Source organism: Actinomycetota bacterium, from assembly GCA_016700055.1.
GTDB lineage: Bacteria > Actinomycetota > Acidimicrobiia > Acidimicrobiales > Ilumatobacteraceae > Kalu-18.
This window is the reverse complement of sequence record CP064997.1, coordinates 400,262-515,604: the sequence shown is the minus strand read 5'-3', so window position 1 is coordinate 515,604 and position 115,343 is coordinate 400,262. Positions and strand designations below refer to the sequence as shown.

105 protein-coding genes and 2 tRNA genes (2 of these 107 running past the window's edge) are annotated in these 115,343 nt (G+C 70.7%); 76 read left to right on the top strand and 31 right to left on the bottom strand.

The window, feature by feature from the left end:
• Window positions 1-1,320: the 3' portion of a UDP-N-acetylmuramoyl-tripeptide--D-alanyl-D-alanine ligase gene (locus IPM43_02520; protein QQS25280.1), read on the top strand. Its footprint begins 3 nt before the window's first position; only the last 1,320 of its 1,323 coding nucleotides appear in the window; its start codon lies off the left edge, out of view; it ends in the stop codon at window positions 1,318-1,320.
• Here the strand turns inward: IPM43_02520 and IPM43_02515 are convergent.
• Together IPM43_02515 and IPM43_02510 are read right to left on the bottom strand one after the other, a co-directional pair.
• Window positions 1,213-2,547: an MFS transporter gene (locus IPM43_02515; GenBank protein ID QQS25279.1), complete on the bottom strand. Its 1,335-nt coding sequence runs from the start codon at window positions 2,545-2,547 to the stop codon at window positions 1,213-1,215. The two genes, IPM43_02520 and IPM43_02515, sit on opposite strands and share 108 nt — an antisense overlap.
• A 76-nt stretch (window positions 2,548-2,623) precedes the next feature.
• Window positions 2,624-3,850, bottom strand: a complete 1,227-nt coding sequence (locus tag IPM43_02510) for a cytochrome P450 (GenBank protein QQS25278.1) — start codon at window positions 3,848-3,850, stop codon at window positions 2,624-2,626.
• A 113-nt stretch (window positions 3,851-3,963) separates the two neighbouring features.
• Here IPM43_02510 and nifJ point away from each other — a divergent pair, with 113 nt between their 5' ends.
• The 3 genes from nifJ to IPM43_02495 all read left to right on the top strand — a co-directional run bounded on the left by nifJ (window position 3,964) and on the right by IPM43_02495 (window position 9,360).
• Window positions 3,964-7,605 carry a pyruvate:ferredoxin (flavodoxin) oxidoreductase gene (gene nifJ / locus IPM43_02505; GenBank protein QQS25277.1) on the top strand — a complete coding sequence of 1,214 codons (3,642 nt, stop codon included), beginning with the start codon at window positions 3,964-3,966 and terminating at the stop codon, window positions 7,603-7,605.
• Entirely contained in the window at window positions 7,602-8,594 is a 993-nt protein-coding gene (locus IPM43_02500) for a dihydroorotate dehydrogenase-like protein (GenBank protein ID QQS25276.1), read from the top strand. Before nifJ ends, IPM43_02500 begins: the two co-directional genes overlap by 4 nt.
• 133 nt (window positions 8,595-8,727) lie before the next feature.
• Entirely contained in the window at window positions 8,728-9,360 is a 633-nt protein-coding gene (locus tag IPM43_02495) for a hypothetical protein (protein QQS25275.1), read from the top strand.
• A gap of 18 nt (window positions 9,361-9,378) precedes the next feature.
• Here the strand turns inward: IPM43_02495 and ald are convergent, their stop codons facing one another.
• The gene (gene ald / locus IPM43_02490; protein ID QQS25274.1) at window positions 9,379-10,509 is read right to left on the bottom strand and encodes an alanine dehydrogenase; all 1,131 of its coding nucleotides are present in this window, start codon (window positions 10,507-10,509) and stop codon (window positions 9,379-9,381) included.
• Between the two features lie 41 nt (window positions 10,510-10,550).
• Between ald and IPM43_02485 the strand changes: the two genes are divergently transcribed.
• Entirely contained in the window at window positions 10,551-11,978 is a 1,428-nt protein-coding gene (locus IPM43_02485) for a gamma-aminobutyraldehyde dehydrogenase (protein ID QQS25273.1), read from the top strand.
• 6 nt (window positions 11,979-11,984) lie between these two features.
• On the opposite strand, the gene IPM43_02480 is transcribed toward IPM43_02485, so the two are convergent.
• A complete protein-coding gene (locus IPM43_02480) occupies window positions 11,985-13,376 on the bottom strand; it encodes an aspartate aminotransferase family protein (GenBank protein QQS25272.1) in 1,392 nt (463 codons plus the stop codon).
• Window position 13,377: 1 nt separating this feature from the next.
• Complete coding sequence (locus IPM43_02475; GenBank protein ID QQS25271.1) at window positions 13,378-13,836, bottom strand: Lrp/AsnC family transcriptional regulator; 459 nt, start codon at window positions 13,834-13,836, stop codon at window positions 13,378-13,380.
• 116 nt (window positions 13,837-13,952) lie between these two features.
• On the opposite strand from IPM43_02475, the gene potA reads away from it, so the two are divergent.
• The 10 genes from potA to IPM43_02425 all read left to right on the top strand — a co-directional run bounded on the left by potA (window position 13,953) and on the right by IPM43_02425 (window position 21,466).
• Window positions 13,953-16,433: a polyamine ABC transporter ATP-binding protein gene (gene potA / locus IPM43_02470; GenBank protein ID QQS25270.1), complete on the top strand. Its 2,481-nt coding sequence runs from the start codon at window positions 13,953-13,955 to the stop codon at window positions 16,431-16,433.
• Between the two features lie 3 nt (window positions 16,434-16,436).
• A complete protein-coding gene (locus IPM43_02465; GenBank protein ID QQS25269.1) occupies window positions 16,437-17,345 on the top strand; it encodes an ABC transporter permease in 909 nt (302 codons plus the stop codon).
• Complete coding sequence (locus IPM43_02460) at window positions 17,342-18,151, top strand: ABC transporter permease (GenBank protein ID QQS25268.1); 810 nt, start codon at window positions 17,342-17,344, stop codon at window positions 18,149-18,151. Before IPM43_02465 ends, IPM43_02460 begins: the two co-directional genes overlap by 4 nt.
• A 19-nt stretch (window positions 18,152-18,170) precedes the next feature.
• Window positions 18,171-19,094: a hydroxyacid dehydrogenase gene (locus IPM43_02455; GenBank protein ID QQS25267.1), complete on the top strand. Its 924-nt coding sequence runs from the start codon at window positions 18,171-18,173 to the stop codon at window positions 19,092-19,094.
• A gap of 28 nt (window positions 19,095-19,122) precedes the next feature.
• The gene (locus IPM43_02450) at window positions 19,123-19,728 is read left to right on the top strand and encodes a J domain-containing protein (GenBank protein ID QQS26302.1); all 606 of its coding nucleotides are present in this window, start codon (window positions 19,123-19,125) and stop codon (window positions 19,726-19,728) included.
• 46 nt (window positions 19,729-19,774) lie between these two features.
• Complete coding sequence (locus IPM43_02445) at window positions 19,775-20,053, top strand: DUF4190 domain-containing protein (protein ID QQS25266.1); 279 nt, start codon at window positions 19,775-19,777, stop codon at window positions 20,051-20,053.
• A 19-nt stretch (window positions 20,054-20,072) separates the two neighbouring features.
• Window positions 20,073-20,149 (top strand) — tRNA-Val (locus IPM43_02440).
• A gap of 89 nt (window positions 20,150-20,238) precedes the next feature.
• Window positions 20,239-20,463: a hypothetical protein gene (locus IPM43_02435; GenBank protein ID QQS25265.1), complete on the top strand. Its 225-nt coding sequence runs from the start codon at window positions 20,239-20,241 to the stop codon at window positions 20,461-20,463.
• Window positions 20,464-20,564: 101 nt separating this feature from the next.
• On the top strand, window positions 20,565-20,999 hold the full coding sequence (locus tag IPM43_02430) for a hypothetical protein (GenBank protein ID QQS25264.1): 435 nt from the start codon (window positions 20,565-20,567) through the stop codon (window positions 20,997-20,999).
• Between the two features lie 5 nt (window positions 21,000-21,004).
• Window positions 21,005-21,466: an SRPBCC family protein gene (locus IPM43_02425; GenBank protein QQS25263.1), complete on the top strand. Its 462-nt coding sequence runs from the start codon at window positions 21,005-21,007 to the stop codon at window positions 21,464-21,466.
• Here IPM43_02425 and IPM43_02420 read toward each other — a convergent pair.
• On the bottom strand, window positions 21,450-22,247 hold the full coding sequence (locus IPM43_02420; protein QQS26301.1) for an ATP-binding cassette domain-containing protein: 798 nt from the start codon (window positions 22,245-22,247) through the stop codon (window positions 21,450-21,452). The two genes, IPM43_02425 and IPM43_02420, sit on opposite strands and share 17 nt — an antisense overlap.
• 98 nt (window positions 22,248-22,345) lie before the next feature.
• Here IPM43_02420 and IPM43_02415 point away from each other — a divergent pair, with 98 nt between their 5' ends.
• Genes IPM43_02415 through IPM43_02395 form a run of 5 tightly spaced genes read left to right on the top strand, consistent with a single transcriptional unit; the run spans window position 22,346 to window position 26,396 of the window.
• On the top strand, window positions 22,346-23,584 hold the full coding sequence (locus tag IPM43_02415; GenBank protein ID QQS25262.1) for a peptidoglycan DD-metalloendopeptidase family protein: 1,239 nt from the start codon (window positions 22,346-22,348) through the stop codon (window positions 23,582-23,584).
• 40 nt (window positions 23,585-23,624) lie between these two features.
• On the top strand, window positions 23,625-24,575 hold the full coding sequence (locus IPM43_02410; GenBank protein QQS25261.1) for a phosphotransferase family protein: 951 nt from the start codon (window positions 23,625-23,627) through the stop codon (window positions 24,573-24,575).
• A 3-nt stretch (window positions 24,576-24,578) separates the two neighbouring features.
• A complete protein-coding gene (locus tag IPM43_02405) occupies window positions 24,579-24,935 on the top strand; it encodes a hypothetical protein (GenBank protein ID QQS25260.1) in 357 nt (118 codons plus the stop codon).
• Window positions 24,936-24,945: 10 nt separating this feature from the next.
• Entirely contained in the window at window positions 24,946-25,413 is a 468-nt protein-coding gene (locus IPM43_02400; GenBank protein ID QQS25259.1) for an NfeD family protein, read from the top strand.
• Window positions 25,413-26,396: an SPFH/Band 7/PHB domain protein gene (locus IPM43_02395; GenBank protein QQS26300.1), complete on the top strand. Its 984-nt coding sequence runs from the start codon at window positions 25,413-25,415 to the stop codon at window positions 26,394-26,396. Before IPM43_02400 ends, IPM43_02395 begins: the two co-directional genes overlap by 1 nt.
• Here IPM43_02395 and rlmN read toward each other — a convergent pair.
• The 3 genes from rlmN to mshD are packed head-to-tail and all read right to left on the bottom strand — an operon-like array spanning window position 26,336 to window position 30,157.
• Complete coding sequence (gene rlmN, locus IPM43_02390) at window positions 26,336-27,391, bottom strand: 23S rRNA (adenine(2503)-C(2))-methyltransferase RlmN (GenBank protein QQS25258.1); 1,056 nt, start codon at window positions 27,389-27,391, stop codon at window positions 26,336-26,338. The genes IPM43_02395 and rlmN overlap by 61 nt on opposite strands.
• Window positions 27,392-27,413: 22 nt before the next feature.
• A complete protein-coding gene (locus tag IPM43_02385; protein QQS25257.1) occupies window positions 27,414-29,264 on the bottom strand; it encodes a M3 family oligoendopeptidase in 1,851 nt (616 codons plus the stop codon).
• The gene (mshD, locus tag IPM43_02380; GenBank protein QQS26299.1) at window positions 29,261-30,157 is read right to left on the bottom strand and encodes a mycothiol synthase; all 897 of its coding nucleotides are present in this window, start codon (window positions 30,155-30,157) and stop codon (window positions 29,261-29,263) included. Before mshD ends, IPM43_02385 begins: the two co-directional genes overlap by 4 nt.
• Before the next feature lie 105 nt (window positions 30,158-30,262).
• On the opposite strand from mshD, the gene nth reads away from it, so the two are divergent.
• The 13 genes from nth (at window position 30,263) to IPM43_02315 (ending at window position 40,601) form a co-directional block, all read left to right on the top strand.
• Window positions 30,263-30,937 (top strand): endonuclease III, encoded by a 675-nt coding sequence (nth, locus tag IPM43_02375; GenBank protein ID QQS25256.1) that lies wholly within the window; start codon window positions 30,263-30,265, stop codon window positions 30,935-30,937.
• Between the two features lie 56 nt (window positions 30,938-30,993).
• Window positions 30,994-32,466 carry a histidinol-phosphate transaminase gene (gene hisC, locus IPM43_02370; GenBank protein ID QQS25255.1) on the top strand — a complete coding sequence of 491 codons (1,473 nt, stop codon included), beginning with the start codon at window positions 30,994-30,996 and terminating at the stop codon, window positions 32,464-32,466.
• Entirely contained in the window at window positions 32,463-33,071 is a 609-nt protein-coding gene (gene hisB, locus IPM43_02365; protein QQS25254.1) for an imidazoleglycerol-phosphate dehydratase HisB, read from the top strand. The genes hisC and hisB overlap by 4 nt, the downstream gene beginning before the upstream one ends.
• An 11-nt stretch (window positions 33,072-33,082) precedes the next feature.
• Complete coding sequence (hisH, locus tag IPM43_02360; GenBank protein QQS26298.1) at window positions 33,083-33,703, top strand: imidazole glycerol phosphate synthase subunit HisH; 621 nt, start codon at window positions 33,083-33,085, stop codon at window positions 33,701-33,703.
• Window positions 33,704-33,705: 2 nt separating this feature from the next.
• Entirely contained in the window at window positions 33,706-34,416 is a 711-nt protein-coding gene (locus IPM43_02355; protein ID QQS26297.1) for a 1-(5-phosphoribosyl)-5-((5-phosphoribosylamino)methylideneamino)imidazole-4-carboxamide isomerase, read from the top strand.
• Window positions 34,413-35,189 carry an imidazole glycerol phosphate synthase subunit HisF gene (gene hisF / locus IPM43_02350; GenBank protein QQS25253.1) on the top strand — a complete coding sequence of 259 codons (777 nt, stop codon included), beginning with the start codon at window positions 34,413-34,415 and terminating at the stop codon, window positions 35,187-35,189. The genes IPM43_02355 and hisF overlap by 4 nt, the downstream gene beginning before the upstream one ends.
• Window positions 35,190-35,192: 3 nt before the next feature.
• On the top strand, window positions 35,193-36,074 hold the full coding sequence (mmuM, locus tag IPM43_02345) for a homocysteine S-methyltransferase (GenBank protein ID QQS25252.1): 882 nt from the start codon (window positions 35,193-35,195) through the stop codon (window positions 36,072-36,074).
• Window positions 36,075-36,154: 80 nt separating this feature from the next.
• A complete protein-coding gene (locus IPM43_02340) occupies window positions 36,155-37,117 on the top strand; it encodes an aldo/keto reductase (protein ID QQS26296.1) in 963 nt (320 codons plus the stop codon).
• 19 nt (window positions 37,118-37,136) lie between these two features.
• Window positions 37,137-37,499: a VOC family protein gene (locus IPM43_02335; protein ID QQS25251.1), complete on the top strand. Its 363-nt coding sequence runs from the start codon at window positions 37,137-37,139 to the stop codon at window positions 37,497-37,499.
• A gap of 82 nt (window positions 37,500-37,581) precedes the next feature.
• Window positions 37,582-37,875: a co-chaperone GroES gene (locus tag IPM43_02330; GenBank protein QQS26295.1), complete on the top strand. Its 294-nt coding sequence runs from the start codon at window positions 37,582-37,584 to the stop codon at window positions 37,873-37,875.
• 32 nt (window positions 37,876-37,907) lie between these two features.
• Entirely contained in the window at window positions 37,908-38,282 is a 375-nt protein-coding gene (gene hisI, locus IPM43_02325; protein QQS26294.1) for a phosphoribosyl-AMP cyclohydrolase, read from the top strand.
• Window positions 38,279-39,808: an anthranilate synthase component I gene (gene trpE / locus IPM43_02320; GenBank protein QQS25250.1), complete on the top strand. Its 1,530-nt coding sequence runs from the start codon at window positions 38,279-38,281 to the stop codon at window positions 39,806-39,808. Before hisI ends, trpE begins: the two co-directional genes overlap by 4 nt.
• A 1-nt stretch (window position 39,809) precedes the next feature.
• Window positions 39,810-40,601: a folate-binding protein YgfZ gene (locus IPM43_02315; GenBank protein ID QQS25249.1), complete on the top strand. Its 792-nt coding sequence runs from the start codon at window positions 39,810-39,812 to the stop codon at window positions 40,599-40,601.
• A 35-nt stretch (window positions 40,602-40,636) separates the two neighbouring features.
• Here IPM43_02315 and IPM43_02310 read toward each other — a convergent pair whose 3' ends face one another.
• Window positions 40,637-41,812, bottom strand: a complete 1,176-nt coding sequence (locus tag IPM43_02310) for a hypothetical protein (protein QQS25248.1) — start codon at window positions 41,810-41,812, stop codon at window positions 40,637-40,639.
• Here IPM43_02310 and IPM43_02305 point away from each other — a divergent pair.
• The 10 genes from IPM43_02305 to IPM43_02260 all read left to right on the top strand — a co-directional run bounded on the left by IPM43_02305 (window position 41,720) and on the right by IPM43_02260 (window position 55,037).
• Window positions 41,720-44,590: a pyruvate, phosphate dikinase gene (locus tag IPM43_02305; protein QQS25247.1), complete on the top strand. Its 2,871-nt coding sequence runs from the start codon at window positions 41,720-41,722 to the stop codon at window positions 44,588-44,590. The two genes, IPM43_02310 and IPM43_02305, sit on opposite strands and share 93 nt — an antisense overlap.
• Entirely contained in the window at window positions 44,587-45,618 is a 1,032-nt protein-coding gene (locus IPM43_02300; GenBank protein ID QQS25246.1) for a TerC family protein, read from the top strand. Before IPM43_02305 ends, IPM43_02300 begins: the two co-directional genes overlap by 4 nt.
• 32 nt (window positions 45,619-45,650) lie before the next feature.
• Window positions 45,651-47,396: a DNA primase gene (locus IPM43_02295; protein QQS25245.1), complete on the top strand. Its 1,746-nt coding sequence runs from the start codon at window positions 45,651-45,653 to the stop codon at window positions 47,394-47,396.
• A complete protein-coding gene (rpoD, locus tag IPM43_02290; protein ID QQS25244.1) occupies window positions 47,393-48,670 on the top strand; it encodes an RNA polymerase sigma factor RpoD in 1,278 nt (425 codons plus the stop codon). Before IPM43_02295 ends, rpoD begins: the two co-directional genes overlap by 4 nt.
• Window positions 48,671-48,757: 87 nt before the next feature.
• Window positions 48,758-50,134: a tRNA (N6-isopentenyl adenosine(37)-C2)-methylthiotransferase MiaB gene (miaB, locus tag IPM43_02285; protein ID QQS26293.1), complete on the top strand. Its 1,377-nt coding sequence runs from the start codon at window positions 48,758-48,760 to the stop codon at window positions 50,132-50,134.
• Window positions 50,135-50,142: 8 nt separating this feature from the next.
• Window positions 50,143-51,066, top strand: a complete 924-nt coding sequence (gene miaA, locus IPM43_02280; protein ID QQS25243.1) for a tRNA (adenosine(37)-N6)-dimethylallyltransferase MiaA — start codon at window positions 50,143-50,145, stop codon at window positions 51,064-51,066.
• A gap of 8 nt (window positions 51,067-51,074) precedes the next feature.
• The gene (gene dapF / locus IPM43_02275) at window positions 51,075-51,893 is read left to right on the top strand and encodes a diaminopimelate epimerase (GenBank protein QQS25242.1); all 819 of its coding nucleotides are present in this window, start codon (window positions 51,075-51,077) and stop codon (window positions 51,891-51,893) included.
• Window positions 51,894-51,908: 15 nt separating this feature from the next.
• Entirely contained in the window at window positions 51,909-53,213 is a 1,305-nt protein-coding gene (gene hflX, locus IPM43_02270; GenBank protein ID QQS25241.1) for a GTPase HflX, read from the top strand.
• 25 nt (window positions 53,214-53,238) lie between these two features.
• Window positions 53,239-54,360, top strand: a complete 1,122-nt coding sequence (locus tag IPM43_02265; protein ID QQS25240.1) for a succinyldiaminopimelate transaminase — start codon at window positions 53,239-53,241, stop codon at window positions 54,358-54,360.
• On the top strand, window positions 54,357-55,037 hold the full coding sequence (locus IPM43_02260) for a hypothetical protein (GenBank protein QQS25239.1): 681 nt from the start codon (window positions 54,357-54,359) through the stop codon (window positions 55,035-55,037). The genes IPM43_02265 and IPM43_02260 overlap by 4 nt, the downstream gene beginning before the upstream one ends.
• A gap of 28 nt (window positions 55,038-55,065) precedes the next feature.
• On the opposite strand, the gene lexA is transcribed toward IPM43_02260, so the two are convergent.
• Window positions 55,066-55,698 carry a transcriptional repressor LexA gene (lexA, locus tag IPM43_02255; protein ID QQS25238.1) on the bottom strand — a complete coding sequence of 211 codons (633 nt, stop codon included), beginning with the start codon at window positions 55,696-55,698 and terminating at the stop codon, window positions 55,066-55,068.
• Between the two features lie 207 nt (window positions 55,699-55,905).
• Here lexA and IPM43_02250 point away from each other — a divergent pair, with 207 nt between their 5' ends.
• From IPM43_02250 to IPM43_02215, 8 genes are all read left to right on the top strand, one after another.
• Window positions 55,906-56,292, top strand: a complete 387-nt coding sequence (locus IPM43_02250) for a LysM peptidoglycan-binding domain-containing protein (GenBank protein QQS25237.1) — start codon at window positions 55,906-55,908, stop codon at window positions 56,290-56,292.
• Window positions 56,293-56,319: 27 nt separating this feature from the next.
• The gene (nrdR, locus tag IPM43_02245; protein ID QQS25236.1) at window positions 56,320-56,787 is read left to right on the top strand and encodes a transcriptional repressor NrdR; all 468 of its coding nucleotides are present in this window, start codon (window positions 56,320-56,322) and stop codon (window positions 56,785-56,787) included.
• A 380-nt stretch (window positions 56,788-57,167) separates the two neighbouring features.
• Window positions 57,168-60,002 (top strand): vitamin B12-dependent ribonucleotide reductase, encoded by a 2,835-nt coding sequence (locus IPM43_02240; protein QQS25235.1) that lies wholly within the window; start codon window positions 57,168-57,170, stop codon window positions 60,000-60,002.
• Window positions 60,003-60,158: 156 nt separating this feature from the next.
• On the top strand, window positions 60,159-61,196 hold the full coding sequence (locus IPM43_02235) for a peptidoglycan-binding protein (GenBank protein ID QQS25234.1): 1,038 nt from the start codon (window positions 60,159-60,161) through the stop codon (window positions 61,194-61,196).
• Between the two features lie 50 nt (window positions 61,197-61,246).
• A complete protein-coding gene (locus IPM43_02230) occupies window positions 61,247-62,776 on the top strand; it encodes an ATP-dependent DNA ligase (protein QQS25233.1) in 1,530 nt (509 codons plus the stop codon).
• A gap of 122 nt (window positions 62,777-62,898) precedes the next feature.
• Complete coding sequence (locus IPM43_02225) at window positions 62,899-64,185, top strand: CapA family protein (GenBank protein ID QQS25232.1); 1,287 nt, start codon at window positions 62,899-62,901, stop codon at window positions 64,183-64,185.
• A 14-nt stretch (window positions 64,186-64,199) separates the two neighbouring features.
• On the top strand, window positions 64,200-64,991 hold the full coding sequence (locus IPM43_02220; protein ID QQS25231.1) for an endonuclease/exonuclease/phosphatase family protein: 792 nt from the start codon (window positions 64,200-64,202) through the stop codon (window positions 64,989-64,991).
• Window positions 64,992-65,020: 29 nt separating this feature from the next.
• Window positions 65,021-65,638 (top strand): thymidine kinase, encoded by a 618-nt coding sequence (locus IPM43_02215; protein QQS25230.1) that lies wholly within the window; start codon window positions 65,021-65,023, stop codon window positions 65,636-65,638.
• On the opposite strand, the gene IPM43_02210 is transcribed toward IPM43_02215, so the two are convergent.
• On the bottom strand, window positions 65,635-66,900 hold the full coding sequence (locus IPM43_02210; GenBank protein QQS25229.1) for a cytochrome P450: 1,266 nt from the start codon (window positions 66,898-66,900) through the stop codon (window positions 65,635-65,637). The two genes, IPM43_02215 and IPM43_02210, sit on opposite strands and share 4 nt — an antisense overlap.
• Before the next feature lie 93 nt (window positions 66,901-66,993).
• Here IPM43_02210 and IPM43_02205 point away from each other — a divergent pair, with 93 nt between their 5' ends.
• A complete protein-coding gene (locus tag IPM43_02205; protein QQS25228.1) occupies window positions 66,994-68,196 on the top strand; it encodes an acetyl-CoA C-acetyltransferase in 1,203 nt (400 codons plus the stop codon).
• A gap of 12 nt (window positions 68,197-68,208) precedes the next feature.
• Here the strand turns inward: IPM43_02205 and IPM43_02200 are convergent, their stop codons facing one another.
• The 4 genes from IPM43_02200 to IPM43_02185 all read right to left on the bottom strand — a co-directional run bounded on the left by IPM43_02200 (window position 68,209) and on the right by IPM43_02185 (window position 71,784).
• Entirely contained in the window at window positions 68,209-68,670 is a 462-nt protein-coding gene (locus IPM43_02200) for a hypothetical protein (protein ID QQS25227.1), read from the bottom strand.
• Window positions 68,667-69,515, bottom strand: a complete 849-nt coding sequence (locus IPM43_02195) for a beta-lactamase family protein (protein QQS25226.1) — start codon at window positions 69,513-69,515, stop codon at window positions 68,667-68,669. Before IPM43_02195 ends, IPM43_02200 begins: the two co-directional genes overlap by 4 nt.
• 11 nt (window positions 69,516-69,526) lie before the next feature.
• Window positions 69,527-70,882 (bottom strand): 3-deoxy-7-phosphoheptulonate synthase class II, encoded by a 1,356-nt coding sequence (locus tag IPM43_02190; GenBank protein QQS25225.1) that lies wholly within the window; start codon window positions 70,880-70,882, stop codon window positions 69,527-69,529.
• A gap of 71 nt (window positions 70,883-70,953) precedes the next feature.
• Complete coding sequence (locus IPM43_02185; protein ID QQS25224.1) at window positions 70,954-71,784, bottom strand: sigma-70 family RNA polymerase sigma factor; 831 nt, start codon at window positions 71,782-71,784, stop codon at window positions 70,954-70,956.
• 343 nt (window positions 71,785-72,127) lie between these two features.
• On the opposite strand from IPM43_02185, the gene nadD reads away from it, so the two are divergent.
• From nadD to IPM43_02155, 6 genes are all read left to right on the top strand, one after another.
• The gene (nadD, locus tag IPM43_02180; protein ID QQS25223.1) at window positions 72,128-72,730 is read left to right on the top strand and encodes a nicotinate (nicotinamide) nucleotide adenylyltransferase; all 603 of its coding nucleotides are present in this window, start codon (window positions 72,128-72,130) and stop codon (window positions 72,728-72,730) included.
• Window positions 72,727-73,965 carry a hypothetical protein gene (locus tag IPM43_02175; protein QQS25222.1) on the top strand — a complete coding sequence of 413 codons (1,239 nt, stop codon included), beginning with the start codon at window positions 72,727-72,729 and terminating at the stop codon, window positions 73,963-73,965. The genes nadD and IPM43_02175 overlap by 4 nt, the downstream gene beginning before the upstream one ends.
• The gene (rsfS, locus tag IPM43_02170; protein QQS25221.1) at window positions 73,962-74,369 is read left to right on the top strand and encodes a ribosome silencing factor; all 408 of its coding nucleotides are present in this window, start codon (window positions 73,962-73,964) and stop codon (window positions 74,367-74,369) included. The genes IPM43_02175 and rsfS overlap by 4 nt, the downstream gene beginning before the upstream one ends.
• Window positions 74,370-74,435: 66 nt before the next feature.
• Window positions 74,436-74,508: transfer RNA gene (locus tag IPM43_02165), tRNA-Ala, on the top strand.
• 93 nt (window positions 74,509-74,601) lie between these two features.
• Window positions 74,602-76,305, top strand: coding sequence for a thiamine pyrophosphate-binding protein (locus IPM43_02160; GenBank protein ID QQS25220.1), 1,704 nt, complete (start codon window positions 74,602-74,604; stop codon window positions 76,303-76,305).
• Between the two features lie 4 nt (window positions 76,306-76,309).
• A complete protein-coding gene (locus tag IPM43_02155; protein QQS25219.1) occupies window positions 76,310-77,299 on the top strand; it encodes an NAD-dependent epimerase/dehydratase family protein in 990 nt (329 codons plus the stop codon).
• A 7-nt stretch (window positions 77,300-77,306) separates the two neighbouring features.
• Here the strand turns inward: IPM43_02155 and IPM43_02150 are convergent, their stop codons facing one another.
• Entirely contained in the window at window positions 77,307-77,567 is a 261-nt protein-coding gene (locus tag IPM43_02150) for a MoaD/ThiS family protein (GenBank protein ID QQS25218.1), read from the bottom strand.
• Window positions 77,564-78,688, bottom strand: a complete 1,125-nt coding sequence (locus IPM43_02145; GenBank protein QQS26292.1) for a glycosyl hydrolase — start codon at window positions 78,686-78,688, stop codon at window positions 77,564-77,566. The genes IPM43_02150 and IPM43_02145 overlap by 4 nt, the downstream gene beginning before the upstream one ends.
• A 102-nt stretch (window positions 78,689-78,790) precedes the next feature.
• On the opposite strand from IPM43_02145, the gene IPM43_02140 reads away from it, so the two are divergent.
• Window positions 78,791-79,216 (top strand): hypothetical protein, encoded by a 426-nt coding sequence (locus IPM43_02140; protein ID QQS25217.1) that lies wholly within the window; start codon window positions 78,791-78,793, stop codon window positions 79,214-79,216.
• Here IPM43_02140 and IPM43_02135 read toward each other — a convergent pair.
• Window positions 79,196-80,554 (bottom strand): class II fumarate hydratase, encoded by a 1,359-nt coding sequence (locus IPM43_02135; protein ID QQS25216.1) that lies wholly within the window; start codon window positions 80,552-80,554, stop codon window positions 79,196-79,198. The genes IPM43_02140 and IPM43_02135 overlap by 21 nt on opposite strands.
• A 114-nt stretch (window positions 80,555-80,668) precedes the next feature.
• Between IPM43_02135 and IPM43_02130 the strand changes: the two genes are divergently transcribed.
• From IPM43_02130 to IPM43_02115, 4 genes are read left to right on the top strand one after another with little or no spacing between them, the layout of a single operon-like run.
• Window positions 80,669-81,073 carry a hypothetical protein gene (locus tag IPM43_02130; GenBank protein QQS25215.1) on the top strand — a complete coding sequence of 135 codons (405 nt, stop codon included), beginning with the start codon at window positions 80,669-80,671 and terminating at the stop codon, window positions 81,071-81,073.
• Window positions 81,074-81,101: 28 nt separating this feature from the next.
• Window positions 81,102-82,070 (top strand): ABC transporter ATP-binding protein, encoded by a 969-nt coding sequence (locus IPM43_02125; GenBank protein ID QQS25214.1) that lies wholly within the window; start codon window positions 81,102-81,104, stop codon window positions 82,068-82,070.
• Window positions 82,067-83,569, top strand: a complete 1,503-nt coding sequence (locus tag IPM43_02120; GenBank protein ID QQS25213.1) for an ABC transporter permease — start codon at window positions 82,067-82,069, stop codon at window positions 83,567-83,569. Before IPM43_02125 ends, IPM43_02120 begins: the two co-directional genes overlap by 4 nt.
• 34 nt (window positions 83,570-83,603) lie before the next feature.
• Window positions 83,604-85,400 carry a hypothetical protein gene (locus IPM43_02115; GenBank protein QQS25212.1) on the top strand — a complete coding sequence of 599 codons (1,797 nt, stop codon included), beginning with the start codon at window positions 83,604-83,606 and terminating at the stop codon, window positions 85,398-85,400.
• Between the two features lie 7 nt (window positions 85,401-85,407).
• On the opposite strand, the gene IPM43_02110 is transcribed toward IPM43_02115, so the two are convergent.
• The 5 genes from IPM43_02110 to IPM43_02090 all read right to left on the bottom strand — a co-directional run bounded on the left by IPM43_02110 (window position 85,408) and on the right by IPM43_02090 (window position 92,570).
• Complete coding sequence (locus IPM43_02110; protein ID QQS25211.1) at window positions 85,408-86,970, bottom strand: hypothetical protein; 1,563 nt, start codon at window positions 86,968-86,970, stop codon at window positions 85,408-85,410.
• 129 nt (window positions 86,971-87,099) lie between these two features.
• Window positions 87,100-88,533, bottom strand: coding sequence for a hypothetical protein (locus IPM43_02105; protein QQS25210.1), 1,434 nt, complete (start codon window positions 88,531-88,533; stop codon window positions 87,100-87,102).
• 50 nt (window positions 88,534-88,583) lie between these two features.
• On the bottom strand, window positions 88,584-91,160 hold the full coding sequence (locus IPM43_02100; GenBank protein QQS25209.1) for an acyltransferase: 2,577 nt from the start codon (window positions 91,158-91,160) through the stop codon (window positions 88,584-88,586).
• A 15-nt stretch (window positions 91,161-91,175) separates the two neighbouring features.
• Window positions 91,176-92,120, bottom strand: a complete 945-nt coding sequence (locus IPM43_02095) for an HTTM domain-containing protein (GenBank protein ID QQS25208.1) — start codon at window positions 92,118-92,120, stop codon at window positions 91,176-91,178.
• The gene (locus IPM43_02090) at window positions 92,121-92,570 is read right to left on the bottom strand and encodes a hypothetical protein (protein ID QQS25207.1); all 450 of its coding nucleotides are present in this window, start codon (window positions 92,568-92,570) and stop codon (window positions 92,121-92,123) included.
• Window positions 92,571-92,593: 23 nt separating this feature from the next.
• On the opposite strand from IPM43_02090, the gene IPM43_02085 reads away from it, so the two are divergent.
• Window positions 92,594-94,336: a hypothetical protein gene (locus IPM43_02085; protein ID QQS25206.1), complete on the top strand. Its 1,743-nt coding sequence runs from the start codon at window positions 92,594-92,596 to the stop codon at window positions 94,334-94,336.
• Between the two features lie 45 nt (window positions 94,337-94,381).
• Here the strand turns inward: IPM43_02085 and IPM43_02080 are convergent, their stop codons facing one another.
• Entirely contained in the window at window positions 94,382-97,300 is a 2,919-nt protein-coding gene (locus IPM43_02080) for a leucine--tRNA ligase (protein ID QQS25205.1), read from the bottom strand.
• Window positions 97,301-97,330: 30 nt separating this feature from the next.
• Here IPM43_02080 and IPM43_02075 point away from each other — a divergent pair, with 30 nt between their 5' ends.
• Entirely contained in the window at window positions 97,331-99,022 is a 1,692-nt protein-coding gene (locus tag IPM43_02075; protein ID QQS25204.1) for an AMP-binding protein, read from the top strand.
• A 28-nt stretch (window positions 99,023-99,050) separates the two neighbouring features.
• Here IPM43_02075 and IPM43_02070 read toward each other — a convergent pair whose 3' ends face one another.
• Genes IPM43_02070 through IPM43_02055 form a run of 4 tightly spaced genes read right to left on the bottom strand, consistent with a single transcriptional unit; the run spans window position 99,051 to window position 102,829 of the window.
• Window positions 99,051-99,731, bottom strand: a complete 681-nt coding sequence (locus tag IPM43_02070; GenBank protein ID QQS25203.1) for a hypothetical protein — start codon at window positions 99,729-99,731, stop codon at window positions 99,051-99,053.
• A gap of 57 nt (window positions 99,732-99,788) precedes the next feature.
• Window positions 99,789-100,808 (bottom strand): LLM class F420-dependent oxidoreductase, encoded by a 1,020-nt coding sequence (locus IPM43_02065; protein ID QQS25202.1) that lies wholly within the window; start codon window positions 100,806-100,808, stop codon window positions 99,789-99,791.
• A gap of 24 nt (window positions 100,809-100,832) precedes the next feature.
• Complete coding sequence (locus tag IPM43_02060; protein ID QQS25201.1) at window positions 100,833-101,759, bottom strand: PAC2 family protein; 927 nt, start codon at window positions 101,757-101,759, stop codon at window positions 100,833-100,835.
• Complete coding sequence (locus IPM43_02055; GenBank protein ID QQS25200.1) at window positions 101,756-102,829, bottom strand: phosphotransferase family protein; 1,074 nt, start codon at window positions 102,827-102,829, stop codon at window positions 101,756-101,758. The genes IPM43_02060 and IPM43_02055 overlap by 4 nt, the downstream gene beginning before the upstream one ends.
• Before the next feature lie 67 nt (window positions 102,830-102,896).
• Here IPM43_02055 and IPM43_02050 point away from each other — a divergent pair, with 67 nt between their 5' ends.
• Entirely contained in the window at window positions 102,897-103,601 is a 705-nt protein-coding gene (locus IPM43_02050) for a tetratricopeptide repeat protein (GenBank protein QQS25199.1), read from the top strand.
• Window positions 103,602-103,684: 83 nt separating this feature from the next.
• A complete protein-coding gene (locus tag IPM43_02045; protein QQS25198.1) occupies window positions 103,685-104,440 on the top strand; it encodes a helix-hairpin-helix domain-containing protein in 756 nt (251 codons plus the stop codon).
• A gap of 16 nt (window positions 104,441-104,456) precedes the next feature.
• Here IPM43_02045 and IPM43_02040 read toward each other — a convergent pair whose 3' ends face one another.
• Window positions 104,457-104,903 (bottom strand): hypothetical protein, encoded by a 447-nt coding sequence (locus IPM43_02040; GenBank protein QQS25197.1) that lies wholly within the window; start codon window positions 104,901-104,903, stop codon window positions 104,457-104,459.
• A 92-nt stretch (window positions 104,904-104,995) separates the two neighbouring features.
• On the opposite strand from IPM43_02040, the gene IPM43_02035 reads away from it, so the two are divergent.
• Window positions 104,996-106,348, top strand: a complete 1,353-nt coding sequence (locus IPM43_02035) for a ComEC/Rec2 family competence protein (GenBank protein ID QQS25196.1) — start codon at window positions 104,996-104,998, stop codon at window positions 106,346-106,348.
• Entirely contained in the window at window positions 106,349-107,329 is a 981-nt protein-coding gene (holA, locus tag IPM43_02030; GenBank protein QQS25195.1) for a DNA polymerase III subunit delta, read from the top strand. It abuts the gene before it with no gap.
• Between the two features lie 8 nt (window positions 107,330-107,337).
• Here the strand turns inward: holA and rpsT are convergent, their stop codons facing one another.
• Window positions 107,338-107,592 carry a 30S ribosomal protein S20 gene (gene rpsT / locus IPM43_02025; GenBank protein ID QQS25194.1) on the bottom strand — a complete coding sequence of 85 codons (255 nt, stop codon included), beginning with the start codon at window positions 107,590-107,592 and terminating at the stop codon, window positions 107,338-107,340.
• A gap of 150 nt (window positions 107,593-107,742) precedes the next feature.
• Between rpsT and lepA the strand changes: the two genes are divergently transcribed.
• The 7 genes from lepA to IPM43_01990 form a co-directional block, all read left to right on the top strand.
• Window positions 107,743-109,527, top strand: coding sequence for an elongation factor 4 (gene lepA / locus IPM43_02020; GenBank protein ID QQS25193.1), 1,785 nt, complete (start codon window positions 107,743-107,745; stop codon window positions 109,525-109,527).
• Entirely contained in the window at window positions 109,527-110,810 is a 1,284-nt protein-coding gene (locus tag IPM43_02015; GenBank protein QQS25192.1) for an MFS transporter, read from the top strand. Before lepA ends, IPM43_02015 begins: the two co-directional genes overlap by 1 nt.
• Entirely contained in the window at window positions 110,758-112,089 is a 1,332-nt protein-coding gene (gene hisD / locus IPM43_02010) for a histidinol dehydrogenase (GenBank protein QQS25191.1), read from the top strand. Before IPM43_02015 ends, hisD begins: the two co-directional genes overlap by 53 nt.
• Before the next feature lie 19 nt (window positions 112,090-112,108).
• Entirely contained in the window at window positions 112,109-113,107 is a 999-nt protein-coding gene (gene hrcA, locus IPM43_02005) for a heat-inducible transcription repressor HrcA (protein ID QQS25190.1), read from the top strand.
• A 5-nt stretch (window positions 113,108-113,112) separates the two neighbouring features.
• Entirely contained in the window at window positions 113,113-114,237 is a 1,125-nt protein-coding gene (dnaJ, locus tag IPM43_02000; protein ID QQS25189.1) for a molecular chaperone DnaJ, read from the top strand.
• Complete coding sequence (locus tag IPM43_01995) at window positions 114,234-114,953, top strand: 16S rRNA (uracil(1498)-N(3))-methyltransferase (GenBank protein QQS25188.1); 720 nt, start codon at window positions 114,234-114,236, stop codon at window positions 114,951-114,953. The genes dnaJ and IPM43_01995 overlap by 4 nt, the downstream gene beginning before the upstream one ends.
• 126 nt (window positions 114,954-115,079) lie before the next feature.
• On the top strand, window positions 115,080-115,343 hold the 5' portion of the coding sequence (locus IPM43_01990; protein QQS25187.1) for a transcriptional regulator. The gene runs 255 nt beyond the window's last position; 264 of the gene's 519 nt are visible here — the first part of the coding sequence; it begins with the start codon at window positions 115,080-115,082; the stop codon falls past the right edge of the window.

The window sequence follows — 115,343 nt, the reverse complement described above, 5'->3', positions numbered from 1 at the left end:
CGCTTCGCAGCGGGTGAGGCCGCCGCGGCGATCGGGGCCGAGCTCGTCGGGCCCGACACGGTCGTCGACGGCGCCACCTTCGACTCGCGCGAGGTGCACCCCGGCCAGCTCTTCGTGCCGCTCGTCGCCGCGCGCGACGGCCACGAGTTCGTCGCCGCGGCACTCGCCCGGGGAGCGGCCGCATACCTCACCGAGCGTGAACCTCAGGGCGCCACCGCCATCCGCGTGCCCGACACGGCGGCGGCGCTGCTCGCGCTCGCCTCGTGGGGCCGCGGCCGCCTGCCCGACAGCGTCGTCGCCGTCACCGGTTCGGTGGGCAAGACGAGCACGAAGGACTTCGTCGCCGCCGTCGCCCGGGCGCGCTTGCGCACCGCCGCCGCCGAACGCAGCTTCAACAACGAGCAGGGTCTGCCGGTCACCATCCTGAACGCCCCCGACGACGTCGAGGTCGTCGTGCTCGAGATGGGGATGCGCGGCCCGGGCGAGATCGCGCGGCTCTGCCGCGTCGGGCGGCCGACGATCGGGGTGGTCACCGGGGTGGGGGAGGCCCACACCGAGCGCCTCGGTGGGCTCGCCGGGGTCGCGCGGGCGAAGGGGGAGCTCGTCGAGGCACTCCCCGCGGCGGGCACGGCGGTGTTGAACGCAGACGATCCGTGGGTGCTGCCGATGGCGGAGCGCAGCGAGGCGCCGGTGCTCACGTACGGGAGCGGAGTTGCTGCCGACGTACGCATCGAGAACCTGCACCTCGACGCGCTCGCTCGTTCGAGCTTTCGCTGTCGCACGCCGTGGGGTGTCGCCGAGGTGCACCTGCGCGTGCCCGGCGCGCACATGGCGGCCAACGCGGCCGCGGCGTTGGCCGCAGCAGGGGTGCTCGGGGTGCCGATCGACGTAGCCGCCGACGCGCTCGCGTCGGCCGCGATCAGTGGGATGCGGATGGAGATGCGCGCCACGTCGTCCGGGGCGACGGTCGTCGACGACTCGTACAACGCGAACCCCACCTCGGTGCTGGCCGCGCTCGACACGCTGGCGGCGATGCATGCCAACCGGCGCGTCGCCGTCCTCGGCCTGATGGCCGAGCTCGACCAGCCGGCCGAGCAGCACCGCGCCGTCGCCGCCCGCGCCGCGGAGCTCGGCGTGCAAGTGGTCGCCGTGGGGACCGACCTCTACGGCATCACCGGCATCGACGCCGACGGAGTGCCCGGCGCCCTCGGCTCACTCGGGAGAGGTGACGCCGTCCTCGTGAAGGGCAGCCGCGTCGCCGGGTTGGAGCGTGTGGTACGGCTCCTCGTCGAGGAAGGCGCTGCGGGGCATCCGTCGTAGGTCGCACCACCACGCGAGGAAGGCGGCGAACGCCGCACCGAAGAGCATCACCGGGCGGGCGCCGATGCGGTCGAAGATCGGCCCGAACGCCAGCCCGCCGAGTGTGACCGACCCGCCGAAGGCCATGAACCACAACGGCATCACCGCCGCGCGCTCGGTGTCGCGCATGTTCTGCTGGAAGACCGTGATCATCGAGGTCGCGGTCAGGAAGTAGAAGAACCCGAGCACCACCCCCACCGGGTAGGCCGGTGCCGGGCTGCGCAGCAGCGCGAACACGGCGAGGCTGACGGCGAAGCCGGCGAAGCCCCGCGCGATCAGCCGGCGCCGATCCATGTTGACGAGCACCGTGCCGACGGCGAGCGCGCCGAGCATCGCCCCGAGCCCCCATACCGCGTAGAGCCACTTGAACGTCGGGCCCTTCGGGTTGACGCCGAGGTTGAGCCGCACCATCGAGGCGAACAGGGCCACGTATACGAGGCTGAAGAACGAAAAGCCGAACATCGCGAGCAGCAGCCGGCCGAGAACGGGGCGCTCCCGCGCGATGCGCACCCCGGTCAACGCCCGCCGCCAGCCGGCCTCGGCGTGATGCGCGACGGGAGACGGGATCGCCACCCGGAGGAGGGCGAGGATCAAGAACACGTAGGTGGCCGCGTTCACGAGGAAGAGCTGGGCGGTGGTCACGCCCCACGCGGCGAGGACGGCGGCGATGGCCGGGCCGATGACGCGGCTGCCGTTCAGCATCACCGAGTTCAGGCTGATCGCGCCCGGCAGGTCGCGCCGGTCGACGAGCATCGGGATCGAAGCCTGGAACGCAGGAGCATTCAGCGCGTTCGCGACCCCGATCGCGAGCTGCGCGAGGAACAAGCCCCAGAGCGGTCCGTCGACGGACACGATCGCGGCGAGCACGACCGAGAAGACGAGCTGAGCCGACTGCATGCTGATCAGCCACGGGCGCCGGGGGACCTTGTCGGCGATGATCCCCCCGGGGATCGACAACACGAGCAGCGGGCCGAGTTGGGCGAAGAGCAGGATCCCGACCATGGCAGCTGACTCGGTGCGGGCGTCGACGTACGCGGGCAGCGCCAGGTTCTGCATCCACGTCCCGACGTTCGACAAGAACAACCCGATCCAGATCAGGCGGAAGTCGGGGTAGGCGAGCGCGGCGCGGGCGGTGCCCGGCTTGGGAGGGGTGCGTGCGCGCCTGGAGGGTTCGCCGAGTTCGGTCATCGGGGGTGGTGGCGGGCCACTTGACCCGTGGGTCAATCGTAGCGACCTGCTTGCGGGCAGCTCCCCGGTTCGGGCGTCAGTGGCCGGGGGTGAACGTGACCGCCAGCCGCTGCGGCCCGAAGATGCCGACGGTGGCCGGCTTCCAGGTGACCGGCCCGTCGAGGCGCAGCCCGGGCAACCGAGTCGCCAGCAACGGCAGCGCCTCTTGCAGCTCGGCCCTCGCCAACGCGGCGCCGAGGCAGTAGTGGATGCCCGAGCCGAACGTGAGCTGGGGTTGGCCGGAGGGCTCGCGGGTGATGTCGAACGTGTCCGGCGCCGGGGATCCGAAGACGGCCTCGTCGCGGTTCGCCATCGCGAGCGACGGCATCACGAGCGTGCCGGCGGGGAACGTGATGTCGCGGTACTCGATCTCTTCGCTCGCGAAGCGACCTGTGCCGCGGACCGCGCCGAAGTAGCGCATCGACTCCTCCACCGCCCGCGCCGCCAGTGCTGGATCGGCGGCGAGGAGCTGCCACTGCTCGGGGTGCTCGGCGAAGACGGCCAATGCACACCCGAGCTGGTTGCGCGTGGTGTCGGTGCCGGCGACGATCACCGCCTCGACCATCATCACCAGCTCGTCGGTGGACAGCCGGTCGCCGGCTTCCTCGGCCGCGATCAGAGCGGTGATGAGGTCGTCGGCAGGACGCTGGCGCCGCTCGGCGATGAGCTCGCGCGTGTACTCGTCGAGCTCGTCCTGCGCGGCGACGATCAGGGGGATCTCCTCGGCCAGGTTCGAGTTGAAGATGCGCAGCACGTCGGTGGCCCAGCGGCTGAACAGCTGCCAGTCCCGCTTCGGCGCGCCGAGCAGCTCGCAGATGATCGGGATCGGATACGGCTCGCAGATGTCGGCGACGACCTCTGCCCGCCCGGAGGCGGCGACCGCGTCGACGAGCCCGTTGACCACTTCCCGCATGAACGGGCGCAGCTTGTCGGCCGCCCGCGGGGTGAACGCGGGAGCCACCAGGCGGCGCAGGCGCGTGTGCTCGTCACCCTCGGTCGACAAGATGCTCTGGCGGCGCCGCGACATGAACTCTGCGTCGTCGATGCCGAGCATCTCGGGGATGCGGGCCGATGCGCTGTGCCAGCGCTTGTCGCGCAGGACGGCGACCACGTCTTCGTAGCGCAGCAGCGTGAAGCCGAACGGGTTGCGCGCGATCCAGTGCTTCCCGGCCACCTCGTGCAGCGCTGCCGCCTGAACGGCGACGTCCTCCTCCAGATCGATGGTGAGCTCCGGGAGGTCGAGCTCGTACACGGTGGTCCCCATGGGCCAAACGTACCCCCGACGCAGGCTCATCTCGGCGGCGGGGACCTTGGTCCCGCCGGGCGGGGGCAGGCGAGGGTTGCCCCGACCCTCCCCGGCGGGGGACGATCGACAACATGGCCGCACCTACGGCGACTACCGCGGCGACGGGGCGCGCCGTGCTCGACGGCAACGAAGCCGTCGCGCGCGTCGCCCACCGGCTTTCCGAGGTGATCGCGATCTACCCGATCACCCCTGCCTCACCGATGGGTGAGTTCGCCGACGACTGGAGCGCGAAGGGCCGGGCGAACCTGTGGGGCGTGGTGCCCGAGGTGGTCGAGATGCAGAGCGAGGCCGGCGCTGCCGGCGCTCTGCACGGCGCCGTCACCCGCGGCGCGCTCGCGACGACGTTCACCGCCTCGCAGGGCCTGCTGCTGATGCTGCCGAACATGTTCAAGATCGCCGGTGAGCTGACCCCGGCGGTGATCCACGTCGCCGCGCGCACGGTCGCCACGCATGCGCTGAGCATCTTCGGTGACCACAGCGACGTGATGGCCGCCCGCTCGACGGGCTTCGCGATGTTGTGCGCGTCGACGGTGCAGGAGGCCCACGACTTCGCGGCCGTCTCGCACTCGGCCACGCTCACCAGCCGGGTGCCGTTCCTGCACTTCTTCGACGGCTTCCGCACGAGTCACGAGATCTCGACGATCAGCGTGCTGAACGACGCGGACCTGAGCGCGCTGATCGACGACGACGCATTGTCCGCCCACCGCCTGCGCGGCCTCGACCCGGAGCGACCCGTGCTGCGGGGGAGTGCGCAGAACCCGGACGTCTTCTTCCAGGCGCGGGAGGCGAGCTCGCCGTTCCACGCCGCCGTGCCGGCCACCGTGCAGGACGCCTTCGACCGCCTCGCTCGGCGCTGCGGGCGCCAGTACCACCTGGTCGACTACTACGGCGCGGCCGACGCGGATCGCGTGATCGTGGTGATGGGCTCCGCCTACGGCACCGTCTGCGAGACCGTCGACGCGCTGAACGCGGCGGGTCAGCGCGTCGGCGTGGCCGTGGTGAGGCTCTACCGCCCCTTCCCGACCGAGGCGCTGCTGCACGCGTTGCCGCCGAGCGTGCGTACCGTCGTCGTGCTCGACCGCACGAAGGAACCGGGGGCGCCGTTCGAGCCGCTGCACCTCGACGTGATGGCCGCGCTGTGGCACAGCGCGCCGCAGCGGTGGGACGAGGGTGGCCCGCCACGCTTGGTCGGCGGGCGCTACGGCCTGTCGAGCAAGGAGCTGACCCCGGCGATGGTCAAGGCCGTGTTCGACGAGGCCGCGACGGCGTCACCGCGCAACGGGTTCACGGTGGGCATCTTCGACGACGTCTCGAACACGAGCATCGAGTGGGATCCCACCTGGCGTACCGACCGGGCGCGGGTGCGGGCCGTCTTCTACGGCCTCGGCAGCGACGGCACGGTGGGGGCGAACAAGAACACGGCGAAGATCGTCGGCGACGACACCTACTTAGAGGTGCAGGCGTACTTCGTGTACGACTCGAAGAAGTCCGGGTCGATGACCGTCAGCCACCTGCGCTTCGATCCCGAACCGATCCGGGGGACCTACCTCGTCGACCAGGCCACGTTCGTCGGGGTGCACCAGTGGATGTTCCTCGACCGGATGCCGGTGCTCGGCACCGCTGCGCCCGGCGCGACGGTGCTGTTGAACAGCCCCTACCCGGCCGACGAGGTGTGGGACCGGTTGCCGGCCGAGGTGCAGGCCGAGGTGATCGGCAAGGGCCTTCAGCTCCACTGCATCGACGCGGCGGCGGTCGCGCGGAAGGCCGGCATCCCCGGGCGGATCAACACCGTCATGCAGACGTGCTTCTTCGCGCTGTCGGGGATCTTGCCGATGGACGAGGCGCTCGCCAAGCTCGCCGACGCGATCCGCTACTCGTACGGCAAGCGCGGCGAAGTCGTGGTCGAGCGCAACCTGGCCGCGATCGACACCACCCTCGAGGGCCTGCACCCTGTCCCGGTAGGAGCCACGGTCACCTCCACCCGGCAGCTCGCGCCCGTCGTGCCCGACGGTGTAGACGGCTTCGTCGCCCGCGTCACCGCCCGCATGATCGCCGGGGAGGGCGACCTGTTGCCGGTCAGCGCGTTCCCGCCCGACGGCACGTTCCCGACGGCGACCTCGAAGATCGAAAAGCGCACCATCGCCGCCGAGATCCCGATCTGGGAGCCGGACCTCTGCATCGACTGCGGCAAGTGCGCGATCGTCTGCCCCCACGCGTCGATCCGGATGAAGGCGTACGACCCCGCGCAGCTCGAACGCGGCGAGGTGTCCGCCGGGTCGCTGAAGAGCAAGGGCTTCCGCAGCCGTGAGGTGCCGGGGCTGCTGCTCACCGTGCAGGTCGCCCCCGACGACTGCACCGGATGCGGCGTGTGCGTCGTCCAGTGCCCCGCCCACGACAAGAGCCAGGTCAAGCGGCGGGCGATCAACATGGCGCCGATCGGCGACCACCTGGATGTCGAACGGCTCGCCTGGGACGCGTTCTTGGCCGTCGACGAGGCCGACACCGCGCAGTGGGAGCCGGACACGGTGAAGACGAGCCAGCTGCGCACGCCGCTGTTCGAGTTCTCCGGAGCCTGCGCGGGTTGCGGCGAGACGCCCTACCTGAAGCTGCTCAGCCAGCTCTTCGGCGACCGGATGATCGTCGCCAACGCCACGGGCTGCAGCAGCATCTACGGGGGCAATCTGCCGACCACGCCGTGGGCGGTCGACGAGCACGGCCGCGGCCCGGCGTGGAGCAACAGCCTGTTCGAGGACAACGCCGAGTTCGGCCTCGGGATCCGCCTCGCGTGGGAGGGCCAGCGCCGGTACGCACTCGAACTGCTCGACCGGCTCGCGCCCGACGTCGGCGGCGACCTCGCCGATCTCGTCCAGGGCGGACTCGACGCGGGTGACGACGTGGGGATCCGCGCCCAGCGTGAGCTCGTCGCCGAGTTGCGCCGGCGCCTCGCCCGCCTAGACACGCCCGACGCCCGTCGTCTGGGCGACCTGTGCGGCACCCTCGTGCGCAGCAGCTTGTGGATCATCGGGGGCGACGGCTGGGCCTACGACATCGGCGCCGGTGGCCTCGACCACGTCCTCGGCAGCGGCCGCAACGTCAACATCCTCGTGCTCGACACCGAGGTGTACTCCAACACCGGTGGCCAGGCGTCGAAGGCGACACCGCGTGGTGCCGTCGCCAAGTTCGCCGCCGGTGGCAAGTCGATCGCGAAGAAGGACCTCGGGCTGGAGGCGATGTCGTTCGGCAACGTCTACGTCGCCCACATCGCGCTCGGCGCGAGCGAGCAGCAGACGGTGCGGGCGCTGCTCGAAGCAGAGGCTCACCCGGGAGTGTCCCTCGTGATCGCTTACAGCACCTGCATCGCGCACGGGTTCGAGATGAGCCGTTCGATGGAGCAGCAGAAGCTGGCCGTGCGCAGTGGCCACTGGCCGCTGTACCGCTACCGCCCCGGCGCCGGGGAGCTGACCCACCCGTTCGAGCTCGACACCCAGGCGCCGAGCGTTCCGTACGGCGACTTCTTGCGCAGCGAGGGCCGTTTCGCCGTCCTCGCGCGCAGCGATCCGAAGCGCGCCGCCGAGCTGTTCCGGCTGGCCGAGGAGGACGCTCGCGATCGTTGGGCGTACTACGAGCAGATGGCCGGAATGGAGCGATCGGCGCCCGGTCAGGCCACCGACGGCCTCGGCAGCAGCGGCGAAGAAGAGGGGGATGTGCAATGAGCGTCGACCTTCGAGCCCGTTACCTCGGCATGGAGCTGTGCAGCCCGGTCGTCGCCTCTGCGGGCCCGGTCACCGGCAACCCGGCCCACTGGGAGGCACTCGTCGAAGCGGGGGTCGGCGCCGTCGTGCTGCCGTCGTTGTTCGAGGAGCAGATCGAGCGTGAGGCGTTCGCCGTCGACGACCTGTTCGGGGCCGGATCGGAGTCGTACGGCGAAGCGCTGTCGTACCTGCCGGACCTCGACCTCGGCGACACCGGCCCTGCCCACCACCTGAGCCTGGTCGAGCAGGCCGTCGAGCGGTTGTCGGTGCCGGTGATCGCGAGCGTCAACGGCACGAGCACCGGCGGGTGGGTGCGGTACGCCCGCCACCTGGCCGACGCGGGTGCGGCGGCGATCGAGCTGAACGTGTACGACGTCATCACCGATCCGGAGGAGTCCGCGCTCGACGTCGAACGCCGCCTGATCGAGCTCGTCGAATCGGTGCGGGCCGAGATCGGGGTGCCCTTGGCGGTGAAGCTGTCGCCGTGGTTCACCGCGCTCGCCCACCTCGCCCGCGCCCTCGAAGGTGCCGGAGCGGACGGCCTGGTGCTGTTCAACCGCTTCTACCAGCCTGACATCGACTTGGAGACGCTGTCGGTGACGCCGCATCTGCAGCTGTCGGCCTCCACCGAGAGCCGCCTGCCGATGCACTGGATGGGCATCCTCGACGGGGTGGTCGAATGCTCACTCGCGGCGAGCGGCGGCGTCGACACCGCCGACGACGCGGTGAAGCTGCTGCTCGCCGGCGCCGACGTGGTGATGACCACGAGCGCCTTGCTGCGCCACGGGCCGGCCCACGTGCAGACGCTCCTCTCCGGGCTGCGCGGGTGGATGGTGGAGCGTGAGTACTCGAGCGTGGTGCAGCTCGTCGGCAGCGTCAGCCAGCGCAACATCGCCGACCCCGAGCTGTACGAGCGCGCGAACTACTACCAGGTGCTCCACAGCTGGTGACGCTCTCGGTGCAAAGGTCAGCAGCAGTCGTGTCCTAGGTCCCCTGATCGTGCTCGGCTTCTCTGACATGATTGACATGACATCGAACCGGCCCACGATGGGTGAGGCCGCAGCCCGTCATGGGAGGAAAGTCATGAAGCGCCGTACCTTGGACCTGCTCTTCAGCGCCGGGGGTGTGCTCTTCGCCGTGCTGTTCTTGATCCTCGGCCTCGTGCTGCAGAATCAGGCGAACTTCGCCGACGACTACGTGCACGACCAGCTCAGCGCCCAGCGCATCTCGTTCCCGGAGGAGTACGCGAGCGGTGAGACCGAGGTCGAGGGCAGTGGCTGCCTCACCGACTTCGCCGGCAAGGACCTGACCACCGGCAAGATGGCCGAGTGCTACGCGAACTTCTACATCGCGACGCACATGGCGCACAGCGCCGAGGAGGCCGGGTTGGCCGGTGAGACCTATGCCACGGTCGGCGGGGTGCTGCGGACCGCGCAGGCCGATCTCGCCGCCGCGGAAGAGGCCGGCGAGGACACCACCGAGCTCGAGGCCCGCGTGGCCGAGGTGTCGGGACTGCGCGAGAGCATGTTCAAGGGCGAGACGCTGCGTGGTCTGCTCCTGACGACGTTCGGGTTCAGCATCTTCGGTGAGCGCGCGGCAACAGCCGCCATCGTCTGCTTCCTCGCCGCGGCGCTGCTGTTCCTGCTCTCGATCGCCGGGTTCATCCACGCCCTGCGCACCCCGGAGAGCGAGCGGGTGTTCGTCGAGACCACCTGAGCGGTTCGGTGCGAGCCGTCAGCCGCCGAGCGCGGTGAGCGGGTCGACGTAGGGCACCGTGAGGAACTCGGCCACCGGTGCGTTCGTGACGTGGCCGGCGACGACGTTGACGCCGTGGGCGAGCGAGGCATCGCGCCTCGCCGCCCCGGCAACGCCGTGTACGGCCACCTCGAGCTGGTAGGGCAGCGTCGCGTTCGTCAGTGCATACGTGCTGGTGTGCGGCACCGCTCCGGGCATGTTGCCGACCGCGTAGTGGAGCACGCCGTGCACCTCGTACACCGGGTCGGTGTGGCTCGTCTCGTGGATGGTCTCGATGCAACCGCCCTGGTCCACCGCGACGTCGACGATCACTGAGCCCGGTCGCATCCCGGCCACCATGTCCTCGGTGACGACGACCGGGGCGCGCCCCCCGGCGACGAGCACCGCGCCGATGACGAGGTCGGCGTCGGCGAGGTTCCGCTCGATCGCCCCGCGGTTGGACGCGAGCGTCATGATCCTGCCCTTGTTGATCTGGTCCACCCAGCGCAGGCGGTCGAGGTTCTTGTCGAACAGCACCACCTCGGCCTCCATGCCGGCCGAGATCCAGGCCGCGTTCCAGCCGACGTTGCCCGCTCCGAGCACGACCACCTTGGCCGGCTGCACCCCGGGTGCGCCGCCGAGCAGCACACCGCGCCCGCCGTTGTGGCGCTCCAGGTAGTGGGCGCCCATCTGCGGGGCGAGTCGCCCGGCGACCTCGCTCATCGGGGCGAGCAGGGGTAGGCCCCCGTCGGCGACCTGGACGGTCTCGTAGGCGACCGCGACGGTGCCCGAGCTGATGAGCCTCTTCGCCACGTCCGGATACGCGGCGAGGTGCAGATACGTGAAGAGGGTCAGCCCCGGGCGGAGGAAGTCGTACTCCTCGGGGCGGGGCTCTTTCACCTTCACCACCATCTGCTGCGACCAGGCATCGGCCGCAGTGGGCACGATCGTGGCCCCCACGGCGACGTAGTCGGCGTCGGTGATGCTCGCCCCCACCCCTGCACCGGTTTCGACGAACACGTCGACCCCGGCCCGCTCGAGCTCACGGACGCCGTCGGGGGTCATCGCCACCCGGTGCTCGGCCGTCTTGATCTCCCTCGGTACGCCCACCGTCGTGATCTGCGCGGTCATCCGCCCATCATTGCCGCTCTCCTGTGCTACGAACAGCGGCCATGAGGTCATTCCACAACTTCGTCGACGGGCACCACACCGACGCGGCCGACGGCCGCACGACGACCGTCGTCAACCCGGCCACCGGTGAGGCCTACGCCACGGCTCCGCTGTCGGCGGCCGCCGACGTAGACGCGGCCATGGCGGCGGCCGCCAAGGCGTTCGAATCGTGGGGGCAGACGACGCCTTCGGAGCGGTCGCTCGCCCTGATCCGGATCGCCGACGCGGTCGAGGCGCGCGCCGACGAGCTGGTCGCGCTCGAGGTGGAGAACTGCGGCAAGCCGCGCGCCCTGACCGTCAGCGAGGAGATCCCGCCGATGGTCGACCAGATCCGCTTCTTCGCCGGGGCCGCTCGCCACCTGGAGGGCAGGAGTGCGGGCGAGTACATGGCGAACATGACGTCGATCATCCGGCGTGAGCCGGTCGGCGTCTGCGCCCAGGTCGCTCCCTGGAACTACCCGATGCTGATGGCGGTGTGGAAGTTCGCCCCGGCGCTCGCCGCCGGCAACACCGTGGTGTTGAAGCCGAGCGACACCACGCCGGCGACGACGACCCTGCTCGCCGAGATCGCGGCCGAGTTCCTGCCCGCCGGCGTGTTCAACGTCGTCTGTGGCGACAGGGACACTGGCCGCCAGATGGTGGAGCACGACACGCCGGCGATGGTCTCCATCACCGGTTCGGTGCGCGCGGGGATGGAGGTCGCCGGGTCGGCGGCGAAGAGCCTGAAGCGCGTCCACCTCGAGCTCGGTGGCAAGGCTCCCGTGGTCGTGTTCGACGACGCCGACATCGAAGCCGCGGTCGAGGGGATCTCCGTCGCCGGGTTGTTCAACGCCGGCCAGGACTGCACCGCGGCCACCCGCGTGCTCGCCGCAGGTGCGGTCTACGACGACTTCGTCGCTGCGCTCGGCGAGGCGGTGGCGGCTTCGAAGACCGGCATGCCCGACGACGAGGACGTGCTCTTCGGCCCGGTCAACAACGCGAACCAGCTCGCCAGGGTGGCCGGCTTCGTCGAGCGCACTCCCGCCCATGCGCGCGTCGTCACCGGCGGGCAGCAGGTGGGCGACAGCGGGTACTTCTACGCCCCCACCTTGGTCGCCGACCTGGTCCAGGCCGACGAGATGATCCAGAACGAGGTGTTCGGGCCGGTGATCACCGTGCAGCGCTTCGGTGACGAGGCGGAGGCGCTGCGGTGGGCCAACGGCGTCGAGTACGGCCTCGCGTCGAGCGTGTGGACCAAGGACTTCGGGCGCGCGATGCGCATGGCCAAGCATCTCGACTTCGGATGCGTGTGGATCAACACGCACATCCCGCTCGTCGCCGAGATGCCCCACGGCGGCTACAAGAAGTCGGGCTACGGCAAGGATCTCTCCGCGTACGCACTCGACGACTACACCCGCATCAAGCACGTGATGGCCAACCTCGACAGCTGACCGACGTCAGCGCCGGTGGAACTCCTCCCAGGTGGAGGACAGCACCTCGCGGAGCGTGTCGCCGATGAACGTCAACTCCTCCTCGCCGCACACGAGCGGCGGAGACAGCACCACGACCGGGTCGGCGCGGTCGTCGGCACGGCAGATCAGGCCGGCTTCGAAGAGCTTGGGGGAGAGGGTGCCGCGCAGCAGCCAGTCGCACTCCTCGGGGGAGAACGTCTCCTTGGTGTCGCGGTGCTTCACCAGCTCGGCCACCCGGAAGTAGCCGCAGCCGCGCACGTCGCCGACGATCGGCAGCTCGGCCAGCGACGCCATCACGTCGTCGAACAGGGCGGCGTGGCGCCTCACGTTGCCGCACAGGTCTTCGTCCTCGATGATGTCGAGGTTGGCGTTCGCCACCGCGCAGCTCACCGGGTGGCCGCCGAACGTGAGCCCGTGCAGGAACGTGCGCGCCGGGTCCTCGACGAAGGGCGCCGCGATCCGCGCCGAGACGATCACCCCGCCGAGGGGCGCGTACCCACTCGTCACGCCCTTCGCGAACGTGATCATGTCGGGCTGGTAGCCGAAGCGCTCCGCCCCGAACCAGTGGCCGAGCCGGCCGAACGCGCAGATCACCTCGTCGCTGACGAGCAGCACTCCGTGGCGGTCGCAGATCTCGCGGATCCGTTGCCAGTAGCCCTCCGGCGGGGTCAGCGCGCCGCCGGTGTTCTGCACCGGTTCGGCGATCACGCACGCGACCGTGTCGGGGCCTTCCATCTCGATCCGCCGCTCCAGGTCGTCCGCGCAGGCGAGGGTGCAGGCGGGCGCGGCGGCGCACAGCTTGCATCGGTAGCGGTTGGTGTTCGCGATCTTCACCGTTCCGGGGAGGAGTGGCTCCCAAGGGTTCTTGATGCCGGGGATGCCGGTGATGCTGAGGGCGCCGAGGGTGGTGCCGTGGTAGGCGTAGTGGCGGCTCACGATCTTGCGCCGCAGAGGTTGGCCGATCGCCTGGAAGTACTGCACGGCGAGCTTCCATGCGCTCTCCACCGCCTCGCCCCCGCCGGTGGTGAAGAACACCCTGTCGAGGTCGCCCGGGGCCAGCTCGGCCAGCCGGCGCGCGAGCTCGATGCCCGGCTCGTGCCCGAACGACCACAGCGGGAAGTACGCGAGCTTGGACGACTGGCGGGCGGCGGCCTCGGCCAACGCCTGGCGGCCGTGGCCGACCTGCACGGTGAACAGCCCCGACAGCCCGTCGAGGTAACGCCGGCCGTGCTGGTCGAAGATGTACGCGCCCTCGCCGCGGGTGATCACCGGCATCTCCGCCCGCTGCCAGGTGGCGAGTTGGGTGAAGTGACCCCACAGGTGACGGCGGGCGTCGTCGGTCTGTGACCGCAGTCTCGACTCGTCGTCTGCTCCCACGCTAGTGAGCACCCCATTCGTAGGTCTGCTTGACGAGGTCGAGGTAGATGAAGCACTCCGTGCTGACCACCCCCGGCACCTCGCGGATGCGGTTGGTCAGGTCGAGCAGTTGGGCGTCGTCGTCGACGACGACCTCGGCGAGCAGGTCGAGCGAGCCGGCGGTGACGACGAGGTAGTCGATCTCCGGCATCGGTTCGAGCTGCTCGGCGACGACGTCGGTGCGTCCGCTGGTGCGCACGCCGACGAGCGCCATCCGCCGTTTGCCCAGCTTCAGCGGGTTCGTGACGGCGGTGATCTGGATGACGTCGAGGTCGACCAGGCGCTGCACGCGCTGACGGGTGGCGGCCTCGGACAGCCCGACCGCTCCGCCGAGGCGGGTGTAGGGGATGCGGCCGTCGTGTTGCAGGGCTTCGATGATCGCCCGGTCGACGTCGTCGATCGGCGTGGCGGACCGCTTCACGGGGCGACCTCCTGTCGTCGGGCGGGCGCGGTTCTGGTGGCCATCCGCCCGGTCGACAAAAGGTATCCGTTGCGTCAGGCGGTCGATTGCATGCGATCCGTCCCGGGAGTGGCAATATGGCGGCGCCGGCGGGGTGCCTGGGGTCGCCGGGGGTCCTCGAGGCCCGACGCGGAGGAGGGGTCGCAGTGAACGACGAGGCCGTGCCCGCCGCCGAGCGCGATGTGATCGTGCTCGAGGCGGTGCGCAAGGAGTTCGGCATGTTCGTCGCCGTCGAGCGTGCGGACTTCGCCATCAAGCGCGGCGAGTTCTTCTCGCTCCTCGGACCGTCGGGCTGCGGCAAGACGACGCTGCTCAAGATGATCGCCGGATTCGAGCAGCCGACGAGTGGCCGGGTGCTGCTAGAGGGCGTCGACGTGTCGAACGTGGCGCCCCACGAGCGCAACGTCAACACCGTGTTCCAGCAGTACGCGCTGTTCCCGCACATGTCGGTGTACGACAACGTCGCGTTCGGGTTGCGGGCGAAGAAGGTCCCCGCTGCCGACGTGCGCCGGCGATCGATCGAGATGCTCGACATCGTGCGCCTCGGCGAGTTCGCGCGACGCCGCCCCGCGCAGCTCTCCGGCGGTCAGCAGCAGCGCGTCGCGCTCGCGAGGGCGCTCGTCAACATGCCGAGCGCGTTGCTGCTCGACGAGCCGCTCGCCGCGCTCGACCTGAAGCTGCGTGAGGCGATGCAGCTGGAGTTGAAGCGCATCCAGCGCGAGGTGGGCATCACGTTCATCTTCGTCACCCACGACCAGCACGAAGCACTGACGATGAGCGACCGCATCGCGGTGATGAGCCGCGGCCGGGTGGAGCAGATCGGCACCCCGGAGGACATCTACGGCCGGCCCTCGAGCGTGTTCGTGGCGGGCTTCATCGGTTCGGCCAACCTGCTGCCCGGCACGGTCGCCGGCGCCGCGTCGGCCACCCCGGTCGTCGCTCTCGACTGCGGACCGCGGATCGCGGTGCCGAGCGTCGACGACCGAACCGATGGCACGCCGGTGACGGTGATGCTGCGCCCGGAACGGTTCTCGGTCAGTGGCACCGAGGAAGCCGACGACCGGAGCCTGGCGGGCATCGTGCAAGACGTCATCTTCCAGGGATCGGCGGTGCGGCTCCTCGTGCACCTCGACGACGGCACCGAGGTGGTCGCGTCGGTCGAGGCCGACGACGACCTGCCCGAGCTCGCCCACGGTTCCGGGGTGTGGCTGCGCTGGTCACCCGACGCGCCGTTCGTGCTGAGCGGTCGCTCCGACATCGTCGGCGCGACCACCACCGACGTCGACGAGGTTCAGGCCACCCTCGACGGCCGCCCGGTGGGCGACACCCTCACCTCGGCGGCGGAGGCGGCTGCGCCCCCCGAACGCCGGCTCGGGCGCCGGGCCTTGCTCATCGGCGGAGGCGCCGCCGGCGCGGCCGCGGTCGTGGCCGGGGTGCTGGCCGTGACCGGTGACGGTGGTGGCGGAGGCGGTGAAGGTGACGGAGGCGGCGACGGCACGGCGGGTGGCAGCAGCACGCTCGGAACCGGCGAGACCGAGTTGCGGGTGCTCAACTGGCAGGCCTACATCGACCCGAGCGAGGACGGCGCGGTGGGCACCGTCGACCGCTTCAGCGAGGCGACCGGGGTCGACATCACCTACAGCGAGGACTTCAACGACAACAACGAGGTCTTCGCGCGCGAGCTGGAACCGATGCTCGGCACGGGGCAGCCGGCCGCCTACGACATCGTCTGCCCGACGAACTGGATGGCGGCGCGGTTGAAGCGTCTCGGATGGTTGGAGCCGTTGCCCCTCGACCGCATCCCGAACCGGGCCAACCTCGAGGACCGCTTCTTGAACCAGAAGTGGGACTTCGGCGCCGTGAACAGCCTGCCTTGGCAGGCCGGCACCACCGGCATCGCCTACAACCCCGAGCTCACCGGGCGTGAGCTCGGCAGCATCATGGACCTGTTCGACCCGGAGTTCAAAGGCCGGGTGGCGATGCTCACCGAGATGCGCGACAGCGTCGGCCTGGTGATGCTCGGACTCGGCCACGACCCTCGTGTGGTCGACGAGGACGGGGCGATGGAGGCGATCGAGCGGATCGCCCAGGCCACGGCCGACGGCCAGTTCCGGGCGTTCACCGGCAACGAGTACCTGCGCAGCCTGGAGAGCGGCGACTTCGTCGCGTGCGTCGCCTGGTCGGGCGACATCGTGCAGCTCCAGTACGACCGTCCCGACATCCAGTACCGGATCCCGGAAGAGGGCGGGATGAGCTGGTACGACGCGATGGTCATCCCGAAGGGTGCGCCGAACGGTTTCGCCGCCGCCAAGTGGATGGACTTCGTCTACGACCCGGCCCAGGCCGCTCAGATCACGGCCTGGGTGCAGTACGTCACCCCTGTGAAGGGTGTCCGCGACGAGCTCGTGAAGATGGGCGGAGACGCGGCGCTGCTCGCGGACAGCCCGATCCTGTTCCCGACCGAGGAGGAATCGGCGCGGTTGGCGGTGTTCGCCGACCTTCCCGACGAGGTCGACCAGGCGCTGTCGGACGCCTTCCTGCAGATCATCGGGGGCTGAGCCATGGCCGCTGCAGACACCACCGACTCCCGGGTCCTGCGCTCCGGCCGACGGATCCCCTACCTGCTCGTGCTTCCCGGGCTGGCGTTCCTCTTCGTGTTCTTCGTGGTCCCCCTGATCACGCTGCTGAAGATCTCGCTGTCCACCAAGCCCGACCGCTTCCTGCCGAACTACGAGTTCACGTGGGAGTGGAGCAACTTCTCGGCGGCGTTCACCGACTTCGGCTCCCAGCTCGTGCGCGCCTTCGCGTACGCGGCGATCGCGACCGTCTTCTGCCTGTTCATCGCGTACCCGATCGCGTACTTCATCGCGTTCAAGGCCGGTCGCTGGCGCAACCTGTTGCTCGGGCTGGTGATGGTGCCCTTCTTCACCAGCTTCCTGCTGCGCACGATCGCGTGGCAGTCGCTGTTGAACGACAGCGGTCCGGTGTTGCGCTTCGTGAAGGCGGTGAGCATCGACGGGCTGCTCGAGCGGCTCGGCATCCTCGACCAGGGACGCCTGCTGAACACGCAGGCAGCCGTGATCGGCGGGCTGACGTACAACTTCTTGCCGTTCATGCTGCTGCCCATCTACGTCAGCCTGGAAAAGATCGACATCCGCCTCGTCGACGCCGCGTCAGACCTCTACGCGCCGTTCTCACGCACGTTCCGCAAGGTGATCCTGCCGCTCTCCCTGCCCGGCGTGTTCGCCGGCACGTTGCTCACGTTCATCCCCGCCACCGGCGACTTCATCAATGCCGAGCTGCTCGGCAACACCCAGTCGAAACAGGTGATCGGCAACGTCGTGCGCATCCAGTTCCTCAACCGCAACGACTACCCGACAGCGGCGGCGATCAGTTTCGTGCTGATGGCGATCATCACCTTGCTGGTGCTGTTGTACGCGAAGTTCCTCGGGACGGAGGACCTGGTATGAGCCGTCGACTCGGCCGCCGACCGCTCGGCACCTGGCTGCTGTACGTGGCCACGGCGCTCGGGATGATCTACCTGTTCGTCCCCCTCGTGACCATCGCCGTCTTCACCTTCAACGCGCCAGAGGGACGGTTCAACACGAGTTGGAGCGGATTCACGCTGGACAACTGGAAGAACCCTTTCCCGGCCGGCGACTACACCGACGCGTTCAAGGAGAGCCTGCGCGTCGCCTTCGTGGCCTGCACGCTCGCCACCGCGCTCGGCGCGCTCGTCGCCCTTGCCATCTCCCGCTACCGGATGCGCGGCGGGGCGGCGATCAACCTGCTGCTGGTGCTGCCGCTGACGACCCCCGAGATCGTCATGGGCGCATCGCTCTTCACCCTGTTCTTCAACCAGGGGGTCGACCGCGGCTTTTGGACGATCGTCATCGCGCACACGATGTTCTGCCTGTCGTTCGTCGCGCTCACCGTGAAGGCACGCACCCGTGGCCTCGACTGGTCACTCGAAGACGCCGCCGCGGACCTCGGGTCGCCGCCGCTACGGACGTTCGTGAAGATCACGCTGCCGATGATCGTGCCCGGTGTGGTCGCCGCGTTCTTGCTGTCGCTCGCGCTGTCCATCGACGACTACATCATCACCTCGTTCGTCGCCGGGGACGTGTCGACGTTCCCCCGCGAGATCTTCGACTCGTCGCGCGTCGAGATCCCACCCCAAGTGCACGTGATCGCCACCCTCGTCATGCTGGTGGCCATCGCGATCCTCGTCATCGGAACGCTCGCCGGCAATCGTCGCGAGGCGCGCTCGGGGTAGGCGGTAACCTTCGCCCCCGATGCCAAGTCCCGACGCACCTCGGATCGCTCTCGCTCCGGAGGGCACGGCGGCTTGGATGAGCGAGGCGATAGTGGCCGGCGGGGGCGAGGTCGTGCCCTTGGCGGACGCCGAAGCCCTCGTCTGGGGAGCACCGCGTGACCCCGAAGGCCTGGCCCGCGTCCTCGACCGTCACGCCCATCTGCGGTGGGTGCAGCTGCCCTTCGCCGGCATCGAGCAGTACGTGGGCCTCGTCGACGACGACCGTCAATGGACCTGTGGCAAGGGCGTCTACGCCGAGCCGGTGGCCGAGCTCGCGCTCGCGCTCGCGCTGGCCGGGATGCGTGGGCTCGGCACCTACGCGCGCGCCTCGACATGGGTCGGTCCCCGTGGTGCGAACCTCATGGGGGCGCGGGTCACCGTGCTCGGCGGTGGTGGCATCGCCGAGTCCCTGCTGCGCCTCCTCGCCCCCTTCGATTGCCACGTCACCGTCGTGCGCAACAGGTTGATCGACGTCGACGGCGCCGACGTGGTGCTCGAGGCCGACCGGTACACCGACGCGCTGCCGGGGGCCGACCTCGTCGTCGTCGCCCTCGCGCTCACCCCCGAGACCGACGGGCTCATCGGACGTGAGGAACTGGAGATGATGGAAAGCCACGCGTGGCTGGTCAACGTCGCCCGTGGCCGCCACGTCGTCACCGACGACCTCGTCCACGCATTGCGCCACGACGTGATCGGCGGCGCCGGCCTCGACGTGACCGAGCCCGAGCCGCTTCCCGACGGTCATCCGCTGTGGTCACTGCCGAACTGCTTGATCACGCCCCATGTCGGCAACACCCCGGCGATGGCGGTGCCGCTGCTCTCGGCGCGCATCAGCGAGAACGTGAAGCGGTGGGCCGCCGGCGAAGAGCTGATCGGCCCCGTCTACAGCGACCTCGGCTACTAGGGGACCGCGCCGCCCTAGCGTTGGCGCCATCGCCGACCATTACGAGCGCCTCGGCGTCGCCCGCGGAGCGACTCCCGACGAGATCCGTGCCGCATACCGCCGACTGGCCCGGGAGCACCACCCCGACGCGGCGGGGGCAACTGGTGCCGGATCACCGGCCGCGATTTCGGCGATGTCGGCGATCAACGAGGCCTGGCACGTGCTCTCCGACCCTGCCCGGCGGGCGCGCTACGACGCGGGACTGCGTGACGGGGTCGTCGCCGGCGGCGGCTCGGCGCAGGGCGTGTCGTCACCGTCGTTCGAGCCACGGCTCGATCCGCTGCGGCGCTACACGGACCCGCCGCGCTTCCCGTGGCGCTTCGTCGTCGTCACCGTCGTGCTCGGTGCGCTCGCCATGCTGGTCGTCGGCGCGCTGGTCGAGCCGCCGGGCCCGGCGCCCGTCGACAACCTGCTGCAGCCCGGCTCGTGTGTGACGCTCGACGAGGCGCGCAACGAGGCGGCGGAAGTGAGCTGCGACGGTGACCACGATGCAGTCGTCGAGCAGTTGCTCCCGTTCGACGCGCTGTGCCCGGTCGGCACCGAGTCGTTCCGTGACCGCCAGGGGATGGGGCAGGCATGCGTGCAGCGGTCGTGAACGACTCACCGCGACCCGCTCGCCCGCGTTGGCTACCGTCCAGGCCATGACGCGCACCGCCGGCCCCTCGCAGCCGCGCCCGGCAGGGCGCGACAAGATGCCGCTCGCGTCGCTCGTGCTCGGCATCACCGGGATCGTGCTGTTCTTCTTCCTGATCCCGGCGGCCACGGCTCTGGTGCTCGGCACGATCGCCGTGCGCAACGCCAAGGAGACCCCTGGTCAACCGGGTCTGCGCATGGCGCAGGCGGGGATGGCCCTCGGTGCGCTCGGCGTCGGGATCTTCGTAGTGGCCGCGGTGGCCACGGCGCTCGACGCTCTCGGCTGATATCCTGCGTCTCCCGCAAGGGCGATTAGCTCAGTCGGCTAGAGCGCTACGTTCACACCGTAGAGGTCGTGGGTTCGAGCCCCGCATCGCCCACCACACCGCATCGACGATCTCCCTGGTCGCCGGCGGCCGGCCGGGCCTCGAGCTCGGTTTGGCGGACGGGGCGATCGGGGTAGTCGGGCGACATGAGCGAGAACGACCAGACCCGCACAAGTCCCGACGAGGCCGCGGGAGAGCGGTTCCACGAACCCGTCGCCGACAGAGCGCCGACCCCGGAGGAAGAGCGCGCCGCAGAGCGTGCCGCGCAGTCGGTCGACGTAGAGGAGACCGCCGAGCATTTCGAGGAGGCCGCGCGGATCGGCGCGAACGTGCGCGGCGAGGGCGAGATCGAGCCCCCTACACCACGCTGAACGAGGTACCCGACCCGGCGAGGCACCTCGGGTAGGTTGCCGACGTGCGTCGAACGTGCGAACGACCCGGGTGCGCAGAACCCGCGTCGGTCGCCTACGGCATGACCCCCGAGGACCTGGTCGTCTGGCTGGACAGCTTCGATGCGGCGGCCGGTGGGCCTCGCCCGGGCCTGCTCTGCCTCCGCCACGCGAACTCGATGGTGGTACCGGTCGGCTGGACGTTGGACGATCGCCGCGAGCCGGTGCCGCGCCTGTTCCGACCGCCGGTGGCGCAAACCGCGGAGCGTGACCCGTCGGGGCCCATGCGCCGGCCGCGGCGACACGTGGTCGAGACGCCCGAGCTCTTCGATCGCGACGCCCCCGGCGGGGAAGGCGCGCCGCCGGCGGCTGACGGCGCCGGGGAGGACCCCGAAGGGGTCGCCGCCGTGAGCTGGAGCCCGCAGTTCGACCAGGAAGACGACCTCGACGGTCTGCTGCACGCGGATACGCCGCTGCTCGCGCGGGCGTTCCGCACCGGCGGCCGCCCGCGGAAGTGAACGCGATGGACGCCCGCGCCGACCTTCTCGCGCCGTGCGATCCCGCGGAGGTGTTCGCGTGGGTCGACGACCTCTCCCGCTATCCGTCCTGGATGCGCCTCGTCCACCGCGCCGACGCCGAGCCGACGTCGTCGACCGGTGCAGATCCGGCGTGGGCGGTCGAGCTGCGCGGGCGCCTCGGACCATTCGCCCGCTCCAAGCGGCTGCGCATGCTGCGTACCGCCTGCGACGAGCCCAACCACGTGCGCTTCGAACGCCGCGAGGTCGACGGCCGGCGCCACAGCCCGTGGGTGCTCGACGTGCAGATCCGTCCCGCGACAGCAGCCGAGGAACCGGCGAGGTCCAAGTTGGAGATGTCGCTCCACTACGGCGGGCGGCTGTGGAGCCCGCTGCTCGAGCGGCTGCTGCACGACGAGATCGAACGCGGGCGCGACCGCCTGCTGGTGCTGCTCAGCTCCGACGGCTGACGGCGAACGCGCTGTAGCGCCCATCCGCGCGGTGCTCGAGCGTCAGCTCGAGCTCGAAGCACTCGCTCAGCGCCTCGGCGGTGAGGGTGTCGCGCAGCGGCCCCGCGGCCAGCATCCGACCGTCTCGCAGCAGCAGCACGTGGGTGATGCCGGGCGGGATCTCGTCGACGTGGTGGGTGACCAGAACGAGAGCGGGGGAGCCCGCCGCGCCGGCCAGCTCGGCGAGGGCTTGCACCAGATGCTCGCGCCCGGCGAGGTCGAGCCGGGCGCTCGGCTCGTCGAGCAGCACCAGGCCGGGATCGGTCATCAACGTCCTCGCGAGCAAGGTGCGCTGCTGCTCGCCCGAGGAGAGCGATCCGAAGCTGCGCGTGGCGAGGGCGGCGACACCCATCTGCGCGAGACAGGCGCCGGCGCGGGCGCGGTCGGCGTCGTCGTAGGAGTGCCACCACGGTTCGAGGGCGGCGAACTTGGCGGTCATCACCACCTCGAGCGCGCTGAGCTGGGGGCGCAGATCCGCGGCGAGGGAGGCGGAGGCGAAGCCGATCCGGCGCCGCAGCACCCTCACGTCCGTGCGCCCGAGGGTCTCGCCGAGCACCTCGACCGTGCCGCGGGTGGGGTGCTCGTACAGGCCGGCGACTCGGACGAGGGTCGTCTTGCCCGAGCCGTTGGCCCCGAGCACCAGCCAGCGTTGGTCGGCCTGCACCTCCCAGTCGACGCCGTCGAGGATCAGCCGCCGCCCGCGCTGCACGGCCACGCCGGAGAGGCGCAGTGGCGGGCTCAGCGCGGTCGTGGGGGAAGCCTTGGCAGACACGGCGTGGCGACGGTAGCGCCGAGGGTGCCTGTAACCGAACCGCAACGACGGGTAGCGTGAGGCCCGACATGCCCCGGACTCCGAGCTCTCGTCGCCGCGCCCTTGCGGCGGGCATCGCCGTGTTGATGGCCGTGTGTGCGCTGCCCGGCGCCGCCGGAGCCCAAGACACGGACAGTGCCGCCGAGCGCGCGGCGCGTGAGATCCTGGCCGCTCGTGACCGGGCGAACGAGGCCGCGGATGCGATGTTCCAGGCCGAGTCCGAGCTCGACCAGCTCTCCTTGCAGCAGGAGCAGACCGCCGCGGAGGTTGCCGCGCTCGAGTCCGAGATCGCCGAGCTGCGCCGCAGCGTGGAGCAGGTGGCGATCAACCGGTTCGTGGTCGGTGCGGGCGGGGCGGTGCCGTTGCTCAGCGGGTTCGACGGCCCCAACTCTCAGGCCCAGGCCGACGTGTTGATCGCGATCGTCACCGACACCTCTCGTGCCGCGCTCGACGAGTTCGACGCCGTCGCCGACCAGCTCGCCGAAAAGCAGGCCGAGCTCGAGCGCGACGAGCGTGAGACGCAAGCCGCTCGCGAGGCGTTTGAGCAGGCCAAGGTCGACGCCGACGCCGAGATCGAGCTGCTGAAGGAGATCGAGGAGCAGCGCCTGAGGGACGAGGCGGTGCGCGAGGCACTCGAGAGGCAGCGCCTGGAGGAGCAGCGCCAGATCGAAGAAGAGGCCCGGCGGGCGCAGCAGCAGGCGGCCGAGGTGGCCGCCGCTGCCGCGAGCGACGGCGACAACGATTCCGGACCGGTCGCGGTGCCAGGTGGCACCGGCACCGGCGCATCGGGCAACGCCGGGCCCGCCCCGGTCGGCCCCGGCGGCACGACAGGTGGCGGCGGCTCGGGCAGCATCGGTGGCGGCGGGGGCAACTTCGTCGACACCGGGATCACGTGCCCGGTCGCGGGCTCGGCCGGTTTCGGCGACACGTGGGGCGCGCCGCGCTCTGGTGGGCGCCGTCACCAGGGTGTCGACATGATGGCCTCGACGGGCACACCCCTCGTCGCGGTGGTGGCCGGCTACGTCCAGTTCAAGACGAACCGCCTCGGCGGCAACGCCGTGTGGCTGTCGGGCGACAACGGCAACAAGTACTACTACGCCCACCTGTCGGCGTGGGAGGGGTCGAGCCGCACCGCCGCGCGCGGAGAGGTGATCGGCTACGTCGGCGATACGGGCAACGCCTCAGGCACCCCGCACCTGCACTTCGAGGTGCATCCCGGCGGGGGTGCTGCGGTCAACCCGTACCCGACGGTGCGCGCCGCCTGCTGAGCTTCGGCAAAGGTGCCGGCCTGCGCGAGGCTCGGCGCCGATGGGCAACGACGACGCGGCCAGCGCGCTCGCCACCGCGCTCGGCGAGCTGCTCGGTGCGCAGCAGATCACCGACCTGCGTCGCCTCTCCGGCGGGGCGTCGCGCGAGACCTGGCGTTTCGCCGCCGACGGGCGGCCGCTGATCCTGCAGCGCCAGCGCCTCGGCGACATCCGTGACATGGGCCTCGAAGCCCGGGTGCTGCGCGCCGCCCACGGTGCCGGCGTCCCGTCGGCAGAGGTCGTCGAGTCGGGTTCGGCGCAGCTCGGCTGCCCGTTCATGGTGCTGTCAGCGGTGGAGGGCGAGACGATCGCCCGCAAGATCCTGCGCGACGACGAGTACGCGCAGGCGCGGCCGCTGCTGACCGCGCAGCTCGCTCAGGCCCTCGCCAAGCTGCATGCCCTCGATCCGTCGAGCGTGCCCGGGCTCGAGACGCCGGACCAGCTCCACCAGTACCGCGAGATGCTCGACACGCTCGGCCATCCGCATCCGACGTTCGAGCTCGCCTTCCGCTGGCTGGAGGACAACCGCCCGTCGCCGCCGGAGCGCGAGGCGATCGTGCATGGCGACTTCCGGCTCGGCAACGTCATCGTCGGCGCCGACGGGTTGCGCGCGGTCATCGACTGGGAGCTGGCTCATCGCGGCGACCCGGTGGAGGACCTCGCCTGGATGTGCGTCAAGGCCTGGCGCTTCGGCTCGGCTCGTCCCGTTGCCGGCGTCGGCGACTACGGCGAGCTCGCCGAGGCCTACGAGCAGGCGAGCGGGGCCGCCGTCGATCTCGCCAGGCTGCTCTGGTGGGAGGTCTTCGGCACGCTGAAGTGGGGGATCATGTGCATCCTCCAGGCCACAGCTCATCTGAGCGGGATGAGCCGCAGCCACGAGCTGGCCGCGATCGGGCGCCGGGTGTGCGAGAACGAGTACGACCTCTTCCTCGCCCTCGACGGGAGGTGGTGACGAATGGCCGCTCCCCACGATCCGCCGACCGCCGCCGAGCTCGTCGAAGCGGTCCGCGAGTGGCTCGAACGCGACGTGATGACCTCTACGGAGGGCCGCCTCCAGTTCCACGCCAGGGTCGCGGTCAACGTGCTGGCGATGGTTGAGCGCGAGCTGGCGCTCGGGCCCGAGCAGTCCGACGCGCACCAGGACCGCCTCGACGCGCTCGGCGTCGCCGACGACGTCGAGCTGGCGGCGGCGATCCGCTCCGGGCGCCTCGACGACCGCCTCGCGATGGTGCGTGAGCTGGTGCGGGCGAGCGTGGTCGACAAGCTCACGGTCGCGAACCCGCGGTACCTGGTAGACCCCGCCGAACGGTAGCGTGACCGCTGTGGAAGACCCGGACACCTGGCGCTGGGTCTGGATGGTGGCCGCGGCGACGTTCCTGATCGGCGAGATGGCCATGGTCGGCACGTTCTTCCTGATGCCGTTCGGCATCGGGGCGATCGCGGCCGCGATCGCGGCGTTCGCCGGCGCGGGGCTCGGTCTGCAGTGGCTGATCTTCGTCGCGGTGTCCGCCATCGCGGCTGCCGGGCTGATCCCGTTCGGGCGCCGTCTCGACCGCAAGTCGCCTTCGCAGGACGGCATCGGCGCTCGCCGCCTGCTGAACCAAGACGCGGTGGTGGTGCGCGAGATCACGCCGGGACCACATGGTTCGGGATTGGTGCGTCTCGGCCGTGAGGACTGGCGGGCAGAGAGCATCGACGGTTCCGAGATCGGCGAGGGCGTCGTCGTGCGCGTGGTCGACGTGCGCGGCACCGGCGTCGTCGTCAAACGTCCAGAAGGAGACCCGTCGTGATCCCCGTCGTCATCCTCGTCATCATCTTCGTGCTGTTGATCGTGTACGTCGCGGCGAGCGTGCGCATCGTGCGCCCGTACCAGCGCGGCGTCATCGAGCGTCTGGGCCGCTACCACACCACGGCCGATCCCGGGCTGCGGCTGATCATCCCGTTCGTCGACAAGATCCGTCTCGTCGACATGCGTGAGCAGGTGGTCGACGTCCCGCCGCAGGAGGTGATCACCTCCGACAACGTGGTGGTCAGCGTCGACGCGGTCGTCTACTACGAGCCGACGGATCCCCAACGGCTCATCTACAACGTCGCCAACTTCATCCTCGCCGTCACCAAGCTGGCCCAGACGAACCTGCGCAACCTGGTCGGTGACCTGCAGCTCGACCAGGCGCTCACCAGCCGTGACTCGATCAACGCCAACCTGCGGGCGATCCTCGACGACGCCACCGACACCTGGGGCGTCAGGGTGAAGCGGGTCGAGATCCAGCGCATCGACCCGCCGGCCGACGTGATGATGTCGATGCACGAGCAGATGAAGGCCGAGCGCACCCGGCGGGCGACGGTCACCGAGGCCGAGGGCACCCGCCAGGCGGCGATCACGCGCGCCGAGGGCGAGCGCCAGGCTCAGATCCTGCGGGCCGAGGCGTTCCGCCAGCAGCAGATCTTGGAGGCCGAGGGCCAGGCCGAGGCCGTGCGGGCGCTGGCCGAGGCCGAGCGCTTCCGGCAGGAGACGACCGCGCTCGGTCAGGCCGAGGCCACTCGCCAGGTGTACCGCGCGATCCACGACGGCGATCCCACCCCAGACCTGCTGGCGATCAAGTACTTCGAGGCGCTGGCCCAGATCGCGAACGGCACCGCGACGAAGATCTTCCTGCCTGCGGACACGTCCTCACTGCTCGGCGCCCTCGCCGGTGTCGCCGAGCTGTTCCGTCACCCCGGACCCGAGACCGACGCGGCCGGTTCGTTGCCGCTGCCTCCTCCGGCGAGCTGACCGCACGCCGCGTCGATGTCGGTGCCGCGGTTGGCGCGCACGGTGACGTTGACGCCGAGCGATTCGAGCCGGTCGCGGAACTCGTACACCGTCCGCAACGGGCTGCCCTTCGTCGCGTAGCCAGGCGTCGGGTTGAGCGGGATCAGGTTGACGTGGGCCGCGAGCGGTAGCGAGCGGCACAGCCGGGCCAGTTCCGTGGCGTCGGAGGGGCGGTCGTTGACGCCGTCGATCAGGGCCCACTCGAAGCTGAGCCGGCGACCCTTGGCCCGTAGGTAGTCCCTGCACGCCTGCATCAGCACGTCGAGCGGGTAGCGGCGATTGATGGGCACGAGCTCGTCGCGCAGCGCGTCGTTCGCGGCGTGCAGCGAGACGGCGAGGTTCACCGGCAGCGGACGCTCCGCGAGCCGGCGGATGCCGGGTACCAGACCGACGGTGCTGACGGTGATGTTCCGGGCGGAGATGCCGATGTCGCCCTGGATGCGTTCGATCGCGCCCCACACCGCCTCTTCGTTGGCGAGTGGTTCTCCCATGCCCATGAACACCACGTTCGACAACCGCCGCCCGAGCTCACGCGCCCGTCGCGCGGTGTACACCACCTGCTCGACGATCTCGCCCGTCGTCAGGTGCCTGGCGAAGCCGGCCTGCCCGGTGGCGCAGAAGCCGCACCCCATCGCGCAGCCGGCCTGGCTGCTCACACACACCGTCGCCCGTCCGGGATACAGCATCAGCACGGTCTCGATGCGGCCACCGCCGTCGAGTTGCCAGAGCAGCTTCACCGTGTCGCCCTTGTCCGAGACGCGTTCGACCACCAGAGACAACGCGCTCGGGAGGGCGGTGACGAGCGCGTCGCGCAGCGCCTTCGGCAGGTTCGTCATCTCCTCCGGCCCGGCGAACTGCTCGTAGAGGCCGCGCCACACCTGGTCGACGCGGTAGCGCGGTTCACCGCGCAGCAGCTCGGTCAGCTCCGCGCGGGTGTGGTCGAAGCGACTGGGCACGACCTCGACGCTACCGACGGCGTCAGCCCCGAGCGCCGGGAGGTCCTCCGGCGAGCACTTCGTTCGCGAGCGACTCGTAGTCCGCGATGCGGGTGCGCACGACGTCGAGGCTCGCGGTCCAGAAGCCGACGTCCGCGACGTCGAGCCCGAACGCGTCGCCGAGCTCCTCGGCAGTGGCCATTCCGGCGCGCGAGAGCAGGTCGTCGTAGCCGGCGCCGAACCGCTCGGGGTCTTCGCGGAAGCGGGCGTAGAGGCCGAGCCCGAACAGCAGACCGTAGGTGTACGGCCAGTTGTAGAAGTGGCTCGCGTAGTAGTGCGGCTTCAGCACCCACATGTGCCGATGACGCGTGTCGAGGTCGAGCCCAACGCCATAGGCGCCTTCTTGCGCGTCGAGCATCATCTCGTCGAGCTCGTTCACGCCGAGGGTCCGCCGCTGGCGGCGGGCGAAGACCTCGGTCTCGAACGTGAAGCGGCTGTGGATGTCGACCACCACCTGGTTGGTGCCGACGAGGTCGACGTCTAGCTGGGCCAGGCGCTCGGGGCCGCTCAGGCGGGCCAGCCCGGCCTCGACGACCAACGTCTCGCAGAAGATGCTCGCCGTCTCGGCGAGGGCCATCGGCAGGCGGCGCTGCAAGGCGGTGCGGTGTGCGAGCTGGGTGTTGTGGTAGGCGTGCCCCAGCTCGTGCGCCGCCGTCTGCGCCGAGTCGGCGCTGCCCGCCCAGTTCAAGAGCACGAGCGAACGGTCGTCGACGAAGGGCATGCAGAAGGCGCCGCCGGTCTTGCCGTCACGGGGCTCGGCGTCGATCCAGCCCTCGTCGAGTGCCCGGTCGACGAGCCCGGCGAGCGCCGGGCTGAAGGTGGCGAAGGCGTCGCGCACGACGCCCATGCCGTCTTCCCAGGTGATCCCCGCTGCGGAGAGGGGCAGCGGCGCGACGAGGTCCCACCACGGCAACCCGCCGTCGTGGCCGTGCAGCCTGGCCTTCGTGCGCATCCAGCGGCGGAAGTCGGGCAGCGACTCCTCGATGGCGGTACGCATCGCGTCGAAGGTGGGGCGGCTGACGCTGTTCGCGAACAGCGCCGCGTCGAGCGGGCTCGCCCAACCGCGGCGGCGGTCGACGGTGACCGCCTCACCCTTCACGCCGTTCAGCGCCGCTGCGCACGAGACGGCCACGTTCGGCCAGGCGAGCATCTCGGCCTCGTAGGCGGCGCGGCGCACCGCGGGGTCGAGGTGGGTGGCGAGCCCGCGCACGGCGGGCATCGGCAGGCGCTCGACGCTGCCGCCGGGCATCTGCACCTCGGCCGTCAGCTGGGAGGTGACGTCGCTCTGCAGGCGTGACCACGCGGTGGACCCGGTGGTGGCCAGCTCCGCGTAGAGCGCCTCTTCGGCCTCGGCCATCTGGTGCTCGGCGCGCTCGGCAAGGCGCAGCAACGGGCCCTCGTGGTCGTGGGCGACCTGGCTGCGCGCGGCCAGCGAGCCAGGCCCGAGCGAGCGGACCCATTCGGCGAGCCGGGCGAGCAGCGGGGTGAGCCGGGCCTCGAGCACCTGGAGCTCGGACATCAGGCTCTGGGCCTGCTCGTGGCGCGAGTCGGTGCTGACGGTCGCGTACACGTACACCTCGAGCAGCATGTGCTGGTGCAGCACTTCGTTGAACGCGGTGATCACCTCGTCGGCGGCCGCGCCGTGCTCGTCGGTGACCGCAGTGTCGCCGGGTTGGGCGCGCACCCCGTGCTGCTCGAACAGCGCCTCGACCCGGGCGACGTCGGCTCCGAGGCGCTCCATCGCGTCGACGAACGAACGTGCGGTCATCGATTCGTGGACGTCGCCGACGGACCAGCGCGGCAGCGTGGAGACCGTGGGGTGGTTGTCGGTCACTGGTCGGAGCCCTCCTCGGGGTGGACGACGCCCACGTAGGCGCGGTCGGTGCGGTGTTCGGTGAAGCCCAGCCGGCGGTAGAGCGACAGCGCCGGCGCGTTGTCGGCGTCGACGTACAGCATGCCGACGCCGACACCGCGGCGGTGGATGCTGTCGAGGCCGGCGAGCGTCAGCGCGCGCCCGAGACCGAGGCCGTGGAAGTCGGGGCCGACGGCGATCACGTAGATCTCGCCCATCGCCGGGGTGGTGTCGAGGTGCAGCTTGGTCCAGCAGAACCCGGCGAGGCGGCCGTCGCGCTCGTGGAGCAGGAAGCCGGCGGGGTCGAACCACGGCTCCCGCTCGCGGGCGAGCAGCGTCTCCTCGTCCCATCCGCCCTGCTCGGCGTGCGCTCGGAACGCCCTGTTGTTCACCTCGAGCCACGCCTGCTCGTCGTCGCCGGGGCGGAACGGGCGGGTGGCGAGCTCGTACTTCTCGTCGAGAGGCAGGTCACGGCGCATCTGGTAGAGGGTGCGCCCGGCGCGCAGCCCGAACCGGTCGGCGAGGCGGTCGTGCGCGTCGGTCGGCTCGTAGACCCACCAGTGCACGGGGCCTCCGCCGCTGCGGCGCACCTCGTCGAGCGCGGCGCCGACCAGCTCGGGTCCGATCGTGTCCATCTCGTACCGGTGGTGGGGATGGACGACGAGCTCGAGCGCGTAGGAGCCGTGTCCGCGCGACACCTGCGCGTAGGCGACCGGGTGCGTGTGGCCGGGCTCCCACGCGACGAGCCCGGCGAACCCGCGGCGCCCGCCCCGAGCGAGGTCGAGCCAGAGGTGATCCGAGAGAGGGCGATGGCCGTCGGCGCGCTCGGCAGCGGCGATCAGGTCCTGCACGGTGGACACATCGGCTGGCGACATCTGCCGGTGGATCTCGAGTGTGCGCACCGTGGGCACGATATCCCTGGCCGCGAGGGTCGTCCGGCGCCGGTGCCGGTGTGTGAGCCCTCGGTAGCCTGCGCCCCGATGGGCAGACCGCGCACGGCCAAGGGCCGCACCCGCGAGGTGGCGCGCCGCCTCGCCGAGGAGTACCCCGACGCCGTTTGCGAGCTGTCCCACGCCAACCCGTTCGAGCTGCTCACGGCGACGATCCTTTCCGCGCAAACCACCGACGCGCGGGTCAACATGGTCAGCCCGTTGCTCTTCGCGCGCTATCCAGAACCCGACGACCTGGCCGGTGCGGACCCGTCGGAGGTGGAAGAGATCATCCGCTCGACGGGCTTCTACCAGGCGAAGACGAAGAACCTGATCGGCATGGCCAACGGCCTCGTCGAGCGGTTCGGGGGTGAGGTGCCGTCCTCCCTCGCCGACCTGATCACCCTGCCCGGAGTCGGCCGCAAGACGGCGAACGTGGTGCGTTCGGTGGCCTTCGACCTGCCCGGCCTACCCGTCGACACCCACGTCGGACGGCTGTCACGCAGGCTGGGGCTGACCACTGAGGTTGACCCGGTGAAGGTCGAGTTGGAGCTGAACGGACATCTCCCCGCTCGCGAGCGCGGTGCGTTCAGCTTGCGGATGATCCTGCATGGACGCCGGGTGTGCTTTGCCCGCTCACCGCGCTGCGACCTGTGCGTCATGGCCGACTTCTGCCCCTCGGCAGGGGGCCTCGGACCGGGAAGAGTGCTCCACGGCAACGGTTGACCTCGGGTGTAGGGTGGCCTTACCAATTCAGGTTCCCGCCACCTGGATTGCGGGCGATGTCGGGATCCGCCGCCTGGCGTCGCAATACGCGCGACGGCCTCCGCAAGGAGGCCGTCGCTGCATTTTCCGCCAGGTCTACCGCCCGGCCTCGGCCACCTTGGCCGCCCTCGTCAGCAGTCGCTGCGCGCTGCGCAGCGCGCGTTCGGCCTCGTAGATCGCGGCGACGAGATCTTCGCGGGGCGTGCCGAGATGGCCCACCCCGAGTGCCGCCGCCCGCTCGCGGTAGCGGTCGACGCCTTCGGCGATCGCGGAGAGCTCGGCGGCGGTCGTCGCCGACGAACCCGAGGAGGCGGAGGCGCCGGACGATCCGGGGGAGCCGGGGGCGGTTGGCATGGGCGTCACCATACGGCGGGCGTGGCAATCACCTACCGGGCGTCGGCGGGCCGTCGCTAGCCTCGCTCGTTGTGATCCCGGTGCCGGTGCGCGACGACCTGCGAGCGCTGGAGGGCTATCACTCGCCCCAGGTCGACGTCGCGGTGCGGCTCAACACGAACGAGTCACCCGTACCTCCGCCGGCGGCGTTCCGTGACGCCTTCGCCGCCGCGGCGTCGCAGGTGAACTGGCACCGGTACCCCGACCGCACCGCCCGCGAGCTGCGCACGGCGATCGGCGCCCTCCACGGTGTCGGCCCCGAGCAGGTCTTCGCCGCGAACGGCTCCAACGAGGTGCTCCAGACGCTGCTGCTCACATATGCAGGCCCGGGCCGCACGGTGGTCACGTTCGAGCCCACCTACCAGCTCCACGCCCACATCTCCCGCATCACCGGCGCCCGCGTGGTCGAGGGGGAGCGGGCGCGCGACTTCAGCCTCGACGTCTCCGAGCTGCGCCGCGTGGTGGCCGAGGCCGCACCCCACGTCGCGTTCCTCTGCTCGCCGAACAATCCGACCGGCCTGGTCGAGCCGCCCGCCGTCGTGCACGAGCTGCTCGGCATCGCCCCCGGACTGGTGGTGGTCGACGAGGCATACGGCCAGTTCGCGCCGTGGAGCGCGCTCGATCTCGTCGACGAAACCCGCCCGCTCGCGGTCGTGCGCACGTTCTCGAAGACGTGGAGCATGGCCGCCGCCCGCCTCGGCTACCTCGTCGGCCCATCGTGGCTCGTCGCCGAGCTCGACAAGGTCGCGCTGCCTTACCACCTCGACGCGGTGAAGCAGATCGCCGGCATCGTCGCCGTGCGCTTCGTCGACGACATGGAGGATCGCGTGCGGCTCGTCGTCTCCGAGCGAGAGCGAATCGCCGCCACCCTGGCCGAGCTCCCGGTCGACGTCACCCCGAGCGGCGCCAACTTCTTGCTGTTCCGGCCGACGGCCGTGGCCGGGCACACCGTGTGGCAGGAGCTGCTCGAGCGTGGCGTCCTCGTGCGCGACTGCTCGGGCTGGCCGCGCCTCGCCGGCTGCCTGCGCGTCACGGTCGGCACGCCGAACGAGAACGACATCTTCCTCGACGCCCTCACGGAGGTGCTCGCCCGATGAATCGACCAACCTCGCCGCCCCGGCGCGCCAGCCGCAGCCGCGCCACCCGGGAGACGTCGGTGGAGATCACCGTCGACCTCGACGGCCGCGGGACCACCGCCGTCAGCACCGGCATCCCGTTCTACGACCACATGCTCGACCAGCTCGGGCGCCACGGCGGGTTCGATCTGACGGTGGCCGCGAGCGGCGACCTGCACATCGACACGCACCACACCGTCGAGGACGTGGCTATCGCGCTCGGTGAAGCCTTCGCCGAGGCGCTCGGCGACAAGGCGGGGGTGCGCAGGTTCGCGAGCGGCCTCTACCCGCTCGACGAGGCGTTGGTCGAGGTCGCGCTCGACCTGTCCGGCCGCCCGTTCGTGGTGTGGGAGGTGGACCTGCCCGAATGCCTGCCGCTCGGCGACCCGGCGTTCGACCCCCAGCTCGCCGAGCACGCCGTCACGTCGTTCGCGATGGCGGCAGGCATCACGCTGCACGTCACCTCACGCCGGGGGCGCAACGTGCACCACATCGTCGAGGCGACGTTCAAGGGCCTCGCCCGCTGCCTGCGTGACGCCGTGCGCGTCGAGGGCACGGGTGTGCCCTCCACCAAGGGCGTGCTGTGAGCGAAGGGCCGCTGATCGCCGTCCTCGACTACGGCATCGGCAACCTGCGCTCGGCCCAGAAGGCCCTGCAGCGCATCGGTGCCGACGCGCGCCTCACTGCCGATGCCGACCTGATCGCGTCCGCGGACGCGGTGGTGCTGCCCGGCGTCGGGGCGTTCGGGGCGTGCATGAAGGCCTTGCGCGCGGTGGGTCTGGAAGCGCCCGCACTTGCCGCCGTGAGATCGGGCCGGCCGTTCCTCGGGATCTGCGTCGGGATGCAGATGCTGTTCGACGGCAGCGAGGAGGAGCCCGGCGTGGCCGGGCTCGGCGTGCTAGCCGGCACCGTGCGATGGATCCCGGCCGGGGTGAAGCGACCGCAGATGCAGTGGAACCGCCTCGACCTGCGTGCCGACGATCCGATGTTCGTAGGCATCGGTGACCGGCCGTGGCTGTACTTCGTGCACTCGCTGCACGGGGTGCCCACCGACAGCGACGTCGTCGTCGCCACGTGCGAGTACGGCGGCGACCTGAACGCCGCGTTCAGGCTGGGCAACGTGTTCGCGACCCAGTTCCACCCGGAGAAGTCCGGGGAGACGGGGCTCACGCTGCTCGCCAACTTCGTCGAGAGTGTGCGCCGGCCGGTGCGGGTGTGACCGTGCAGCTCTACCCGGCGATCGACGTGCGTGGCGGCCGTGTGGTGCGCCTCCGTCAGGGCGACTACGCGTGTGAGACCGTCTACGGCCACGATCCGGCTGCCGTCGCGGCGGGCTTCGCCGACGAGGGGGCGCAGTGGATCCACGTCGTCGACCTCGACGCGGCGAAGACCGGTGACCCGGTGAACCGGCCGGTCGTGGCCCGTGTCGTGGCCGCCGTCTCCGGGCGGGCGAAGGTGCAGACCGGTGGTGGCGTGCGGGGGAGGGGCGACGCCGAACAGCTCGCTGCGGCCGGGGTGCACCGCGTGGTGATGGGCTCCGCCGCCGTGCGCGACCCGGCCCTCGTGAGCATCGTCGCCGACGTGTTGCCGGTCGCGGTCGGCCTCGACCACCGCGGCGGTGAGCTGGCGGTGCACGGCTGGACGCAGGGTGCGGGGATCCGCCTCGACGAAGCGCTCTGCCTCTACCCCGATGCAGCCGCCTTCGTGATCACCGACATCGGCCGTGACGGGATGCTGTCGGGTCCCGACGTCGAGGGGCTCGCCGCGGCCACCTTGCGCACCCCGACGCCGATCATCGCGAGCGGGGGCGTGGCCGGTCTCGACGACCTGCGTGCCCTCGCCGCGATCCCCGGCCTCGGCGGTGTCATCACCGGCAAGGCGCTCTACGAGGGGCGGTTCACCGTCGCCGAGGCGCTGGCGGTGCTGCGATGAGGGTCGCTCGTGTGATCCCGTGCCTCGACGTGACTAACGGACGGGTGGTGAAGGGGACCAACTTCGTCAACCTGCGCGACGCCGGCGATCCGGTGGAGCTGGCCGCCCGTTACGACACGGAGGGCGCCGACGAGCTGGTGTTCCTCGACATCACCGCCTCTTCCGACGCGAGGGACACGATGGTCGACGTCGTCGCCCGCACCGCCGAGCAGGTGTTCATCCCGTTCACCGTCGGGGGCGGGATCCGCGAGCTGGAGGATGCCCGGCGGATGCTGCGCGCCGGTGCCGACAAGGTGAGCGTGAACACCGCCGCCGTGCAGCGCCCGGCGGTGCTCACCGCGATCGCCGGCGAGTTCGGCGCCCAGTGCGTGGTCTGCGCGATCGACGCCAAGCGCCGGCCAGTGCCCGTGGACGGCAGCCGGTTCGAGGTCTACCTGCATGGCGGGCGCACCCCGACCGGCATCGACGCCGTGGCGTGGGCGGTCGAAGCAGCGCGCTGTGGGGCCGGCGAGATCCTGCTCACCTCGATGGACCGCGACGGCACCAAGGAGGGCTTCGACCTGGAGCTGACCGCCGCGGTGGCCGACGCGGTGGGCGTGCCCGTCATCGCGAGCGGTGGGGTCGGCACCCTCGCGCACCTCGTCGAGGGGATCCGCGACGGCCGCGCCGACGCCGTGCTCGCGGCGTCGATCTTCCACTTCGGCGAGCACACCGTCGCCGAGGCGAAAGCGGCGATGACCGCTGCCGGCATCTGCGTGCGCCCGGGGGAGTGAGCCGTGGAGCTCGTCGGCGACCCGTTCACCGTCCTCGACGGCGGGTTGTCCACCGCGCTCGAGCTGCTCGGCCACGACGTCGGCGGCGAGCTGTGGACGGCGCGGCTGCTGCTCGTCCAGCCCAACGCGATCGTCGAGGCGCACGCGTCTTACGTCGCGGCCGGCGCCGAGGTGCTGATCACCGCCAGCTACCAGGCGAGCGTTCAGGGCTTCGAGCGCGCGGGCGCGTCGCGAACCGATGCCCTGCGGGCGTTGACCAGCACCACCCGCCTCGCCCGGGCGGGCGCGGCACGCACCGGCGCCGACGTACTCGTGGCCGCGTCCTGTGGTCCCTACGGTGCGATCCTCGCCGATCGCAGCGAGTACCACGGCCGCTACGAGGCGACGTGGGGCGAGGTGCGCCGCTTCCACCGTGAACGCCTCGCCGTGCTCGCCGCGACCGAGCCCGACCTGTTCGCGGTCGAGACCATCCCCACCCGGGTCGAGGCCGAGATCGTGCTCGAAGAGCTGCTGGCCCACCCCGGTGCGCGGGCATGGGTGTCCTTCGTGTGCCCGGACGGCACCCACACCGGCGGTGGGGACGAACTCGCGGCGGCGGTGACGATGGCGGTCGGCAGCCCGCAGGTGGTCGCTGTCGGCGTCAACTGCACCGCGCCCGAACACGTCGAGGAGCTGCTCCATTCGGCGGGAGGCGTCACCGACCTGCCCCTCATCGCCTACGCGAACTTCGGCACGCCCGGGCGACCGCCCACCTTCGACGACGATCTCGACGCCCGGCTGGACCGCTGGTTGGAGGCCCGAGCTCGCCTCGTCGGCGGGTGTTGCGGCGTCGGCCCGGCGAGCATCGCCGCGCTGGCGGACGAGAAGCGCCGCCGGGGCGCCTAGGTTCGTGGCGTCCGCACCCCGGACACGGGAATGAGCTGAGGGAGGCGCCGCAGATGGCGAAGAGCCAGAGGTCCGAGAAGATGGAGTACCGCCGCCTCGGGCGGTCCGGTCTGCGCCTGTCCGTGCTCTCGTTCGGGAGCTGGGTCACCTTCGACGCGCAGATGAAGGACGACGCGGCGATGGAGTCGATGCAGGCCGCGTGGGACGCCGGCTGCAACTTCTTCGACAACGCAGAGGCGTACGCCGGCGGCGAGAGCGAGGCGATCATGGGCCGCGTGCTGGCCGAGCTCGGCTGGGCGCGCCAATCGTTCGTGCTGTCGACGAAGTTCTTCTGGGGCATCGACGGCGACATGCCGAACATGCGCAACACGTTGAATCGCAAGTACCTGATGCATGCCATCGACGGTTCGCTGGAGCGTCTGCAGACCGACTTCTTGGACCTCGTCTACTGCCACCGCGCGGATCCGAATACCCCGATGGAGGAAACGGTGTGGGCGATGAGCGACATCGTCTCCTCCGGCAAGGCGCTCTACTGGGGCACGAGCGAGTGGACCGCCGACGAGATCGTCGACGCGATCGCCGTGGCCGAGCGTCATCACCTGCACAAGCCGGTGATGGAGCAGCCGCAGTACAACCTGTTGGAGCGCCGCCGTGTGGAGCGCGAATACGCCCGGGTGTTCCAAGAGCACGGCTACGGGTCCACCATCTGGAGCCCACTCGCCTCGGGGTTGCTCACCGGCAAGTACCGCGACGGCGTGCCGGAGGGCTCGCGCGGTGGGCTGCCCGGCTACGGCTGGCTGGCCGATCGGCTGACGGACGAGCGGGCCCTCGCGAAGGTCGAGCGACTGCGCCCGATCGCCGACGAACTCGGGTGCACCCTCGCCCAGCTCTCGCTTGCCTGGTGCACGAAGAATCCGAACGTGTCGACCGTCATCACCGGCGCGAGCCGGGCGAGCCAGGTGGTCGAGAACTTCGCCGCACTCGACGTGATCCCGCTCCTGACCGAAGATGTGATGGCCCGCATCGGCGAAGCCGTCGCTTGAGAAAGGAACCTGGCCCACCATGACCGATCGAGTAGCCACCATCGGCAGCGTCGTCATCAACGTCGTCGACTTCGAGAAGGAAAAGGCGTTCTGGACCGCCCTCCTCGGCGTCGGCGTGGGAATGGAGTTCCCCGGCTTCTGCTGGCTCGAGCCCCAGCACGAGGGCGGGATCCAGGTCGCTCTGCAGCAGGTGGCCGACCCGACCCCGGGCCGCAACCGCCTCCACATCGACACCGGCGTCGACGACCTCGACGCGGCAGAAGCGCGGATCGTGATCCTCGGCGGCGCGAAGCTGGAAGACCACGAGATCGCCGGATTCCGCTGGCGCGTGATGGCCGACCCGGAAGGCAACGAGTTCTGCATCGCGATCCATCCCGGCTGAACTTCGGCGGTTTCGATCCTCGCCGTGATGCCGATACCGTGGCGGCTTCGTGGCCGAGATAGACGACAAGCTGCCGATCAAGATGTTGAACGATCGGCTCTTGGTGCGGATCCCCCGGGAAGACGGCGAGCGCCGCTCTTCGGGCGGCATCCTCATCCCCGCCACCGCGCAGCTCTCCAAGCGCCTGGTCTGGGCCGAGGTCGTCGCCCTCGGGCAGAACGTGCGCTCCGCCGAGGTCGGCGACCGTGTGCTGTTCAGCCCCGACGACCGCTACGAGGTCGAGGTGCAGGGCGAGGACTTCATCATGTTGCGCGAACGTGATCTGCACGCCGTTGCCGCGAAGCGCATCGAATCGCACACCGGGCTGTACCTGTAGCACCCGTAGGATCAGGCCTCGTGCCCGAAGTCGTGAGGATCGACCCGACGCCTGGCCAGTTGGCGAGCGTCCGCTTCGACGCCAACGGCCTCGTCGCCGCGATCGCGCAGGACGTCGTCACCAAAGACGTGCTGATGATGGCGTGGATGAACGCCGACAGCCTCGCCCAGACGTTCGCCGAGGGGACGATGGTCTACTGGAGCCGCAGCCGCCAGGAGCTGTGGCGCAAGGGCGATACCAGCGGCGACCGCCAGCTGGTGCGTGAGGCCTACTACGACTGCGACGGCGACACGCTGCTGTTCCTGGTCGAACAGCTCGGCCGCGGTGCGTGCCACACCGGCGCGCGGACCTGCTTCTACCGCAGCTTCGGCGAGGCGACGGCGCCCGAGCACGAGCCCTCCGGATGAGCGAGCTGCGCGTACGGCCCGACCGGGCCGAGTTCCGCGCCCTCGCCGCCGGGCACACGGTGGTTCCGGTGTGGGTCGAGTTGCTGGCCGACCTCGAGACCCCCGTCGCCGCTTACGCGAAGCTCGTCGGCGACCGCACCGGGTTCCTGTTGGAGAGCGTCGAGCACGGCGAGCGCTGGAGCCGGTTCTCGTTCGTCGGGCGCGATCCGCAGGCCACGCTCGTGCTGCACGACGGGCGACTCGATGTGGAAGGCGCGGTGCCGGCGGGCGTGCCTCGTGACAAGGGCATGCTCGCTGCGCTCGAGGCGCTGCTGCAGGTGTACCGCAGCCCGATCCTGCCCGAGCTGCCCCCGCTGCAGGGCGGGGTGATGGGTTACCTCGGCTACGACGTCGTGCGTGAGGTGGAGCGCCTGCCCGACGTGCCCCCCGACGACCGCCACCTGCCCGATGCCGTGATGAGCGTGATCGGATCCCTCGCGGCGTTCGACCACTGGCGCCAGCGGGTCTACATGATCGAGAGCGTGCCGGTGCTCGGCCTCGGCGGCGAGGCGCTCGACGCGGCCTACGACAACGCTGCGCGCCGGGTGCTCGCCGCCGTCGACGACCTGGCTCGCCCGCTTCCGTACGTGCCGGTGGAGCCACCCGAGGCCGACGAGACGCTGCCCGACGTCAAGAGCTCGATGGGCGGGGGGATCTACCAGCAGGCGGTCGAGGTGGCCAAGGAGTACGTGAGGGCGGGCGACATCTTCCAGGTGGTGCTCGCCCAGCGCTACTCGCTGCAGCTCGATGCCGACCCGTTCGACGTCTACCGCGTGCTGCGCCAGGTGAACCCGAGTCCGTACATGTACTACCTGCGCCACCCCGCGGTCACGATCGTCGGCAGCTCACCGGAGCCGATGGTGCAGCTGCTCGGCGGCAGGGTGTTCTCGCGCCCGATCGCCGGCACGCGTCGGCGGGGCCGCGACGACGACCACGACCGCAGGCTGGCGGGAGAGCTGCGCGAGAACCCGAAGGAGGTCGCCGAACACGTGATGCTCGTCGACCTCGCTCGCAACGACGTCGGGCGCGTCGCCGAGTTCGGCTCGATGCACGTCGACGAGCTGATGACGCTCGAGCGCTACAGCCATGTGATGCACCTCACGTCGCAGGTATCGGGTGCACTCGTCGAGGGCAAGGGTCCGATCGACGTGCTGCGGGCGACGTTCCCCGCCGGCACGGTCAGCGGTGCGCCGAAGGTCCGCGCGATGGAGATCATCGACGAGCTGGAGCCGGTGAAGCGGGGGCCCTACGCCGGGGTCGTCGGTTACGTCGACTTCAGCGGCAACCTCGACACGGCGATAGCCATCCGCACCATGTTCGTCGGCCCGACCGGCGCATACCTGCAGGCCGGCGCAGGCATCGTGGCCGACTCGAGCCCCGACGACGAAGACCTCGAGTGCCGCAACAAGGCCGCGGCGCTGCTCGCGGCGGTTCCCGCGGCCCGGCGGATGACCGCGAAGCGCAACGAGCACGGAACTTCGGCCTGACGTGGCGAGCTTCTGGTGCGCGGTGCCCCGCGACGTGCTCGCGATCGAGGGGCCCGACGCCCTCGCGTACCTGCACTCGCAGGTGAGCCAGGACCTGCTCACCCTCGCGGTCGCCGACGCGGTGCCTTCGCTCGTGCTCGACCCGGCCGGCAAGGTGGTGGCACTCGTGCGCGTCACCCGCCGCGCGGACACCGCCTTCCTGGTCGACGTCGACGCCGGCTTCGGTGAGCTCTTGGCGGCCCGCCTGGCGCGGTTCAAGATCCGGGTGAAGGCCGAGATCACGAACCTCGACTGGAACTGCATCGCCGTGCGCAGCACCGACGCCGTCCCGCTGGCGCCGGTGGACCCCGCAGGCTCGCTCGCCGTCCCGGCGTGGTGGGCGAACGGCACGGCGATCGACCTCCTCGGACCGGCACCAGCGCCACCGCCCGGCGTCACCGAGGGCACCACCGCCGATCTGGCGGCGGCGCGGGTGCGTGCGGGGTGGCCGGCGACGGGTGCCGAGATCGTGTCCGGGGAGACGGTGCCCGCCGGGTTGGGTGTCGTCGGGGTGGCGGTCAGCTTCACCAAGGGCTGCTACCCGGGCCAGGAGCTGGTCGAGCGGATGGACAGCCGCGGCGCCGCCGCTCCGCGGGTCTTGCGCCGGATCGAGGCACCCGACGCGCAGCCGGGCGACCCCGTGGTGGTCGACGGTGCCGAAGTGGGCACGTACACGTCGGTCGCCGGGGGTTGGGCGCTGGCGTGGGTGCGCCGGGGCGTCGAGATCGGCGTCGCGGTGGACCAGTTGGCGTAGCCGGCGCCGTGACGGCGAGCGACCGCGACGGTCGCTCAGGCCGGCTCGCGGCGCAACGCCTGCACGTCGGGGCGCCGGCAGATCGCGGCGAGCTCCGGGGCAGCGTCGATCATCTGCGCGAGCGTCTCCCCAGGGTGCTGCGCCCCGCGCGCCGTGTGCAGCCAGCGCACGGCGAGGTCGTGGTCGCCGAGGGCGGCGACGCTGCGTGCCACCGCGACAGCGCCTGTAGCCGTCGGCGAGCGCGCGAACGAGTCGGCGCCGTACCGGGCCGCTTCCTCGTGCTCGCCCAGCCGGCGTAGCACGTCGACGAGGACGTGCTCTGCGAAGCGGTTGCCGCGCGGCATCGGGATGGGGAGCAAGGCGCGCACCGCGGCCAGCGACCCGAGCGGCGCGGCGTCAGGCGGCCACCACCACCCCCCGGCGCCGAACGCCGCGCTGCTCGCGAGGTCGGCCGAGATCAGTGCCCGTGCGCCGTCAGCGTCGCCCGCCGCCAGCAGCTCGTGGGAACGCCACCAGGGTGAAGGCACCTGGCCTGCGGACATCGGGGCGGTCCGCCCGGTGCTCCAAAGGCGTGCCTCGGCGTGCGCGGCGATCTCCTGAGCGCGGGCCAGTTCGCGTGTCCGCACGGCGGGATCCTGCTGGCGGTCGGCCGACAACGCCTGGAGCTGGAGGACGAGCAGGATCGCGGCGAAGGCGGCGAAGGGGCGCCCGGAGTCGCTCGACACCAGCGCGACGAGCGCGATGAGCGTGACGGGCAGGCTGAGCGTGGTGACCAGGCGCCTACCGCGGCCGGGGGCGACGAGGTCGAGTGCCTCGGCAACGATCGTGCCGCCGTCGAGGGGAAGCACCGGCAACAGGTTGAACGCGCCGAGAGCCGGTCCTGCCCACCAGATCGCGATCGCGGCGCTGGATGCGGAGACGTCGGGCCGGGCGAGGGGGTCGATCCCCATCGCGACCAGGACGGCGATGCCGAGCACGATCTGAGATGCCGGCCCGGCCAGCGCGATGCCCGCCCGCTCGATCCTGCGCAGCGGGCGAGTGGGCTGGAACGACGCGTACCCGGCCATGAAGTCGAGCGAGATCTCGGCGCGGGCACCTGTGGCGCGGGCGGCGAAGGCATGGCCGAGCTCGTGGGTCAGGGTGAACGCCGTTATCGCCCCGGCGAGCCACAGGCCGACCTCCAGCCGGTTGACCATCACGATCAGCAGCATGAACACGAAGAAGCCCGGGCGCACGTGGACGCGGAACCCGAAAAGCCGCATTGCCTCGATCCTACGGGCAGCCCTCGCAGGTCGGGTCGCCCCCTACACTTGACCGCCGTGCCGTACCTCTACAGCTTCGACCACAAGCACCGCCGCGCCCCGATGGAGATGAAGGATCTTCTCGGTGGCAAGGGGGCGAACCTCGCCGAGATGACCAGTGTGCTGAAGCTGCCGGTCCCCCCCGGCTTCACGATCACCACCGACGCGTGCCGCGCGTACATGCACGGCGGCTGGCCGGCGTCGCTCGACGAGGAGATCGCTAAGCAGGTCTTCCGGCTGGAGAAGAAGATGGGCCGCAAGCTCGGCGACCCGTTCGATCCCTTGCTCGTCTCGGTGCGCTCCGGGGCCAAGTTCTCGATGCCCGGGATGATGGACACCGTGCTCAACCTCGGTCTCAACAACGAGAGCGTCAAGGGTCTGGCCAACGTCACCTCCGACGAGCGGTTCGCCTACGACTCGTACCGCCGCTTCATCGCGATGTACGGCCGGATCGTGCTCGGCATCGACGGCGAGCTGTTCGATCACCCGCTCGAGCAGGCGAAGAGCACCGTGGGGGCGAAGTCGGACGCCGAGCTGAGCGCCGAGACGCTGCGCGACCTGTGCGAGCAGTACCAACAGGTCGTCAAGAAGGTCACCGGCCAGCCGTTCCCGCAGAAGCCGCGTGAGCAGCTGCGGGGCGCGATCGAAGCCGTGTTCCGCAGCTGGAACGGCGCGCGGGCCATCGCCTACCGGGTGCGCGAGAAGATCAGCCACGAGCTCGGCACCGCGGTGAACGTCCAGACGATGGTCTTCGGCAACCGCGACGACAACTCCGGCACGGGCGTCGGCTTCACCCGCAACGCGGCGACGGGTGAGAACGTGCCGTACGGCGACTTCTTGGTGAACGCGCAGGGCGAAGACGTGGTCGCCGGCATCCGCAACACCGAAGACCTCGACCACCTCGGCCTGCACTTCCCCGAGATCAAGACCGAGCTGATCGAGATCTTCGGCCGGCTCGAAGCGCACTACCGCGACATGTGCGACACCGAGTTCACGATCGAGCAGGGCAAGCTCTGGATGCTCCAGACCCGCGTCGGCAAGCGCACCGGCTCCGCTGCGCTGCGCATGGCGGTGGAGATGACGAAGACCACCAAGGGGACCGGTGGCGCCAAGTGGAAGATCTCGAAGGAAGAAGCCGTCGGGCGGGTAGCGGCCGAACACCTCGACCAGGTGCTGCACCCGCAGTTCGCCAGCACGAACCTGAAGGTGATCGCGAAGGGTCTCGCCGCTTCGCCGGGCGCCGCCGTCGGCAAGGTGTACTTCACCGCTGACGACGCCGACGACGCCGCGCTGCGCGGCGAGGCCGTCATCTTGGTGCGCAGCGAGACGAGCCCCGAAGACGTCCACGGGATGATGGTGGCGAAGGGGATCCTCACCGCGCGGGGCGGTCTCGTCAGCCATGCGGCGGTCGTCGCGCGCGGCTGGGGCACGCCTGCCGTGGTCGGAGCAGAGGCGATCCGCATCGAAGGCAAGCAGTTCAGCGTCCGCGACGTCGTCGTGAAGGAAGGAGACGTCATCTCGATCGACGGCACGACTGGCAACGTCGTGCTCGGCGAGGTGGCGCTGTCGGCGGCGGAACCTCCCCCCGAGTTCCACACGATCCTGCATTGGGCCGACCAGATCCGCGCGGGTGAGCTGGCTGTCCGGGCGAACGCCGACACCGGTGACGACGCCCGCAACGCGCGTGAGATGGGCGCGGCCGGCATCGGCCTCTGCCGCACCGAGCACATGTTCCTCGCCCCCGATCGCCTGCCGGTGGTGCGCCGGATGATCCTCGCGAAGACCGAGGCCGACGAGGCCGACGCGCTGGAAGAGCTGCGCAAGGTGCAGAAGGAGGACTTCGTCGCGATCTTGGAGGCGATGGACGGCCTGCCGGTGACGGTGCGCCTGCTCGACCCGCCGCTGCACGAGTTCTTGCCCCGCGTCGACGAGCTGGAGGTGAAAGAGGCGACGTCGGGTCTATCGGCGGAGGAGAAGCAGCTGCTGTCGGCGGCGAGGGAGTGGAGCGAGTTCAACCCGATGCTCGGCACCCGGGGGGTGCGCCTCGGCGTGGTCAAGCCCGGGCTCTACGCGATGCAGGTGCGGGCGCTCATGGAAGCCGCGGCCGAGCGCGTCGCGGCAGGGGGCAAGCCGGTGATCGAAGTGATGATCCCGCTGACCGTCACCCGCGAAGAGCTTGCACTTGCTCGTAGCTGGGTAGAAGAGGCCATCGCCGAGACCACGAAGACCGCGAAGCGCAAGCCGAAGGTGACCATCGGCACGATGATCGAGACGCCGCGCGCCGCGATCCGTGCCGACGAGATCGCCGAGGTGTCCGATTTCTTCAGCTTCGGCACCAACGACTTGACGCAGATGACGTTCGGCTTCAGCCGCGACGACGTCGAGAGCCGGATGATGCCGGCGTACCTCGAACAGGGGCTGCTGAAGCGGAACCCGTTCGAGACCATCGACCAGAGTGGCGTCGGTGAGCTCGTCGAGATGGGCGTCCAGCGTGGCCGCAAGGTGAAGCCCGATCTGAAGATCGGCGTCTGCGGCGAACACGGGGGAGACCCCGAGTCGATCGATCTCTTCTACCGCGTCGGCCTCGACTACGTGAGCTGCTCACCGTTCCGCGTCCCGATCGCCCGGCTCGCCGCAGCTCAGGCCGTCCTTGGCGCCCGCGGGGGAGCCAAGAGCGAGACCCGATGACACTGCCGGCCGGCCTGATCGCGGCCACCTCCGACGACAACTTCGTCTCGCTCGACGTCCCGGGATGGGCGTGGGTGGCGCTGATCGCGTTCATCGTGTTCCTCCTCGTGATCGACCTGGTGGTCGTGCACAAGGAGGCGCACGAGATCAACACGCGCGAGGCGGCGATCGAGTCCGTGGCGTGGATCTCGGTGGGGCTCGGGTTCACGCTCGTCGTCTGGTGGGCGTTCAGCGGTGCCGCCGCGGGCGAATACGTGAGCGGCTACCTCATCGAGAAGAGCCTGAGCGTCGACAACGTCTTCGTGTGGGCGCTCATCTTCAGCTACTTCAAGGTCCCGCCCCGCTACCAGCACCGAGTCCTCTTCTGGGGCATCTTCGGCGCGCTCGTGATGCGCGCGATCTTCATCTTCGCCGGAGTGGCACTGATCGAGCGCTTCGATTGGGTGCTGTACGTCTTCGGCGCGTTCTTGCTGTTCACCGCGTTGCGGCTGATCTTCGGTGACCAGGACGAGATCGACCCTTCGTCGAGCAAGTTCCTGAAGTTGGTCAACCGGCTCGTGCCGTCGACCGACCAGCTCGACGGCCAGAAGCTCTTCACCCGGGTCAACGGCAAACGCCTGGCCACACCGCTGTTCGCGATCTTGCTGCTCGTCGAGTTCACCGACGTGCTCTTCGCCGTCGACAGCGTGCCGGCCGTGCTCGCGGTGAGCCGCGAGGAGTTCATCGTGTTCTCCTCGAACGCCTTCGCGATCCTCGGGTTGCGCGCCCTCTACTTCCTGCTCGCCGACGCCCACGCGCGGTTCAGCTACCTGAAGGAGGGGCTGGCGATCATCCTCGCCTTCGTCGGGGTGAAGATGATCATCCACCGCTGGTACCACATGCCGACGTGGCTGTCGCTGACGGTGATCACGATCGTGCTGATCGCCGCGATCGGCTTCTCGTTGCGGGCCGAGCCCCGCCGCGGGAAGGTCGACACGATCGAGATCCCTGGCGAGGAAGAACCGCTCCCGCCACCACACGAGCGCTAGGGCGCGGACGGGCCTCGGTAGCCTCGTCGTAGATGGCGATCGTGGACGAGGACATCGAGCGGGTGCGCGTCGCCTCGTCGATCGTCGACGTCATCCAGCAGTACGTGGCGCTGCGCCGTGTGGGGCGGAACTGGGTCGGGCTGTGCCCGTTCCACGCCGAGAAGTCCGGCTCGTTCAACGTGCGTGAGGAGACCGGGCGGTACAAGTGCTTCGGCTGCGGGGCCGGAGGTGACGTGTTTCGCTTCGTCCAAGACATCGAGCACGTCGACTTCGTCGGGTCGGTCGAGCACCTCGCCGGGAAGGCGGGCATCCAGCTCCACTACACGACCGGCGGTGAGAACCGAGACCGCCAACGCCGCAACAAGCTGTTCGACGCGATGGGCCAGGCCGTCGCCTGGTACCACGAGCGCCTGCTCACCGGCGCCGATGCCCGCCCGGCCCGTGAGTACCTGCGGTCCCGGGGGCTGTCCGGCGACGTCGCCCGGACGTACCAGCTCGGTTGGGCACCCGACGACTGGGACGCGCTCAGCCGCGGCCTCGGCGCCCCCGCCGACATGCTGCACGACTGCGGCCTGGCGTTCACGAACAAGCGCGGCAGGCTGCAGGACTCGTTCCGGGCGAGGGTGATGTTCCCGATCTTCACCGACGCCGGTCAGGCGGTGGCCTTCGGAGGGCGGGTGCTGCCGGGCAGCACCGACCCGGCGAAGTACAAGAACTCACCCGAGACCAAGATCTACGCGAAGTCGAAGACGCTCTACGGGCTGAACTGGGCGAAGGCCGACATCGTCAATGCGGACCAGGTGGTCGTGTGCGAGGGCTACACCGACGTGATCGGGTTCCACCGCGCCGGTGTGCCCCGGGCGGTGGCCACCTGCGGCACGGCGTTGACCGAGGACCACGTGCGCATGCTGAAGCGGTTCGCGAGCAAGGTCGTACTGGCGTTCGACGCCGACGCCGCCGGGCAGGGGGCCGCGGAGCGGTTCTACGAGTGGGAGCGCAAGCACGAGGTGCAGGTGAGCGTGGCCCAGTTCCCGGGTGGGCGCGATCCTGGTGACCTCGCGTCCACCGATCCCGCCGCGCTGCCCGCGGCGGTCGCGGGCGCGCTGCCCTTTCTCGGGTTCCGCCTGAACCGCGTCCTCTCCGGCGCGCCGATCCGCACACCGGAAGAGCGCGCCCGCCTGGCCGAGAAGGCGATGGCCGTCGTCAACGAGCATCCCGACGTGAACGTCCGCAAGATCTATGCCGGCCAGGTGGCCTCCCACGTGTCGATGCCCGTGGCCGACATGGTGAAGGTGGCCGAGCGGCGCACGGGCCGTCCGGTCATCGCCGCGTCGCCGCCGCGGCGGGTCTCCGGTGGGGAGAGCGCCGAGTTCGTCGCCATCGCGCTGCTGCTGCACCGCTGGAACGACATCGCGCCCTCGCTCGTCGAGGCCCTGTTCGCCACCGACGTCCATCGCCGGGCCTTCCTGGCGCTCGCCGAGACCGGGGGTGATCTCGCTCGCGCGCTCGACGTCGCCGATCCCGAGGCGAGGGAGCTGCTCGAGCGGGCAGCCGTCGCCGACGTCGACGCCGATCCCGAGGCCGAGGTGCGCAATCTGATCGGCGCCGCGGTGCGCCGGGAGCTCACCCAGCGGGTGAAGATCACCGATCCGGACGCCATCCGGGAAGATCGTGAGGCCCGCCTTCGCCTCGAACAGCTCGACGAGCCACATACCGGGGCGCCGGCGGTCGACTGGTTGCTAAGTTGGCTGGACCGACGGCACGAGGAGTCCGCTTGACGGGGGCAGCACGTACTCCAGTTGAGGCGCCGTATCCCAGCGTCGATCCTGGTGAGTGGGGGGCGCTGCTCGCCCGCGGCCGCGTCTCGGGCATCGTCCACGCCGAGTCGGTCACCCACACGTTCCGCCACGTCGAGCTCACGAGCGACGTGATCGCCCACATCGTGGCGCTGCTCGCCACCGAGGGGATCGAGATCGACGAGGCGCTCGACGAACAAGGTGAGGAGCATGGCGACGAGACGCCCTCCACGGGCCGTGATCGGCCGGTCGCGGCGTCCGACGCCGAGCTGACCGCGGCGGTCGACCAGCGCCTACGTCGCCGGCGGATGCTGCGCTCGTCCGAGCGCGGCGAGGTGACGTCGACGAACGACACGGTGCGGATGTACCTGAGGGAGATCGGCCGGGTCAGCCTGCTCACCGCCGAGGACGAGCGCCACCTCGCGCAGTGCATCGAGGAGGGCCACCTCGCCGGAGCGAGCCTCGACGCCGAGCCCCCGCCGGAGGGAGCAGATCGCCGCCGCCTGTTGCGCGAGGTGCAGCGCGGCCAGGAGGCGAAGAGCGAGCTGATCCAGGCCAACCTGCGCCTCGTCGTCAGCATCGCGAAGCGCTACGCCGGGCGGGGGATGCTGTTCCTCGACCTCATCCAGGAGGGCAACCTCGGCCTGATGCGGGCAGTCGACAAGTTCGACTACACGAAGGGGTTCAAGTTCTCCACGTACGCGACGTGGTGGATCCGCCAAGCGATCACGAGGGCGATCGCCGACCAGGCGCGCACCATCCGCATCCCCGTGCACATGGTCGAGCACATGAACAGGGTGCTGCGCGTGCAGCGCCAGCTCCACCAAGAGCTCGAGCGGGAGCCCCAGCTCGACGAGCTGGCCGAGAAGTGCGGCATGCCCCCTGACCGCGTGCGCGAGATCCTGCGCATGGCCCAGGATCCGCTCAGCCTCGACTCGCCGGTGGGCGAGGAGGACGAGTCCGCCCTCGGCGAGTTCATCCCCGACGCCGCGGCCGACGCGCCGGTCGACGTGGCGACGCGCAAGATGCTGGTCCGCGCAGTCGAAGAGGCGTTGGCGGAGCTGTCCGAGCGCGAGCAAGAGGTGGTGCGCATGCGTTTCGGTCTCGAAGACGGCCGGGCGCGCACCTTGGAAGAGGTCGGCAAGGAGTTCGGCGTCACCCGTGAGCGCATCCGCCAGATCGAGGCGAAGACGCTGGCCAAGCTCCGCCACCCGCAGCGCAGTCAGAAGCTGAAGGAGTTCCTCGAGGCCGAGTGACCCGGTCGCCGGGCAGTGGGTAGCCTCGATCCGGTGACCGAAGTCGGCCGAGCGCGCAGCTACGTGGTGCGCACCTTCGGGTGCCAGATGAACGAGCACGACTCCGAGCGCATCGCCGGTGTGCTCGAGCTGGACGGCTTGCATGCTGCCGCCGACGAGGCCGACGCCGACCTCGTCGTGCTCAACACCTGCTGCATCCGCGAGAACGCCGACAACAAGCTGTACGGCAACCTCGGCCTCCTGAAGCGGTGGAAGGAAGAGCGCGAGGGCCGCCAGATCGTCGTCGCCGGCTGTCTCGCGCAGAAGGACCGTGACCTCGTGCGTGCCCGGGCGCCGTACGTCGACGTCGTGCTCGGCACCCACAACGTGCATCGCACCGGCGAGCTGGTGGCAGCGGCGCGCATGCGCGGTCCGATCACCGAGATCTTCGACGAAGCGGTGGTCGACGATCACGCCCTCTTCCCGTCTGCACTGCCGGCGAAGCGGGAGACCTCGTACAACGCGTGGGTGACGATCCAGATCGGTTGCGACAACAAGTGCGCGTTCTGCATCGTGCCTGCCGTGCGCGGGGCCGAGGCGAGCCGGCCGTTCGACGACGTCGTCGCCGAGGTCGAGGCGCTCGCCGCCGAGGGTGTCACCGAGGTGACCCTGCTCGGCCAGAACGTCAACTCGTACGGACGCGACCTACAGCTCGCCGCCCGCCAGGCGGGCCGTGCCGTACGGGTGCGCCCGCTGTTCGCCGACCTGCTGCGGGCCGCGGGGGCGGTGCCCGGCATCCGCCGCGTGCGCTTCACGAGCCCCCACCCGAAGGACATGTCGGTAGACACCCTCGCGGCCATGGCCGATACCCCGGCCGCGTGTGAGCACCTGCACTACCCGCTGCAAGCCGGCAGTGACCGCGTGCTGGCGGCGATGCACAGGGGTTACACCGCCGAGCGCTACCTCGAGCGCCTCGCCGACGCGCGCCGTCTGGTGCCGGACCTGGCCGTGTCGACCGACGTCATCGTCGGCTTCCCCGGCGAGACCGACGACGACTTCGAGCGCACACTCGAGGTGGTCGCCACAGCCGAGTACGACTACGCCTACACGTTCGTCTTCTCCCCGCGCCCGGGGACCGAGGCGGCGTCGATGGAGGACCGGTTCGTCGACCCGGCCGTGGCCGCCGAGCGCTTCTCCCGGCTGCGCGTCGTCGTCGAGCGCAGCGCCCTCGCGAAGCACCGGGCGCGCGTCGGCCGGCTGGAAGAGGTACTCGTCGAGGGGCCGTCCAAGAAGGACGCCTCCGTCACGAGTGGGCGCACCCGCCAGGGCAAGTTGGTGCACTTCACGCCGCCGCAGCCGTTGCGCGCCGGTTCGTATGCGATGGTCGAGGTCACCTACGCGGCTCCGCACCACCTCCGCGGCCGTCTCGTGTCGGTGTTGGCCGACCCGGCCCACAAGCTGCGCATCCCCGTCGCAGCGCTCTGAGGCCGGCGATGCGAGTGAGGGCGCCGGTGGCGATCCTCGGCCCGACGGCCAGCGGCAAGTCCGCCGTGGCGATGGCCGCGGCGCGCGCCGTGGAGGGCATCGAGGTGGTGTCGGTCGATTCGATGCAGGTCTACCGAGGAATGGACATCGGCACCGCGAAGGCGACGCCGGCACAGCGCGCTGAGGTGCGTCACCACCTGTTGGACCTGGTCGACCCGTGGGACGAGGTGTCGGTGGCCGACTTCCAGGCCGCCTACCGCGACGCGTTCGCCGAGCTCACCGGCCGTGGTGCCCGCGCCCTGCTCGTCGGCGGCACGGGGCTGTACCTGAGGGCTGTCGTCGACGGGCTGGAGATCCCTCCGCAGTGGCCGACGCATCGGCGCGAGCTGGAGGAAGAGGCGGCGGCGGTCGGGCCCGCGGCACTGCACGCGCGCCTCGCCGCGCTGGACCCGGTGGCTGCTTCGAGGATGGAACCGACGAACACCCGTCGCGTCGTACGAGCGCTCGAGGTGTGCCTCGGCAGCGGTCGCCGGTTCAGCTCGTTCGGGCCGGGGCTCGACACGTATCCGTCCACCGACGTGGTGCAGATCGCCCTGCGCTGGGATCGCGCCGCACTCGGCGCGCGCATCGACCGGCGAGTGGGCGAGATGATCGCCGCGGGGCTGCTCGACGAGGTGCGCGCCCTGTTGGCCCATCCCCTAGGGATGTCGCGCACCGCACGGCAGGCGCTCGGCTACAAGGAGCTGATCGGCCACATCGAGGGTCACGTCGGCCTCGACGACGCGGTCGCCGCGATCGCGCAGCGGACCCGCCAGTTCGCGGTCCGCCAAGAGCGGTGGTTCCAGCGCGATCCACGCCTACGCTTCGTCGACGTCGAGAGCGATCCGGTGGCAGAGGCCCTGCCGCAGGTGCTCGCGGCGCTCAGCGATTAGACCCAAGCATGCAGGTCACCCTCACCAAGCACCACGGCCTCGGCAACGACTTCTTGGTCTGCGACACCGGCCAAGCCCTGCCGCGGATCGCCTGGACGGCGCTCGCCCAGCGTTGGTGCGACCGCAAGCGAGGTGTGGGAGCCGACGGACTGCTGACCCTCACGGTCGACCCCGACGACCCCGACCGGCTGACGATGTCGCTGCACAACGCCGACGGCAGCCGCGCCGAGATGAGCGGCAACGGCATTCGGTGTCTCGTGCAGGCCGCGTACCTCGCGCAGCAGCGGGCCGGCGACGCCCGGTTCGTGGTCGCCACGGACGCCGGCGAACGCCGCGTCCACGTGACGCCGCTCGATGCGGCTGCACACACGATCGAGGCCAGTGTCGACATGGGCGCGGTCTCGGGCGGCGAGGAACCCTCCGGCTGGGCTCTCGTCGGCCAGAGCCCCGATCGCCCGGTGGCCCACCTCAGCCTCGGCAACCCGCACACCGTCGTCGCCGTCGACGACGTGGCCGCGGTCCAGCTGGAGGCGATCGGAGCGGTCGTCCCCGACACCAACCTGGAGATCGTCGAGCCCGGCCCGGAGCCGTTCGCGATCACGATGCGCGTGCACGAGCGTGGCGCGGGCGTCACCGAGGCGTGCGGGACGGGTGCCTGCGCGGCGGCCTGGGCAGCCAGCCAGTGGGGGCTGGTCGACGCGGGGACCGAAGAAATCGTCGTGCACATGGACGGTGGAGATGCCAGGGTGCGCATGCACGATCCGGCGGCCGGCCGGGTGACGCTCGTCGGTCCGGCCACGTATGTCGCCACCGTGAGGGTGGCGTGAAGTGAGGTCACGTCCGTGAACAACCCCTACGGCGAGGCGCTCGGCCAGACGCTGATCGAGCGCAGCATCCGGGAGCGCATCGTCCTCGTCGGTGTCACCCTCCCCGGCCACACCGACGGCGAGACCGAAGCGAGCCTCGACGAGCTCGCGCTGCTCGTCGACACCGCCGGCGCCGACGAGGTGGCCCGCGTGGTGCAGCGTCGTGACGCTCCCGACCACACCTGGTACATCGGCAAGGGCAAGGTCGAGGAGCTGAAAGAGCTGTGCCTGGCCGTCGACGCCGACACCGTGGTGTTCGACAACGAGCTGGCGCCGGCCCAGCAGTACAACCTGGAGAAGCTGCTCGGGCGAACTGCGATCGACCGCACGGCGGTGATCCTCGACATCTTCGCCCAGAACGCCCACACCCTCGAGGGCAAGGCCCAGGTCGAGCTCGCCCTGCTGCGCTATCGCTTGCCGCGGCTGCGGCGCGGCGTCAGCGCTCGCTACGCGCAGCAGCGCGGTGGGGTGGGGATGCGCTTCGGCGCCGGCGAGACCAAGCTCGAGGTCGACCGGCGACGGATCATGCGGCGCATCTCCAAGCTGGAGCACGACCTGGAAGAGCTCGGTCGCACGCGGGAGCTGCAGCGCAAGAACCGCAGCCGCAGCGGGCTGTCGGCGGTGACGATCGTCGGCTACACCAACGCCGGCAAGTCCACGCTGTTGAACCGCCTCACGCAGGCCGGCGTGCTGGTGGAGGATCGCCTGTTCGCGACGCTCGATCCGACGACGCGCCGGCTGGCGTTGCCCGGCGGGGAGCCGGTGCTGCTCACCGACACCGTCGGCTTCGTGCAGCGGCTCCCTCACGGGCTGGTCGAAGCGTTCAAGAGCACGCTCGAGGTCGCCACCCAGGCGAGCTACCTGGTGCACGTCGTCGACGCGTCGGCGAGCGACCCCGACCTGCAGATCACGGCCGTGCGCGAGGTGCTGCGCGAGATCGGGGCAGACGCGGTGCCCGAGCTGGTCGTGTTCAACAAGACCGACCTCGATCCCGACGACGCGAAGCGTCTGGTGGAGGATCACCCCGGCTCGGTGGCGATCAGCGCGCTGACGGGGGAGGGCATCGAGGTGCTGCTCCGCACCCTGGCCGACCGCCTGCGGGCGATCTCGCGCGTGGTCGAGCTGCTGGTGCCATACGAGCGCGGTGACGTGCTGGCGGCCATCCACCGCGAGGGTGAGGTCGTCGGCACCACGCACGAGGAGGCCGGTGAGCGGGTCCGCGCTCGGCTCTCCGACGCATCCGTCGGACGTCTCGCCGAGTTCGTGGTTTCGCCGACGTGATCGCAGCGGGCAGCATGGTGCCCGCATGACCGCTGTACCGACGGGCTTCGTCCCCCCGCCTTACCCGTACGACCGGCTCGACCGCTTCGTGCCGCTCGCCGAGGGTCATCCCGGCGGGCTCGTCGACCTGTCTGTCGGCACGCCGTGCGACCCGCCCCCGGCGGCAGCGATCGAAGCACTCGGACACTCCGGCACGGAGCGTGGTTATCCACCGTCGATCGGTTCGCCGGAGCTGCGCGGCGCGTGGCGCAGATGGGTCCGGCGGCGCTTCGACGTCGACGTCGCCGACAACCAGATCGCCGCCTGTGTGGGTACGAAGGAGTTCGTCGCCACGTTGCCCCAGTTGCTGCGGTTGCGCGATCCCGGGCGCGACACGGTGCTCTATCCGGCAGTGTCGTACCCCACGTACGAGATGGGTGCTGTGCTCGCCGGATGCCGCGCCGTCGCTGTACCGCCGTCGGCCGACGGCGGCCTCGACCTGCGTGGCGTCGACGAGGTCGACGCGTCGAGGGCACTCCTGCTCTGGGTGAACAGCCCGAGCAACCCGACCGGTTCGCTCGACGACCTCGGCGCGGCGGCGGCGTGGGGGAGAGCGCGTGGAGTGCCGGTGTTCAGCGACGAGTGCTACGCCGAGTTCACCTGGGACGGTCCGCCGCGCACGATCCTGGAACACGGTACGGAGGGGGTTGTCGCCGTGCACTCGCTGTCGAAGCGCTCCAACCTGGCCGGCCTGCGGGTGGGCGCGTACGCCGGTGACGCCGCTCTCGTCGCGTATCTGTCAGAGGTGCGCAAGCACGTCGGGATGATGGTGCCCGGCCCGGTGCAGGCTGCGGGGGTCGCCGCGCTCGACGACGACGAGCACGTCGGCATCCAGCGAGATCGCTATCGCCGGCGCCTCGAGCAGCTCGCGTCGGTGCTCGGTCGCTGGGCCGGGATCGACGTCGCGTTGCCGCGTGGCGGGTTCTACCTGTGGTTCGACGCCGGCGACGGCTGGCAGTTCGCCGAGCATCTGGCTCGAGAGGGCGGCGCACTCGTCAGTCCCGGTGACTTCTACGGCGCCGGCGGTTCGCGCCACGTGCGGGTCGCCGCGGTGCAGCCCGACGAGCGGATCGAGCTGGTCGCGCAGCGGCTAGGGGCGCAGCGGTGATCCCCGTCGGCCAAGCGGTGCCCGCCGCACGGCGCGCCAGCGCGCTGGTGCCGCTCGGCATCGCGGTTGGCCTGCTCGGCATCGTCGCCGCAGCCGTGCTGTGGATGGCCGCGCTCCGCCGCGACGACGACGCCGTGCGCGGCCTCGCGCGGGCTCCGGCGGGCTGCACGACGACCCTCGAGTTCGACCAGGCAGGGCGCTTCTACGTGTTCGTCGAGACCAGGGGCCGAATCGGCGACCTGGGCGGCTCGTGTGCCAACGACAACCGTGAGTACGACCTGGCCGAGTCACCGGTGGTCGAGCTGGTCCTGTCCGGACCCGAGGGCGAAGTAGCCCTTGCCGACGTGAGCGGACCGCGTTACGACAGCGCGGGCTTCGTCGGGGTGGCCGAGCGAGCCTTCACGGTGAGCGCTCCGGGCACCTACTCGCTCGACGTGAGAGCGAACGACGAGGCGGCAGTCGTCGCGGTCGGCCGTGACGTCACCGAGGCGGGAGGCGCGCTGCGGATGGTCTCGATCGGTGCCGGTGGAGTCGGCGCGGCGCTCGGGCTGTTGCTGGTGCTGCTCGGGCTCAGTCGGCGACCTGCTCGCGGATCGAGCATGCCGGCGACGGGCGGATCTGTCATGCCGGCGACGGGCGGATCCTGGGCCCCGCCCGCCGGCCCCCGCTACGGCTAGTTCAGGCGACGAATCGCCAGCGGGTGGCTCAGAGCCTGCGCATCACCGTGACGACGCGGCCGAAGATGGTGACGTCGTGTGACGCGAACTGCATCGGCTTCATCGTTTCGTTGGAGGGCACCAGCGTGACGACGTCGCCGCGGCGCCGGTAGGTCTTGACGGTCGCCTCTTCGCCGGGGATGCCGGCGACGACGATGTCGCCGTCTTCGGCGGTCGGCTGCTGGCGGGCGACGACGAAGTCGCCGTCGAGGATCGCCGACCCGACCATCGAGTCGCCACGGACCCGCAGCATGAACAGGTCGCCGTCGCCGGTGAAGTCGATCGGCAGAGGGAACAGCTCTTCGACGTTCTCCTGCGCGAGCACGTCGGTGCCGGCCGCGACGTCACCGACGAGCGGCACGTGGCGCGACGGGCGGCGCTCGAACACCGCGCCTGAGTTCGGGTCCCAGCGCACCTCGATCGCGCGGGGCTTGGTGGGGTCACGGCGCAAGAAGCCGGCGCGCTGCAGCCGGGCGAGGTGGTTGTGGACCGTAGACGGCGAGGTCAGCCCGACGGCCTCGCCGATCTCACGCACCGAGGGCGGGTAGCCCCGATCACGCATCGACTGCTCGATGACGTCGAGGATCTGGCGCTGGCGGGCGGTGAGCTGGGCATCGACCATGGACTGCATCGTACGGGTGTTCGCCGCCATTATCAACGATCTTCAAACACTCGTTCCGCCAACACTCGTTCGACGACCTCCTTGACAACGAACGAGCGTTCGCCGTACTGTTGCCGAACAGGCGTTCGGACAAAGTGGTTGTCACACCCCTGCGTCACGCTCTCCCAAAGCCGGCCTTCGGCACCGCAAGAAGAAGGGATCCCCCCAATGGCCATCGCGATCGACCCCCGCTTCGTGATCGAGCTCCAGCCCACCCGAGCCGGGCACCCGAGCGCGGCCACGTATCGGCGTCGGCGCCTGGTCACCCTCTTCGTCGCGGTCGCCCTGCTCGGTGCCCTCCTGCTGGGCGCCGAGTCGGTGCTGGCCGGCCGTGGGGACGGTCCTGCCTCCGTCCCCGCGGCCGGTGCGGCCGGTTCGGCCGGTGCTGAGGGCGCCGTGGTGCGTTACGTCGTGCAGCCCGGCGACACGTTGTGGTCGATCGCCAGGCGCATGTTGGCGCCCGACGAGGCGGCGAAGTGGATCGACGACGTGGTCGCCGCCAACGGCGCCAGCGCGACGATCGATGTCGGCCAGGTGCTGACGCTGCCTGGCTGAGAGAGGAGGTGCAATAGATTCGGCGCCGTGCAGTGCACCGCCTGCCACCACGACGACACCAAGGTGATCGACTCGCGCAGCGCCGACGAGGGCTCCGCGATCCGACGCCGCCGGCAGTGCCCGAGCTGCGGGCACCGCTTCACGACCTACGAGCGGGTCGAGGAGCAGCTGCTGACGGTGCTGAAGAGCCACGGCGGGCGTGAGCCCTTCGACCGGGCCAAGATCGTCACCGGCCTCCGCGCCGCCTGCAAGGGCCGCCCGGTCAGCCTGGAGACGATCGACGGCTTGGCAGAAAGCGTCGAGGAGGAGCTACGTCTCGCCGGGCGCGCTGAGCTGACGAGTGTTGAGGTCGGCCTGGCGGTGCTCGAACGGCTGAGGGCGCTCGACGAGGTCGCCTACCTGCGCTTCGCCAGCGTCTACAAGAGCTTCGACGCGGCAGAGGACTTCTGGCGGGAGGCGGCCTTGCTCGTCAAGCACGACCCGCCGACCACGTAGCGAACACCTCCGGCTCGTTTTCCACAGAATCCCCCCGCAATTCACAGCCTTGTCCCCTTCCTCCCCACAGGGAGGATTGCGTACGGTTCATGACGCAATGGCTGCGGTGCGGTGACATGGCTGATGGGCGGCGGACCTGGGGGAGACCACCCATGCCACGCTGCCTGGGACGGGGTGTCCTGAACCTGTGCTCGCCGCACCGCAGCCACGGTGGTGCTCCCCGGCGGGCTCACGTGACGATCTCGCGTCAGCCCGTCGGAGATCGTTGACAGCGCTGTAACTACAGTGCTGTAATCTTCCCACTTCTTGTGTGGGGATCTCGTCCAAGGGGGCTCGATCCACCACATCTTGTGGTTCACTGTTCGAAGGAGCATCACCTCATGTCCCTCGCCCCTGACCGTCTCGGCATCGGCATCGGCCGTCATTTCACCTCCCCCGGTCAGCATCCCTACGACCAGGTGGCGTGGGAGCGTCGTGACGCGCGCATCTCCAACTGGAAGGACTCCACGGTCGCGTTTGAGCAGCTCGACGTCGAGTTCCCGACGACGTGGTCGCTCAACGCGACCAACATCGTCGCCCAGAAGTACTTCCGCGGCACCCTCGGGACCCCCGAGCGCGAATCGTCGCTGCGCCAGGTGATCGACCGCGTCGCCGACACGATCACCGCATGGGGCGTCGAGGGCGGGTACTTCGTCGACACCGCCGAGGCAGAGTCCTTCCGCGACGAGCTGAAGCTGATCCTCGTCACCCAGCGGGCGGCCTTCAACAGCCCGGTGTGGTTCAACATCGGCGTCGCGGGAGTGCCTCAGCAGGCCAGCGCGTGCTTCATCCTCGCCGTCGAGGACAAGATGACCGCGATCTTGAACTGGTACCGCGAAGAGGGGATCATCTTCAAGGGCGGGTCCGGCTCGGGCATCAACTTGTCCAAGATCCGCTCCAGCTACGAACCGCTCGAGGGCGGCGGCACGGCGAGCGGCCCGGTCAGCTTCATGCGTGGCGCCGACGCCTCGGCAGGCACGATCAAGTCCGGCGGCAAGACACGCCGCGCGGCGAAGATGGTCATCTTGAACGTCGACCATCCCGACGTCGAGGACTTCGTGTGGTGCAAGGCGCGCGAAGAGCGCAAGGCGCGCGTCCTGCGCGATGCCGGCTTCGACATGGATCTCGACGGGATCGACTCGTACTCGGTCCAGTACCAGAACGCGAACAACTCGGTGAGGGTCACCGACGAGTTCATGCAAGCCGTGCTCGCCGACGCCGACTGGAACCTCACGGCGGTCACCACCGGCGAGACCGTCCGCACCGTGCGGGCGCGTGAGCTGTGGCGAGAGATCGCCCAGGCTTCTTGGGAATGCGCCGACCCCGGCATGCAGTTCGACACCACCATCAACAAGTGGCACACCGCGCACGCCACAGGGCGGATCAACGGCTCCAACCCGTGCAGCGAGTACATGCACCTCGACAACTCGGCGTGCAACCTGGCTTCGATCAACCTGCTCAAGTACCTGGGCGAGGACGGCTCGTTCGACGTCGACGCCTACCGCCACACGATCGAGGTCATCTTCACCGCTCAAGAGATCCTCGTCGGGCGTGCCGACTACCCGACCGAAAAGATCGCCGAGACCAGCCGCCAGTTCCGCCAGCTCGGCATCGGGTACGCGAACCTCGGCGCCACGCTGATGGCACTCGGCCTGCCCTACGACTCCGTCGATGGGCGTGCGTGGGCGGGTGCGCTCACCTCGCTGATGACCGGCCACGCGTACGCGACCAGCGCTCGCATCGCGAGCAGGATGGGCCCCTTCGCCGGGTTCGCCGACAACGAGCGGCACATGTTGAACGTGTTGCGCATGCACCGTGACGCCACCCACGACATCGAGGCCGCCGACGCGGTGCCTGCGAACCTGATTGCCGCGGCGCACGAGTCGTGGGCGTCGGCGGTGCGTGACGGCGAGGAGTACGGCGTGCGCAACAGCCAGGCCAGCGTGCTCGCGCCGACCGGAACCATCGGACTGATGATGGACTGCGACACCACCGGAGTCGAGCCCGATCTCGGGCTCGTGAAGCTGAAGAAGCTCGTCGGCGGCGGCACGATGTCGATCGTCAACCAGACGCTGCCGCGGGCGTTGCGCAAGCTCGGCTACACCGCTCGTCAGGTCGACGAGATCGTCGGCTACGTCGACATCCACAAGTCGATCGTCGGCGCACCCCACCTCGACCCCTCCCACCTCGCGGTGTTCGCCTGCTCGATGGGCGACAACACCATCCACTACGAGGGCCACGTGCGCATGATGGGAGCCGTGCAGCCGTTCATCTCCGGCGCCATCTCGAAGACCGTCAACATGCCCGAGGAGGCCACGGTCGAAGACGTCGAGGCCCTGCACCTGCTGTCGTGGCAGCTCGGGCTGAAGGCGGTGGCCATCTACCGCGACAACTGCAAGGTCGCCCAGCCTCTGTCGACCGCGAAGAAGGACTCCGCACAGGCCACCTCCGGTGCCGAGGTCGTCGAGCGGGTGGTCGAAAAGATCGTCGAGCGCGAGCGCATCGTCGCCCGGCCGATGCGTCTCAAGCTGCCGCGCAGCCGTCGCGGGCGCACGTTCGAGTTCCGCGTCGCGGACTGCAAGGGCTTTGCCACCATCGGCGAATACGAGGACGGTCGTCCCGGCGAGGTGTTCCTCACCGTGTCGAAGCAGGGCTCGACGCTGAGCGGCATCATGGACGCATTCGCGAAGAGCATCAGCTACGGCTTGCAGTACGGCGTGCCGCTGAAGGCCTTCGTCGAGGCGTTCACGAACATGCGCTTCGAGCCCGCCGGCATGACCGACGATCCCGACATCCGCTTCGCGTCGTCGATCCTCGACTACCTGTTCCGCCGCCTGGCACTCGAGTACCTGAACTACGACGAGCGTGCCGAGCTCGGCATCTTCACCGTCGACGAGCGCCTGCAGCCGACGCTGCCCGGCGTCGAGGAGTCCGTGATCGAGAACGCGATGGGCCACGAGGTGGTCGCCGACCCGAAGAGCGTGCCCTCGGCCGACGAGCTCGTGCAGCAGATGCGCGACGGCTCGCTGCCGGCCACCCCCGAGGACAACACGCCCGCCCGCGGTGTCGTGCGCCAGAGCGACGCACCGATCTGCATGCAGTGCGGGGTGCAGATGGTGCGTGCGGGTAGCTGCCACGCCTGCCCGAGCTGCGGTAACACCAGCGGCTGCAGCTGAGGCGCCCACCCGGCGAGGTCCCGGCGCGGCCTGCGGGTCAAGCCGGGGTGGATCGGTGCCGATACAGGCTGCATGAGTCAAGCGTCGCGGCGGACTCGCTCGCGCTCCACGGGTCTTCGTGCCCTTCTGGCCACGGCCCTCACCTTGTTGTCGCTGGTGGCGAGCGGCCGCGCCACCGCGGCCGGCGTGTCGTCGACGCCGTGGACGGTGCCGACGATGCCCCCGTACTGCAGCGCGGCGCAGGCCGCGAGCGGTGACGTCGACGGCTGCCTGCTGAGCGCCGGTGGCGACCCGCCGAGCCGGGGCTGGGGCACGCCACCGTTCCCCGCCGCCGTCGCCGGCGAGGTGCTGCCTTGGGTGGACGTCGCGCAGGGGGCGTCGGGCAACATCGTGCGGGAGATCCAACAAGCGCTCGCCGACGCCGGCCATTCGATCGCCGTCGACGGCCAGTTCGGACCGATCACGGCGTCGGTGGTGAAGGCTTTCCAGACCGCAGAGGGCCTCCCCTCCACCGGAGTGGTAGACGCGGCAACTGCGGCCCGGCTCGGTGTCGAGCGCCGCTCCGCGGAGTGGCCCCCGCCGGGGTGGAAGTGGCTCGGCTGGGCGTACAACGGCTCGCCGGCACTTGCCGACTGGGAAGCGCGCATGGCGACGAACGCCGGACCCATCGGCGACGTGCGGGCCAAGGGAATCACGTTGATGCGGGCCGCGCTGCCCCTCTACGAGGGTTTCGTGCGCGAGATCCAGGCGGGCGGCTACAAGGTGTCGGGCATCGGCAGCTACGCGTTCCGGTGCACCTCGAGCGCGGGCAAGTCGTGTGAGGGCCTCGACGCGGGCTCGCTCTCCAACCATGCCTACGGCCTGGCCGTCGACGTGAACTCGTGGCTGAACCCGGAGGTCTCCTACAGCGGCGTCGACGGCAAGAGCGCCTGCGCGACGCCGCAGGCCACGGACATCCCCCGCTGGGTGGTGCAGATCGCCGAACGTTGGGGGCTCTACTGGGGTGGCTACGGCTGGAGCGGGGGCTGCAAGAACGCGAACGACCCCAAGTCGCGGGTGCTGCGTGACCCGATGCACTTCGAGTTCCGCGGCACTCCCGAGCAGGCGCGGGCGATCTTCCTGCACAACACCGGCCTTTCGATGCCACCCGAGGATCTGCAGCCCGCGGTGCGCCTCGGCCCGGTCGACACCTAGAGCAAAGCTGTCCGACACCTAGAGCCGAGCCGGTCGACCAGACTGCTCCGGTGCTCTTCGCCGAGCTGGCCACCGCCTCACGAGACGTCGCCGCCACCCCGGGCCGGCGGGACAAGGTCGCCCGGCTGGCGGCGCTCGTCTCCTCCACGCCGACAGAGCTGCTCGCCGCGGTGATCTCGTTCCTCGTCGGAGAGCCGCGCCAGGGCCGCATCGGCGTCGGCTGGGCCACCTTGTCGGGGGCGCGCGTCGAGCCCGCCGCCGCGCCGACGCTCACCGTCGCCGACGTGGACGGCGCGTTCGAGCGGGTGGTCTCTGCTCGCGGAGCAGGGTCACGTGAGGAGCGGACCGCCGTCCTCACCGATCTGTTCGCCCGTGCCACAGAGCCGGAGCAGGCGATGTTGGCCGCGATCGTCGGCGGCGAGCTGCGTCACGGTGCGCTCGCCGGCGTCCTCACCGACGCGGTGGCGCGCGCCGCAAACGTGCCCGTCGCGGCCGTGCGGCGGGCGGCGATGCTGAGCGGGTCGCTCGCCGGCGCCGCTGTTGCCGCACGGCGCGGTGGGCTGATGGCGCTAGATGGGATCGGCTTGGCGGTGCTGCACCCGGTGCAGCCGATGCTCGCGTCGCCGGCGGGGGGCGTCGCCGAGGCACTCGTGCTGACCGGGCCGGCGTCGGTCGAGTACAAGCTCGACGGCGCGCGGATCCAGGTCCACCGCAGCGGCGGGCAGGTGCGGATCTTCACCCGCAACCTGAACGACGTCACCGACCGCCTCGTCGGCGTGGTCGACGCGGTGGCTCGGCTGGACGTGGACGACGTCGTGCTCGACGGAGAGGTGCTCGGCCTGGCCGACGACGGCCGCCCGCGCGCGTTCCAGGACACGATGGGCGACCTCACCGCCACCGGCGGCGACGGCCGGGGCTCGCTGCTGCGGCCGTGGTTCTTCGACGTCTTGCACGCCGACGGCGAGACGGTGATCGACCGCCCTCTCGCCGAGCGTCGCGCCGTGCTCACGAGAGTGCTCCCGGCCGAGCTGGTCACCCCCGCCACGGCGACGCAGGACTCGGATGTCGCGGCGCAGTTCCTCGACGCCGCGCTGGCCGCCGGGCACGAAGGCGTGGTCGTCAAGGCGCTCGACTCGTCTTACGACGCCGGGCGCCGCGGCGGCTCTTGGCGCAAGGTGAAGCCGGTCCACACGCTCGATCTCGTGGTGCTGGCCGCCGAGTGGGGCCACGGGCGCCGGCGCGGATGGCTGTCCAACCTCCACCTCGGCGCGTGTGGGCCCGACGGCACGTTCGTGATGGTCGGCAAGACGTTCAAGGGGCTCACCGACGAGCTGCTCACGTGGCAGACCGAGCGCCTGCAGCAGCTCGCCCTCGGCACGGAGTCGAGCCCGCACGGCGGTGCCACCGTCGTGCACGTGCGCCCGGAGCTGGTGGTCGAGGTCGCCGTCGACGGTGTGCAGACGAGCCGCCGCTATCCGGGGGGCGTGGCACTGCGCTTCGCCCGGGTGCGTCGCTACCGCCAGGACAAGCCCGCCGCCGAGGCCGACACCATCGAGCGCGTGCGCAGCCTGGCCAGATGACCCGCCCCGTCCCCGCCCCGCCCCTCACGTTCTCGGTCGGATGAGTCGCGCTATGTGTCACAAATCCGACCGAGAACGCGGGGTGCCGCGGGCCTTTGGTGCCGGCGCGCGATGCTTGGCCGATGGTGGGTCAGCGCAACGCCGGTCTGCTCGCCGTAGGGCTGGTGGCGATCCTCGCCGCCTGGGCGGTCGGGCTCTTCCTCGGCGCCGACACCGCGCCTAGCTGGTCTGCTGCGGCGGTCGCGCCCGGTGCGACCCCGCTCGATCTGGTGGCGGCGATGCCGGCGCCGCTCGACGGACCGCGCTCGATCACTTCGCCGGCCACCGCCGCCGACGGCGTGCCTGCCGATCGGTTGGCCGGGCTACCGGTGTCGCCGACGACGCCCGGCCCGCCGGAGCCTCCCGACGGGGCGGAGCTGACGATGGCGTTCTCCGGCGATGCCCTGTGGCACAGCCCGCTCTGGGCGCGCGCGCAGCAGAACGCGGGCGGCGTCGGCTACGACTTCGTCCCGATGCTGGCGCGCATCCGCCCGATCGTCGAAGCCGTCGACCTCGGCGTCTGTCACCTGGAGACCCCCATCGCGCCGCCCGGCGAGGAGCTGTCCACCTATCCCAGCTTCGGGGTGCCCGCCGAGGTGGTCGTCGCCATCGAGCAGGCCGGCTACGACCGCTGCTCGACGGCGTCGAACCACGTGTTCGACAGGGGGATCACGGGCATCGAGGCGACGATCGCCGCCCTCGGCGCGGTCGGGATCACCCAAGCCGGCATGGCTCGCACGCCCGAGGAGATCGGCCCGACGGTGTTCGAAGTGGACGGGTTCGCCGTCAGCCACCTGTCGTACACCGAGTGGTACAACGGCAGGCGGCCACCGGCCGGAGAGGTCTGGCGCTCGGCGCTCATCGACCCGGCACGGATCATCGCCGACGCCACCGAGGCCCGCCGTCTCGGCGCCGAGGTGGTCGTGGTCAGTGTCCACTGGGGCGTCGAGGGGTCACACCTGGTCTCGGCGGCTCAGCGTTCGGTGGCCGAGGCGATCACGGCTGGCGGCGTGGTGGATCTCGTCGTCGGGCACGGACCCCACGTGGTTCAGCCGATCGAGCAGGTGAACGGGGTCTGGGTGATCTACAGCCTCGGCAACCACATCTCGAACCTGCCGGTCAACGAGTCGTGGCCGGCCAGCACGCAAGATGGTGCGATCGTCACCGTCGCCGGGGCGCGTCAGGCCGACGGCACGTTCGCCTTCCAACCCCCGACGGTGCATCCGACATGGGTCGACAAGCGGGCGGGCTGGTTGGTGCGCCCGGCGATCACCGACTTCGCCGACCCCGCGGTGCCAGCGGCCACGCGCGATGTGCTGTGGGTGTCGCTGCTGCGCTCCGGTGAGCATCTCGGCGAGTACTTCCCCTAGGACGGCCGATCGCGATGCGTGTGCTCACCTGGAACCTCTGGTGGCGCTTCGGCCCGTGGGAGCAGCGCCAAGGCGCCATCGCCCACGTGCTCGGGGAGGAGCAGCCCGACGTCGTCTGCCTGCAGGAGGTCTGGGCCGACGACGAACGGGACCAGGCGCAGGAACTGGCCGCGGGGCTCGGCTGCACAGCCGTCCGCACCGAGGGTGTGCAGATGGACGGGGTCTCCTTCGGCAACGCCGTGCTGAGCCGCTGGCCGATCGTGTCCTCGTCGCAGGTCGCGTTGCCGCGTGCCGACGGCTCGGACGGCCACCGTCGCGCGCTCGTTGCCGTGCTCGACACGCCGTGGGGCGCGTGGCCGGTGATCTCCACGCACCTCGACTACCGCTTCGACGACTCGGCGGTGCGCGAGCGCCAGGCCGCGGCGTTGTTGGAGCTGATCGCGTCGGTGCGCGGCGACCCCGAGCGTGACCCGCCGGTGATCATCGGCGGCGACTTCAACGCCGTTCCCGACAGCGACGAGATCCGCATGCTCACCGGGCGGCGAGTGTCGCCGGTGCGCAATTTGGTGCTGTCCGACGCGTGGGAGCACGTCGGAGAAGGCGCCGGGTACACCTGGCGCCACGACAACCCGTACCAGTCGGGCACCGCGTGGCCCAACCGGCGCCTCGACTACGTGTTCGTCTCCTGGCCTCGGCCGCGGCGCACCGGCCATCCGCTGCGCGTCTGGCGTGCGGGGGAGACTGCGGTCGACGGCGTCGTCGCGAGCGACCACTCCGCCGTCGTCGCCGACCTCGCCACGCCCTAGCCGTCAGCCGTTAGGGTGCCCGGTCGGACATGGCCGTCTTGCGCTTCAGCTTCGGCACGATGGGCTCTGGCAAGAGCACGCTCACGCTGCAGATCCACCACAACCTCTCCGTGCGGGGACTGCGCGGCATGCTGCTCACCAAGCTCGACCGCGACGGCACGCAGGTGAGCAGCCGGCTCGGCGTCTCGGCGCCGGCGGTCGAGGTGGATGCCGACCTCGACCTCTACGAGCTGACCGCGCAACACATGCCGCTCGACTTCCTGGTCTGCGACGAGGCCCAGTTCTACTCGCCCGCTCAGTGCGACCAATTGGCCGAGGTGGTCGATCGCCTCGGCGTCGACGTGTTCGCGTTCGGCCTGATCACCGACTTCCGCGGGCTCCTGTTCGAGGGCACCCGCCGCCTGCTCGAGGTGGCCGACGAGCGCATCGAGTTGCAGGTCGAGGCGCGGTGCTGGTGCGGCTCACGGGCCACGCATAACGCCCGCCTGGTCAACGGCACCATCGTCTACGAGGGCGAGACGGTGGTTGTCGGCGATACCGAGGACGCGCCGGCGCAGCCGCTGTTCGGCGACGTCGTTCACTACGAGCTGCTCTGCCGCCGTCACTACCGCTCCGGCGAGACCGGGCCGGACGAGGTGGTGGACTAGCGCCAGGCGCAGGGCATGCGCTTGATGCCGTTGATGAACGCGCTCTGCAGGTAGGCGGGCTCGCCGGTGATGCGCATACCGGGTAGCCGGGTGCGGATCTCGTCGAACATCACCGTCATCTCGCGCCGGGCGAGGTTCGCGCCGAGGCAGAAGTGGGGGCCACCGGCGCCGAAGCCGATCTGGGCAGGGTGCGGTGCACGGCGCACGTCGAAGCGGAAGGGATCGTCGAACACGCGCTCGTCGCGGTTGCCCGAGGAGTACAGCATGACGACCTTTTCGCCCTCTTTGATCGGGTGTCCGGCGATCTCGGTGTCTTCCGTCGCCGTGCGACGGAAGTGGATCACCGGCGTCGCCCAGCGCACGATCTCCTCCACGGCGGTCTTCGTGTGCAGATCGAAGTCGTCGAACCAGATCTGGCGCTGGTCGGGGTAGTCGGTGAGCGCCTTCATCCCGTGGCTCACCGCGTTGCGGGTGGTCTCGTTGCCGGCGACGACGAGCAGGATGAAGAACGAGCCGAACTCCTGCGCCGTCAGGCTCTGGCCGTCCACCTCGGCACTCATCATGATCGACGTGATGTCGTCGGCGGGCCGGGCCCGGCGATCTTCGCCGAGCGCCTGCGCGTAGGCGAACATCTGCAGCGCGACAGCCATCAGCTCGTCGTAGCTCGTCGCGTAGTCGGGGTCACCGACGCCGAGGATGACGTTCGTCCAGCTGAGGATCTGCTGGTGGTCCTCGGCGGGGATGCCCATCATCTCGCAGATGATCTGCAGCGGCAGGGGAGCGGCGACCTCGGAGACGAAGTCGCACTCACCGTCGGGGAACCGCTCGAGCAGGTCGTCGACGATCGCTGCCGCCTTCACCTTGACGTAGCCCTCGACCTTCGCGATCTCCTTCGGTGTGAAGCCGCGGGACACGATGGAACGCAGACGGAAGTGCTTGGGGTCGTCCATGTTGATCATCGAGCCGAAGAACTCGTTCAGCTCCTGGGGCATGTCGCCGATGTTCGAGCCCTTCCCGCTGCAGAAGACCGAGGCGTTGCGGCTGACGTGCCAGATGTCGTCGTGGCGGCTGATCACGTAGTAGCCGGGGCCGGGCGGGAACGGTGATCCCTCGAACACGCGCTCTTCGAAGAAGGCCACCGGGCGCTCGTCGCGCAGCGTCTTCCATGCGCCCTCTCGGTACGCACGGTCGGCGAGCCACAGCGCCTCGCCGGAGAAGTCGATCTCGTCGACGGGCACCTTCGGCAACTCTTTGACATCCATGGCCGGATCGTAGGATGCCGGGAGCCGGCCGCCAGACACGTGCTGCGCGTTCGTGCACGTCCCACCACGAAACCCGACAAGAGGGAGCATCCCGTGACCGAAGCCGTCATCGTCGCCACCGCCCGCAGCCCGATCGGACGGGCGAACAAGGGCTCGCTCGCCTCCATGCGCCCCGACGACATGGCTGCCCAGATCGTGAAGGCGCTGCTCGCGAAGGTGCCCCAGCTGCCGACCGACCAGATCGAAGACCTGATCATGGGCGTCGGTCAGCCTGCCGGCGAGGCCGGGTTCAACGTCGGGCGGGTCGTGGCGATCCTCGCCGGGCTCGACACCTGCCCCGGCGTCACGGTCAACCGCTACTGCTCTTCGAGCCTGCAGACGATCCGCATGGCCGCCCACGCGATCAAGGCCGGCGAGGGTGACTGCTTCATCGCCGCGGGGGTAGAGACCGTCAGCCGGTACGCGGCCGGCGCGTCGGACACCGCGCCGAACCCGATCTTCAAGCCCTCCGGCGATCGCACCCAGCTGCGCGCCCAGGGTGGCCAGCCCTCGTGGGCCCCCCAAGAGGGCCTTCCCGACATCTACATCGCGATGGGCCAGACGGCAGAGAACGTGCGTGAGGTGGAAGGCGTCACCCGTGAGGCGATGGACGCGTTCGCCAAGCGCTCCCAGGACCTCGCCGTGGAGCACATCGAGAACGGCTTCTTCGAGCGCGAGATCGTCCCGCTGACGCTGCCCGACGGCACCGTCGTCTCCCGCGACGACGGGCCTCGCGCCGGCACCACGCTGGAGGGCCTCGCCGGGCTGAAGGCCGTTTTCCGCCCCGACGGCCAGATCACCGCCGGTAACGCCTGCCCGCTGAACGACGGCGCGGCCGCAGTGGTGGTGATGAGCGACACCAAGGCGAAGGCGCTCGGCCTCACCCCTCTCGCGCGGGTGGTGTCGACCGGGGTGTCAGGACTCGACCCGGAGATCATGGGTCTCGGCCCGATCGAGGCCTGCCGGATGGCGCTGAAGCGTGCCGGCTTGACGATCGACGACGTCGACCTGGTCGAGATCAACGAGGCCTTCGCCGCGCAGGTACTGCCTTCGGCCGAGCACCTCGGCATCCCGATGGACAAGCTCAACGTGCACGGCGGGGCGATCGCCCTCGGCCACCCGTTCGGGATGACCGGCGCCCGCATCATGACCACCCTCATCAACGGCCTCCAGTGGGAGGACAAGTCGATCGGGCTCGAGTCGATGTGCGTCGGCGGCGGTCAGGGCATGGCGATGATCGTCGAGCGCCTCAGCTAGCCGAGCGCCTCGCTAGCCGACGGGCGGGTCGGGCCGCACGGCGTGCACCCGCACCAACCCCGGCTCGGTGCGGCACGGCTCGGCGCGCACCACATAGGGCACCCCGCCGGAGAGCAGGTTGGCGAGGGCCCACCTGCCCCCGGCCTCGGGAACTCCGTTGCCCATCGGATGGAGCGCGTCGACGGCCAGCCCCGCGGTCTCGGCTTCGGCGCACCACATCGCGATCAGCCCCTGGCGCAGGGCCGGGTTCTGGATCAGGTCGTCGCCTTGTAGGCACAGCTCGACGGTGGCGACGGTGACCGGTTCGACGCAGTCGATGGCGACGACGTCACCGCCCAGCTCGCCGTCGAGCATCACCACCACCGGCCCCTCCGGCGACACCTGCGAGCCGACGAAGCCGTAGCGCACGAGGGGCAGCCCGTCGTCGCCGTCGAGCACGATGCGGATGCGGTCGCCGGGCTGGAAGGTGGTCACGCCGGAGCCTCTTGCACTTCGCGGGCTGGGGCAGCGGCGAGCACGGAGTCGGAGAGCGCGGACCAGTGCTGCAGCGCCTCTGGCGCCCATTCGTCGAAGGGGCGGTCGGTGAGTGCGACCAGCGCGATGTCGGCCACCGGGTCGACCCACAGCATCGTGCCCGCGCCGCCGAAGTGGCCGAAGGTGGCCGGCGAGTTGGCGAGCCCCGTCCAGTGCGGTTGCTTCGCGCCGCGGATCTCGGGCCCGAGCCCCCACGGACACGGCCGGAACGTGCCGAGCCCGGGCACCGTGCCGTCGAGCGTCGCGAACTGGATGGTCGTGGCCTGCGCGGCGGTGGCCGGCGCCAGCAGGCGAGGTCGTAGCAGCTCGGCGGCGAAGCGTGCCGTGTCGGTGAGCGTGCTCCACACCGCGTGCGCGGGCGAGCCAGCCAGCGCGGTCGACGTCATCGCGAGGGGCTCGAACACGGCCTCGCGCAGGTAGTCGGCGAAGTCGATGCCCGTCGCCACGGCGACGTGTCGCGCTGCCACCTCGATCCCGGTGTTGGAGTAGATCCGCTTGCGTTCGGGCGCGAGCAGCGGACGCTCGCCGTCGAAGGGGTATCCACCGGCGTGGCTGAGCAGGTGGCGCAGCGTGCTGCCCGCAGGTCCGGCCGGCTCGTCGAGGTGGACAGAACCCTCCTCGACGGCGACGAGCACAGCCCACGCGGTGCACACCTTGGAGATGGAGGCGAGCCGGAAGCGGTGGTCGGGCGGGCCGCACTGGGCGAATACCCCGTCGGGGCCGACGATCGCGGCGGCGGCGGTCGGTACTGGCCAGGAGCCGAGCTGGGCCAGTGCCTCTTCCATCGCCGCGCCGGTCAGGCGAGCTCTGCCGACCGGATGAGCTCGGCCACCCCGAAGGCGAGGTCGAGGCTCTGGCGGCCGTTCAGTCGCGGGTCGCACATCGTCTGGTAGCGGTCGTCGAGGTCTTGGTCAGACAGCGAGTCGCCACCACCGACGCATTCGGTGACGTTGTCGCCGGTGAGCTCGACGTGGATGCCGCCTGGCCAGGTGCCTTCGGCCCGGTGAGCGGCGACGAAGCCGGCGATCTCGCGCATGATGTCGTCGAAGTGGCGGGTCTTGTGGCCGCTCGCGGTGGTGTAGGTATTCGCGTGCATCGGGTCGCAGGCCCACACCACCGGATGGCCGGCGTCACGCACCGCTTGCAGCAGCGGGCGCAGCGCCGCGACGACGTTGTCGGCGCCCATCCGGCTGATCAGGGTCAGGCGCCCGGGGATCCGTGCCGGGTTCAGTCGGTCGCACAGCTCGAGCACGTAGTCGACTTCGACCGAGGGTCCGATCTTGCAGCCGACCGGGTTGCCGACGCCGCGCAGGAACTCGACGTGCGCGCCGTCGAGCTGGCGGGTGCGCTCACCGATCCACAGCATGTGGGCCGAGCAGTCGTACCAGCCACCGGTCAGCGAGTCCTGCCGGGTGAGGGCCTCCTCGTAGCCGAGGATCAGCGCCTCGTGGCTGGTGAACACGTCGGTCTGGTGCAGGGCGGCGTGGCTCTCGGTGTCCACCCCGCAGGCCCGCATGAACCGCAACGCCCGGTCGATCTCGACCGCCACCTGGTCGTAGCGCTGACCCTCGGGGCTGGAGGCGACGAACTCCTGGTTCCACGCGTGTACCCGACCGAGGTCGGCGAAGCCGCCCTTCGTGAACGCGCGCACCAGGTTCAGAGTGGACGCCGACTGGTGGTACGCCTGCACCAGGCGCTCGGGGTGCGGCACCCTCGCCGCTGCGGTCGGGTTCGGGTCGTTGACGATGTGGCCACGGAAGCTCGGCAGCTCGACGTCGCCGACCATCTCGGTGGCGTACGAGCGTGGCTTCGCGAACTGGCCGGCCATCCGCCCGACCTTCACCACCGGCACGCCGAGGCTGTACGTCAGCACCACCGCCATCTGCAGGATCACGCGCAGCTTGTCGCGGATGTTGTTGGCCGAGAACTCACCGAAGCTCTCGGCGCAATCACCTGCTTGCAGCAAGAACGCGTTGCCTGCGGCCACCTGGCCGAGCGAGGACTGCAGCGAGCGCGCCTCGCCGGCAAAGACGAGCGGAGGGAATCCCTCGATCACCTTGAGCGCCCGATCGAGGTCTGCTTGGTCGGGCCAGTCGGGCTGCTGCTCGGCGGGACGCGATCGCCAAGAGGTCGGGTTCCAGCTCTGCGCCACGATCGAAAAGCCTAACGGCCCGGTGGCGTGTGCCACCGGGCCGTCGGGGAGGTCTCTCTAGGTGCTCGCGCTCAGGCGGCGAGGATGCGCTCGGCGTCCTCACGCAGGCCGGCGACCGCGCGGCTGACGAGGCGGCGGGCGGCCTCGGCGGTCACCCCGAGCTTCTCGCCGACTTCACGGAAGCTCTTGCGCTCGCCGTCGAGCAGACCGAAGCGGGCTTCTACGGCGAACCGGGCGCGATTGTCGAGCGTGCCGAGCAGCTCATCGAGCAGGGCGGTGTCGACGAGGGCCATCACGTGGTCTTCGGGCGTCCCGTCGCCGTTGGCCATCAGATCGCCGAGGGTGGCGTCGCCGTCGTCGCCGATGGTCTTGTCGAGCGACACCGGGGTGGTGAGGCGGTGCAGCTCGGCGTTGCCCGCGTCGAGCGTCTCGCCGTCGCCCGAGGCCTGGCGCAGGGCCGCACGCAGGCTGGCGGAGCGGTCGCCGGGGATGCGGATCAGGCTCGCCTTCTGGTCGAGCGCGCGCCCGATCGCCTGGCGGATCCAGAACGTGGCGTAGGTGGAGAACTTGAAGCCACGGCGCCAGTCGAACTTGTCGACGGCGTGCTCGAGGCCGAGGTTGCCCTCCTGGATGAGGTCGAGCAGGTCCATGCCCTGGGGCAGCGGATACCGCCGGGCGATGGAGACCACGAGGCGCAGGTTGGCCCGGATGAAGCGGTCCTTCGCGGCGGCGGCCTCTTTGATGGTGTTGCGGATCTCGCGGTTGGTGCGCTCGCCGTTGGCGAGGCGCTCGGCGGCCTCACGGCCACGCTCGATGGCGCGAGAGAGCACCCGCTCGTCTTCGGCAGTGAGCAGCGGGACCTTGCCGATGTCGTTTAGGTAGAGACCGATGGAGTCATTCATGGCGTGTCGTACAACCGTTCGTAGGTAGTGAGCATTCCAACCGATAACGTGTCAAAGGACACACCGGTCGGTTCCAAGGCGCCTGCCGGGCGCCGAGTGCCACCAGCCGCCCATGTGCCGCGCGTCGGGGGGTCGGCCGGAGCCGGGACGTCGCGGCGAACTGTGCGGTGACAAGATCTGCTGAGGTTAAGGGGGGTGAATATTTGGGGGAGTGAGTACCATAACACACCTGGCCTGCCCTGTCTCCTTGAATCCGGTGAGAGCTTGGTAGGAGCGCGCCCAGTCGAAACCGCCGCGACGGTGAAGGACCACCGACCGGCGATGCTGCCTAGACTTCCCCGCCGTGCCTGAGAACATGCCGCGCCGCATCGGCCTGTTCGGTGGCACATTCGACCCGCCCCACGTCGGACACCTCGTGACCGCGGTGAACGTCCGCCATGCCCTGTCGCTCGACATCGTCGTCTTGATGGTCGCGAACGTGCCCTGGCAGAAGGAGTCCAGCCGGCGGATAACCGACGCCGAAGACCGCTTCGCGATGGTCGCCGCAGCGGTAGAAGGCGTCGACGGGTTGCTTGCCGGCCGGCTCGAGATCGACCACGGTGGGCCCAGCTTCACCGCCGACACCCTCGCCGAACTGCGCCGATGCTGCCCCTCGGCCGAGCTGTACACCATCGTCGGAGACGACGCCGCCGCCGGGCTCCCCACCTGGGAACGCTTCGGCGAGGTGGTCGCCAACAGCCACATCGTCGTCGTCGACCGCCCGGGCGCGCCCGTGCAACTCCCCGAGGGCATCCACTGGGTGCGGGTGGAGGTACCCCGGCTCGAGGTGTCGAGCACCGATCTGCGGGCGCGTTTCGTAGATGGTCGCCCGCTCGACTACCTGGTCACCGCGCCGGTGCTCGACGTCATCGCCGAACGCGCCCTGTACCGCGGTGCCGACCGGTGAGCGCGCTGGCCGGCCGTCGCCGACGGATCACGATCGCCGCCTTCCTCGCCGGCCTGCTCGTGCTCGGTGCCCTGCCCGTGCTCGGCGTCGCGGCGTGGCGCGCGATCCGCGATTCGCGCGCGGCGAAGGCGGTGGTGCCGGTCAGCACCAGGTCGATCCCCGTCACCCCGACCGGGCTGCTCGCCGGCGTCGACGACGAGGGCACGCTCGCGATGCTCGCCGTGCTGGCTCTGCAGCCCGACGGCAGCGGCGGCACGATCGTGTCCGTGCCGGTCAACGCGGTCGAGACGGTGCTCGAGGACCTCGACCCCAAGCCGGTGGGAGCTTGGTTCGATTCCGGCGGTCTCGACGGCCTGGTGTTCGGCGTCGAGAGCCTGATGAACGTGTCGCTCGACGTGGCCGCTGTGGTGGACGCCGGTGAGCTCGCCGGGCTGATCGACCCCCTCGGCGACCTGCCGGTCACGTTCGCGGCCGACGTCGTCGACGGCGACTCGGTGGTGGTGCCAGCGGGAGAGCAGTTGCTGACCGCCGAGCAGGCGGCGCTGGCGCTCACCGCCATACCCGCGGAGGCCAGCGAGGCGGAGCGGTTGCCGCACGTGAAGGCCGTCTGGGAGGCCGTCGCCGCGGCGGCAGGCGACGGGGTGGCCGGATTGCAGCCGGCCGTGACCATCCCCGACGCGGGTGCCGAAGCGCCCGCCGACGTCGCGGGCTTCTTCACCGCGTTGTTGTCGGGCCCGGTGTCGGCCTGGCAGCTGCAGTACGAGCCCGTCGGGGAAGGCTCGGGCAATCCCGACGGCCTCGACCTGATGCTCGTCTCCAAGCCCGAGATCGTGCTGGTGATGGCGAGCGTGGCGCCGAGCGCGGTCGGCGCTCCCAACCCCGGGCTCGTCTTCCAGATCGACAGCTCGTTCAACGACGCCGACGTCACGAAAGACGTCATCTCGTGGCTCTACTACTTCGGCGCCAACGTCCAGCTCGTCCGTGAGGTCGGCGGCACCCCGCCGTCGGAGACGGTGCTCGAGTACGTGTTCGACATCGACCGCAAGGACCTCGCGCTGTACGAGTCGGTGCTCGGTCAGTTCACGGTGCAGCAGGCGGCCGAGCGGGTCGAAGGGATCGACATCCGCATCGTGCTCGGCGAAGACTTCTTGGAAGTGCTCGCCGAGCGCCAACCGCCCGACCTGTCGACGACGCCGTCGTCGAGCACCAGCGCACCCCCCGAGGACGGCGGATGACGACGAGACCCGAGGTTGCCCGGCCACAGGTGGACGAGACGCGCGAGCTGGCGCTCGCTGCTGCGCGAGCCGCCGACGCGAAGCAGGGCGAGGAGACCCTCGTCATCTCCGTCGGCGCGGTGCTGGCGATCACCGAGCTTTTCGTCGTGACGAGCGCCAAGAACCGGCGCCTCGTACGCACGCTCGCGAACGAGGTCGAGCAGTCGGTGCGGTCGGCGACGGGGCGCTCGCCGTTGCGCGTCGAGGGCCTGAAGGAGCTGAGCTGGGTCTTGCTCGACTACGGCGACGTCGTCGTGCACGTCTTCTCCGACGAGAGCCGGCGCTTCTACGAGATCGAGCGCCTCTACCGCGACCAGCCGAAGATCGCGTGGGTTGAGGAGGGGTCGCGCACGGCTGCTCCGTGAGCAGCTGTGACCCCTTCAGCGCGTTTTGAGCGGTGCAGGCGCGCTGGTATCGTTCGACGCCCGCGCGGGGCTGTAGCTCAGTTGGCAGAGCGCTTCCATGGCATGGAAGAGGTCAGGGGTTCAATTCCCCTCAGCTCCACCCCAAGCACCATTCTCGGTCGGATCTGTGACACATAGCGCGACTGATCCGACCGAGAACGGGTGGGGATGCGGTGTGGGTCAAGATGGGGAGATGACGATCGACGGGGCCGAGCTGCTGTCGCGGGCGTTGCTCGCCGAGGGTGTCGAGGTGATCTTCTCGATCTCCGACATCAGCCACAGCCCGCTGCTGCGCAGCACCGAGCTCGCCGGCATCCGCCATGTCGGCCCGCGCCACGAGAGCGCGGCGGTGCACATGGCCGACGCCTGGGCGCGGGCGGGCGGCGCGGGGATCGCCGTCGTCGTGGTCGCCGCCGGGCCTGGGGTGGCGAACATGATCCCGGGGCTGATGTGCGCCTGGATCGAGGGCCAGCCGCTGCTCGTGATCGGCATCCAGCGGGTACGCCGATCGGTGCACGCCGTGCGCCGGGGGCGCTTCCAGTACGGCCCCCAGCTAGACGTCGCCCGCCCGGTGGCGAAGTTCGCCGCGGTGGTTGAAGAGGCACGGCGTTTGCCCGAGTTCGTCCGCGAGGCCGTCCGCCAGGCGCTCGCCGGCCGGCCGGGCCCGTCTTACATCGAGATCCCGAGCGACGTGCTGCACGAGCAGGTCGATCCCGAGACGGCGCCGATCCTGCCCGCCTCCCTGACCCGCTTCGCGCCCGGCGCCCCCGATGCCGACTCCGTGGCACGTGCCGCCGCACTGCTGTCGGGCGCCTCGTTCCCGCTGATCCTCGCCGGGCAGGGCGTGCACCAGGCCGACGCGGCGGGCGAGCTGCGCGAGCTCGCCGAGCATCTCGGGGCACTGGTGATGACGACTGCCGGCGCGCGGGGGGCGTTCCCCGAGGACCACCCGCTTTCGGTCGGCATGTCGTTCCCGTGGGGGACGCCGGCGCACCTCGACTCCGACGTGATCCTCGCGGTCGGCACCCAGCTCGGCGAGCAGACCCAGTACCTGATGCCGCCCGGTTGGGCAGGGCCAGCACACCAGCGGCTGATCCACCTCGAGGTCGATCCGATGCGCATCGGCGTGAACCGCCCGACCGACGTCGGCCTGGTCGGCGACGCCCGGGCCGGGTTGTCCGCGCTGCTCGCCGCAGTGCGCGCCGCCGGCGGGATGCGCCAGCCGAACCCGGCCGGCGCACAGTACGCCGCCGACTTCGCCGTGTTCCGCACGGCGATCTTCGACTCGTACCGCGAGATCGACGGCGCGCCTGTGCACCCCGGCCGACTGGCCACCGAGGTCGCGGCGGCGTTGCCCGACGACGCGATCGTCTGCATCGACGGAGGCAACACCGGGCTGTGGGCGCACCTCGCGTTCACCTTCACCCGGGCTCGCTCGCTGATGTGGACCGGCCACTACGGCCACCTGGGCACCGGGCTGCCGTACGCGCTCGGGGCGAAGCTGGCTGCGCCCGAGCGCCCCGTCGTGCTGTTCACCGGTGACGGCGCGTTCGGGTTCAACCTGCAAGAGCTGGAGACCGCGGCTCGCGAGCAGATCCCGGTGGTCGTCGTCGTCAACTGCGACTCGGCGTGGGGCATGGAGGAGCTGCACATGATGAAGGTCGCCGGCACCACGGTCGGGGTGAAGCTCTCCGCCGTCCGCTACGACCACGTGGCGGCAGCCCTCGGGTGCCACAGCGAGCACGTCGCCCGCTCGGCCGACCTGCGCCCCGCGCTCGAGCGGGCGCTCGCGTGCGGACGACCCGCCGTGGTCCACGTAGACGTCGACGACCGCGAGAACGTGAACCCGCCCGGGCTCGACGAGTTCTCCGGCATGTACGCCGCCGAGCACACCTGAGCCGATGGCCCGGGTCGTCGTCACCGGCGCCGGCGGGTTCGTCGGGCGCGCGCTGCTGAACTCCTACCGATCCGTCGGCTGGGACGTCGCCGGGGTGGAGCTGTCGCCGGCGCCCGATTGGGCGCGGGAGTGGGACGTGGTCGCCGGCGACGTCTCCGAGCCGGGAACCTGGCAGGAGCACCTCGTCGGAGCCGACGTCGTGGTCCACACCGCGGCGCTCGTGTCGAACGTGGTGTCCAGGCGCCGCGCTTGGCAGGTGAACGTGTGCGGCACCCGCAACGTCGTGGAAGCCGTCGCCGAGGGCGGGGCGAAGCGGATGGTGCAGTTCTCCTCGCTCGCCGTCTACTCGCACCACCGCGACGGTGTGCTCGACGAGCACCATCCCGTGCGACCCTCCGGCGACGTGTACGGCGACACGAAGATCGCCGGTGAGCAGGTGGTCTTGCAGGCCCACGCCGCGGGCGAGGTGCAGGCCACCATCGTGCGTCCCGGCGACATCTACGGCCCCGGTTCCCGGCCGTGGACGATCCTGCCCGTCCAGTCGCTGAAGTCGCACCAGGTGGTGCTGCCGGCGATGGGCAAGGGGGTGTTCAGCCCGATCTACGTCGACGACGTGGTCGAGTTCGTGCGCACCGCGGCGCAGCACCCGGCCGCCATCGGCGAGGTCTTCAACCTCACCGGGGGAGTGGCCGTGTCGACCCGCGAGTTCATCTCGTACTACTCGCGGATGCTCGGCATGAGACCGCCACCGGTGGCTCCGACACCGGTCGCCGTCGGGGTGGCCGCGGCGCTGGGGGCGACGTTGCGCAGGCTGGGCCGCCCGAGCGAGGTGAACGCGGCGACGATGCGCATGCTCGCCGCGACCGGCACGGTGTCGATCGACAAGGCGCGGCGTCTGCTCGGCTGGGAGCCGCGGGTGCCCCTCGCCGCGGGCATGGCTCGCACCGAGGCCTGGCTGCGCCGCGAAGGCTTCCTCGACAAGGAGGCGAAGTAGCGGGCAGTCAGCCCCCGGACAAGGCCTGCATGATGACGAGCTCGCCGAGGCCCTCGACCGACGTGTCGAGATCACGGCAGCGCTCGGAGCCGATCCACACCACCATGTGGGGCCGCAGCCGGCGCTGCTCGTCGACGACACGGAACGCGATGCCGGGGTACTGGCGGTCGAGGTCGTCGAGCACCTCGATCACGGTGGAGCCGTCGGCGGTGACGTTCGCCGCGTTCGCGGTGTAGGACCGCAGGGGCGTGGGGATGCGAACCTTCACCCGACCTCCAGCGAGTACACCTCCGGCAGGTGGGCGACGACCAGCTGCCACTTGTCGCCCTCGTCCCTGCTCGCCCAGATCTCGCCGCTCGTCGTCGCGAAGTAGACGCCGACCGGATCGCGGTCGTCCACGCACATCGCCTGACGCTTGACGGTGAACCAGGCTCGCTCGGGCAACCCGCGGTCGAGCCTCGACCAGGAGGCGCCGGCGTCGCGGGTGACGTACGCCGCCGGGCGCCCGTCGGGGCTGGTGCGGGGCCAGACGTCGGTGCCGTCCATCGGGAACACCCACGCCGTGTCCGGGTCACGCGGGTGGAGCTCGATCGGAAAGCCGATGTCGCCGACGTCGCGAGGCATGTTGTCGCCGATCCGCTCCCATCGCTCGGCGGGTCGGTCGATTCGGTAGATGCCGCAGTGGTTCTGCTGGTACAGCCGGTCCGGCATCAGTGGGTGCAGACGCACGCAGTGGGGGTCGTGGCCGAACTCGGGGTCGGGGTCGGGAAAGAAATCCGCCGCGCAGCCCCGGTTGAGCGGTCGCCAGTCGCTGCCGGCGTCGGTCGATTCGAACACCCCGCCTCCGGAGAGCCCGATGTAGAGGTGACCGGGATCGCGCGGGTCGACGTTGACCGAATGCAGCAACGAGCCTGCCGGGCTACCTTCGATGGCAGGCCACTCCGCCCAGGTACCCCACTGCGGATGGTCGTTCCAACCGTCCACGGGCGCCCAGGTGTCGCCGCCGTCCTCCGAGCGGAACAGCCCCTGCGGCGAGCCGCCGGCGTACCAGACGCCGGGCTCGTCCGGGTGGCCCGGTGTCAGCCAGAACACGGTGCGCACGCTGCGGCCGAACTCGTCACCTGGGCGAAAGGCCGGTGGGCTCGAGGCCTCGGTCCACGTCTCGCCCCGGTCGAGGGAGCGGAACACGGTCGGCCCGAGATGCCCGGTCTTCGCGGCCATCAGCATCCTCTCGCCGTCGCGCGGGTCGAGGACCAGATGCTGGATGACGTGGCCGAGGAAGAGGGGTGAACTGATCGCCCATCGCTCGCGGGCCCGGTCGGCGGCGAGGATCCAGGCCCCTTTGCGGGTGCCGACGAGCAGGCGCGGACCGTCGAGGTCGGAGGGCATTTCACCCGTGATGGGTTCGAGAGCCATCGATCCATCCTCGCGCTCCGGGACCGGGCCGAGATCCGAGTTTCGGCGGAGGGGCCGACGGGTAGGTCGTGAGTGATGTTCGACGACCAGCCCTCCGACAACACCACCTTGACCGACGTGATCGCGTCCTACCACGACGCCGGGTTCACGACGGACTTCTTCGCGGAGGAACCGGCCTCGATCCGCTGTTGCGCCTGCAACTCCGTGCTGGACGCCGGGTTGTTGCCGATGCACTCGATGCGTCGGATGGAGGGCGCTTCGGACCCCTCCGACATGCTGGCCGTCGTCGCGACGAAATGTCCGGTCTGCTCGGCCACCGGCACGCTCGTGCTCGGGTTCGGCCCGATGGCCTCGCCCGCCGATGCGGCGGCGATGAGCGCGCTGCAGGACAGGCGCGACTGCGCAGGTCTGCCGGCGAGCGCCGCGCCCGGAGAGATGCCCGACGAAAACCCCACCGAGCAGGACTCCAGCGAGTCTGTCTCAGCCAGGCCCACCACGTGAGACACGGGGGCGCGCCATCGCTCCCAGATCCATCGCTGCATCGAGTGTCTGTTCGTCGACCAGACCGGCATCGGTGACGACGTCACGCACCGAGCGGCCCTCGGCCACGGCCTGGCGCACCAGGCGCGCCGCGGCGTCGTAGCCGATGTTCGGTGCGAGCGACGTGACGAGGGCCGCGGAACTCGCCGCGTGGCGGGCCATCCGGTCGACGTCCACCTCGATCCCGCGCACGCACCGCTCGGCCAACACGTTCGTCGCCGAGGCGATCAACGTGAGCGACGAGAGCACACTTCGCGCAAGGAGCGGCATCGCCGTGCTGAGCTGCAGCGTGGACGCCGTCGCGGCGAACGTCGCCGCGGCGTCGTTGCCGACCACCTGGGCGGCGACCTGCTGCACCACCTCGGCGATCACCGGGTTCACCTTGCCGGGCATGATCGAGCTGCCTGCCTGCAGCTCCGGCAGGCGCACTTCGCCGAGCCCCGTCGCCGGACCGGACCCGAGCAGGCGCAGGTCGCCGGCGATCTTGTGCAGGCCCAGGGCGACGACCTTCGCCGTCGCCCCGATCTCGACGAGGGCGTCTTGCGACGACTGCGCCTCGAAGTGGTCGACCGCCTCGCGCAGCGCGAGCCCGGTGCGCCGGGCGAGACCCTCGATCACGGCGGCCGCGAAGTCTTCCGGCGCGTTCAGGCCGGTGCCGACCGCAGTTCCCCCGAGGGGCAGCTCGAGCACGCGTGGCAGGGCAGCCTCGAACCGCTCCCGTCCGAGGCGGACGACGCGGGCCCATCCCGCCACCTCCTGACCGAAGGTCATCGGCACTGCGTCCATCAGGTGCGTGCGGCCGGCCTTCACCGTGTCGAGGTGGCGGTGTGCGAGCTCGGTGAGCGCCTCGGCGAGCGAGTCGAGCGCCGGCAGCACCTCGTGCACCGTCGTGCGCGCGGCGGCGATCCGCACCGCGGAGGGGAAGGTGTCATTGGACGACTGCGACGTGTTCACGTGGTCGTTGGGGTGGACCGCCGCGCCGAGCAGCTCGCTCGCGCGGTGCGCGACCACCTCGTTGACGTTCATGTTGGTCGAGGTGCCCGAACCCGTCTGGAACACGTCCACCGGGAACTGTTCGACCATCTTCTCGTCGACGAGCTCGGCGACAGCGCGCTCGATCGCATCTGCCGTCTCGCGGGGGATCACGCCGAGGTCGGCGTTCACGCGCGCGGCCTCGGCCTTCACCAGCAGCAGCGCCTCCACCACCGGCCACGGCATCGGCTCACCGGATATCGGGAAGTTGGCGATCGCCAGCTCGGTCTGGCGACCCCACCACCGAGCAACAGCCTGATCAGCCATCGAAGGCACCTCCGAGCGTTTGGGGGGACCCCGCATTCTGGTCGGGTTTGCCCGGGCGCGGGTAGGGGTAACTCGGTGACCGTTCGCCGCATTCGTGTACCCGAGGAGGAATCGATGTCCGGAACGCTGAAGCTCGCCGCCGAGACCGTGAAGACAGCCGCCGAATCGACGGCCAGCACATTCTCAGACCTGGTCGACGAGGCCAAGACGAGGATCGAGGAGAGCTCGCTGCCGATGCCGACGAGCGCCAAGCGCCGCCGGTCGCGCCGCAACAGGAAGCCCATGGCGCTGATCGCGCTGGTTGTTGCCGGCGTCGCCACTGCAGTCGCCTGCCGCCTGATGCAGGGTCGGCGGGCGAAGTCCACCTCGATCGGTGGCACCTACCCGGACCGTGATCGAGCTGCCCAGCGAGACGACCGGGGCAGCAGCGGTTCGCCCGTCGATTCTGCAGGGAGCTCGGTCGGTGCGTCCGGCGCGACGAAGGTGCCCAGCGGCGCCCACGCGACGGCTCCCAGCTGAACACCCGAACGACAACGATTGAACGACCGTGCCCGGGATCGAGGCCGCCGGCCTGACGAGGCAGTTCTCCCGCCAGGTGGTGGTCGACAACCTGGATCTCAGCGTGGAGCCGGGCACGATCGTCGGCCTGATCGGGCCGAGCGGGTGCGGCAAGACGACCACCGTGCGCCTGCTCACCGGCCTGCTCCGCCCGACGAGTGGCACCTCTTACGTCGGGGGGCGCAACTCCACGCAGCTCTCCAAGCGCGACCGACGTCGCATCGGCTACCTGCCGCAGATCCCCGCGCTGTTCGACGACCTCACTGTTGCGGAGAACCTGCGCTTCCACGCCTCGATGTACGGGTTGTCATGGCGCAGCCGTCGCCGGCGGTTGGCTGCACTGCTCGACTGGGTGGAGCTGACGCCTGACCGGCGCAAGCGCGTGAACCAGGTGTCGGGGGGCATGCAGCGCCGCCTCGCGCTCGCCGCGGCGTTCGTGCACTCTCCCGCGTTCGCGTTCCTCGACGAGCCGACCGCCGGCATCGACCCGATCCTGCGGGAGAAGTTCTGGAGCGAGTTCCGCACCGTCGCCTCCGGCGGCTCGACGATGCTCGTCACCACGCAGTACGTCGGCGAAGCCGCCTATTGCGACCTCGTCGGCGTGCTGTCCGACGGCCAGCTGCTGATGGTCGAGACTCCGGCCAACCTGCGTCGCGCCGCGTTCGGGGGCGACGTCGTGCGCGTCGACCTGGAACGGCCGCCCACCGAAGCGGACATGGCCGCCCTGGCCACTCCCGAGATCGGTGCCCGCAGCGTGGAGCGCTTCTCCGACGTCAGCGTGCGCGTCGTGGTCGAGGACGCGAACCGTGCCCTCGACGTGTTGCGCTCCGGCACTGCCGATGCGGGGCCGCGGGTGGTCGACGCCGGCGAGTACGTGGCCGACTTCGACGAGGCCTTCGTGCGGATCGTCGAGCAGCATCGAGCCAGCACGGCCGAGGCGGCGGGGGTTCCGGCATGATCCGAGCCTTCGCGTTCTTCCGCAAGGAGCTGGTCGAGATCGTGCGCCAGCCGCGCCTCGTCGCCTTGATGGTGCTCGGGCCGTTCCTGGTGCTCGCGCTCTTCGGGCTCGGCTACTCCGGCCGGCCGATGCTGATGCACACGACGTTCGTCGGCCCCGACGGCTCGATCTACGAACAGGTCGTCGACGACTACCGCGACGAGCTCTCCGAGCTGATCGACGCCGGGGACTACCTGGACGACGAGGCCGTCGCCCTGGAAGCTCTCCGCAAGGACGAGACCGACCTGGTGGTGGTGTTCCCGGAGGACGCACTCGGCGACCTGCGCGCCGGCGAGCACGCAGTGATCAAGGTGGTGCACGACGAGATCGACCCGATTCGCCGGACCGCGGTCGAGGTCGCCGCCCGGCTGGCGATCCAGCAGGTGAACGCGACCGTGCTCGCCGCTGCCGCCGGTCAGGCCCAAGGGGCCCTCAGCCCGGCGGCCGCCATCGCCGAACAGGTCTCCGCTGGTGCGGCCGCCCTCGAGGCCGACGGCTCCGCCGGCGAGCGCTCGGCGGAGCTGGTCCGCGAGATCGATTCCCACCTGGGCGATCTCGCCGAGGTGGCGACCGGCTCGCAGGTGGTGCTCACCAGGCTCTCGACAGGCACCGCCCCTACGGCCGACGCCGTGGAGACGGTCGAGAACGTCGACTCCGGCCTCGTCGCGGCCCGTGACCGGCTCGTCGACCTGCGTCAACGGCTGAGCGACGCGGACCTGGACGATCCCGCCGCCGTAGGGCTGCTCGCCACCGAGTTGCGTGAGCTGGCCGACACCTTCGTCACGCTGACCACGCTGTCGCCGGAGTTGCTGGTGCAGCCGTTCGAGAGCGAGACCGAGAGCACGCTCGCCGAGGCCGTGACCCCGACCGCGTACTTCAGCCCGGCCTCGATCGCGCTGTTGCTGTCGCACCTCGCGCTGACCCTCGCCGCGTTGTCGCTGCTGCGGGACCGCCGCACGGGCCTCTTCGAGGTGCTGCGTGCCGGGCCGATGTCGTCGGTGCACATCCTGACCGGCAAGTTCCTCGCCTACCTCGTCGTCGGCGGTCTCGTCGGCGCGGGGCTCCTCGCCGCCGGCGTGTTCGCCCTCGACGTGCCGATGCAGGGCTCGGTGGTGTGGCTCGTGCCGATCGTCGCCGGCGTCGTGCTGGCCTCGCTCGGCCTCGGCATGGTGCTGTCGGCGGCTTCTTCGACGGAGAGCCAGGCCGTGCAATGGGCGATGCTGACGCTGCTCGGCGGGCTGTTCTTCAGCGGCTTCATCCTCTCTCTCGACGACCTGGCGTACCCGATACGCCTGCTGTCGTTCGCGCTCCCCGTCACCTACGGGATCCGTGCCTTGCAGGACGTGATGCTGCGCGGCGTCGACCCCAGCGTCGCCGACATCGGCGGGCTCGCCGCGCTCAGTGCGGTGTACTTGTTCGTCGCCTCGACGGCGCTGCGCCGGGCGCTGCGACCGACCTGACCGCGATGGCGACGCGCCGGTAGCGTCCGCACCCATGCGAGTCCGCGCGGCCACGCTCCTCGGCGCGGCCGCAGTGGTGTGGGCCGGCGCGTACGTGGCGGTCTGCGCGGCGGCGTTGTTCGGCCGCGCGGCGATCCCCGAGACGGATCGTGCGCTCACTGCCGCCGCTGCGCTCGGTCTCGCCGTCGTCACCCGCCCCCGCCCCGCGGACCGCACCGCGGGCGTTGCCCTGGCCCTCGGTGCCGCCGTCGGGTTCCTGGCAGTGGTGGCCGTGGACGGCGGCTCGGGAGCGACCAGGCTCGTCGCCGGCGTCGTCGGCGGATTGGTGGCGATCGGCGTCTGGGCGTTCGTCGTGAGCCGCCGCCCACAGCTGCTCGACTCCCGGTTCGTGATCGCCGTCGCGCTCGCGCTGCTGGCTGCGTTCGTGGTGGTGGCGACCGCTCGCGCGGTGATCTCGGGCGGAGCGCTCGGCCACGACGAGTCGGCCTATGCGGTGAAGGCCAGATCGTGGGTCGGGGATGCCCCGGCCAGCGGGTGGGACCTGCACCGCGCCCCGCTGCTCTCGCTGCTCGGCGCGCCGCTCGTCGCCATCGGCTCGGCCGAGGGGCCGCTGCGCGTGCTCGCCGTGCTGCTCGCGCTCGGCGCCCTCGGCGCGGTCGGCCTCGTCGCGCACCGGCTCGGCGGCTGGTGGGCGGTGCCCCTCGCCGTCGGTGTGGTCGGTGCCTCGGTGGCGTACCTGCGCCGCGGCAGCGAGTACCTCACCGACGTGCCGGCCGCCGGCCTGCTGCTGGCCAGCTGCTGGCTCGTGCTCGGTCTGCTGCGTGACCCATCAGTCGCACTGAGGCGTGCCTATTGGCTGGCGCCGCTCGTCGCGGCCGCGTTCTACATGCGCTACCAGTCGTCGCTGGCCGTCGTGGCGATGGCGCTCGGTGCCCTGGCTGCCTGGCCGGCGGAGGTGCGCCGCCTGCTCCCGGTGCTCTGGCGCACGGCAGCACTAACCGTCGTCCTGCTGCTGCCTCACGCGATCTGGGCCATGGCCGAGACGGGCACCCCGTGGGGGGTGGTCACCTACACGCAGGGCAAGGGCGGACGCGCATACCTCGGCGAGGGACTTGGCGACTACGCCGAGATGTTCCCCGACGACCTGGCCGGCAGAACCGGGGCGATCGCGATCGCCGTCGCCGCGCTCGGCGTCGTGCTCGGCATCGTTCGCGCCATCGGCCGGCGGCGACTCGATCGGGATGCCCGCACGGCGATCTTCGTCGCCGTCGTCGTGGCCGTCTCGGTCGTGCCGCTCGGCCTCGTCGCCCACGGCGAGGAGCGCTTCGTGTTCTTTCCCGTGTGGCTGTTGATCGCCACCGGTGCCGCGGTCGTCGTTCGATTCGCCTCCTGGATCGGCCGGCGTGGCGAGCGGCGGTGGGCCGTCGCCGCCCTGGCTGCTGCGGTACTCGCGTGGCTCGCCCCCGCGGTCGACACCGCGCGCTTCGTCGACCGCAACGCGGAGAGCCGGAGCCGCTCGTTCCAGGTGCTCGTCGACGCGTCACGCGCCATCGCCGACGACGGTGAAGGGACGTGCGGGGTGCTCACCACCTACGGCCCGCAGATCACGTGGTACTCGTCGTGCACGACGAGCCCAGTCCTCCTGACCCGCAACGACCTCGGCGTGCGCAGCGTCGTCGGCGACCGCCGGTACGTGTTGCTGTTCGAGCACGGCAAGCGGGAGCCGACGGGTGACGACGAAGCGCAGCTCCTGGCGCTCGGACCGGTGACAGTGGTCCCCGACGCGGTCGACGCGATCGGCGACGCGACCATCGTGCGCATCGTCGACTGAAGACCTCTCAGCCGAACGTCGTCACGACGAAGTAGCAGGTCGCGTACTCGGCACCTTGCGCGAGCGGCCATGAACCGAACACCGGGTTCAAAGAGCCACCGCTGACGAGCACGTCGTAGGTGCCAGGCAGCAGGTCGATCGTGATCGAGGGAACGTCCGTGCGGCAGAAGAGCGGTCCGATGCTGGAGTACTCGCCCGAGGTCGGCGAGGCGGGAACGACCTCGATCCGACTCTCCGGCCCGCTGACGACGATCCTCAGCTCGTTGGGGGAGTCGTTGTAGATGACCACCCGGCTGAGCGAGCTGCCCGAGCTGCCCGAGCGCTCCGGTGCGGAGGCGATGTCGGCGCCGTCCTCACGGGCCTTGGCGTGGGTCAGCCGGGCCAGGCCGTCGCGAGCGATCGACACGCGGGGGTCAGCCCCGGCATTGTCGAGGAACCACTGGTAGCCGGTCATCGCCGCGTCACGGTCGCCGACGAAGTCGCTGAACTGCGCGCATGTCAGCGTCTTCGTGGCGACGAAGCCGGAGCGGATGGCGATCGCTGGCTCGGTTCGCATCTGGTCGAGGAACTGGCAGGCGTCGGTGTTCTCGAGTAGCGCTGCCTCCACCGCCGGCGCGTCCGGGTGGGTGGCCAAGCTGGCCAGGAACTCGATCTGCAACGAGGCAGCGAGCCGTGGAGCTGGGGCTCCGGTCAGGTTGTCCGCGGAGAGTGCGTCCGCGATGCACGTGTGCAGCAACGTCGCCAGCTCGTCGGGGCGGGCGTCGATCCCGGTCAGGTCGCGCACGAGGTCGAGTGATCCGCACGCTGCGGGGTTGTCGACCACCAGCGCCGAGGCCTGCGCGGCGACCTCGGGTCCGGGAGATCCGCTCAGCACGGACATCGCGAACTGCAGCGAGTCGTCCGCGCGGCCGGCGGCGTCGTACGCGACCGCGCACGAGATCTGAATCGCGGGGTCGTCACTGTCCGCGACGATGCCCTCCCTCTCCAGCGCGTTCAGTTCGTCGCACGTGGCCACCGTCCACAACTGCGCGCCCGCGGACTCGACGAGCGCTTGCGCGTCGTTCCTGACGACATCGGAGAGCGCGGAGTACATCCGGCCCTCCATGAACTCGACATACGCGATCAGCAGCTCGGGAGCCGCCGGTGAACCCTGCGTCGCGGCAAGCAGCGCGGCGCACTCGTCCCGCTCGAAGCGGGCCGTCGCGACTGCGTCGCTGTCGGCGTCGGGCGCGTCGTCGAGTGCCTCGTCGTAAAGAGCCACTGCGCCATCGCAGTCGCCGGCCAGGAACGCTTCATGAGCTGGCGCGAAGTCCGCCGGTGCCGACGCTGCGGTCGTGGGCGGCGGGTTGCTCAGCGGGCTGTCGGTGCCGGGATCTGGGCCGCCGTTCCTCGTGAGCACCAGCCCGGCGGCGACCACGAGCCCCCCTACGGCAAGGACGGTTGCCGCGATGCGCAACAAGACGATCCGGTGGTGGCGATCGGGGCTGTGCCCTGGCTCGGTGTGAAGGAAGACGGCTGTCGACCGGTTCTCGGGCGAGGGAGGGCCCCACTGCGAGGTGCCATTCGTCACCGTGACCACCTCCTCGACGGGAACGACGCCGAACGAGGCAGCCGCCCGTCTGCAATCCGAGTGTGCGCCCTTCGCGCGCTGGTGCCAGAGGCGAACGTCCCGGTGCCTCGCGCTCGGGCGCGGAGGGGTTCAGCCGATGGTGGTCACGACGAAGAAGCACGAGTCGTAGGCGGCGCCGGCGTCGAGCGTCCAAGAGCCGACGAACGGCGAGACACCTCCGCTCGTCGCCCTCACCAGCACGTCGTACACACCGGAGTCGACCTCGATCTGGAGCACCGGCACGTCGGTCCTGCAGACCGGCGGACCGACCAGCGAGTAGGTGTCCGACGTCGGCGACGCCGGCATGATCTCGATCCGGCTCTCTGGGCCGCTCAGCACGATCTGCAGTTCCTCGGGCGAGTCGTTGTAGATCACCACTCGGGTGTGGTTTCCCCCCGAGCCGCCTGCAGGTGTCGGCGCGGGCAACTCCCCGGCACCTTGCAGCTGCGCCTGCTTGACGAGGCTGCGCGCGAGGCCGTCGCGCGCCTCGACCGCCCGCGGGTCGAACGGCGCGTTGTCGAGGAACCACTGGTAATTGGTCGCGGCAGTTGCTGGGTCGCCGACGAACTCGCTGAACTGCGCGCAGCCGAGCGTCTTCGTGGCGAGGAAGCCGGCGCGGATCACGATCGCGGGCTCAGCGCGCATCTGGTCGAGCATCGAGCACGCGGCGGAGTTCTCGAGCAGCGCGGCCTCGACCACAGGTGCGTCGGGGTGCATCGCGAGCCTGGCGAGGAACTCGATCTGGAGCGTGGCCAGGGACTCGGCGTCTCCTGCGGCGGCCATGCAGCGCTGCAGGAACGGGGCGAGCTGGTCGGGGAGCTCGGCGATGCCCGCCAACGCCTCGGTCCCGACCGCGTCGGTACACGCCTGCTCGCTGGCCAGCAGGACCCCTATCGCCTGGTCGCGCAGCTCACCGTCGAGGTCCGCGCCGAGTGCGGCCGTGGCCATCGCGAAGGCCTCGTCGTCGCTGCCGGCCTCCGCGTACGTGGTGGCGCAGTGCGCCTGCAGCTCGGGCAGCCGCTCGGTGCCGACGAGGCCGGCCGCGGTGAACGAGTCGAGCGCGTCGCACGTATCGAGGGTCGCCACCGCGACGAGGTCGGCCTCGCCGACGAGGGCCTGGGCCCGGCCCGCGATCATGTCGCGCAGCACGGTGCCCGGCCTCGCGTCGAGGAAGTCCCGGTAACCGATCAAGCCGGCCGCGGGGTCCGAGGCGGCCAGCTCGTCGAGGTCGAGGACCTCCCGGCACTCGGCGCGCTGGTCGCTCGCCACAGCCTCCACGCCTCCGGTGTCGACCAGGCGGCTGGCGTCGAGCAGCTCGTCGAAGCCGGCAATCGCCTCCTCGCAGCGGCCGTCGAGGTAGAGGGCGTGCGCGTCGTCCAATCGCTGTTCGTCGCGGCGGTGCTGCACGACGACGATCGCGGCGAGCACCAGGAGCACGACCACGGTCAGCGCGATCACCGCGAGGCCGGCCAGCTTGGCGCGCTTCGCCCTGCGCATCGGTGGAGGTGGGGAGAAGCTCGCCATAGCCATCGCCATCGTCACCCCCGGCCGGCATCGAGCGGCAGGGGCGAACGTCACCCCCGGGCGCGGCAGGCCTCGACGTCGAGGGACTCGCTGCCGTCGGTCGCAGCGACGAGGCACCCGCTCGCGATCATCTCGACACGCATCGCGTCGAGTGCGGCGAGCAGACGGGGAACCAGGTGCTCGCCGGCGATGCGTACCTTCACGTCGGGCGAAGCGTGGACGCCGTCGGGGCGCTCCGAACGACCGAGGTCGCTGTCGGGATCGCTGAACCACATCGCGTACGGCACCTCGACGACGGACACCCACGCAGAGTCCCAGCGGTCGATCTGGGCGTTCCACGCCGCGACGTGCTCGGGCTCGTCGCCGAGGCGGTCACGGACATCGCGCAGGGCCGGCGCGTCGAGCAGCAGCATCGGCAGGCCACGGGTGGCCAGCACCTCGTGGATCGCGGCCAGCTCACGATCGTGCCAGTCGACCCACCCCGGGCTGCCCGGAGCATGCCAACCCTCGATGTCGGGATAGTGCTGCACCCATTGCTCGGCAGGGCCGGCCACCGCGAGCACTGCGTCGGGCTGGAACGCCTCGATCGTGTCGGCCCAGCCGGCATGCGTCGGGCAGTAGTCGGTGGGCCGCTGCTCGCCCGGAAGGGCCTCGACCCCCGTGGTGCGTACGAGCGGGCATCCCTCCGCGCCGGCGGAGACCACCTCGAGCCGGCCCTCCGCCGCGCCGGCGAGCCCCTCGGCGACGTTGCGGGCGGTCGAGTCGCCGACGACGAGCAATCGGGGCACGTTCGCGGTGACGAGGGTGCCGTCACGGTGGGCGACCGCGGCGTCGACGACTTGATCCAGTGGATCGGCGGCGGTGAGGTCGAGGCGTCCGAGGCCGCGATGGGCGTCGAGCGCAAGGGCGACCGCCGACGCGACGATGTCGTCGGCCGGGCCGGCATCGTGCACGAAGCCCGGCGCGGCGAACGCGTCGAGCAGCCCGATCGCGGTCACCATCTCCTCCAGGCGCAAGCTGTCCCGATCGGTGCCCACCTGGCGCCATTCGCCGTCCGTCGCCAGGCGGTAGGGCACCCGCTCTGCTGCTCCGATGCCGACGACCACCGCGTCGGGTGTGCTGGCCGCCATCTCGTCGACCCACAACCGGCGGAAACCGGCGCATGCCACGTCCCGTGCTGCGCCGTCGTCGACAGCGGCGGCTTCGAAGACCGGACAGGTCGGGTCGGAGCGGTCGACGACGTCGATCGTCGTCGAGCCGAGCGAGCCGAGCACACCGGCGAGCGCCCCGTCGCTGCCGAGCACGAGCACCACCGGCCGGCGCGCGGGGGCGGTGGTCGTCGGTGCCGTCAGGGTGGTCTGCGTCGTCGGTGGTGAGGTGGAGGGCGGCGTCGTCGACGCGATCGGCGACGCGGTCGGCGCAGCGGTGGCCGGCGTCAACAGCACGGGGGTCGGGCTCTCGGCAGCAGGTGCGGGCGCGTCGGGTAGGGCGGCGACCACCGCGACGACGCCGAGCGCGCCGACTCCGAACGCGAGCACCGCCGGCCCAGGGCGCCCGAGCAGGCGTCGCTCGCGCACCGGCCGCTCGAGCAGGTGGTAGGAGACGACGGACACGGCGACGGTGACCGCGAGCGCCAGCGCGAAGCGCGCGAACCCGTACAGGCCGGTCCGCTCCTCGGTGAGCCACAGGAAGATCGGCCAGTGGTACAGGTAGAGGCCGTAGCTGATCCGCCCGATCGCCGGGAGCGGCGGGAGCGAGAGCAGCCGGCTGGTGGGGCCGGGGACGATCGCTCCGGCGACGAGCGCCACCGACGCGAGGGCGAACAGGCTAAGGCCGCCGGAGGTCACCCAACCGCGCGTGCCCGACGTGAGCACCGCCGCGGCCGAGACGGCGACAAGCCCGACCATGCCGACGTAGGAGACCGCCCGTGTGGATCGCCGATCGGGCTCGGCGCGTGCCAGCCACGAGGCCGCGGTGCAGGCGAGCAATCCGCCGATCAGCAGCTCGGCCGCTCGTGTGTCGGTGCCGTAGTAGACGCGGTCGGGGCGGGACAGCACGATCGCGAGCACCGTCGAACCCGCCGCGAGCAAGCCGAGGACGAGCCCGATGCCGCGCCGGCGCAGACCGAGCACCGCGAGGCCGGCGACGAGCAGCGGGAACAGCATGTAGTACTGCTCCTCGATCGCGAGCGACCAGAAGTGCAGCACCGGGCTGGGGTTGGAGAACAGCTCGGCATAGGACTGCTCGGCGAAGACGAATCGCCAGTTGGCGACGTAGCCGAGCGCGGCCAGCACGTCGCCGGGCAGCTCGGCTCGCGTCGCCGCGTCGCCGAGCGAGGGGCCGAGCATCGCGATCGCCGCGAGGCAGGCGAGCGAGGCCGGCGCGAGCCGGCGCAGGCGCCTTCCCCAGAAGCGCCCGAGCGCCACCCGCCCGGCGTGTCGTTCGTCGCCGATCTCGGCGAGCAACAACGACGTGATCAAGAAGCCGGACAGCGTGAAGAACACCGATACGCCGAGGAAACCGCCGTCCACCCATCCGAGCCCGCTGTGGAACACGAGCACGAGGCCGACCGCGAGCGCGCGGATACCGTCGAGGCCCGGGTGGTAGCGGCGATCCGAGGGGTCCATGGGGCTGGCGCGACGCTACTCGGCAGGCGTCAACCGGTTCTGTCGCGCGCGCCCGACCTTGAGCAGCGCCACCACCCGCGCGATGAGGCGCTCCGGTGCGAACAGCGACGCGTAGGCGACGAACGAAAGCTGGTACGGGAAGCTGATCGCCATAACGGCGAGCACGCCGGCGTGGAACGACCACGCGGCCAGTGCCCAGATCGTGCGCAACTGCCTGCCGAATCGGCCGGTCGCGAGGGCCACCGGTGCGCCGAGCTCGACGACGACGGTGGCGACCGCGATCGGCGGAAACAGCCAGTCGAACTGCACGAGCCAGCCCCCGAGCGCGGAGTGGGGGCTGCCGAGCAGTTCCTTGCGCAGGTTGTCGTAGGCGATCTGGTTGCGCAGCACGTCGCCGGTCAGCCAGTCCGTTCCCCCGTGACGCACCTTCGCCCAACCCGCGAGCACGTAGGTGGTCACGAGGATGAGCGCCATTACCTGCACCGGCCATCCGTAGCGCTCGTGGCCCCCCGGCTCTCGGTCAGGCAGGGCGACGGCGCGCGGTCTGCGGGCGTCGAGCGACCACGCGTCTGCGGCAGGTGTGAACCCGATCACCAGCAGGTGCAGGGCGGCGAGGTGCTCGGTGTGGATGACGTGGCCGAACGAGAGTCTGTAGGCGGCCACGGCGAGGAACGCGATCGCGAACGCCGGGCCGGTTGCGCGGTGGCGCCAGCCGACGACGAAGGCAACTCCCAACGCGCAGGTGACCACGAAGCCGGCATGAGCGACGAACACGGGCAGCGGCTCGCCGAGCATCACCAGCGGGCCGACGGGCTCGAACTGGCGCGAGGGCAGGCTGGCACCGCTCCAGAACGAGGGGGCGCGGGCCACGAGGAACGCGACCGCGTAGCTGCCGACGAGGATGCGCAGCGCCGCGAGACGCGTCGCCGGCATCGGCGTGAGCAGCCAGCGAGTGACCATCTAGGTGGTGCCGGTCTCGCAGCGCGCGTGGACCGTTCGCTGAAGCGGGGTGCGGTCGCCGTCGTACCACTGCACGGCGTCGAAGCGCTCGGTGACCACCTCGACGGCGACGATCCGTCCTTCACCGCTTGTCAGGCTCGATCCGGAGATGCGCCCGGCGATGTCGGAACACAGCTCGGCGGCGGTGCCGTCCGCGAGCGCCTTGCCGACCGTCACCGTGGCGATGATGATCTCGTCGGTGCCCGCGATCATCGTCGGGCTGAGCCGGGCGACGGAGCCGTCTGCGGTGATGCCGACCGCGGTGTCGACTGGTTCGGCAGTGGTGCGCCGCGAGGAGAACATCGGGTACGTAGACAGCGGGAAGCTGTCGCGGTCGAGCGCGAGCGGGACGACGCCGACCACGATCAGCACCACCGCGAGCGACGACAGCGCCTTGTGCCTCTCGGTCACCGCGCCAACCTAACCTCGCCTCCGTGCAGAGCGGGGTGGGTCGGCGGGTCGTCGGCTGGGGGCTCGCGCTCGGGCTGACGCTCGGAGCCGGCCGGGCCGTCGTCGCCCTGCCGGAGCAATGTGGGCAGACCACGTCCGCGGAGCGGCGCGCGGCCGCGGCGGCCGCCGTCGGCTGGTTCTCCCGCACGCAACGCCCCGACGGCACGTTTCTCTACCGCTACGACGCCGCGGCCGACACCGTGCTCGACGGCTACAACTGGGTTCGTCACGCCGGGGTGCTGATGTCGCTCGAGCAAGCGCGCGGGGCAGGCGTCCCCGGTGCCGCCGAGGTGGCCGAGAGCGGGCTGGCCCGGGTGCTCGACGAGGTGATCCGCGCCGGCGACCGTGCCGCGCTCGCCGACGGCGGCGCCCCGACCACCGGCGGGTCGGCACTGCTCGCCGTCGCTCTGTCCGAGCGCCGTGAGCACACCGGTGCCACCGAGCACGACGAGCTCCTTGCCGCGCTCGGCCGGTTCCTCGTCTCCACCGTCGCCGCCGACGGCACCGTGGCCGAGCGGGCGGACGCGTCGACGCTCACCCCGGTGCCGAAGTCGGTGAGCAGGTTCACCACCGGCGAGGTCGCCTTCGCGCTCGCGCGGTTGGAGAACGTGTGGCCGGGCGAGGGGTGGGGTGACCCGGTGCGGCGGATCACCCGCTACCTCGCGCTCGACAAGGCCGAGCAGGAGGGGTTCGTCCCCGACATGGCCGACCACTGGGGCGCCTACGCGTTGGCCGAGGTGGTCAGCTGGGACGACGCCGAGTTGTCGCGCCTCACGGACTGGGAGGTGTCCTGGGCGCGCAAGCAGGCCGGGATGCTGTCGGTGATGGTCCGCTTCGAGAGCCAGCGCTCGAACTCGGGGCTGGACCGATGGCTGCGCGGCCGGACCTCCGTCGGGTCCGCAGTGGGCACCCACGGCGAATCGATGAGCGCCTGGGCCGCCGTCGCTGCTGGTGAATCGCGCCTCCACGGCTCGCTCGCGGGGACGCTGGAGCGCCTGTCGTGCAACGCCGGGCTGCTCGCCGACAGGCAGGTAGGTACCGAGGAAGCCGCCGGCTTCGCGCAGCCGTCGCTCGTCGAGGGCACCTGGCTGTGGTTCGGCGTGACCCAGATGGACGACCAGCAGCATGCCCTGTCGGCGCTGCTCGGAGCGGAGAGCCGCCTCGATGCAGGTGGGGTGTTGCCCCGCCGCGATCCGGTGCCGTCGTCGGCGTGGCTCGTGGCCGCCGTCGTGCTGTTCGTCGTCAACCCGGTGCGCTTCGGCTGCGGTGCGCCCACCGACCGGCGCAAGGCGGCGGCCGGCATCGCCGTAGCCGCGGCCACCGTCGCCGTGATCGCCGCGCTCGGCGCCACGTTGCTGGAAGCACTCGACGTCTCGGTGCCCACCGCTGTCGTCGCTGCCGGTCTCGCAGTGGTCGTGGGCGGCGTCGTCACCGCCCTGCACCCGGGTGCCGAACGCGGGCCGTCGCTGCCGGGTTGGGGAGCTGCCCTCGTGCCGGCGGCAGTTCCGCTGCTGCTACGCCCCGAGCTGGCCGTGCTCGCCCTCGCCGCCGGTCCGGGCGGGCGCACGGTGGCGGTGGTCGCCGGGCTGGTCGCCGCGGGGGCGATCGGCCTCGTCGCCCGCCCGGTGCACGAAGGGCGCTTGGCGGTATGGGCGGTGCGCGCGACGGGCGTGCTCGCCGTGGCGCTCGGGGTGTTCCTCCTGGTCGACGGCGTGTTCGCCGTCTGAGGGGCGGACCGGGACGGGACTGATCGGAACCGCAGCAGCCCTCGTCTAGACGACGAGGTTCACCAACCGTCCGGGGACGACGACGACCTTCTTCGGCACGGCACCGCCGGTAGCAGCGCGCACCTTCTCGTCGGCGAGCGCGGCCTGCTCGACCGCTGCCGCGTCGGCGTTGGCGGCCACGGTGACCCGCGAGCGCACCTTGCCGTTCACCTGCACCGGGTACTCGATCGTGTCCGCGACGAGGAACGCCGGGTCGGCCTGGGGGAACTCGACGTAGGTGATCGTGTGGTCGTACCCGAGGCGCTGCCACAGCTCCTCGGCGACGTGCGGGCAGAGCGGCGACAGCATCTGCACGAACGGCTCGGCGATCTCGCGCGGCGTGCCACCGAGGTGGGCGGCCTCCGGGGTGAGCGCGTTGTTGAGCTCGATCAGCTTCGCGATCGCGGTGTTGAAGCGCAACGCCTCCATGTCGGCGCGCACGCCGTCGACCGTCTGGTGCAGGGCCCGGCGCAGGGCCTCGCTCGGCTCCACTTCGAGCACGCGCGTCGACCCCGTGTCTTCGTCGACCATGTTTCGCCACACCCGCTGCAAGAAGCGCTGCATGCCCACTACGTCGCGGGTGTTCCAAGGTCGGCTCGCGTCGAGCGGGCCCATGCTCATCTCGTACAGGCGGAACGTGTCGGCGCCGAAGTCGTCGTACATCTCGTCGGGGGTGACGATGTTCTTCAAGCTCTTGCCCATCTTGCCGAACTCACGCGTGACCGGTTCGCCGTGCCACGTGTAGGTGCCGGTGCCGCCGCCCCCGCCGGCCTTCGGCGCGGCCACCTCGACCACCTCGGCGGCAGGCACGGTCTGGCCGCGCTCGTCACGGAACGCGGGAGCCTGGATGTAGCCCTGGTTGAACAGGCGGTGGAAGGGCTCCTCGCTCGACACGTGGCCGAGGTCGTGCAACACCTTGTGCCAGAACCGGGCGTAGAGCAGGTGCAGCACCGCGTGCTCCACGCCGCCCACGTACAGGTCGACGCCGCCGGTGTGGCCAGGCGAGAGGGGGCCCATCCAGTAGCGCTCCACCGCGGGGTCGACGAACTGGATCTCGTTGGTCGGGTCGAGGTAGCGCAGCTCGTACCAGCACGAGCCCGCCCACTGGGGCATCACGTTGAGCTCGCGTACGTAGCGGCGAGGGCCGTCGCCGAGGCCGAGGTCGAGCTCGACCGTCGTCCAGTGCTCGGCCCGGGCGAGCGGCGGGATCGGTTCGGTGACCTCGTCCTCGGGGTCGAGCGCCTGGGGCTGGTAGTCCTCCAGCTCGGGCAGCACGACCGGCAGCATCTCGTCGGGCAGGCGCAGCGGGAGACCTTCGTCGTCGAAGACGATCGGGAACGGCTCGCCCCAGTACCGCTGGCGGCTGAACAACCAGTCGCGCAACCTGAAGTTGACCGTCGCCGCGCCGCGCCCCTCGGCCGCGAGCCACTCGTTGGTCAGCTGCGTCGCCTCGGCTACCGACTCGAGGCCGTTCAGCGACAGCGTCGCGTTGGCCGAGTTGACGTACGGGGCGTCGCCGGCGAAGGCCTCCGGCCAGGTGGCGGTGTCGAGGCTGGGCGCGATGCCGCGCGCCTCGAACCACTCGCCCGGCGGCTGTTGGATGGCGGGGATGGCGAGCCCGAAGCGCCTGGCGAACTCGAAGTCGCGCTGGTCGCCACTCGGCACCGCCATGATCGCGCCCGTGCCGTAGCCCATCAGCACGTAGTCGGCTATCCACACCGGCACCGCGGCGCCGTTGACGGGGTTGGTGGCGAACGAACCGGTGAACACGCCGGTCTTCTCCCGCCCCTCGTCCTGGCGTTCGACGTCCTTCTTCGCCGCTGCCTGCCGCTGGTACTCGGCGACGGCGCCGGCCTGCTCCGCGGTGGTGAGCGCGCCGACCAGCGCGTGCTCTGGCGCGAGCACCATGAACGTCGCGCCGAACAACGTGTCGGGCCGCGTGGTGAACACGGTGATCGCCCCGGCCGGAGAGGAGAAGTCGACCCGCGCGCCGGAGCTGCGCCCGATCCAGTTGCGCTGCATCAGCTTGATCGATTCGGGCCAGTCGAGGCGGTCGAGGTCGGCCAGCAGACGATCGGCGTAGGCGGTGATCCGCAGCACCCACTGGCGCATCTGCTTCTTGAACACCGGGTAGTTGCCGATGTCGCTGCGGCCGTCGGCGGTGACCTCTTCGTTGGACAGGATCGTCCCGAGGCCCGGGCACCAGTTGACGGGTGCATCGGCGACGTATGCGAGGCGGCGGGCGTCGACAGCGAGGCGCCGCTCCCGCCCCGTCAGCTCGCCCCACGGCCGGCCGTCGTTGGTGACGACCGTGCCCGCCTCGTACTCGGCCACGAGGTCTTCGATGCGGCGCGCCCGCCCGATCCGCTCGTCGTACCAGGAGTCGAAGATCTGCAGGAAGATCCACTGCGTCCAGCGGTAGTACGACTCGTCGGTGGTCGACACGCTGCGGCGCATGTCGTGGGCCACGCCCAGCCGGCGTAGCTGGCGGCGCATGGTGGCGATGTTCGCCTCGGTGTTCACCCGGGGGTGGACACCGGTGGCGATCGCGTGCTGCTCAGCAGGCAGGCCGAAGCTGTCGTAGCCGAGGGCGTGCAGCACGTTGTGGCCCGTCATCCGCTTGAACCGGCCGTACACGTCGGTGCCGATGTACCCGAGCGGGTGGCCGACGTGCAGCCCGGCGCCGGAGGGGTACGGGAACATGTCGAGCAGGAACAGCTTCGGGCGCCCGGCCACCTTGTCCGGCTCGGCGAGTGGCCCCGCCGGGTTCGGCGCCTCGAACGTCGCGTCGGCGTCCCAGCGGTCCTGCCAGTGCTCCTCGATCCGCTGGGCGAGGTCGGCGGTGTAGCGGTGAGCGGGCGTGTCATTAGGCGTGGCGTTGGGCGTCGCGTTGGGCGTCGCGTTGGGCGTGGCATCGGCGGGCATAGCCCGCTCAGGTTACGGTCGGGCACGACCATGAGCGGACTCACGATCATCGAGCGACTCGATCTCGCGGCCAGCACGCGCACCGGGGTGCAGTTCGTCGGGCGCAGCGTCACGCCCGCCGACGGACCCTCGTTCGTGTCATGGGCGCAGGTCCACGACGAGGCGAGGGCGGTCGCCGCCGCGCTGCAGGCGAGAGGCATCGTGCCCGGCGACCACGTCGCCATCCTCGGCCCGACGAGCCGCGAGCTGATGACCATCGTGCGCGGCTGCTGGCTGGCGGGAGCGGCGAGCATGGTGCTGCCGTTGCCGATGCGGATGGGCTCGATCGAGGCGTTCGTCGAGAGCACCAGGGGGCGGATCCGCCACGGCGACGCCCAGCTAGTCCTGATCGACGACCAGCTCGCCGCGTTCTACGAGTCGGCACCGGGTGACCCGCGGACCGAGCCGATGGCCGCGGTGTTGGCGCGCATCGGGGGCCCGGGGGCGGAGTCGTACGAGGCCCCCGCGCCGGACCCCGAGCGCCTGGTGATCCTGCAGTACACGAGCGGGTCGACGAGCGAGCCGAAGGGGGTGATGATCCCCGACCGCGTCCTCACCGCGAACATCGACGCCTGCTGCGAGGCGGCCGAGCTCGGCCCCGACGAGAAGATGGTGTCCTGGCTGCCGCTCTACCACGACATGGGCCTCGTCGGCTTCCTGGCCCTGCCGATGACGAAGGGCGTCCAGCTCGTCCAAGCCGCTCCCCAGGACTTCCTCGCCCACCCCGGTAGCTGGATGCAGTGGATCTCCGACCACCACGGTACGGCGACGGCAGGACCGAACTTCTCGTGGGTGCTGGCGACGCGGGCCCTGAAGCGGATGGAGGGGCTGGAGCTGTCCCAGCTCACGCTCGCGTTGTCGGGCGCCGAGCCCGTCGATCCGCGAGCGGTCGAGGCGTTCGTCACCGAGGCGGCGAGATTCGGGTTCCGCCCCGGCAGCGTGTTCCCCGCGTTCGGCATGGCCGAGGTGGCCATCGGCGGAGCGTTCCCGAGGCGACATCGGGGCCTGGTGTGCGACACCGTCGACCGCGAGGTGCTCGAGCGTGAGCGCATCGCCAAGCCGGTGGTCATCCACGACGCCGACGATCTCGCCCTGGCCGCTCGGCGGTTGCCGTTGCTCGGTCGCGCGGTGCCCGGGCTGGAGATGAAGATCGTCGACCCGGAGACGTATGACGAGTTGCCCGAGCGTCACGTGGGTGAGCTGCTGCTGCGCGGCACGAGCGTCACCCCCGGCTACTACAAGCGCCCCGACGCCACCGAGGCGCTGTTCCGCGACGGCTGGCTCTGCACCGGCGACCTCGGCTACCTGCTCGACGGGGAACTGGTGCTGTGCGGGCGGATCAAGGACGTGATCATCGTCGGCGGCCGCAACGTGTTCCCCGAAGACATCGAACGCGCTGTCGGTGTGCTCGACGGGGTGCGGGCGGGCAACGTGATCGCGTTCGGCGTCGACGGGTACAAGGGCAAGGAGACGGTGATCGTCGTCGCCGAAGTACGCGCGGAGGAGACCCTCGACGACGTGCGCCACGCCGTCCACCACCGCACGCTCGAGGTGTGCGGCCTGCCCCCACGCGACGTGATGCTGGTCAAGCCGGGCTCGCTGCCGAAGACGTCTTCGGGCAAGCTCCAGCGCGCCAAGTGCCGAGAGCTCTACCTGCTCGAATCGCTGGAGCTGGCCGACTGAGGGCGCGCCGGCGCCGTGGCAGCGCGGCTCAGTTCGGGTTGTCGAAGTCGAAGCTGCCGGTCACCTGCACGGTGCCCTCCGACTCGACACCGCCCAACTCGTAGAGGACGTCGGTGGCGGTGAACTCGAACGTGCCGGCGATGTGGTCGTCGTCGAACGCGGTGATGTCGAGCTGGCCGGGTTCGGCGACGCCCCAGTTGGTGTCGCTGTCGGTCAAGGTGAACATCATGATGATCGGGTCGGTCTCGTTGGTGCCGAGGGCGCTGTCGGAGGGGTTGAGGACATAGGTGTTCGGCCCGAACGGGACCGTCTCCTCGTTGGCGAGCTCGCCACCGATGAACGTGATGCTCCCTTCGTCGCCGCTGCAGTTGACGATGAAGTAGAAGTCCTCGCCGAAGGTCTCCTTCATCTCCTCCGACAGCCAGTAGTCCATGTTGAGCGCCATGATCCCCCCTGGCTGGGTCCACGACGCCGTCTTGTCGCCGCTCACGTCGACGCTGCACTCGCCGCCGCCGCCTCCACCGTCCCCGTCGTCGTCGTCGCTGTCTTCGGTCGTGTCCGCGGTCGTGTCGTCGGTCGTGTCGTCCGCGGTCGTGTCGGCGGTCGTGTCGTCAGCGGTGGGCGAGGTGGACACCCCGTCGTCTCCGCCGCAACCGACCAGCGTGACGGCGAGGAGTGTGGTGACTGCAATCGCGAAGATGCGCCTCATCGGTCAATTCCATCACGTGCGCGAGGCGCAGGTGGAGCATTCGGCCCGCCGGTGGAGCTAGAGCGACCTCAGGTCGGCGAGCACCCGGCGCCAGCGCTCGGGATCGCTGCGATACGGGGCGTAGAACGAGATCCGGGAGATGACATCGCCGTAGCGGTCGTGGATCGCGCCGGCGATCTGCTCAGGCTCGCCGACCACCGCGAACGTGTGCAGGATCTCGTCGTCGATCAGCTCACCCATCTCCACCCACCGGCCCTGCTTGGACAGCGTGTTCAGCTCGTCCTGCAGCCCGCCCCAGCCGTGCAGCTCGAGCACCGGTCGGTACGCGGGGGTCGACCCGTAGAACGCGATCTGCTGGCGCGTGCCCGTGGCCGCCGCGGTGAGCTCGGCCTCGTCGGCGCCGGTGACGACGAAGCTCGGCCCGACGATCTCGAACCCCTCCATCGTCAGGCCCGCCTTCTCCCGCCCGCGGCGCAGTGCCGGCAGGGTGACCTCACGCAGGTAGCGCTCGGTGGTGAAGCCGTGGCAGATGAACCCGTCGCAGACCTCGCCGGCGACCTCGGTCATCAGCTCACCCACCCCGGCGAGGAAGATCTTCGGCGGCCCGAAGTCGCCCAGGTCGGCCGCTTGCGGGGTGAAGAACGGCGTCATCAGGGTGTGGGTGTAGAACTCGCCCCGGAACGCGAGCGGGTTGCCGTTCAGCCAGGTGTCCCAGATCGCGCGAACGGCCTGGATCATCTCTCGCATACGCGCCGCGGGGTGGCTCCAAGGCATCGAGAAGCGCTTGGTGATGTGAGGCTTGATCTGGCTGCCGAGACCGAGCACGAAGCGGCCCTTCGAGAACGCCTGCAGGTCCCAGCCGATGTGCGCGAGCAGCATCGGGTTGCGGGCGAAGGCGACCGCGATCGACGTGCCGACCTCGATCTGTTCGGTGTGCTCGGCCGCGAGGAGCAGCGGGAAGAAGGGGTCGTGGCCGGTCTCAGCCGTCCAGATCCCCGAGTAACCGGCCTCCTCCGCCTCTTTCGCCGCGGCCCCCGCCTTGGTGAGGTCCATCCCGATGCCCCCGTCGACCTTCATCGTCGACCCTCCGTTCGTCTGGGTTCAGTCACCCTGTTGGTCACGTAGGTATTGCTCGAGCTCGGCGGCGAGCTCGTCGCCCGAGGGCAGCTGCTCGGAGTCGATCGGCCCCGAGGCGGCGAAGCGCGGTCCGGCGTCGGGCGCAGGGCGGCCAGCAGCCAAGTCGGACTCGGCCTGGTCGTAGGCCGCTTCGAGCTCACGCACCATCGCCTGGTGCTCGTCGTTGCCCGAGATCAGGTTGTCGAGGCGCTGGCGCTGGAGGGCGGCCTCTCGCCGCAGCGCCGGGGCGTCGATGACGACGTCGGCGACTTCGGCCAGCCCGGCGAGGAGAGCCACCGACGCGGCGGGGTAGGCCATCGCCGCGAGGTAGTGAGGCACCTGCGCCCACAGGCTGATCGCGGGCAAGCCGCGAGCGGCGAAGGAGTGCTCGAGTACGGCTGCGATGCCTCCGGGGACGTCGAGCGAGCTCTTCAAGAACGACAGCCGGGCGAGGAGCTGGTCGGAGGTGGAGGTGCACGACAGGCGGGTGGAGCGGGTGTGCGGCGTGGCGAAGGGATAGGCCCCGAGGCCGACCATCGTGTGGCAACCGAGCTGGATCGCGAGTGCGGTGGCGGCATCAGCGAAGCGGTGCCACTGACTGTCGGGCTCGTGCCCGACGAGCAGGACGACGTCGTGGCCGGCCACGTCTCGGCCGGCCTTCAGCTCGATCGCCGGCCACACCAGCTGCGTGTTCTTGCCATCGCGGATCTCCATCGTCGGTCGACGGGCGCGGAAGTCGATGAACGCGTCCGGGTCGAAGGTCGCGAGCGTCGCGGCCGATGTCTCGGCCTCGATCGTCTTCATCGTGGCCGCTGCCGCACCGCTCGCGTCGATCCAGCCGACGAGCATCACGACGAGCACCGGTGAGGTCAGCGTTGGCAGCTCGCCGTGCAGCGTGTAGGCCTCGCTCACCCGAGGTGCTCCAGCAGCAGCTCGGCGTTCGCCGCCGCCATCTCGACCTGCGCCTTGAAGGGCTCCAGCTCGGCCGGATCACGCTGACCGAGCGCACCGCCGAGATAGCGCGCATAGACACCCTCGACGATGCATGCCAGCTTCCAGAAGGCGAACGCCACGTAGAAGTCGAGCTGTGACAGATCGCGCCCGGAGACCTCGCCGTAGCGCGCGGCGAGCTCGGACCGGTCGGGGAAGCCGGGCGCCGTCGTGGCCGGGCCGGCCCATGCCGTCGGGGCATCGCCGGGGCCGGTCCAGTACACCATCAGCAGGCCGAGGTCGGCGAGCGGGTCGCCGAGGGTGCAGATCTCCCAGTCGAGCACCGCGACGATGTCGCCCGCGGCTGAGACCATGCAGTTGTCGAGCCGGTAGTCGCCGTGGACGATCGTGGCCGGTCCCTGTTCGGGGATGCGTTCGGCAAGTGCGGCGTGCACGCGGTCGACGCTCGCCAGCTCACGCGTCTTCTGCTGCTCCCACTGCCCGTGCCACCGTTTGAGCTGGCGGGCGATGTAGCCCTCGTGGCGGCCGAGGTCGGCGAGCCCGACCGCGTCGAGGTCGACCGCGTGGATCGCGGCCATCGTGTCGACGATCGACTCGCCGGCGCGTCGCCTGGCGTCGGTGGTGAGCAAGCGCTCCGCGGATGCCCGGTCACGGACGACGTAGCCGTCGACGAACCCCATCACGTAGAACGGCTCGCCGTTCACCGCCGGGTCGTCGCAATAGCCGAGGGCGGGTGCCACGGGAACCGCGGTGCCGGCGAGGGCGGCGATGATCCGATGCTCGCGGCCCATGTCGTGCGCACTCGCGAGGACGTGACCGAGCGGAGGGCGGCGCAGGACGTAGCGCTTGGCGTCGGGCGATCGCACCTCGCGTACCTCGAACGTCAGGTTCGAGTGACCGCCGGCGATCACCGAGAAGTCGAACGGCCCGCTGGCGCCGTCGACGTTGGCCTCGAGCCACGCCGTGACCTTCTCGACGTCGATCCCGGGGACGTCGTCGCCCGGTGTCGGAGGGCTGCCAGCCGCGCTCATCGAAAGCCACCGTACCCCCCGCCTCCTCCTGCTGGCCGTTCGGGCGTCACCGGTACGATGCAGTGCCATGGCCATCGACGTGACGGATGCGACCTTCCAGACCGAGGTCGTCGAGCGCTCGACCACCACCGCGGTCGTCATCGATCTCTGGGCACCGTGGTGCGGTCCGTGCCAGACGCTCGGCCCGATCCTGGAGCGCGTCGTCGACGCCACCGGCGGCAAGGTGGTGCTGGTGAAGGTGAACGTCGACGAGAACCCGCAGATCTCCCAGGCCTTCCGGGTGCAGTCGATCCCCGCCGTCTTCGCGATGAAGGACGGCCAGGTCGTAGACGGGTTCATGGGCGCCTATCCCGAGCCCGAGGTGCAGGCGTTCGTCGACCGTTTGCAGCCGACCGAGGAGGAGTCCCAGCTCGAGTCGCTGATCGCCGCCGGCGACGAGGCCAGCTTGCGCGCGGCGCTCGAGATCGAGCCCGGCAACGAGCAAGCGGTCGTCGCCCTCGCCGAGCTGCTCGTGCAGGGCAAGCGCGCCGACGAGGCGCTAGCCCTGCTGGCGAGGATCCCCGAGAACGACCGCGTGCGGCGCGTGGCCGCCGAGGCTCGGCTGTCGCAGAACCCCACCGACGACTTCGACGCCAAGCTGACCGAGCTGCTCGACCGCGTCCGCGACGACGACGAGGCGCGCCAGGAGTACGTCGACATCCTCGAGCTGATGGGCCCCCACGACCCGCGCACGGCCTCGTTCCGCAAGCAGCTGACCAGCCGACTTTTCTGAGCTCGGGCCGCTAGCGTTCGCATCGCTTCCCCCGACCGAGGCTCGCGCCGTGACGGCGCGCCGTCGAAGGAGGCTCCGCTCAGATGCCGAGCGGCGAATCCGGCCATTCCCCTGCGCCAGACGAGGTGGTCCTCGTCCGCCCACCTCCCCCCACGACCTGGCTCGAACACGCCCGCCAGCTCCTGTCGTGGTTCGGGATCGGTCGCCTGGTCGCCGTGTCCCTCTCGGTGCTGGCCGTCGGTGCCGGCGGCTACTGGCTGCTGCGCGCCCCGCCGGCGCCGGTCGAGTCGACCTTGCCGACGGCCACCGCGGGCGCACCATCGGGTGGGCCGGCCGTGTCTGCGCCGCCGCCAGCCAGCACGACGACGCCGCCTGCCGCTGCTGATCCGGCGGCGGCAGAGGTGGTGGTGCACGTCGCCGGTGCCGTCGGACGCCCTGGAGTGGTGCGCCTCGCCGCCGGGGCGCGCGTCGTCGACGCCGTCGACGCCGCAGGTGGTGCCGCTGCCGACGCCGATCTCGACGCGTTGAACCTCGCCGCCCTGGCCACCGACGGCCAGCAGGTCTACGTGCCCCGCGTGGGCGAAGCCGGTGGGGGGGCATCGACGACGGTGGCGGCGGCGGCCGCCGAGACGCCGCCCTCGGCGTCCTCGCCGCTCGACCTGAACTCGGCCGATGTCGTCGCGCTCGATGCCCTGCCCGGCGTCGGACCGGCGACGGCGTCGGCGATCGTGGCCTACCGCGACGAGCACGGCCCGTTCGTCGCCGTCGATCAGCTCCTCGACGTGCCCGGCATCGGGCCGGCCAAGCTCGAGGTACTGCGCCCGCTCGTGCGGACGTGACCGCGTGCCACGCGCCTCAGACGAGGTCGAGCGACATCGCCACCCCGGCGATGCCGAGCGCGGCCAAGGCCCCGAGCCATACGCCGATGGCGAGCGGCAGCCACTCGCGGCGCCACTCCGGCCAACCCGTGGCCACCCGCGTCAAAGCCCGGCGAGTGGCCACCACGCCCACCACCAACCACAGCAGCAGGCTCGATCCGATCGCCAGCACCCAGCGCCAGGTGCCCGCCGCGGCGGGGATTCCCGAAAGGGGCAGCGTCGGCACGGCCATCACCGCCAGCGCGAAGCCGGGGATGCCGCGCCAGGGCGTCTCGCTGCCCCGCAGCAGCAGCGCCCCGAAACCACCCATCACGGCCGGTACCGCCAGCCCGACCAGCAGGCCCCATCGGCGCACGCGGTCGCGGTGCGCGCGGAGGCCGTCGGGCACCGGGGTGCGCAATGACGGATGAGCCGGCGAAAGCATCGGGCGCATCGTACGTTCCCGCGTCGGGGCCATGGCGGCGCGGCGCGCGCGACGGGGGCGCCGGCGTCGGCGTCGGCTCTGTCTTGGTCGCCGTGGTCATCGCGACCGTGGCCGGGGCATGGGCAGGGGGCTCGAGGGTGCCCGTCGGGGGCATCGCCGGCCTGGCGCTCTGCGTCGCGGCCCTTGCCAGGGGGAAGGCCCGCGCCACGTTGCTCGTCGCCGGGATCGCCTTCGCCGCTGCGGGTTGGCGTTCGGGCGTCGAGTGGGCGGCGGTGAGATCGCCGCGGATCGGGCCCGTCGCAGCCAACTCGCGGATCGTGAGCGATCCCGATCCGGTCGGCGGGGCACTGGTCGTGGTGCTCGAGGTGGAGGGGCAGCGCTTCGAGGCGTGGACCCATGGCTCCCCGGCGCGCCGGCTGCGTGGTGCTCTGGCGGGAGAGACGGTGTGGATCGAGGGTGTCCGCCGTGCAGGCCCGGGCGGTGGATGGCTCGCATCGCGCCACGTGGTGGGCAGGATCGAGCTCGTTCGGGTAGGCGTGCGGGGGCCTGGTCCACCGCTGCACCGCGCCGTGAACCGGGTGCGCGGGCTGCTCCAGCGAGGGGCGCGCCCGCTCGGCGAAGACGAACGGTCGCTGTTCGCCGGACTCGTCTACGGCGACGACCGCCACCAGTCCGCCGAGCTGGTGGCGGCGTTCCGGGCGAGCGGGCTCGCGCACCTGAGTGCCGTTTCTGGGCAAAACGTAGGTTTCCTACTCGCGGCCGCGGGCCCCGTCCTGCGGCGGCTGGCACCGTGGCCGCGGTGGCTCGTCACCGTCGGCCTGCTGGCCTGCTTCGCCACGCTCACCCGGTTCGAGCCGTCGGTGTTGCGCGCGGTCGTGATGGCCGGGCTCGGCGCGACGGCGTTCGTCAGCGGACGTGACCGGTCGGCTGCCCGCCTGCTCGCCCTGGCTGTGGTGGCGCTGGTGCTGGTCGACCCGCTGCTCGCGTGGTCGGTCGGGTGGTGGATGTCGGTCACCGCCGCGCTCGGCCTCTCCCTGCTCGCCGCCCCCCTCGCCGGGCTGCTCCCGGGACCGCAGTGGCTAACGGCCCCGCTCGCGGTGACACTCGCGGCTCAGCTCGGGGTGCTTCCGGTCACCCTGGTCGTCTTCGGCTGGCCGCCGGCGGTGGCGCTGCCGGCGAACCTGCTCGCGGTGCCCGTCGCCGGAGCGGTGATGCTCACGGGCATTCCCGCGGCGCTCGTCGGCGCGAACCTGCCGGACGGGTTCGCCGCTTGGCTGCTGTGGCTGCCCGGGATGGGTGTGCGCTGGGTGGCGACCGTGGCCCGCCTGGCGGCACGTGTGCCGGCGAGCCCGCTCGACGTGGCCGTCTGGATCGGCGTTCCGCTCGCGCTGGTGCGCCGGACGAGGGGGCGCGCCGCGGCCGCGTTGCGCGATCCTTCTGCGTAGATGAGCGTCCACCTGGTCACCGGCGACGAAGCGAGCCTGGTCTCCGAGGCCGTCCGCGATCTGGTCGACGCGCTGGTCGGCGACGGCGACCGCAGTCTGATGGTCGACGATTTCGACGGCGACTTCGACGTCGCGGCCCTCGTCGACGCCGCCCAGACCCCCCCGTTCCTCACCGAGCACCGGGTGGTGATCGGTCGGGAGATCGGTGCTTTCGACACCGCGGCGCTGGCACCGCTCGTCGCCTACCTCGACGATCCGCTGCCCTCGACCCATCTCCTGCTGGTCGCCGGCGGCGGCAGGTTGGCGAAGTCGTTGACCGACGCGGTGAAGCGGTCGGGGGGCACGACCACGTCGGCGACACCGCCGGCGAAGGCCAAGTTCCGCGTGGAGTGGGTGCAAGAGCGCGCCGAGCGCCACGGCGTGAAGCTCACCGACGCGGCCGTCAACCGCATCGAGCGTTGGCTCGGCGAGGACGCGGCGCTGCTGCACGGTCTGCTCGGAACCCTCGCCGGCGCCTACGACCCCGGGCGTGTCCTCGACGTGGCCGACGTCGAGCCGTTCCTCGGCGACGCCGGGGGAGTGCCGCCGTGGGACCTGACCGACGCGATCGACGCCGGCGACCCGCGGCGTGCGCTGACCCTGCTGGAGCGGATGATGCAGGGCGGCGAGCGCCATCCCCTCGCGATCATGGCCATTCTGCACGGCCACTACGTGAAGATGCTCCAGCTCGACGGGCGCGACGTGGCGAGCGAGGCCGAGGCGGCCGCGGTGCTCGGCATGACCGGATCCACATACCCGGCGAAGAAGGCGTTGGTGACGTACCAGCGTCTCGGCGCCGGCGGCGTGCAACGGGCGATCGAGCTGCTCGCGGGGGCCGACCTCGACCTGAAGGGGGCGAAGGCCTGGCCGCCCGAGCTGGTGGTGGAGGTGCTGGTGGCGCGCTTGGCCAGGCTGGCGCCGGCCACTGCTCGGCGCCGCTAGCGCCGGGTTCAGGCGCCTGCCTGGACCTTCTTCATCAGCCGGCTCTTCTTGCGAGCCGCGGCGTTGGGGTGGATGATCCCCTTGGCGGCGGCCATGTCGAGCTTCTTCACCGCGAGACGCACGTCTTGGTCGTTGGAGTCCTCGCCGATGGTGCGCGTAGCCGTCTTCACCCGCGTCTTCAGCTCGCTGCGCACGGCCTTGTTCCGCTCGGCACGCTTCGCATTGGTGATGTTGCGCTTCTTCTGGCTCTTGATGTTGGCCACAGAGGATCCCTCGAAGTCGTGGACGGCGGCGCGACGAGCGCGCTCAGACGGCCCGGAGAGGGTAGCAGCGGCGCACGTGCGGCCCCAACCAGGCAACCGAGGCCGCCAGCAGGCCACCGGTAGCATGGCCATTCGACTCCCAGGACGGCCATGGATCTCGCCCGCATCCGCAACTTCTCGATCATCGCCCACATCGACCATGGCAAGTCGACGCTTTCGGACCGCATCCTCGAGCTGACGAACGCCGTCGACGCCCGCGAGATGCGCCAGCAGTACCTCGACTCGATGGACCTGGAGCGTGAGCGGGGGATCACGATCAAGGCCCAGAACGTGCGGGTCGAGTGGCGCGACCACGTGCTGCACCTCATCGACACGCCCGGCCACGTCGACTTCGGCTACGAGGTGAGCCGATCCCTCGCCGCGTGTGAGGGCGTAGTGCTGGTCGTCGACGCGGCGCAGGGGATCGAGGCGCAGACCCTCGCCAACTGCTACCTGGCGCTCGAGCATGACCTCGAGATCGTCGCCGCGCTGAACAAGATCGACCTGCCTGCCGCCGACCCCGATCGTTACGCGATGGAGATCGAGAACGTGCTCGGCATCGCTGCCGAGGACATCTTGCGCATGTCGGCCAAGACGGGCGAGGGGGTGGGTGCACTGCTCGACGCGGTCGTCGCCCGCATCCCGGCGCCGAGCGGCGACGCGGACGCCCCGCTGCAGGCGTTGATCTTCGACAGCCAGTACGACCAGTACCGCGGCGTGGTGTCGTCGATCCGAGTCGTCAACGGCAGGCTGTCGCCGGGCTCGCGGGTGGCGTTCATGCAGGCCGGGTCCCAGCACGAGGCGATCGAGGTCGGCGTCCGCCGACCGGTGCCGACGCCGGTGGCCGAGCTCGGCCCCGGCGAGGTGGGCTACCTCATCGCCGGCATCAAGGACGTCGGCGAGGCCCGCTCGGGCGAGACCGTCACCGCCGCCGCGCGCCCGGCGGCGAGTGCCCTGCCCGGTTACCGCGACCCCAAGCCGATGGTGTTCTGCGGGCTCTACCCGATCGACGGCGACGACTTCGAGGATCTGCGCGAGAGCCTCGAGAAGCTGAAGCTGAACGACGCCGCCGTCACCTACCAACCCGAGACCTCGGGTGCGCTCGGCTTCGGGTTCCGCTGCGGGTTCCTCGGGCTGTTGCACATGGAGATCGTGAAGGAGCGCCTCGAGCGTGAGTTCGGCCTGGCGCTGATCGCCACCGCGCCGAGCGTCGAGTACCGGGTGCACAAGACGAACGGCGAGCTCGAGGTCGTCGACAATCCCGCCGACCTGCCCTCCGCCCAGGAGATCGACCACATCGAGGAGCCCTACTTCAAGGTGGGCATCATCACCCCGAAGGAGTACACGGGCACGCTGATGGACCTGTGCCAGACCCGCCGCGGCGATCTGATCAAGCTGGAGTACCTCTCGCCCGAGCGGGTCGAGCTGCACTACCTGATCCCTCTCGCCGAGGTCGTGGTCGACTTCTTCGACCAGATGAAGAGCCGTACGCAGGGATACGCGAGCCTCGACTACGAGCTCGCCGGCTACCAGCGCAGCCAGCTCGTCAAGGTCGACCTGTTGCTGAACGGCATCGTCGCCGACGCGTTCTCGACGATCGTGCACCGTGACAAGGCGTACGAGTACGGCCGGCGGATGTGCGAGAAGCTGAAGGAGCTGATCCCTCGCCAGATGTTCGACGTGCCGATCCAAGCGGGCATCGGCGGCAAGGTGATCTCTCGCGAGACGGTGAAGGCCAAGCGCAAGGACGTGCTCGCCAAGTGCTACGGCGGTGACATCACGCGCAAGCGCAAGCTGCTCGAGAAGCAGAAGGAAGGCAAGAAGAAGATGAAGGCGATCGGCCGGGTGGAGGTGCCCGGCGACGTGTTCATCTCGGCGCTCAAGCTGGACGACTGATGTCCACGCCGGGGGCTGACACCGAGCGCGCCTCGGCCTTCAGATCCCTGCGGCACCGCAACGCCCGGTTGTTCTTCGGCGGCCTGCTCGTGTCGAACGTCGGCACCTGGTTGCAGATGACGGCGATGGCGATCCTCGTCTACCGCACCACGGGCCGGGCCACCGACCTCGGCATCACGGTGATGTTCCAGTTCCTGCCGATGCTCGTGCTCGGCGCGTGGGCGGGCGCCGTAGCGGACCGCGTCGACAAGCTGAGAATGGCGATCCTGACCCAATCCGCGCTCGCCGTGCAGGCACTGGTGCTCGGCTTCGTCGACATCGCGGGATGGGTGTCGATGCCCGTCGTCTACGTGTCGTCGCTCGTGCTGGGGCTGATCAACGCGTTCGACAACCCGGCGCGGAGGGGGTTCGTCACCGAGCTCGTGCCGAAGGCCGACATCGGCAACGCGGTGTCGTTGAACACCGCGGTGATGACCGGCTCCCGGGTTTTCGGACCGGCCCTCGCCGCGATGCTGGTCGGCCCGCTCGGCACGGGGTGGTGCTTCGTGCTGAACGGGCTGTCGTTCGCCGCGGTACTCGGCTCGCTGCTCGCGATGGACCGCCGCGAGCTGTACGCGGCCGTCGTCGCTCCCCGTGGAGGGACGCCGGTGCGCGACGCACTGCGCACGGTGGTGCAGAACCCCTCGCTGCGGGTGGTGTTCGTGGTGCTCGTCGTCGTCAGCACGTTCGCGTTCAACTACAACGTCGCGCTGCCCAAGCTGGCCGACCTGCGCTGGGGCAACGAGAACCTGTACGGATGGCTCCTCGCGGCCACGAGCATCGGCAGCGTGGTCGGCTCGTTGGCGACAGCCAGGATGCGCTGGGTCTCGATGCGGTGGTTCCTTGCCAACACCTTGCTGCTCGGGCTCTCCGCGCTGGCGGTGGCCTGGGCGCCCAACGCCGCCGCGGCCTTCGTGCTCGTGCTGCCGATGGGCTTCGGCGGCGCCGGGTTCCTCGCCTCGGTCAACTCGATCACCCAGCAGGAGAGCCCCGACGACATGCGCGGCCGCCTGATGGCGCTGACCGCGGTCGCGTTCCTCGGCTCGACACCGATCGGTGGCCCGGTCACCGGTGTGGTCGGCGACGTCGTCGGTGCGGAGTGGGCACTCGGGTACGGCGCCTTGATCACCATCGCCGCTGTGGCGGTGTCGGCGGTGGTGCTTGCGCGGCGCCCCGCTACCGTCGGCGCGCATGGTGCTGCGGATGCTGCGCTGGTCTCGCCTGAGTCAGGCCGAGCGAGCTGAGCTGGTCGAGCGCGACCTCGGCCGGTCGATCTCCCCGGAGTTGCGCCGCCAGGTCGGCGAGCTGATCGAAGACGTGCGCGAGCGCGGCGACGTCGCGGTGTGCGACGCCCTCGCCCGCTTCGACGGCGTCGACGTCGAGCCCGACGGCCTGCGCGTCGGCGACGAGGAGTGGGAGGTGGCCCAGGCCTTTCCCGACGACGGCCTGCGCGCCGCCATCGCCGAGATGGTCGGGCGCATCCGCCGCTTCAACACCGAGCTGCTCGCTCGCCGCGGCGACTGGGAGTTCGAGGCCGAACCGGGGTTGACGGTGGGGGAGAAGGTGACGCCGATCGCCTCGGCGGGGCTCTTCTGCCCGAGCGGCAAGGCGAGCTACCCGAGCGTGCTCGCTCAGCTCGGCGGGCCCGCCGTGGTCGCGGGGGTGCCCGAAATCGTCGTGGTCGTGCCCCCCAAGCCCGGCACCGGGGGCCGCGTCGACCCCGTCGTGCTCGCCGTCGCCGGCCAGCTCGGTCTGCGCGAGGTGTTCCGCGCGAACGGCCCCGCGGGCGTGGCGGCGATGGCGTTCGGCACGGAGCGCATCCCGAAGGTGGTGAAGGTGGTCGGGCCCGGGTCGTGGCCGGTGACGGTGGCCCAGATCGAGGTGCAGCGGTGGGGGACCGCGACGATGATGGCCCTCGGCCCGACGGAGAGCGTGGTCGTCGCGGACGCCTCGGCCGATCCGGTGCGCCTCGCCGCCGACTTGTTGATCGAGGCCGAGCACGGCACCGACTCGTGCACGCTGCTCGTCACCACGTGCGCGGAGCTGGCCGCGTCGACCGACGCCGAGCTCGCCACCCAGATCGCCGAACTGCCCGCCGCGAGGACGCAAGCAGCGGCCGCGTCGCTCGGCGTCAACGGTGGTTGCGTGCTCGTCGACTCGCTCGTCGAGGCCGCCGAAGTAGTCAACGCGTTCGCCCCCGAGCATCTCCAGCTCGTGGTGCGTGCCGACGCCGAGGCCGACGTGCTCGGGCGCATCCTGCACGCAGGGGAGATCCTCCTCGGCCAGGACACCCCGTTCTCGGCGGCCAACTTCGTGATCGGCTGCCCGGCGTCGCTGCCGACGAACGGCTTCGCGCGGGTGTCGAGCGGGATCACCGCCGAGGCTTTCGTGAAGCGCACCGCCGTCGCGCGTGCCGACAGCGCGGCTCTCGCGCGGATGGCCCCGTCGGTGCTGGCCCTCGCCGACGTAGAGGGATTTCCCGCTCACGCCGCCGCTTTGCGCCGCCGATTCCCCCACCTCTAGTCGGTAGCCTGATGCCACGATGCTCGACGAGCGCAAGACCTCCATCCTGCGGGCCGTCGTGCAGGAGTACATCGGCAGCGGGCAGCCTGTGGGCTCGACGCACGTGGCCGCCGCGCCCGGTGTCAAGGTCTCCTCGGCGACGGTGCGCAACGAGATGGCGGTGCTCGAACAGGAGGGCTATCTCGTCCAACCGCACACGTCGGCCGGGCGCGTGCCCACCGACAAGGGGTACCGGTTCTTCGTCGACCACCTCACCCAGCCGGGCCGCTTGGACGAGCCCTCGGTGCAGCAGGTGCGTGAGTTCTTCGACACCGCGCACGGTCGACTGGAAGAGATGCTCGCCCGCACCTCGCACCTCGTCGCCGGCTTGACCAGCTATGCCTCGGTCGTGCTCGGGCCGGCCCACGAAGCCGCGGTCGTGCGATCGGTGCAGGTGGTCGGGCTGTCCGCTCGCCTCGCGATGGTGGTCGCGGTGATGTCCAACGGCTCGGTGGAGAGCGACCAGATCGAGCTCGAGGACGACGTCGGTGACGCCCGCCTCGCCGCTGCCACTGCCCACCTGCAGCAGGCGTTGGCCGGCTGCGCGCTCGCCGATCTGCCGGCGGTGCCGAGCACGGGCGACTTCGCGGTCGACATGATCAGCGCGCGGGCTGTTGCCGCCCTCGGCCACTGCCTCGACGAGGGCGACCACGTGTACGTCGGCGGGGCGTCGGCCATGGCGAGCGCGTTCGACGCGGTCGCCGTCGTCCGCCAGGTGCTGCAGACCCTCGAGCAGCAGTACGTGGTGGTCTCGCTGGTGCGTGACGTCCTCGACCGCGGGCTGAGCGTGGCCATCGGAGCCGAGCACGGGGTGGAGCCGCTCGCCGCGTGCTCGGTCGTCGTCGCTCCCGTCGTCGTCGACGGCGAGCAGCTCGGCACCGTCGGCGTGCTCGGCCCGACCCGCATGAACTACCCACAGGCTCTGGCGACGGTCGACGTCGTCTCCGAGCGGCTGGCCCAACGCCTGGCCGAAGGCTGAGAGCTGTGGCCGACTTCTACGAGCTGCTCGGGGTGTCGCGCCGCGCCAGCGCGGACGAGATCAAGAAGGCGTACCGCCGGCGCGCCCGCGAGCTGCATCCCGACGCGCAGCCCGACGACCCCCAGGCCGAAGAGCTCTTCAAGGAGCTGTCCCGCGCCTACGAGGTGCTCTCCGACGCCGACCTGCGCGCCCGCTACGACCGCTTCGGCGAGGCCGGGTTGGGCGGGTCGGGCGCGACGGGTGACATGTTCTCCGGCGGGGGCGGCCTCGGCGACCTGTTCGACGCGTTCTTCGGTGGCTCGCCCTTCGGCGGCGGTGGCGGGCGCGGCGCGGCCGGCCCGCCGCGCGGCCAGGACCTCGAGGTGGTCGCAGACGTCGCGTTCGAGCAGGCGGTGTTCGGGGCCACGGTGCCGGTGAGCGTGCGCACCGCCGCCGCCTGCGAAGACTGTGCAGGCAGCGGCGCCGGGTCGGGCACCGAGCCCGTCACCTGCGCCGAGTGCAACGGCTCGGGACAGGTCCGCCGCGTGCGCCAGAGCATCCTCGGCCAGATGGTCACCGCTTCCGCGTGCCCTCGCTGTGGTGGGTTCGGCACCGTCATCGCCACCCCGTGCGCGACGTGCGCCGGCGAAGGACGGCGCATCCTCGACAAGACGTATCAGGTCGACATTCCTGCCGGGGTCGACACCGGCTCGACGCTGCGCCTCACCGGGCGCGGTGCGGTCGGGCCACGCGGCGGCGGTGCCGGAGATCTCTACGTGCACTTGCGCGTCGCGCCCCACGAGCACTTCACCCGAGACGGCGACGACATCGTCACCGAGTTGCCGATCTCGATCGCGCAGGCCGCTCTCGGTGTGCGGTTGATGATGCCCACGCTCGACGGCGAGGAAGAGCTCGTCGTCCCGGCGGGCACCCAGCCCGGGCGTCAGTTCGTGCTGCGCGGCCGGGGCGTGCCTGCGCTGCACGGTCGCGGCCGAGGCCACATGCGCGTCTTGGTCAGGGTCGATGTGCCGACCAAGCTGAGCGAGGCCGAGGCGACGCTGCTGCGCCAGTACGCGGAGATGCGTGGCGACGACGTCGCCCCGCCGGAGTCAGGCGGGCTGTTCTCGCGGATCAAGTCCGCGTTCACATGATCGGCGAGCGCCGCGACGCCGCGGCGCAGGTGTTCGTCGAGACCGTCGACGACGGCGGTCTCTTGTCGCTCGCCGATGCCGACGCCCACCATTTGGCCCGAGTGCTGCGGCTGCGCCGGGGCGAACGAGTCGTCGTCAGCGACGGGGCCGGCCGCTGGCGCATGGCGCGCTTCGCCGGCGGGGCCGCGCTCGAACCCGAGGGTGAGGTGCGCGTCGAACCCCGGCCGGCGGTAACGCTGACGGTCGGCATCGCTCTCGTGAAGGGTGACCGCGTCGACTGGGCGGTGCAGAAGCTGACCGAGCTCGGGATCGACAAGGTGGTGCTGCTCGCCGCCGATCGCAGCGTCGTGCGCTGGGACACCGAGCGTCTTCCCACCCACCTCCAGCGGCTCCAGCGTGTGGCGCGGGAGGCCGCGATGCAGAGCCGCGCGGTGTACTTGCCCGAGATCGTGCACGCGGCGGGAGTGGCCGGGGTGCTGAGCGGCGCGGGTGCTGCGCCAGGGCGCATGGCGCTGGCCGAGCCCGGCGCCACGCCGTTGATCGACGCCCGCGCGACCTCGACGGTGCTCGTCGGGCCGGAGGGCGGCTGGAGCGAGGTCGAGCTGGACCTGCCGCTGCACCGAGTCGGGCTGCCCGGCGGCGTTCTGCGCACCGAGACCGCGGCCGTCACTGCCGGCGCGATCCTGGCTGCCTTACGTGGTATTGCTGCCACGTAGGGTGCTGACGAGGCTACGGGGAGTCAAGATTCGGCCATCGGGGTTCCCATGGCCGTCAACTCGTCCTAATGTTGCCTCTCACCGTGAGAACGGCCACGATGAGTGAAGGCGGAGAAGGAACGAGCCATGACTGACTTCGACGAGGATGCACTCGCATCCCCTTACAGTCGCAAGGTCGGCGAGCGATTGCGCGCCATCCGCCGGCAGAAGCGGCTCTCCCTCCAAGACGTCGAGGCTCAGTCCGACGAGGAGTTCAAGGCCTCCGTGCTCGGGGCCTACGAGCGCGGTGAGCGGGCGATCTCGGTGCCGCGCCTCGAGCGTCTGGCCAAGTTCTACGCCGTGCCGATCGACCAGCTGCTGCCCCGCGACGACGCCGTGCCGAGCCTCGAC

Coding starts and splice junctions, on each gene's coding strand:
- IPM43_02515 (QQS25279.1), bottom strand. CDS start 2,547: ATGACCGAACTCGGCGAACCCTCCAGGCGCGCACGCACCCCTCCCAAG.
- IPM43_02510 (QQS25278.1), bottom strand. CDS start 3,850: ATGGGGACCACCGTGTACGAGCTCGACCTCCCGGAGCTCACCATCGAT.
- nifJ (QQS25277.1), top strand. CDS start 3,964: ATGGCCGCACCTACGGCGACTACCGCGGCGACGGGGCGCGCCGTGCTC.
- IPM43_02500 (QQS25276.1), top strand. CDS start 7,602: ATGAGCGTCGACCTTCGAGCCCGTTACCTCGGCATGGAGCTGTGCAGC.
- IPM43_02495 (QQS25275.1), top strand. CDS start 8,728: ATGAAGCGCCGTACCTTGGACCTGCTCTTCAGCGCCGGGGGTGTGCTC.
- ald (QQS25274.1), bottom strand. CDS start 10,509: ATGACCGCGCAGATCACGACGGTGGGCGTACCGAGGGAGATCAAGACG.
- IPM43_02485 (QQS25273.1), top strand. CDS start 10,551: ATGAGGTCATTCCACAACTTCGTCGACGGGCACCACACCGACGCGGCC.
- potA (QQS25270.1), top strand. CDS start 13,953: ATGGCGGCGCCGGCGGGGTGCCTGGGGTCGCCGGGGGTCCTCGAGGCC.
- IPM43_02465 (QQS25269.1), top strand. CDS start 16,437: ATGGCCGCTGCAGACACCACCGACTCCCGGGTCCTGCGCTCCGGCCGA.
- IPM43_02460 (QQS25268.1), top strand. CDS start 17,342: ATGAGCCGTCGACTCGGCCGCCGACCGCTCGGCACCTGGCTGCTGTAC.
- IPM43_02455 (QQS25267.1), top strand. CDS start 18,171: ATGCCAAGTCCCGACGCACCTCGGATCGCTCTCGCTCCGGAGGGCACG.
- IPM43_02445 (QQS25266.1), top strand. CDS start 19,775: ATGACGCGCACCGCCGGCCCCTCGCAGCCGCGCCCGGCAGGGCGCGAC.
- IPM43_02435 (QQS25265.1), top strand. CDS start 20,239: ATGAGCGAGAACGACCAGACCCGCACAAGTCCCGACGAGGCCGCGGGA.
- IPM43_02430 (QQS25264.1), top strand. CDS start 20,565: ATGACCCCCGAGGACCTGGTCGTCTGGCTGGACAGCTTCGATGCGGCG.
- IPM43_02425 (QQS25263.1), top strand. CDS start 21,005: ATGGACGCCCGCGCCGACCTTCTCGCGCCGTGCGATCCCGCGGAGGTG.
- IPM43_02415 (QQS25262.1), top strand. CDS start 22,346: ATGCCCCGGACTCCGAGCTCTCGTCGCCGCGCCCTTGCGGCGGGCATC.
- IPM43_02410 (QQS25261.1), top strand. CDS start 23,625: ATGGGCAACGACGACGCGGCCAGCGCGCTCGCCACCGCGCTCGGCGAG.
- IPM43_02405 (QQS25260.1), top strand. CDS start 24,579: ATGGCCGCTCCCCACGATCCGCCGACCGCCGCCGAGCTCGTCGAAGCG.
- mshD (QQS26299.1), bottom strand. CDS start 30,157: ATGTCGCCAGCCGATGTGTCCACCGTGCAGGACCTGATCGCCGCTGCC.
- nth (QQS25256.1), top strand. CDS start 30,263: ATGGGCAGACCGCGCACGGCCAAGGGCCGCACCCGCGAGGTGGCGCGC.
- hisC (QQS25255.1), top strand. CDS start 30,994: ATGTCGGGATCCGCCGCCTGGCGTCGCAATACGCGCGACGGCCTCCGC.
- hisB (QQS25254.1), top strand. CDS start 32,463: ATGAATCGACCAACCTCGCCGCCCCGGCGCGCCAGCCGCAGCCGCGCC.
- hisF (QQS25253.1), top strand. CDS start 34,413: ATGAGGGTCGCTCGTGTGATCCCGTGCCTCGACGTGACTAACGGACGG.
- IPM43_02340 (QQS26296.1), top strand. CDS start 36,155: ATGGAGTACCGCCGCCTCGGGCGGTCCGGTCTGCGCCTGTCCGTGCTC.
- IPM43_02335 (QQS25251.1), top strand. CDS start 37,137: ATGACCGATCGAGTAGCCACCATCGGCAGCGTCGTCATCAACGTCGTC.
- IPM43_02330 (QQS26295.1), top strand. CDS start 37,582: ATGTTGAACGATCGGCTCTTGGTGCGGATCCCCCGGGAAGACGGCGAG.
- trpE (QQS25250.1), top strand. CDS start 38,279: ATGAGCGAGCTGCGCGTACGGCCCGACCGGGCCGAGTTCCGCGCCCTC.
- IPM43_02305 (QQS25247.1), top strand. CDS start 41,720: ATGGCCGAGCTCGTGGGTCAGGGTGAACGCCGTTATCGCCCCGGCGAG.
- IPM43_02310 (QQS25248.1), bottom strand. CDS start 41,812: ATGCTGCTGATCGTGATGGTCAACCGGCTGGAGGTCGGCCTGTGGCTC.
- IPM43_02300 (QQS25246.1), top strand. CDS start 44,587: ATGACACTGCCGGCCGGCCTGATCGCGGCCACCTCCGACGACAACTTC.
- IPM43_02295 (QQS25245.1), top strand. CDS start 45,651: ATGGCGATCGTGGACGAGGACATCGAGCGGGTGCGCGTCGCCTCGTCG.
- miaB (QQS26293.1), top strand. CDS start 48,758: ATGAACGAGCACGACTCCGAGCGCATCGCCGGTGTGCTCGAGCTGGAC.
- miaA (QQS25243.1), top strand. CDS start 50,143: ATGCGAGTGAGGGCGCCGGTGGCGATCCTCGGCCCGACGGCCAGCGGC.
- dapF (QQS25242.1), top strand. CDS start 51,075: ATGCAGGTCACCCTCACCAAGCACCACGGCCTCGGCAACGACTTCTTG.
- IPM43_02265 (QQS25240.1), top strand. CDS start 53,239: ATGACCGCTGTACCGACGGGCTTCGTCCCCCCGCCTTACCCGTACGAC.
- lexA (QQS25238.1), bottom strand. CDS start 55,698: ATGGTCGATGCCCAGCTCACCGCCCGCCAGCGCCAGATCCTCGACGTC.
- IPM43_02250 (QQS25237.1), top strand. CDS start 55,906: ATGGCCATCGCGATCGACCCCCGCTTCGTGATCGAGCTCCAGCCCACC.
- IPM43_02240 (QQS25235.1), top strand. CDS start 57,168: ATGTCCCTCGCCCCTGACCGTCTCGGCATCGGCATCGGCCGTCATTTC.
- IPM43_02225 (QQS25232.1), top strand. CDS start 62,899: ATGGTGGGTCAGCGCAACGCCGGTCTGCTCGCCGTAGGGCTGGTGGCG.
- IPM43_02220 (QQS25231.1), top strand. CDS start 64,200: ATGCGTGTGCTCACCTGGAACCTCTGGTGGCGCTTCGGCCCGTGGGAG.
- IPM43_02215 (QQS25230.1), top strand. CDS start 65,021: ATGGCCGTCTTGCGCTTCAGCTTCGGCACGATGGGCTCTGGCAAGAGC.
- IPM43_02210 (QQS25229.1), bottom strand. CDS start 66,900: ATGGATGTCAAAGAGTTGCCGAAGGTGCCCGTCGACGAGATCGACTTC.
- IPM43_02195 (QQS25226.1), bottom strand. CDS start 69,515: ATGGAAGAGGCACTGGCCCAGCTCGGCTCCTGGCCAGTACCGACCGCC.
- IPM43_02185 (QQS25224.1), bottom strand. CDS start 71,784: ATGAATGACTCCATCGGTCTCTACCTAAACGACATCGGCAAGGTCCCG.
- rsfS (QQS25221.1), top strand. CDS start 73,962: ATGACGACGAGACCCGAGGTTGCCCGGCCACAGGTGGACGAGACGCGC.
- IPM43_02160 (QQS25220.1), top strand. CDS start 74,602: ATGACGATCGACGGGGCCGAGCTGCTGTCGCGGGCGTTGCTCGCCGAG.
- IPM43_02155 (QQS25219.1), top strand. CDS start 76,310: ATGGCCCGGGTCGTCGTCACCGGCGCCGGCGGGTTCGTCGGGCGCGCG.
- IPM43_02145 (QQS26292.1), bottom strand. CDS start 78,688: ATGCCCTCCGACCTCGACGGTCCGCGCCTGCTCGTCGGCACCCGCAAA.
- IPM43_02140 (QQS25217.1), top strand. CDS start 78,791: ATGTTCGACGACCAGCCCTCCGACAACACCACCTTGACCGACGTGATC.
- IPM43_02135 (QQS25216.1), bottom strand. CDS start 80,554: ATGGCTGATCAGGCTGTTGCTCGGTGGTGGGGTCGCCAGACCGAGCTG.
- IPM43_02130 (QQS25215.1), top strand. CDS start 80,669: ATGTCCGGAACGCTGAAGCTCGCCGCCGAGACCGTGAAGACAGCCGCC.
- IPM43_02120 (QQS25213.1), top strand. CDS start 82,067: ATGATCCGAGCCTTCGCGTTCTTCCGCAAGGAGCTGGTCGAGATCGTG.
- IPM43_02115 (QQS25212.1), top strand. CDS start 83,604: ATGCGAGTCCGCGCGGCCACGCTCCTCGGCGCGGCCGCAGTGGTGTGG.
- IPM43_02105 (QQS25210.1), bottom strand. CDS start 88,533: ATGGCGAGCTTCTCCCCACCTCCACCGATGCGCAGGGCGAAGCGCGCC.
- IPM43_02100 (QQS25209.1), bottom strand. CDS start 91,160: ATGGACCCCTCGGATCGCCGCTACCACCCGGGCCTCGACGGTATCCGC.
- IPM43_02095 (QQS25208.1), bottom strand. CDS start 92,120: ATGGTCACTCGCTGGCTGCTCACGCCGATGCCGGCGACGCGTCTCGCG.
- IPM43_02080 (QQS25205.1), bottom strand. CDS start 97,300: ATGCCCGCCGATGCCACGCCCAACGCGACGCCCAACGCGACGCCCAAC.
- IPM43_02075 (QQS25204.1), top strand. CDS start 97,331: ATGAGCGGACTCACGATCATCGAGCGACTCGATCTCGCGGCCAGCACG.
- IPM43_02070 (QQS25203.1), bottom strand. CDS start 99,731: ATGAGGCGCATCTTCGCGATTGCAGTCACCACACTCCTCGCCGTCACG.
- IPM43_02065 (QQS25202.1), bottom strand. CDS start 100,808: ATGAAGGTCGACGGGGGCATCGGGATGGACCTCACCAAGGCGGGGGCC.
- IPM43_02055 (QQS25200.1), bottom strand. CDS start 102,829: ATGAGCGCGGCTGGCAGCCCTCCGACACCGGGCGACGACGTCCCCGGG.
- IPM43_02050 (QQS25199.1), top strand. CDS start 102,897: ATGGCCATCGACGTGACGGATGCGACCTTCCAGACCGAGGTCGTCGAG.
- IPM43_02045 (QQS25198.1), top strand. CDS start 103,685: ATGCCGAGCGGCGAATCCGGCCATTCCCCTGCGCCAGACGAGGTGGTC.
- IPM43_02040 (QQS25197.1), bottom strand. CDS start 104,903: ATGCTTTCGCCGGCTCATCCGTCATTGCGCACCCCGGTGCCCGACGGC.
- holA (QQS25195.1), top strand. CDS start 106,349: ATGAGCGTCCACCTGGTCACCGGCGACGAAGCGAGCCTGGTCTCCGAG.
- lepA (QQS25193.1), top strand. CDS start 107,743: ATGGATCTCGCCCGCATCCGCAACTTCTCGATCATCGCCCACATCGAC.
- IPM43_02015 (QQS25192.1), top strand. CDS start 109,527: ATGTCCACGCCGGGGGCTGACACCGAGCGCGCCTCGGCCTTCAGATCC.
- hisD (QQS25191.1), top strand. CDS start 110,758: ATGGTGCTGCGGATGCTGCGCTGGTCTCGCCTGAGTCAGGCCGAGCGA.
- hrcA (QQS25190.1), top strand. CDS start 112,109: ATGCTCGACGAGCGCAAGACCTCCATCCTGCGGGCCGTCGTGCAGGAG.
- IPM43_01995 (QQS25188.1), top strand. CDS start 114,234: ATGATCGGCGAGCGCCGCGACGCCGCGGCGCAGGTGTTCGTCGAGACC.